The organism is Alcanivorax nanhaiticus (genome assembly GCF_000756665.1).
GTDB classification, from domain to species: Bacteria; Pseudomonadota; Gammaproteobacteria; order Pseudomonadales; family Alcanivoracaceae; genus Alcanivorax; species Alcanivorax nanhaiticus.
In genome coordinates this window covers 173015-287426 of the sequence record NZ_ARXV01000004.1, presented here as the reverse complement: position 1 = coordinate 287426, position 114412 = coordinate 173015, and the positions used below count along the sequence as shown (strand labels likewise).

Genomic DNA, 114412 nt, shown 5'->3' with positions numbered 1-114412 from the left:
TATCGATTTCCTGTTGGTGCAGCGCATCGAGGATACTGTCAAAGGCCTGTAATTGTGCCGGCACGTTGCGGGCATCAATGCCAACGGCAACCCGCTCGATGGGGGCTTCACCATCGTTCAGCTGACTGGCCAGGGTGGGCAGCATGCCCACGGGCATGTTGTCCACGCAGTAGTAGCCCTGATCTTCCATGGCTTGCAATGCGGTGGTCTTGCCGGAGCCGGAGCGGCCGCTGATGATGGTCAGTTTCATTATGACATTACCCTGCTTCTGGCCTCGCGTGATGGCGTAAGGCACAAGCTAAAACATCGGGGGGTTGAAGGGCGTGGCTTCATGATGCCAGTCTGAGTTCTGCCTCTGATTCTACTGCGGTTTGAAAAAGCTTGTGGGTGTCCTGACTGTGCCGCAGATCGTTGCGATAGTCGTCATCGTTGAACAAGCTGGCCAGATGGCTGAGCGTCTTGAGGTGCTGTTCCGGGTTTTCCTGGGGTACCAGCAAGACAAAGACCAGATCCACTGGTCTGCCGTCAACGGCATCAAAATCAATCGGGGTGTCCAGTTTGAGCAGTAGTCCCACCGGTTGCTGGCAATGACCCAGCCGGCAGTGAGGGATGGCAATGCCTTCACCGATGCCGGTGGAGCCCAGTTTTTCCCGGGCTACCAGCGCATCGAATACCTCCTGCTCATTAAGGGCTTCACAGCTGGCCGCAGCCAGCTGTGCTACCTGATCCAGCAGCTGTTTCTTGCTGCTGGCCTGCACGCCGCTATGGGTACGTGCTTCGGTGAGTATTTCGCGAACTCGCATAATTATGCTTCAGCTTAGTGGCCGTGCTTGTGGCTGACGGCCTTTTCCTTGTGTTTGAGGATTTGACGATCAAGCTTGTCGGTGAGTTTGTCGATGGCCGCGTACATGTCGTCGGCCTCAGCGGTGGCGAACAGGTCTGCCCCGGAAATATGGATGGTGGATTCTGCCTTGTGCGTCTTCGGTTCCGGAGAAAGAATTACCTGGATGCTGGTGATCTGGTCGAAGTGACGTTCCAGACGGGAGAACTTGTCGCCCACATAGGTGCGCAGAGCGTCGGTAACTTCCAGGTGATGACCGCTGATATTAATTTGCATGGCTGGCTCCTTTACCTGCTTGTTGGGCCGTCACTCGTGCCCTACACCAAACGCTTGCGAGCACTGGATGACGGTATTCTCATTGCCTCACGATACTTGGCAACGGTCCGGCGCGCTACGTTGATTCCCTGCTCGTTGAGCAAGCTGGCCAGTTTGTTGTCACTGAGCGGCTTGCGGGGATTCTCGGCAGCGACCAGCTTCTTAATAATGGCACGAATAGCGGTGGAGGAACACTCGCCACCGCCGTCCGTTCCCACGTGACTGGAAAAGAAATATTTCAGCTCAAAGACGCCGCGGGGTGTCATCATGTACTTCTGGTTTGTCACCCGACTGATGGTCGATTCATGCATCTCGACGGCTTCGGCAATGTCGGCCAAAACCAGCGGCTTCATGGCTTCCTCGCCATAATCGAAAAAGTCTTGCTGCACTTCCACGATGCGGGTGGCCACCTTGAGCAGGGTGTCATGCCGGCTTTGCAGGCTCTTGATGAACCATTTGGCTTCCTGAACGCAGTTTTTCAGGTACTGACCATCTTCGCCGGAGGTCTGTTTGGCCAGGCTAGCGTATTGCTGTTGCAGGTTGACCTTGGGCAGGATGTCGTCATTCAGGCTGACCTGCCAGCGCCCGTTGTGCTGGCGGACGATCACGTCCGGTACGGCATAGTCCACCTGGCTGTCGCCGATCTGTTCACCGGGAGCGGGATCCAGGGTGCGTATCAGCGACAAGGCATCCAGTAATTCCTGCTCACTGGTTTGCAATACCCGGCGCAGGGCTACGTAGTCGTGCTTTTCGAGTAGCTCAAGATGCTCCAGTAGTGCCAGTGCCAGGGTGCGGAAAGGGGTATCAGCGGGTAGCTGGCGCAGCTGGACCCCGAGACAGTCCGCCAGATTGAGGCTGGCGACGCCGAGGGGATCAAACTGCTGAAGGCGATGTTGTACAGCCAGCACCTCATCCGCTTCCAGCACGTCGCCTTCAGTGAGCAGGTCGTCCTGGCGGTTGATCATCTCGACAATGTCGTCGATGGAGGCTGTCATGTAGCCGCGATCATCAAGGGATTCGATGATCGCCATGGCAATAATGCGATCCACGTCGCTCATGGGGGTCAGATTAAGTTGCCAGAGCAGGTGATCCTGAAGGTTGCCGGAAACGGCGTGGCGTTGCTGCCACTCATCTGCATCGTCAGGGAGAGCGGCGGTGCTGCTGCTTTGCCCGGAGTAAACGTCATCCCACTCTGTTTCAATGCCAGGATCACCGTCGACAAATTCTTCCAGAGCGTCATCGCGCTCAGTGTTCAGCTCGTCATCATGACGATCTTCGTCACTGTCTGGCAGGGAGTCGTCACCAAAATCATCGGCCATTTCCAGCAGAGGGTTGCTCTCCACGGCTTGTTGAATCTCCTGACGAAGATCCAGGGTGGACAGCTGGAGGAGGCGGATGGCCTGCTGCAGCTGCGGTGTCATGGTCAGCTGCTGGCCGATTTGTAGTTGTAGTGTGGGCTTCATACTGCTCAGGTTTGGTGAGATCCCCAAAAACCCGAGAATAACAGCTTCAAACTCTTTCTAGCAATAATTGTGCCAGCGGAAAAGGTGTGGTAGAGGCAGTTAACAGTGAATAGTTAACAGTGCGCGGCGTGGCGCGGGTGGGTTTTGGGGGCTTTGCTGCCCGCGCCATGGCCCTGGCGCGGCTTCGGGTGTTTGAAAACCCTCACGCTGGACGCGCGCCGCTGTTCACTATTCACTGTTAGCTGTTCACTAACTCACAGCCTGAAATCTGCACCCAGGTAAACATCCCGCACCTGCTGATTGGAGAGAATGGTGTCTGCGTCGCCTGAGGCGATGATGTGTCCGGCGCTGACGATGTACGCTGTGTCGCAGATATCCAGGGTCTCGCGCACGTTGTGGTCAGTGATTAGTACGCCGATGCCGCGCTCTTTCAAATGGCGAATGATGCCTTTGATGTCATTCACGGAAATCGGATCAACCCCGGCGAAAGGCTCATCCAGCAGGATGAAATCCGGGTCGGTGGCCAGCCCGCGGGCAATTTCGGCGCGGCGACGTTCGCCCCCTGACAGGCTCATGCCCAGGGAGTCGCGAATATGGGTGATATGGAATTCCTTGAGCAGGTTTTCCATGCGCTCGTGGCGTTCCTGTTTACTCAGTTCCTTGCGGGTTTCCAGGATGGCCATAATGTTTTCTTCCACAGTGAGGCGGCGGAAGATGCTGGCTTCCTGGGGCAGGTAACCGATGCCCTGCTTGGCGCGGCCATGCATGGGCAGATGGGTGATGTCGGTCTCGTTGATCTCGATACGACCGGCATCCGCCTCCACCAGGCCAACAATCATGTAGAAGCAGGTGGTCTTGCCGGCCCCATTAGGGCCAAGCAGTCCGACAATTTGCCCGGAGTCGACATCCAGGGAAACGTCTTCGATCACCCGGCGGCCTTTATAGCTTTTTGCCAGATGATGGGCGCGGAGATGCGTCATGGGGGAGTGGGCTCCGAATCTGTATTGTCTTGCTGGTCGTTGCCGGGGATCTGGTTTTCTGCCGGAATCACCAGGCGAACCCGCTGATCGCCTTCACTGCTGGCATCCACGCGTTTGGAATCCAGGCTGTATTCCACCTTGGCTCCTTCGAAGGTGTTGCCCTTGTGGCGGATAAACGCATCGCCGGTCAGTACCAGGGTGCGGGCCTTGATGTCATACACCAGATTGCTTGCGTGGGCTTCCAGGTCTTCACCTTCGGAGAGTTTTACCGGGGTGCCTGCGGCTTCCACGCGGACCAGTTCGCCATTTTTGGTAAACAGGGACATCTTTTCTGCCTGCATGGTGCGGTTGCCCTGAAGCAGCTCTACGTTGCCGCTGTAAACACCGGTCCCGGCAGCCTGTTCAAAGCGGCCGTGGTCGGCAGACACGGAAATCGGGCCTTCTACCGGTGCGGCGCAGGCAAGGCTGGCAAGCAAGGTCAGGCAGGCGCCCAGTGCGCTACGATGCCGGGGCATTGAATTCACTCTCTACTCCTTGGTCGAGGGATAATACCCCCTTGTCGAGATCCGCCTCCAGTGAGCCGGCACGGGTCTCGCCACTTTCAAACCGGAGGATGGCATCTCCAGGGCTGGTGGCGATGTTGGTGTCACTGTCAAAGCGCAGCTCGTCGGTATCCAGTTCGACTTTTTGCTGGGGGTTGCGCGTCTCGACCTGCCCGGTGAAGACAATCAGCTTGCCATTCTGCTGCACTGTGCCGTTCTCGCTGGTGATGGTCCACTGGCCTTGCTCATTGGACATCAAGAGTCGCGGGCGCGTCATTTCTGTCAGCGGATTGTGATCGTATTGCACCAGGTTGTCGGCAACCAGATGGTATTGCAGTTCCCCGGTTTCTTCGCTGTAGGCGCGAGCATTAATCTCATGGGCCAGGATCGCCGGCGCGGTGAGTACGGCCTGGTCCTCACCGGGAAGGCTGCTGTCCCACTCGTGAAGGGTCATCAGTACCACCAGACCAAGCAGCAGGATGCCGGTGGCGCTTAACAGCCCCTGACGTTTCATGCCGCACCTCGTTGGATGAGGATGGCATCGCAGATTTCGCGAACGGCGCCTTCGCCGCCACGGCGCTGAGTGTGGTGGTCTGCCGCCTGCTTGGCGCAGTCATGGGCGTTGGCTGGAGCAAAGCTCAGCTGCGCCCATTCAAGGGCGCTCACGTCTGGCTCGTCGTCACCCGCGTAACCGGTTTCGCTGGCGGCCACACCTAGCTGTTGAGCCAGATCGGCCAGTGCCACACCTTTGTCTTCGCGCCCCTGAATGACATGTTCGATGCCCAGATCGGCGGCGCGCCTGGCCACCATAGGGGTGTTGCGGCCAGTAATGATGGCAAGGGTGACGCCGCTGGCGGCCAGTTTTTTCAGGCCGTGGCCATCCAGGGTGTTGAACACCTTGATGGCTTCGCCGTTTTCAGTGAAATAGATGCGCCCGTCGGTCATTACGCCGTCCACATCGAAGGCCATCAGGCGCAGATTTTGGGCATCAATGGATGAAATCTGCATTACACCACCCCGGCTCGTAGCAGGTCCTGCATGTTAAAAGCGCCGATCGGCTTGCGATCGGCATCCAGTACCACCAGGCCATTAATCGTTCGGCTTTCCATGATTTGTAGGGCCTCGGCTGCCAAGTGGCCGCTGGCGATGGTGATGGGGTTGGTCACCATCACGTCGGCAATGCTGGCCTTGCGAATATCCAGATCCCGGTCCAGCAGGCGACGCAGGTCTCCATCGGTGAAGATCCCGGCGAGGGTGCCGTCATCGGCGATCACGGCAGTCATGCCGAGCCCTTTGGCTGTCATTTCCAGTAGCGCGTCGCTGAAGCTGGTGTTGGTCGATACCGCGGGCAGGGTATCTCCAGCGTGCATGATGTCATCCACCTTGAGTAGCAGGCGGCGGCCCAGGCTGCCTCCGGGGTGACTGAGGGCAAAGTCCTCAGCGGTAAAGCCGCGGGCTTCCAGCAGCGCAATCGCCAGCGCATCCCCCATGGCCAGCGCCGCGGTAGTGGAGGAAGTGGGGGCGAGATTGTGAGGGCAGGCCTCTTCACTCACTGCGACGGTGAGATGAACGTCGGAAAGTTGCGCCAGGGTAGAGGAGGGACGGCCGGTCATGCCGATCAGGACGGTGCCCTTGCGTTTGATCACCGGCAGGATGGCCAGTACCTCGGCGGTCTCCCCTGAGTTGGACAGCGCGAGCACCACGTCATCAGCGGTGATCATGCCCAGATCGCCGTGGGAGGCCTCGCCAGGGTGCACAAAGAAAGAAGGGGTGCCGGTGCTGGCCAGGGTGGCTGCCAGCTTGCTGCCCACATGGCCGCTTTTACCCATGCCGGTAACGATGACGCGCCCCTTGGCTTTCAGCATCTGTTCGCAGGCGGCGGAAAACTGATCGTCGAGGCTGTCTTTCAGTGCGTTGACGGCGCGGGCCTCGATATCCAGTACTCGCTGACCGACACTTATATGGTTGTGACTCATGCAATCTCCCTGTAATTGCGGCGATTATACACGTCAAACGGCGTGGGGGTGCCCCAAAATGGCGTTGTGCTTCCCGGCTGTTTCGATGCACCTCCAGGGCCATTGGCGGGCTGGGTCTGCAGCCTTTTGGAACTGTTCGCCCTTGTTGTGACTCCAATACTTCAGACTGGTTCTGGACAGCGGCGGAGTAACCCCGTAAAACCGCCCGATGATGACAGGGAGATAATGGATGCAACAACAACGACGATTTGCTGCAGCGGTGGCGCTGATCCTGATGGCGCTCGCAGCGTTGGCTCAAGCACAGACAGATCCACGGCAGGTGGTAATCGATGCGGTGGAGCGCATGACCTCGCGGATTGATGCTGAGAGAGAGCAGCTTGAGGCAAACCCGGAATTGGCCCGGGAAATGGTGCGCGAAGAGCTGGTGGACCTGGTGGATTTCAAGCGTATCACCCGTATGGTCATGGGGGATTATTTCGGCCCGTCCAGCAAGGAGCAGAAATACCGTTTTCTGGATGTGTTCAAGAACAGCCTGATCAATACCTATGCTTCAGGGATTACGCTGTATGACGGGCAGCAAATCACCACCCTGCCCATACAGGACGGGGATCTGCGTGGTGATTATGCTCGCGTGCGCATGGAAGTGCAGACCAATACCGGCAAGACTATCCCGATTTTCTATACCCTGTTTTCCCGTGATGAGCAGTGGAAGGTCATCAATGTCTATGTGAATGGACTGGACCTGGCGGATACCTTCAAGAGCCAGTTTGCCCAGGGCATGCAGGAGTATGGTGATATCGACAAGGTAATCGATAACTGGAGCGCGGACGCCAAGATTGATGCCGGTATCGAGGACAAGCAGGCCGAGGCTGGCGACGCTTGAGGTCCCCTTGAGGCTGGTGCCGTGGCAAGGCTGCGACGGCTCGCGTATTATTGCGCCCCTGAGAGATGGAGCGGGTTGGTAAGCCAGCCCGCTCCTGTGCTGTTTGGGGCGCACATTCCTGTAATGCCCCGGTTGCCCCATTAGAAGGAGCCAACATGAATCCGGAAGAGGTAAAAGCGCTGGTGGAAGCCGGCTTCGACGATGCCGATGTGGTCGTGGAAGGTGGCGGTGACCGTTTCCAGATTCGCGTGGTATCAGAGGCCTTCGCGGGTCTGATGCCAGTGAAAAAGCAGCAGCTGGTGTATGCCACCATCAACGAGCAGATCCAGAGCAATACCATCCACGCGGTGCAGATCATCACCTTTACCCCCGCCGAGTGGGAAAAAGCCCAGAATATGGGGCTGGCCTGAGTTTCACGCCGGGCCTCTCAAGACAAGCCTAGAGACAGTTCATGGATAAATTGATCATCACCGGTGGCCGCCGTCTGGACGGCGAAATCCGCATTTCCGGCGCCAAGAACGCCGCCCTGCCGATTCTGGCCGCCACCCTGCTGGCCAGTGAGCCGGTGACTGTGGGCAACCTGCCGCATCTTCAGGATGTGACCACGCTGATCGAGCTACTGGGCCGCATGGGCGTGGAAGTGGTGATCGACGACCGCATGCACGTGGAGGTGAATGCCAGCACCATCAAGGAGTTGGTGGCGCCCTATGAACTGGTGAAGACCATGCGCGCCTCTATTCTGGTGCTGGGGCCGATGGTGGCGCATTTCGGCAAGGCCACCGTGTCGCTGCCGGGGGGCTGTGCCATTGGTTCCCGCCCGGTGGATATCCACCTCAGTGGCCTGGAAGCCATGGGCGCCCAGATCGAAGTGGCCAACGGCTATGTGCATGCCTCTGTAGAGGGGCGTTTACAAGGTGCCCGCATTGTCATGGATACCGTCACCGTGACCGGTACCGAGAACCTGATGATGGCGGCGGCGCTGGCGGAAGGTACCACCTACCTGGAGAACGCCGCCCGCGAACCGGAAGTGGTAGATCTGGCCAACTTCATCAATGCCATGGGTGGCAAGATCAGTGGTGCCGGCACCGATACCATCACCATCGAAGGGGTGGAGAAGCTGGGCGGCTGTCACCATCAGGTGATTGCCGATCGCATTGAAACCGGCACCTACCTGATTGCCGCTGCCATCACCGGTGGTCGCATCAAGACCAAGGACACCGTGCCGGGCATCCTGGATGCCGTGCTGCAGAAACTCAAGGAAGCCGGGGCCAAGATCACCACCGGTGACGACTGGATCGAGCTGGACATGGAAGGCCGCCGGCCGAAAGCCGTGTCCCTGCGCACCGCGCCGTACCCGGCCATGCCCACCGACATGCAGGCCCAGTTCATGGCCCTGAACCTGATCGCTGAGGGCACTGGCACCATTGTGGAAACGGTGTTTGAAAACCGCTTTATGCATGTGCAGGAAATGAACCGCATGGGCTCCGATATCGAAGTGCAGGGCAACACCGCCATCTGCCGTGGTGTGGAGCAACTCACTGGTGCGCCCGTCATGGCCACCGACCTGCGAGCTTCCGCATCCCTGGTGATCGCGGCGTTGGCGGCAGAAGGGGAAACCACCGTAGACCGGATCTACCACATCGATCGTGGCTACGAATGTATCGAAGAGAAACTGCAATCGCTGGGCGCGGTCATTCGCCGCGTGCCGCGTTAGGTCTGGCTGAAGAATATGTCTCAGAAACCGTTGACCATCGCCCTCTCAAAAGGGCGTATCCTCAAGGAAACCCTGCCGCTGTTGAAAGCCGCCGGGATTGAACTGCTGGAAGATCCGTCTGCTTCGCGCAAGCTGATCTTCGACACCACCCGTGATGACGTGAAGATCATCATTATCCGTGCCACTGATGTGCCGCCTTATGTGCAACACGGTGCGGCCGATATTGGTGTGGCAGGCAAGGATGTGCTGATGGAGCACGGCGCAGATGGTGTGTTTGAGCCGCTGGATCTGAATATTGCCCGCTGCAAGCTGATGGTGGCGGCAGTGAATAATGCCCCGGAAGTGGGGGGGCGCCTGCGTGTGGCCACCAAGTTCGTTAACGTGGCCAAGGCTTACTTTGCTGAACAGGGCAAGCAGGCGGAAGTGATCAAACTGTACGGTGCCATGGAGCTGGCACCGCTGGTAGGGCTGGCGGACCGCATCGTGGATATCGTCGATACCGGTAACACTCTGCGCGCCAACGGTCTGGAGCCCACCGAGCTGATCGCCCATATCTCCACTCGTGTGATCGTCAATCGCGCCAGCATGAAAACCCGTCACGCGGATATCCAGGCCATCCTGGACAAGCTGGGCGAGGCCGTCGCGTCGCGTAAAGAGTAGTCCAGAAAAGAGCAAAAGCGTTTTTCACCACAGAGATCACAGAGAGCGCAGAGTAAAAAACTTCCTTCATTGAGGAGGCGAGAGTTTCTGCTGATCCCGGCGATAGAAAATATCAGGTTTTTCCCTCAGTGAACTCTGTGCCCTCTGTGGTAAAACTGGACTTTGATTCTGACTTTTACGGTACTCAAGCATGGAAACCACCTGGCTCAATTCCCAAGATGCGGACTTCAATACGCAGCTCACCGCGCTGACCGCCTGGTCTGAGGAGCGCGATGCGGAAGTGACCGGGCTGGTGCATGGCATTGTCCACGATGTGGCCCGTCGTGGTGACGAGGCGCTGGTGGAGTACACCGTCAAATTCGACCGTCGTGAGGTGGCGTCTGCTGCTGAGCTGGTGGTGGGCCCGGAGCAGTTGCAGGCGGCGCTGGCGCGTATTCCCGCTTCACAGCGTGAAGCACTGGAAGCTGCCGCCGAGCGCGTGCGCAGCTACCACGAAAAACAGAAACAGGACTCCTGGAGTTACCGTGAGGCGGACGGCACCCTGCTCGGTCAGCAGGTGACCCCGCTGGATCGTGCTGGCATCTATGTGCCCGGTGGCAAAGCGGCTTATCCCAGCTCGGTGTTGATGAATGCCTTGCCTGCCAAGGTGGCGGGCGTTGCCGAAATCATCATGGTGTCTCCTGCTCCGGGCGGCGAACTCAATGACATGGTGCTGGCGGCGGCAGCCATTGCTGGCGTGGATCGCTTTATCTCAGTAGGGGGTGCCCAGGCGGTGGCGGCGTTGGCCTATGGCACTGATACGGTGCCTGCGGTGGACAAGATCGTTGGCCCCGGCAATATCTTTGTGGCGGAAGCCAAGCGCCAGGTATTCGGCAAGGTGGGTATCGACATGATCGCCGGCCCCTCCGAAATCCTGGTGGTGTGTGACGGCAAGACCGATCCGGACTGGATCGCCATGGATCTGTTTTCCCAGGCTGAACACGATGAAGAAGCTCAGGCGATTCTGGTGTGCCCGGAAGAGGACTATCTGAAGCAGGTGGCCGATTCCATGGAAAAGCTGGTTCAGACGCTGGAGAGGGAAACTATCATTCGTACCTCCATGAAAAACCGTGGAGCCCTGATTCAGGTAAAGGATCTGGACGAAGCCATCGAGATCGCCAATACCATCGCCTCCGAGCATCTGGAGCTGTCCATCGATAACGCCGAAGAGTGGGCCAAAAAGATCCGCCATGCCGGTGCCATTTTTCTGGGGCGCCACACTCCGGAAGCACTGGGCGATTACTGTGCCGGCCCGAATCACGTGCTGCCCACCAGTGCCACTGCGCGGTTTTCTTCGCCGCTGGGGGTCTATGATTTCCAGAAGCGCAGCTCTCTGATTGGCTGTTCCCCGGAAGGTGCCAGCAGCCTGGCGGCCATCGCATCCCCGTTGGCGCGAGGCGAAAGCCTCACCGCCCATGCGCGCAGTGCGGAATTTAGAATCAAGAAATAATTTCACCACAGAGAACACAGAGGCCACAGAGATAAAACCATGCGCTCGCTCTGGCTTCTTCTGTGATTCAGGGGCTTGGTGTTTTGCTCAATGATCTCGGTGAACTCTGTGGTAAAACAACATCTTTGCTTTTTACGGTTTGAAAGGTTATGAGCAAATACTGGAGTGATTTTGTTCATCAGCTGGAGCCCTATGTGCCGGGTGAGCAGCCGAAGATGAGCAAGCTGGTGAAGCTGAATACCAACGAGCATCCACTGGGTCCGTCACCGAAAGTGCTGGACGTGATTCGGGGCGAAGCGGATGAGCGCCTGCGCCTGTATCCGGATCCTGACAGCAGCCAGCTCAAGGACGCCATCGCGTCCTACTACGGTGTGCAGCGCGACCAGGTGTTTGTCGGCAATGGCTCTGATGAAGTGTTGGCGCACCTGTTTCTGGGCTTCTTCAAGCAAGACAAGCCGCTGCTGTTTCCTGATATTACCTACAGCTTCTACAAGGTGTACTGCGGGCTATACCAGATTGATTATGAACCGGTGGCGCTGGATCAGGATCTGGCCATTGCGGTTGATGATTATCTCAAGCCCAATGGCGGCATTATCTTCCCTAATCCCAATGCGCCTACGGGGCGCCTGCTGCCGCTGAGCGAGATCGAGCGTTTGCTGAAAGCCAACACAGAGTCTCTGGTGGTGGTGGATGAAGCCTACATTGATTTCGGTGGTGAAAGCGCGATCAGCCTGATCAACCAGTACCCGAATTTGCTGGTTACCCAGACCTTGTCCAAATCTCGCTCCCTGGCGGGGTTGCGCATCGGTCTGGCTGTTGGGGATGCGGCATTGATTGATGGCCTCAATCGCATCAAGGACAGCTTCAACTCCTACCCGCTGGATCGGCTGGCGATTGCTGCAGGGGCTGCTGCGTTTGAAGACCAGGAATGGTTTGAGAAAGGCTGTGGGTTGGTCATCAGCCAGCGCGAGTTGCTGAACAAAGCACTGGCTCAACGAGGTTTTGCAAACCTGCCTTCGGCAGCCAACTTTATTTTTACCCGGCATCCGCAACACAGCGGTGAAAGTCTGGCGAAAGGCTTGCGAGAGCAAGGTGTCATCGTCCGTCACTTCGGCAAGCCCGAGCGCATCGCCGATTACCTGCGCATCACGGTGGGCACCCCGGAGCAGAACCAGGCATTGATCGAGGCGCTGGATACGTTGCTGTAAGAGCTTGCCTGCACGCGATCCTCGCCTTGGTGAGAGGTAAGGATTCCAGAGGCGAGTTTCGAGTACCGAGTTTCGACAATCAAAAAGCAACAATCAGGCATCCGGCCCCAGGCGTGCCGCATTTCCTATTCCGTCTCCGCCGGTGGGCGGGTGCCGATGATCACGTCCACACTCATGGGCTGGCGGTTGCGGATGATGTCCAGGGTGACATCCTGGTTTGGCTTCATGCCGGCGATGCGGTTCATGGCTTCATAGCCGTCCGCCATCGGGTCTCCGTTAACGCCTACCAGCACATCCCCTGGTTGTAATCCGCCCTTGTGGGCCGGGCTATCCACGACCACGGCGGTGACAACGCCACCACGGACGTCATCAATACCAAAGCTTTCCGCCAGTGAAGGGGTCATATCCTGCACGGTGACGCCAAGGTAGCCGCGAATTACCCGGCCGTGCTCGATCAAGTCGGTCATCACTTCGTTGGCAATAGAGGCGGGGGTGGCAAATCCGATGCCCTGCCAGCTACCGTCGGCGGACAAGATGGCAGTGTTGATACCGATCAGGTGGCCGTTGGTGTCGATGAGTGCTCCGCCGGAGTTGCCACGGTTGATGGCCGCATCGGTCTGGATAAAGTTTTCGAAGGTGGCGATACCCAGGTGGCTGCGCCCGGTGGCGCTGACGATGCCCATGGAGACGGTTTGGCCAACGCCCAGCGGGTTGCCGATGGCGAGCACCACATCCCCTACCTGAACAGGGCCATTACCATTCAGCTCGACCTCCGGCAGGTCTTCCAGGGCAATGTGGAGCAGGGCCAGATCCGTTTCCGGGTCGGTGCCGACCACCCGTGCCGGGCTGTCGCGGCCATCGCGCAGCGCCACCAGAATCTCATCGGCATCGCGAATAACGTGGTAGCTGGTCAAAATGTAGCCGCTGTCGTCCACAATAACGCCCGAACCCAAACTACTCAGGGCGCGCTCCCGGCGCGGTTGCTCCATGAAATTGTTGAATAGCGGAGCTTCCGCGTCATCATCACTGGTGACGATCTGGGTGGTATAGATATTCACTACCGCAGGCGCGGCATGATTCACCGCACCGGAATAGCTGGCGACGCCTGTGTCATTCTTCGCCGGGCTGGCGCTGGGACCCCATTCGTACCACCAGAGCACAGCCAGCCCCACCGCCAGGCCGGCGAAAATGGGTCCAGCAAAGAAACGAATCACTCTGACCACCGAATGTGCCCCCGTTGATATGGCTGACCTGTTATTAGCCAGCTATTGGGTCGTCTTGTCTGTCTGTTGGCGAGACAAGAGCCGGCCCGGATAGGTAAACTGCGCGCATAGTAGGGCCTGCAGCGGTTAAATTCTACCGCCATGCGGCGGCTGCAGCCCCCGGAATTCAGGATATTGCCCGGTAGGTGCCATGCTCAAGCGCGATTATATGCTGTCTCTGCTCGATCAGGAGCTGTCGGCAGGCCGTTTTCAGGACTACTGCCCCAATGGTCTTCAAGTGGAGGGCAAGGAGCAGATTCGTCGGGTGGTCAGCGGCGTTACCGCCTGTCAGGCTTTGATTGATGCTGCCATTGTGGAGGAGGCCGATGCGATCCTTGTCCATCATGGCTATTTCTGGAAAGGCGAAAACCCGCAGGTTCGCGGCATGAAGAAGCAGCGCCTGCAGTCACTGCTTCGGCATGACATTAATCTTTTTGCGTATCATCTGCCGCTGGATGCCCACCCGACCCTGGGTAACAATGCCCAGCTGGCCCGGCGTCTGGGGTTGATTACGGAAGGGGGGTTGGATGAGTCCGCCATGCCGGTTGGCAATGTGGGCAGGCTGGACAGCCCAATGTCAGCCGATGAATTCTGTGGCCATGTGGAAGCGGTGTTGGGTCGTACGCCTTTGCATGTGGGTGATCCAGGGGATGAAATCGAAACCATTGCCTGGTGCACAGGGGGCGCTCAGGGGTTTATTGAGCAGGCACAGCAAAAAGGCGTGGATGCTTACCTCAGTGGTGAAATATCTGAACCCACCACCCATTTTGCCCGCGAAACCGGGATGCACTATTTTGCCTGTGGTCATCACGCCACTGAGCGTTATGGGGTAATGGCGCTGGGGCAATGGCTAAGTGACAAGCACGGTATTGAACATATTTTTATCGACATCGATAACCCGGCTTAGACGGGCGGAGCTAACCGCATCTGGCGGTGGCAGGACGAGGAATACCTTTCTTTCATGAATATCACGGTTATTTATAATCCGGCTGCAGGCGGTGGCCGGGAGGCGTTGCTTTGTCGCTTTGTGGCGGAACTGGAGCGTCTGAATGCACGCGTAACGTTGTATCACACCACCGGACCCAACGATGCCACTCGATACCTGCAGTCGCGGGAGGATCAGGGTGACTGTGTTGTGGCGGTGGGCGGGGACGGCACCACCAATGAGGTGCTCAACGGCATTGCGCCTGGTGTGGCGCTGGGCGTGTTTGCTACGGGCACCGCCAATGTGCTGGCCAAGGAACTGGCATTGCCGAAGAAGCCGGAAGCGGCTGCAAGGGTTGTGGTGCAGGGGAAAAGCGTAATGATCACGCCGGCCCGGCTTAATGGGCGGCGGTTCATCATGATGTGTGGCATTGGCTATGATGCCTGGGTTGTGGATGCGGTGGATCTGGGTATCAAGGAGCGCTTTGGCAAGCTGGCCTATGCCCTGTCCATGCTCAGCCAGATTCGTCGTTATGGTGAGCAGCGTTACCGGGTGGCGGTAGATGGTCGGCCGCTGGACTGTTTTTCTGCCATCGTCACTAACGGCAAGCACTATGGTGGTAGCTTCGTGCTGAGCCGTGAAGCCAATATCCTCCGGCCCCAGGTGCAGGTATTGTTGTTTCAGAAACCGGGCGTGCGGTTCCTGCTGCGCTGCCTGACGGCCTTGTTGTTTGGCCGTATGGAGCAGATGGATGGTGTGGCCAGTCTGCGTGCCGAGCAGGTCACGATCAGCTGCGAAACAGGTGACGAACCGATTCAGGCGGATGGCGATCCAGCAGGAAGGCTTCCTGCAGACATCGTGGTGGATCCAGAACCTGTGCCGGTTCGGGTCGCAGACACCTTTAACTCATAAAGCCTTTGCGAAGCGGAAAAAAAGCGGAGATGCCGTTGGGCAATCTCCGCTTTGCGTGTGGCTGATCAGGTTATTTCTTTTCCTGCTCCGGTGGACAACCTTGGTCATCGCAGCCTTCTGCGTAGTCCCTGGGTGGCTCAACAATGGTGTCGGGCTCGGCCGGGGGGGCAACGTCCACGGGTTCGAATGGGCCCTCCGTCTGGTTGCTGCGCAGGCCAAAGTCTTCAGCCAGGGTGCCGCCTTTGGCGCTGGGCGCATAATCCAGCGGTGGAGCGATGGGGTCAGAGTTGTCCCGGTTGGATGCTGAATCCAGAGACTTGGCGGCTGCCCGCTTCCTGCCACCTTCGGAACACAATGCCTGGGCTCCGCGGGATAAATGTTCATGAACAGTGCGATATGCCTGAGTCATGTCGTTGACCAGCTCTGCGGTATGCAGGAAATGGTCATCCACCTGCTCCCGATAATGATTTAACGCCTGACGTGCCTCATCCCGATCCCTGATCAACTGGCCGGCCTGACGCCGTGCCGGTAACAGCCAGAACAGCAGGCCCGCTCCAACGATTACGCCGGCAGCAAAGCTCAGCACCCCGGTTGTCAGCATATCCATGGCATACTCCTGTACAATGTCCCCAGTGTTTGGCGACAAACTTGAGGCTATTGCAGCACAGAGCCGGTTGGCCGCCAAGGGGATAACTCGTAACAATTCTTCGACGGAGGTGGCTGATGGCAGCGCAACGTGAGCAGCTGGAGGGTCCTGCAGGCAGACTGGAAGCCGTCATAGAGCAGGGCAGTGATGCGCCGGACTTCATCGCTATCGTTTGTCATCCCCATCCTTTGTTTGGCGGCACCATGGATAACAAGGTCGTGACCACGCTGACCCGTCTGGTTCGGGACAAGGGCGGAGTGGTAGTGCGCTTCAACTTTCGTGGCGTGGGGGAAAGCCAGGGGGCTTACAGCGACGGTATTGGAGAAACCGAGGATCTGTTGGCGGTACATAGCTGGTTGCGTCAGCAATGGCCTTCACTGCCCCTGTGGCTGGCGGGTTTTTCCTTTGGCAGTTTTGTGGCGGCACGGGGTGCCGAAATACTGAATGCCAATGGTGATCCGGTAAATCATCTGCTGCTGGTGGCACCACCGGTGCATCACTACGCCTTCGCTGAGATCGAAAAGACCGGCTGCCCGGTGACCGTGGTGCAGGGTGAGGATGACGAAGTGGTGCCTGCGGAGCAGGTGTTTCAGTGGGCGGCTGCTACGCCTCTGGAGCCTGATCTGATTCGTTTTCCGGACTGTGGCCATTTCTTTCATGGTCGACTGGTGGATCTCAAGGAGGCGGCAGCCAGCCATTTGCCTGTCTGACGAGATAATTGCCATCACTTTTGCCCGGCGCTACATTGGCGCGCTTATTTCAGCCATATAGATGACTATGACTCCACTTGAGCAATACCAGGCCGATCTTCAGCGTGAGGACTTCTTTCAGGATGCTGCCCAGTTGCGGGCGGTGGAAGCGCTGGATGATCTTTACCATCGCTTGCTGCAAGAACCCGGCAAAGGGTTGCTAGGTCGGTTTCGTAAACCGCAACCCCAGATGGGATTGTACATGTGGGGTGGTGTCGGACGTGGCAAGACCTATTTGATGGATGTTTTTTTCGAGGCGCTGCCGTTTGAAGAAAAGCGCCGCATGCACTTTCACCGCTTTATGCAGAAGGTGCACAAGGAAATGCGTGAGCGACAGGGGGAGAAAAATCCGCTGATCAATATCGCCCGCAAGTTTGCTTCCCAGGCGCGTGTGCTGTGTTTTGATGAGTTTTTTGTCACCGACATTACCGACGCCATGATTCTTGCCGGCTTGATGCAGGAATTGTTCGCTAACGGTGTCACGCTGGTAGCTACTTCCAATATTGTTCCTGACGGCCTCTACAAGGACGGCCTGCAACGAGCTCGCTTCTTGCCCGCTATCGAGCTGCTCAAGCAGCACACTCAGGTGCTGAATGTGGATGGCGGCACCGATTACCGACTGCGATTGCTGGAACAGGCAGAGCTTTATCACTGCCCATTGGGAGAAGTGGCGGACGCCTTCATGCGTGAGCGGTTCCAGACTCTGGAGCCGGATCACTCTCGCCATCGGGAATCCTGTAATGTGCTGATTGAGGGCCGCAAGATACCGGCAGTGCAGTGTGCGGACGACGTGGTCTGGTTTGATTTCAAGGCGCTGTGTGATGGCCCGCGTAGCCAGACAGATTACATTGAGATCGCCCGCGAGTTTCACACTGTGCTGGTGAGCAATGTGGAGCAGATGAGCGCCAGCAAGGATGATATGGCAAGGCGTTTCATCAACATGGTAGATGAGTTCTACGATCGTGCGGTCAAGCTGGTGATGAGCGCCGAGGCACCCATCGAGGATATCTATGCCGGGGGCCGGCTGGACTTTGAGTTCGAGCGTACTCGTTCACGCCTGCAGGAAATGCAGTCCTCTGAATATCTTGGCCGTGAACACCGCGCCTGATGCGGCTCTGCGATTAAGGCTGGCTCGCCGTTCTTGGCGGGGCTTTCACAAACATTGGCAGGATTTCTCAGGGCCATAATCGCGTGATCTATTCGGTCATTGCGGAAAGATAGGCTTAGTGAACATCATGGGGCATTCTGTGCCCCGGCCTTGTCCGGTTTTGGGGCGACTCCCATAACACGAAACCGGAGAGATTCATGATCCCCCGTACGCTGTTCAGTTCTGACCACGAAACCTTCCGCGATACCGTTCGCAAATTCCTCGAAGCCGAAGCGGTTCCCAACAATGAAGAGTGGGAAAAGCAGGGTGTTGTGCCTCGCGAGGTGTGGCTGAAGGCCGGTGAGCAGGGTTTCCTGTGCCCCATGGTGAAAGAGCAGTATGGCGGCATCGAGGCAGACTTCCTGTACAGCGTGGTGATCAATGAAGAGATCTCTCGTCTTGGCTTGACCGGCATCGGCTGGGGGCTGCATACCGAGATTGTTGCCCCCTATATCCAAAACAACGGTAGCGAATTCCTGAAAGAGAAATACCTGCCGAAGATGGTGACCGGTGAGTGCATTGGTGCCATTGCCATGACCGAGCCGGGTGCCGGTTCTGATCTGCAAGGCGTGAAAACTACTGCCGTGAAGCAGGGCGATCACTACGTGCTGAACGGTTCCAAGACCTTCATCACCAACGGTCAGAATGCTGACATCGTGATCGTGGTAGCCAAGACTGATCCGAGCAAGGGTGCCAAGGGCATCAGCCTGTTCGTTGTAGAAACCGACTCTGAAGGTTTCGAGAAGGGCACTAACCTGAAAAAAGTCGGCATGAAAGCCCAGGATACTTCCGAGCTGTTTTTCCAGGATGTCAAAGTGCCGGCGGAGAACCTGTTGGGTGAAGAAGGCATGGGTTTCATCTATCTGATGAAGGAACTGCCGCAGGAGCGTCTGGGTATCTCTATTGGTGGTCTGGCGATGGCAGAATCTGCGCTTGAGCAAACTATCCAGTACGTGAAAGAGCGCAAGGCATTCGGTAAATCCATTGCCGATTTCCAGAACACCCAGTTCAAGATCGCAGAAATGCATACCAAGCTGCAGGTGGCGCGCACTTATGTGGACCGTTGTCTGGAGCTGCATCTCAAGCATGAGCTGGATATCCCGACTGCGGCTGCCGGCAAGTACTACATCACTGACCTGCAATGTGAAGTGATTGATGAGTGTCTGCAGTTGCATGGTGGTTACGGTTACATGTGGGAATATCCGATTGCCCGGATGTTCGCGGACTCCCGCGTTCAGCGCATCTACGGTGGTACCAACGAGATCATGAAAACCATTATCGCCAAGGCAGTGCTGGCCGACTGATTTCCGGTTTTTGTAATCGCAAAAAGGCTGCCTTCGGGCAGCCTTTTTTATTCCGCTTATTGGCTCTCCCCCTCCTTTCCTCGGCCTGTCATTGGGCTGTACCTGTCTCGCACCCAGAACTTCACGTCGTTTTGACGATGTATTCGCCGTTTTACAAAAAATTGCTTTTTTGAGCAAAACGATAGGCATAGGCTGAGAAATGACCGTCTGGTGATGGTTTTTTATACAAAAAGGGCTGTTTGAGCCCTGCGTGTTTGAGCTGTTTTATTGAGATCAGGGAGAGTCACAATGAAAAGAACAGGCGCTGCAATTGCAGGAGTTGCGCTCGGATTGTTTTCTGGGCCAGCTACGGCAAGTGGTTTTTCAGTTTCTTATCAATCGGTTTCAGCTCTGGGCACCGCGTATGCCGGTGCCGGGGTGCTGAGCGAAAATGCAGCTAATCAATGGTACAACCCGGCCACGTTGGCAGATTTGCGTAGAACGGAAATTTCTGTGCCTGTACATCAGGTCTGGATTGATACCTCCTTTGAAACTGGAACAGGAGGCACCTTCAATGGCCTGGTGCCACAGTCAGGCGCGGGTGCTGGTGATTTCGATGATGTTGAGCCGTTTATTGGCAGTCTTTTTCTGGCGGTGCCGGTCAGTGAAACAATGACCTTTGGTTTAAGTGTGGTTTCACCGTTCGGGACAAAGATCGAATATGAGTCCGGGTGGGGTAATGCTTATGTCACCCCGCCGCCTCCAGGGGGGCTTGGGCCTGTGACGGCAGGTGATTTTTACGCTACTGAGTCTGACCTCCAGACCATCAATATTAACCCCTCATTGGCAATTAAGATTTCAGATCGGTTGAGTGTTGGCCTTGGCGTTAATTATCAAACCCTTGACGCCGATATCCGGAACGCAGCGACCCGGCTTGAGGGGGACGACGACGCCTATGGCTGGAATCTGGGTGCCACCTTCAAGGCAGACGACAATAATCAGTTTGGTGTCGCCTATCGTTCGGAAATGAGTTACGAAGTGGAAGGTGATATCACGTTTTCCAATGCGGGGGCAGCCTTGTCCACGGCAGGGGGCAATCCGGTAGCGCCGGGAAGCTATTCCGGTTCAGCAGATATCGACCTGCCGGCATCATTACAGTTGTCCTATGCGGGGAGTCTGTCTGATCAAACCCAGCTGCTTTTGGGAGTTGAGTGGACAGAATGGAGTACATTGGATGCGCTGGTTGTTGAGAGTGGAAGTCTGGCGTTTAATCCTACCGAGGAATTTGATTGGGATAACACGGTGCGTTACTCATTGGGGCTGAACCATGCGCTTGCTGGTGGCACGGTATTGCGGTTTGGTGTAGCCAAAGAGGATTCTACTCAGAATACCGACAATCGCTCAGCAATATCTCCTGACTCTGATCGTATCTGGGCTACATTGGGGGCCGGTTTTTACCCCAGCGATAACATCAGCATCGATGTGGGATATGCTCATATCTTTGTCGAGGATGCAGATATCAATCGTCTGGATAAAGGTGCCCAGCTGAAAGGCTCCTATGAGCTGGAGGGCGATGTGCTCGGCGCACAATTGAACTACCGTTTCTGACGTTCCGTTCCTGGACGTGATATAAAAGGCGGGCCTGTTCTTGGTTCGCCTTTTTTATGGAGTGTGTTACATGCGTTTTCGTTGCTGGTCCGTGCCACTGTTGGTGATGTTTGCGAGTTCTGCAGTGGCAGAAATTCCGAACAGCTATCGTGCCGAGCGTTGGGAGGGCAGCTTCCGGGTGATTGGCCTGGAAGGCCAGACGGTTCCCGGTGAGCGCGGTTCCAGTGTCGATATCACCGATGATGTGGGCTTCGGTTTTGACATGGCCTACAACCGTGATGAACACCTGTCTTTCGGCTTTGCACTGGAGTGGATAGAGACCGATTTCCGTACCGACAATGATGGCGTGAGCGGTGATGATTTTGATGGTCGTGGTGAGCTGGAAATGACCACCATGAATCTCAACGCGACCTGGCATTTTGTGAATAAAGCGCTGACGCCCTATGTGCATGGTGCTGTGGGCGCGACGTACCTGGACACTAATGTGGCGACAGGGCCATCTGTGCCGGTGTGCTGGTATGACCCCTGGTGGGGATACTACTGTGGGCTGGATACGCCCACCCTCAGCGACACCGTGTTCAGCTACGAGGCGGGTGCCGGGCTTCGTTTGGATATGACGGATACGGCCTTCATGCGCGCTGGATACAGCCGGCAATGGCTGGATGTGGATCGTGGCGTTGGCACCCTGGATCAGGGGTTGTGGCGTTTTGGCATCGGGATGATGTTTAACTGATCTGAAGCAAACCATCTCGGGCTGCATTCTGTCACAGTTGCTGGGCGATCGCTTCAGCCATGGCCCGATAGCCGTGGACACCGGGATGGTAGCCATCCTGAGCCAGCAGTGCGGGATTGTTCAGGGGCGGGTAGCGCAGGCTGGAGACGTTACTGCGGCCCTTGGCCAGTCGCTGATGTTGTTGATTCAGCAAGTGTGCTCGCCAGCCGAGCAGCTGCCTCAGGGGAGCGGGCAGGGCGGTGAAACGGTGCATGGGTGGTACGGCAAGCAGATAAATATGCGCCTGAGGCTGCGTCGCCTGTAGTTGCGCGATCAGTCGCTCCAGCTCAAGAAAATAGCGTTTGCGTGGTGTGAGGCTGGTGGTGTCGTTGACGCCCATGCTGATGAAAATGCTGTCTGCCCTGAGGGGCTGTGCTACAGCCAGTTTGTCCAGCAGGGAGCCCATGCGAATGCCGTTAACTCCAATGGTCTGCCAGTACACCGTTTTTCCTTCGCGCAGATGGCGTTGCCGAGCCAGCTGGCTGGCCAGGCCATCATGATGATGCTCCACTCCCACGCTGGCGGCAGTGGATTCGCCGATGACTAACAGACGTTGCGAGGGGCTGCCGTCGCCCCATTGTCCTTCCGGAGCACCGTGACCTTCCGGCAGCCGCAGGGTGGTGCGCCGGGTATGCAGTGCCTGTGGCAGGATCAGGGGGGCAAGGCAGGCAAGCCCCAGCCAAAAGGGAATGTGCATCAGCCGACAAACATCTTTTTGGCGAGAGGCAGGCTTCTCATGCCGCCTACTGCCACTGTGGTGAGCAGTCCACCGATCATGGCTCCGACGACGCCGCAGGTCATGATGTCCTGGCCTGTCAGATAGAGGCCGGGAATACGGGTCTTCGGTTTGAGCCAATCCTGCTCAAAACGCTCAGGGTTATGATCAAGGCCGTAAATCTCTCCGGTGCTGTAGCGGCAGAAATAGTCCGTTGAGAGTGGAGTGGAGAGTTCGTAGTAGTCCACCTTGCCGCGCAGATGTGGCATTTTCTCGTACAGTTTTCCCAGCAGTCTCTGGGCGTAGGCTTCTTTCATTGCCTCATAATCGTCTCCCCGTTTTCCCCACGGTTTCTCTGCCCAGTCCTGGTACCATTCAAATGGACCGGGTGCCACGATCTCGATGGTAGCCCTGCCCGGGTAGCGCTCTGCAAAACTCGGGTCTTTGGCGGATGGGAAGGAGATGTACGTCAGCGGGATGTCATGCTTGTCAGGGGCCTTTAAAAAACTGTCTACCTGGCTGGCGTGATCGGTGCCGGGGTAAATCCAGAAATTGGTTTTCGGTAACTGCAGGTTTTCGGCACTGTCCTGAATGCCGATATAGAGGCAAACGCTGGCCATGGAACGTTTCACCTGGGCCAGTTTCATCTTGTAGAAGTCCTGGTGCGGAGCGGATGCCGGCAGCAGGGATTCAAAGGTGTTGAAGACCCCCGCATTACTGATTACCGCTGGTGCGAGAATGTCCTGACCGTCAGCCATACGCACGCCCACGGCCTTGCCGTTCTCTACCAGGATTTCTTTCACGTCGGCATAGGTAAACACTTCTCCGCCGCTCTGCTGAATCACCGGGATAATGGTTTTAGCCATTTCGGATGCGCCACCAATGGGGTAGTAGCCGCCGTGCAGGTAGTGGCGGGCGATCAGCGCGTGAATGATAAAGCTTGATTCGGTGGGCACCATGCCGTTGTCACCCCATTGCCCCGTCAGGGCGGCAATCAATTCCTGATTGCTGGTAAGCGTTTCCAGCACTTCCTGGGTCGGTTTGTTGAGGAAGGGCGGTGCCTTGCGACGGGCCAGATGCCGGAATGGGCTGGCCAGCAAATTGGGAAGCACCTTGCCCAGGGTGACGCCGGGCATGGCCTTGGCAACCTGACCGAGATAATCCAGATAGGTATCGATGGCTTGCTCTTCGCCAGGGAATTGCTGCTTGAGATTGTCGGCAAACGCCTTGGGGCCGGCAACCAGATCAATCTGGCGATCACCAATAAACAGTCGGTCATAGACCGGAGCCATGGCTGCCCATTCGAGTTGATCATCGGTCACGTAATCAAACAACCGGCGAGCCATGGTGTGCTTTGCGCCCATGTCGCCAATGTAATGAACGCCCACATCCCATTCGTAGCCATTGCGATCATAACTATGAGTGAAGCCGCCAGCGGTGTAGTGCTGTTCCAGCACGACTACTTTCTTGCCCAGCTTGCTGAGACAGGCGGCTGCTGTGAGGCCGCCAATGCCGGAACCAATGACGATGGCGTCGTAGGGCCCCTCGAGGCGATTGGCTCGATAGCGTTTTCCGACGCGGATAGTGCTGGGTTTGGGGCTGCTCATGCTGTGTCCTCGTTATTCTGGCTGGTTGTTCTGCGAGTAGGGAATGCGACGGCTCCATCCAGTAGCAGGCTGGTGACACCTGCCGCCAGATGGGGTTCGGATTCGGTTGCCGGCAAGTGGCCGTCAATCGTGAGTAGTGACAGGCCATGCACCAGCGACCAGGCAGTGGCGGTCATCAACGACAAGGGCATGGGCTTGAGAAACCCCCGGTCGCGGGCTCTGGCTACGGTATCTTCCAGTACCTGAAAAGCACTTTTGCCGGCACTGTCCAGGCGGGGGTGCACCCCCAGGGGGAGTACCCGGCCGCCAAACATCAGGCGGTAGAGATTCGGTTCGTCCTGGGCAAATGCCACATAGGCAAGGCCAATGCCGATCAGTGCCTGGCGAGGATCGTTCTGGTCCACTTGCAGGAGGCGTTCACGCAGCCATTCAAAGCCTTTGATGGCAAGCTCGGCCAGCAGGCTTTCCCGATCGGCAAAGTGGCGATACAGCGCTGGGGCGCTGACGCCAATCTGCTTTGCCAGTGCACGCAAGCTGATGGCGCTATCGCCGTGTTCGCGGACGATGGACAGTGCCTGCTGGTGTGCCTGCTGCTGCAGGTCGCCGTGATGGTATGCGGTGCGTGCCATGTTGATCCGTTGCTTAAGTTAACGGTGTTAACATTGGCATGGGTGCTATGCAGTCGTCAATAGCTCGGGGCGAAGCTGCTGTAGGAGCCCGGCTCGCCTGGGCGATCCGAGCCCGGGCGAGGAAAGGATTCCAGAAGCGAGTTTCGAGTACCGAGTTTCGAAAACCCAAAACGGCAGCCTGTTCGGGGTTTGCGGTTTTGCCCTTCGAAACTCGGTACTCGTATCTCGAAACTGATTGATTGCCCCTCTTAGGCTCGGATCGTTTGCAGGCAAGCTCCCACAGCAGGTTCTGGCGAGGGTTTTACCGACGCAAAAAGCCCGACCGGTTTGCCGGGCGAGCCTTTTTGCGTCAGGCGTGCAGCGTCTCTCTCAAGGTGCCGGATACGGAAAGCGGGTGTGAATCGCTTCCAAAGCCTTTTCCAGCTCCTTGTCCCAGGGGAGTTCCACGCTTTTGAGGTTTTCCTCAAGCTGCTCAAGGTTGGTGGCGCCAATGATGTTGCTGGTGACGAAGGGGCGGGTGGTGACGAACTGCAGGGCCAACTGGGTGACGCTGATGCCGCGCTCTTCTGCCAGTCGGCAGTAGGCTTCCGTGGCAGCAATGGCCTGGGGGTTGGTGTACCGGGAGAACTGCTTGAACAGGGTCAGGCGGCCCTTCTCTGGCCAGCTATCGTTGCGGTACTTGCCGGTGAGCATGCCGAAGGCCAGCGGCGAATAGGCCAGCAGGCCCACGTTTTCACGATGGCTGACTTCTGCCAGGCCCACTTCATAGCTGCGGTTGAGCAAGGAGTAGGGGTTCTGGATGCTCACCGGGCGGGGCAGGCCGATCTTTTCCGCTTCATGGATAAAGCTCATCACGCCCCAGGGGGTTTCGTTGGAGAGTCCCCAGTGGCGGATCTTGCCGGCATCCATCAATTTCTTGAGGCCGGCCACCGTCTCACTGATGGCAATGCCGTCTTCGCCGTCGCGGTGTTTGTAGCCCAGCCGGCCAAAGTAGTTGGTGGTGCGTTCCGGCCAGTGAAGTTGGTAAAGATCGATCACGTCGGTCTGCAACCTTTTCAGGCTCCCTTCGACGGCGCTGGCCAGGCTGTCGGCGGAAAAGCGCGGGCCGCCACGGATGTGCTTGACGTAGTCACCGGGGCCGGCGGCCTTGGTCGCCAGGATCACCTTGTCGCGATTGCCGGTTCTGGCGAACCATTCACCAATAATGGTTTCGGTAAGGAAGGAGGTCTCCGGGCTGGCCGGCACCGCATACATTTCAGCGGTATCAAAAAAATTGACCCCGTAATCCAGGGCCATATCCATTTGTGCATGGCCCTCTTCGGTGGTGTTCTGGTTTCCCCAGGTCATGGTGCCAAGGCACAGGCTGCTCACGTTCAGATCCGTGTGGCCCAGACGGCGGTATTCCATGGTTCGCTCCTGTTTTACAGTGGGGGGCATTATGCGCGATGATGGCGCCCAATCTGATCACGGCACCTGTTCGTCCACAAGGACGAATCGGCTCTTGGTGATAGTCGAGAGCGTCAATGCAACAAATCCCCCTGTTATCGCTTGTGTTCTGTGGGGGGCTTGGGTAGAATTCGCGCTCTCTTGCCCGGCGGAACCCACGCCGGCGGGTGTTTACTACCCGTAACATTTTGATTTTAGGGCAGAATTCCATGAAGACCTACAGCGCAAAACCGGAAAGCGTAAAGCGCGACTGGTATGTGGTAGACGCCTCCGGCAAAACGCTGGGTCGGTTGGCGACCGAAGTCGCAAGCCGTCTGCGCGGTAAGCACAAGCCGGAGTACACTCCACATGTCGATACCGGTGATTACATTGTCGTAATCAATGCCGATAAAGTGGCCGTTACCGGTAACAAGGCAAACGACAAGATGTACTACCGTCACACCGGTTACCCGGGTGGCCTGAAAGAAGCCAACTTCGCGACTCTGCAGGCTGAGAAGCCTGAGATGATCATCGAGAAGGCTGTAAAGGGCATGTTGCCGCGTAACCCGCTGGGCCGCGCCATGTACCGCAAACTGAAAGTCTATGCTGGCACCGAGCACCCTCATACTGCTCAGCAGCCGCAGCAGCTGGAAATTTAAGGGGTTTTGACGATGGCAACTGTAGAAACCAACTACGGCACCGGTCGCCGCAAGACCTCTTCCGCGCGTGTTTTCCTGCGTGCTGGCAGCGGCAAGATCACCGTTAACGGTCGCCCGCTGGACGTATATTTCGGTCGCAAGACCAACCAGATGGTTGTTCGTCAGCCGCTGGAACTGGTAGAAGCCACTGACAAGTTTGATGTGCTGGTTACCGTAAGTGGTGGCGGCAACAACGGTCAGGCTGGTGCCATCCGTCACGGTATCACCCGTGCGCTGATGGAATACGACGGTGAGCTGCGTGGTCAGCTGCGTCGTGCCGGTTATGTAACTCGTGATGCTCGTGAAGTGGAACGTAAGAAGGTTGGTCTGCGTAAGGCGCGTCGTCGTCCGCAGTTCTCCAAGCGTTGATACTTCCGGTCAACCGGTTCACAAAAAAGCCCAGCAATGCTGGGCTTTTTTGTGTCTAAATCAGGCGTTTAGGGTTTGTGGGCACGGAATAACCGGTTGTCAGGTGTGGGCTTTTTCTTTACCATTTGCGCCGCCTTACTCCGCCCGTAGCACGAGGATGAGCCTCGTGTCCCGGACAAACCCCGAGCGTGGGATCTGAGGGGAGAATAACTCAATGAGCAACGACGGCGTAAACAGCAGCCGCCGCACGTTTTTGATCGGCCTGACCTCGGCAATTGGTGCTGCGGGTGCGGTCGGTGTGGCTGTTCCATTCGTAAAATCCTGGCAACCCAGTGCCAAAGCCAAGAATGCCGGTGCGCCGGTAAAGATTGACATCAGTAAACTGGAATCCGGGCAGCGTGTAGTAGAGGAATGGCGAGGACAGCCCATTTGGGTGGTTCGTCGTACCCAGGACATGCTGGATACCCTGCCTGAGCTGGATGAAAAGCTCCGTGACCCCGCGTCCGAAGCGGATCAGCAGCCGGAATACGCCAAGAATGAATGGCGCTCCATCAAGAAAGAGTATCTTGTTCTGGTAGGTACCTGTACTCACCTGGGCTGCTCCCCTCTGTTTGAAGAGCAACCCACCGTAGAACTGGAGCACGGCGGTTTCTTCTGCCCTTGTCACGGCTCCAAGTTCGATCTGGCGGGACGTGTGTACAAGAGTGTGCCTGCACCGACCAATCTGGTAGTGCCGCCGCATTCATACCTGAGTGAAGGTGTTGTCATCGTCGGCTCTGAAGAAGGGGAGACCAAGGCATGATGGGAATGGTGAATCGCGTTGTCGATTGGGTAGATGCCCGTCTGCCCGTGGTTGACGCTTACAAGCGTCACATGTCCGAATACTATGCGCCGAAGAACTTCAACTTCTGGTACTACTTTGGGGTGCTCTCCATCGTAGTTCTGGTAAACCAGCTGCTCACCGGCATCTGGCTGACCATGTTCTTCTCGCCCAACGAAGGCTTTGCCTCTGTTGAATACATCATGCGTGATGTGGAGTGGGGCTGGCTGATCCGTTACATGCACGCCGTGGGCGCGTCAGCGTTCTTCGCCGTGGTGTATCTGCACATGTTCCGTGGCTTGATGTATGGCTCCTACAAGCCGCCGCGGGAGCTGGTGTGGATCTTCGGTATGCTGATCTACCTGGCGCTGATGGCCGAAGGCTTCCTCGGTTATGTACTTCCCTGGGGCAACATGTCCTATTGGGGGGCTCAGGTGATCATTTCCCTGGCCGGTGCGATTCCTTTCGAGCTGTTGCCTGGCATTAGCCCGGCAGACGCCAAGGAAATTGGCGAAGGCCTGACTACCTGGGTGCGTGGTGACTACCTGCTCTCCACCGCTACCGTGAACAAGTTCTTCGCGCTGCACGTTGTGGCTATTCCGATTGTGCTGCTGGCCCTGGTGGTGCTGCACATTCTGGCGCTGCACGAAGTGGGTTCCAACAACCCGGACGGCGTGGAAATCAAGAAGAACAAGGATGAAAACGGCATTCCGGTAGACGGTATCCCGTTCCACCCTTACTACACCGTGAAGGATCTGCCGGGCGTTATCGTGTTCCTGATGATCTTCGCTGTGGTGATCTTCTTCTTCCCTGATGGCGGTGGTTACCTGCTGGAGAAGCCGAACTTCGAGCCGGCCAACCCGCTGAAGACCCCTGACCACATTGCGCCGGTATGGTACTACGGTCCGTACTACGCCATGCTGCGTGCCACAACCATCGACTTCATCATGTCTTCCAAGGCTTGGGGACTGGTGGCCATGGGTGGTGCCATCGTGATCCTGTTCGTGATTCCGTGGCTGGACCGTCACCCGGTGAAATCGATCCGTTACCGCGGTATCTGGAGCAAGATCTTCATGGCCATCTTTGTCCTGGACTTCCTGATGTTGGGCTACTTCGGTACCCAGCCGGCGACCCCGGGCAAGACCATGATGGCGCAGTTCGGCACGATTTATTACTTCAGCTACTTCCTGCTGATCATGCCGTTCGTGCACAAGTTTGAAAAATCCAAGCCGGTTCCGGAACGGGTAACGGGGGGACACTGATGAAGAAGCTAGCGGTTATTCTTTTCAGCTGCCTGCCGTTGGTCGCGTTCGCGGCTGGCGGTGGCCACAACGAGTACGTCGTCAAGGCGCCGGTTAACCTGCAAGACAAGGTAAGCCTGCAAAATGGTGCCAAGCTGTTCGTTAACTACTGCATGGGCTGTCACAGCCTGCAGTACATGCGTTACAGTCGTCTGGCTGAAGATCTGGGCATTTCCGAAGAGCTGGTAATGCAGAACCTGAACTTCACTACCGACAAGTTCGGTGACCAGATGGAAAACGCCATGCCTGAAGCGGCTGCCAAGAAGTGGTTTGGTACGGCTCCGCCGGACCTGACCATGGTGACTCGCCTGCGTGATGCGGATTGGGTGTATTCTTACCTGATCAACTTCTATGAAGATGAGTCTCGCCCCTTCGGTTATAACAACCATGTGTTCCCGAATGTGGGCATGCCCCATGTGATGGCTGGCGTGGAAGCTGATCTGGGCGAGGACGAGTTCAAAGAGGCCATGGGCGACCTGACCAACTTCCTGACTTACACGGCAGAGCCTGTACGTCTGGAGCGTGAGCGTCTGGGTGTCTATGTGCTGGTATTCCTGGGCATCCTGCTGATCCCGGCTTACCTGCTCAAGAAAGAATACTGGAAAGACGTACACTGATTCGTCAGTAACGCCTCTTTCCAGCGATGAACAGGGTACCCGCGCAAGCGGTTACCCTGTTTCTGTTATAGATCACAAGTGGAGATGACTCGACAATGGGTGTGGTGACCAAGCGTTCCTCAATGACTTTTTTCTCTTCCCCGGAAGATCATTACAGCCACCGCGTGCGTATCGTTCTGGCCGAGAAAGGGGTCACGGTAGACATTGTTGATGTGGATCCCAGCAATAAGCCGGAAGATCTGGCATCGCTGAATCCTTACAATGAAGTGCCCACTCTGGTCGACCGCGAGCTGACGCTGTTTCAGTCTGCGGTGATCATGGAGTACCTGGATGAGCGTTTTCCGCATCCGCCGCTGTTGCCGGTGTATCCGGTGGCCCGGGCCCAAAGTCGTCTGCTGATTCACCGTATTGAGCGTGACTGGTGTCATCATGTGGATGCCATTCTGGCAGGTGAAGAAAAGGAGGCGAGCCTGACCAAGCGCCGTAAGGAACTGCGTGAAGCGATTCTGGCTTGCGCGCCGATCTTCAGCGAGCTGCCGTACTTCATGAGTGAAGAATTCACTCTGGTGGACTGCGTTGTCGGTCCGATCCTGTGGCGGCTGCCGGCCATGGGCATCGAGCTGCCGGCCAAGCAGGCCAAACCGCTGCTGGATTACGCCGAGCGCCTGTTCGACCGCGATGCGTTCCAGGCCAGCCTGACCGATGCTGAGCGCGAACTGCGTAACCCGCTCTGATGGCTGAGATGACCTCCAATCGCCCGTATCTGATACGGGCGATTCATGAGTGGATCTGCGATAACGGGCTAACCACCCATTTGGCGGTCAATGTGGCCTACCCTGGCGTGGAAGTGCCTCAGGACTTCGTTCAGGACGGTCAGATTGTCCTCAACATTGCACCTCGCGCGGTCACCAACTTTGCGGCAGGTAACGACGAGATTGCGTTTTCTGCACGTTTTGGCGGTGTGCCGATGTCGATTCGTGTGCCAGTCAATGCGGTAGTGGCGATTTTTGCCCGAGAGAACGGTCAGGGTATGGCGTTCGACCCGGTTGATCCGCCAGAACCACCCACGACACCGCCTGAGCCTGAGAAGAAAGAAGAGGGCAAAGGCAAGGTGAGTCATTTGAAGGTGGTGAAATAAAAAAACCGGCGAAAGCCGGTTTTTTATTTTCAGCTACGAGCCACTCCTGATGGTGCGGCTTGCAGCGGTTTTTCAGTCGATATACTCAATAATCTTCACGATTTTCTGCACGCCATACACTTTCTGTGCCTGGCTTACAGCCGCATCGGCCTCTGCGCGGGTCAACAGCCCCATTAGATAGACTACGCCATTCTCGCTGACCACCTTGGTGCGCCAGCCGGGCGCCTCGCCATTCACGAACAGACGGCCCTTGACCTTGCTGGTCAGCCAGCTGTCGTTAGTGCGGGCGAGAAAGGAGCTGCCGCCGCCCACTTCCAGCTCGTTGTGAACGTGACGGACGTGCCGCACTTGTGTGGCGATGTTGCCGGCCTGGCTCTTCAGGTCTTCACTGGCGACCTGGCCTGCCAACAGGACGTTGCCGTTGAAGCTGACCACGACAATGCGGGATTGGTCTAACTCCTCGCTGGCGCGGGAAAGATTGATGGCCACCTTGCGCTCGATGCTACCATCTTCCCAGAAGGCACCAAAGGTGCGGGAACCATGATCCTGGTCGGTGGGTTGGTCTGACATCCCCTTGCTCAGTGCCACACAGCCGGAAAGGCTCAGGCAAGCGGTCAAGAGGGCGAACAGCAGGGAGTCACGAATGCGCATGTCGGCTTACTGGCCCCCGAAGAGTTGCTGGTCTATGTGATCACAAAGAGCGTGAATAACAAGCAGGTGCACTTCCTGAATGCGTGCAGTAGAGGTAGCGGGTACCCGAATTTCGATGTCGTCGGGGCCGTACAGGTTCACCATTTCACCGCCTTCCTTGCCTGTCATGGCCACCACTCGCATTTCCCGGTCGTGGGCGGCCTGGATCGCCTGGATGACATTGGCAGAGTTTCCACTGGTGGAGATGGCGAGAAGAATGTCGCCGCTGGCTCCCAGAGCCCGCACCTGTTTGGAAAAGATCTCGTTGTAACTGTAGTCGTTGGCAATGGATGTCAGTGTCGAGGAATCCGTGGTCAGCGCGATGGCAGGCAGTGCCGGGCGCTCCATCTCGAAGCGGTTGAGCAGCTCGGAAGAAAAATGTTGAGCGTCTCCAGCGCTGCCACCGTTGCCGCAGGTGAGAATCTTGCCGCCGTTGAGCAGGCACTCGACCATGGCCTGTCCGGCAGCTTCAATGACGCTGGGAAGGACTTCGCCGGCCTTGGCCTTGGTTTCAATGCTTTCGGCAAACAATTGCCGGATCCGGTCCACGCTCATAAATACCTCAATTGGTCTTGGTCTCTGCAATGGCTACAGCTTATTCGCTGTAGAACGCATTTTGAATCCATTGATAACTGACAGAATGGTTGTTGTCTGGTTCCAGGCCGATGACATCAAAGCGACAGGGACGCTGTTGATGTGCGGGGTGGTTGGCCAGAAAGTGCCTGGCTGCCTGTATCAGCCGTTGTTGTTTGTGGTAATCCACTGATGCCAGCGCACCGCCATGGCTTTGATGCTGGCGCCAGCGCACCTCAATAAATGTGAGGCAGTCATGATCCAGCATCACCAGATCAATTTCTCCCTGGCGACAGCGATAGTTGCGGGTGACCAGACGCAGTCCCTTTTCGCCAAGCCATTGCTCGGCGTCGGCTTCGGCCTGGTCGCCGCGCGACTTACGGCGCGGCAGAAACGGCATTGCTGCGCACGGGCAGGCTGTTGGCGGGGTTGGTCACTTGCGGTAGGCTTCGAGCCTCGCCACGCATGAAAATAGCCCAGTCGAGCTTGCGTACCACTTGTTGGTCGCGCATCTGCAGCCTGCCGGTTGCTCCTGGCAGTTCGCTGGAGGGCAAGGTGTTTAGCAGATACAGGCGGCTTTGCAGGCGGTAGGCATCGATGCCCATGGCATAGAGTCGCTCGTAGCGACCATGGCCATCCGGCCACTGCTCTGCGGCGACCTTGTGCAAGTCGCTGTTCTGATCGCCAATAATCCAGGGCATGTCCACAAAGCGAATACCGTTAAGATCCTGATCCCGTCGCGGATTGCTCTCGCCGCTGTAGATCAGGGATGTGGAGTACACCGGCAAGTCTTTGGCGTAATGGAAATTCAGGGCCGGTTTGACCTGGCGGCCTTGATTGGGGTTGGCTATCAGGACAAGGAAATCCATGTCCTGGCGGCGGCGAGGTTGGATATCCATGTCCAGATTGGTGAAACGGCTGACTTCCTTGCCGCGCGCTTCACTTTGCGCAACCAGAAGTAGCTCTTCAACGATTTCTCCAATTTCAGGACCTTCCTGGTAGGCCCGGCTCACGGTCACGGTGCCGTGCAGGTTTTGCCATTCATCAGCAAATGCCTGAGCAACCCGCTCGCCCCAATCCCCTTTGGGGTAAAGGATGCCAGCCTGGGTGCTACCCTCACGGGCTCCCTGTTGGGCAATCTGGCGTGCTTCGTCTTCCGGGGCCAGGCCAAACTGGAAAAAGTTTTCCGGTACCTGTTCGCTTTCAATGTAGTTGAGCGCAAGGGTGGTGGCGGGCAAGGTTCCCTGTGCAGCAATGGCTGCTGCCTTCTCCTTGGACAGAGGGCCAAGAACAAAATCGGCCCCGTCATTAATGGCCTGCTGATATACCGCAAGGATATTGTCCGGACCGGAATCATAGAACCGCAGTGTTGGCGCCAAGCTGTTCTGTTTCTGTTGGTAATGTGCGGTCATGATGCCTTCCTGCAGCGTTTTGCCAACATTCTGCAGGGGGCCGCTGGTGGGCAGCAGGATGGCAACCTGACTTGGGCGATTGCTGGCCGCTTCCTTGAGTGCATCCAGCATGGCTGGCACATCGGATATGGCGGGGTGGGTGCGCCATTTCGCGCTCCACTGGTCCAGTCGGGCAACCTGGGCATCCAGGTCTGCGATGGGGTCGCGATAGAGCTGGGCAAGGCTGAGCCAGCCCAGCAAGTCTCCGCCGCTGGATTGGGTGGCGTTGGCGAGTTCCTGGGGAGACAATTGCATCAGCAATTGCCAGATCATGCCGTGGTTGTAGTCCTGATCCTGATCATTGAGCAGGGGGTGCGCGGCTACGCGTTGTTGCAGGCTATCAAGAAGCTTTCCTTCCATGGCCAGGGCGTCGGCGCGGAGTAAATCCAGTTGTGCTTGTTGTTCCACCGGGTACTGGAGAATTTCGTCCTGATATTTTGCCAGCAGTTCAACGGCGGGAGTGGCGTTCTGTTGGCTCAGCGCTGCGCGACCACTTAACAGAATCCACTGAAAACGGGTTTCGGTGGACAGAGTGTCCGGATTGAGATCGCCCAGTAACTGTTCGGCATCTTCCGGGCGTTGCTGTTGCAGATATTCATTCGCCCAGCTCAGTGTTGTTTCGATACGCTGCTCGCTCTGCATTTGTGCCGCCAGTTGTGAGCGGGCGGCGGAGAGCGACTCGGGGGCGGCTGCCATGCCTGCAGACTGTTCAGCGGGCAGGGTGGCAGGTTGGCTGGTGCTGGTCGGGGTGGTGCTGCAGCTGGCTAGCGCAAAGGTAGCGGCCAGTGCAATCCAGTATGCCTTTTTAAAATCCATGGCGCGGGGTTCGTATTACCAGAATGGAGCGACTATTGTAGGCGCTTCGTAGTAGGGTCTCCAGCGGCCAGCCATAAGGAAGTTCGACAATTATGAACTCTGTCTTGTATGTAGTGAGCACACCTATCGGGAATCTGGATGATATTTCCCGTCGCGCTGTTTCGGTGTTGGAAGCGGTAGATTGGGTGGCGGCAGAGGATACGCGGCATAGCCAGCGTTTGCTGGATCAGTTGGGGCTGCGCAAACGCATGATCAGTTGTCATGATCACAATGAAAATGTGCGCAGTGCAGAACTGGTTGAGCGAATGAAAAATGGTGAAAAAGGTGCGCTGATCAGCGATGCCGGTACGCCATTGGTGAGTGATCCGGGCTATCGACTGGTGCGTGCCTGTCAGGATGCCGGCATTCAGGTGGTGCCGGTGCCGGGGGCGTCGGCCTTGCTGGCTGCACTGGCGGCAGCGGGGCAGCCATCGGATCGTTTTGTCTTCGAGGGTTTTATTCCGTCAAAAGGGGCGCCGCGGCAGCAGGCCATCGAGCGGCTAGCTACTTCTGACATCACCAGCATCATCTATGAAGCACCACATCGGGTGTTGTCGTTTCTGGAGGCGTTGCGTGACGAGGTTTCGTCGGAGCGAGAAATTACCCTGTGCCGTGAGCTGACCAAGCAGTTTGAAACCATTCGCCGTGGCTCGGTGGCGGAACTGTGTGATTGGGTGGCTAGCGACAGCAACCAGCAGCGTGGTGAGTTGGTATTGATTCTTTCACCTGCAGAGCAAGCCGCTGGCTGGAGCGACAGGGATCAGGCCCTGGCCAAACTGCTGCTGGCCGAACTCCCTGCCTCCCGCGCCGCCAAGATCCTGGCCGCGCATACGGGCATGAAACGGCAGGAGGTTTATGCGCTGTTAGAGGCAATGAACGGCTAGAAGTTAACAGTGAATAGTGAACAGTGCGCGGGCGAGTGTGCTCTGTTCTCGAATGGATGAGGCCTCGTCCGGCGATTGGGCGCGGCCTCATGCGTTTCTGTAGGAGAAAACCTGGCTTGCGCCGCTATTAACTGTTCACTGTTCACTGTTAACTGATTAAACTCGCCCCCGGACCGGTCAGACAGTCGCTGGCAGTGCTTTTCCCTGAAGGGCCTGCTGGAGGAAAGTCCGGGCTCCAAAGGGTAGGGTGCCAGGTAACGCCTGGGGGCCTCACTGGTGACGGTGGGGTTACGGCTAGTGCCACAGAGAAAATACCGCCGGTTCCTTCTTCGGAGGGTTCAGGTAAGGGTGAAAAGGTGCGGTAAGAGCGCACCGCGCCGCTGGTAACAGCGGTGGCAGGGTAAACCCCACCCGGAGCAAGACCAAATAGGGATCCTATGGCGTGGCCCGCGCTGGATCCGGGTAGGTTGCTAGAGGCTGATGGCGACGTTAGCCCCAGATGAATGACTGTCCACGACAGAACCCGGCTTATCGACCGGTCCGCCTATTCGCGGTCGTCTTGATGCGAATCAAGATGCCATCAGAAAATATGACTAGACTGCACTCCCCCAAGAAGGGGTTACCCTGAATCGCGGAGAGTGCTCTCATGTCACAGATCGATATCCTTTATAGCCGTGATGATCATGAGGTGCTGCGCTTTGCGGATCTGGTCAGCGGTGAAGGGGTGCAAGCCAACCAGTTCTGCATTCGCCACGGTGAGCGTGCGGCGCTGATCGATCCCGGTGGGGATTTGACTTTTACCCCGCTCAATATTGCCCTTAGTCGGCTGATCAAGCTGGAAAACCTGGAATACATCCTCGCTTCCCATCAGGACCCGGACATCATTGCCTCTCTGCCACGCTGGCTGATGCATACCCCCTGCCAGGTAGTGGTCAGTCGGCTATGGTCGCGATTTTTGCCGCATTTGGCTTCCAGCTATGAGATCAGTCGCATGGGTGAGCAATTGCAGGCCCGGATTCACGGGGTGGGAGATCAGGGGGCGGTGCTGCCCTTTGGTAATGACAGCCTGTGGGTGCTGCCTGCCCACTTTCTGCATTCGGTGGGGAACTTCAGCTTTTACGACCCGGTCAGCCGGATCCTGTTTTCCGGCGACGTGGGGGCTTCCCTGGGTGGTGAAGAGGGTGATGTGACGGATTTTGCTGAGCATGTCAAAAGCATGGCCGGCTTTCATCGTCGATATATGGCCAGCAACCGGGCCTGCCGGTTGTGGGCGGGGATGGTTCGCAAGCTCGGCCCCGCCATGATTGTGCCCCAGCATGGCGGTTATTTCAGTGGGGAGCAGGTTGGTCGTTTTCTTGATTGGTTTGCAGGCCTGGAATGTGGTGTGGATCTTATGACAGAGGCGGATTTCCGTATCCCAGCCTCCTAATTTGTTATTTGTAATAAGCGTGACGGTTAGTAATAACTAATTTGTCTAACACTTAAAGTGCTTTCTCATTAGCGTGCCCCAGCACTCTGATTCATCTCGAAACTCCCTCCGTTGATCGCCTTCCCATATCATGGATTTCGCCGCTTGCCGGCGCTAACAGACTGATTTTTTTAGAAATTCTTTTACGTTTGCATAGCGTCCTTTGCTTGACTTGGGCTTTGCTGTGGCCCTAGAGTGTCTCAATGTGGTGAAAAGTGGGAAAAAGTGGGAAATTTCGAGCGGCAGGTGTCGCAAAGTGGGCCAAAGCCTGCTGGAAGGAACCGCATAACCAAGAGACCGAGGACGGCCAGTGTTTACTGGGAGCACATCACTCAATCTGGATGCCAAAGGGCGGCTGACCATGCCGACCCGGTACCGCGCTTCGTTGATCGAAGCTTGCGGCGGCCAGCTTGTGCTTACTCGTCACCCCTTTGATGAGTGTCTGGCGCTCTACCCACGCGATGAATTTATGGATACCGCTCGCAAGCTTTCTGCGCAGCGAGACTCCAATGCGCAGGTTCGGCAGCTCAAGCGCCGCTTCCTGGGGCAAGCCGTTGAGATTGAGATGGACAGTAATGGCCGCTTGCTGGTGCCGCCGGAGTTGCGCACCGCTATCGGACTGGAAAAGCAGGCCATGCTGATCGGTCAAATGCACCGCTTTGAAATCTGGACAGCAGAAAGCTGGTCGGAGGAAGACAGCACCCTTGATCCGGAGGCCTTGCCGGACAGCGTGCAGGAGCTGTCGTTCTGATGACTGACACAGGGAAGCAGTACGAGCACCTGCCAGTGTTACTGGAGGAGGTACTGGAAATGTGGTTCAGCCGTAGCGATGGCTTTTATGTGGATGGCACCTTCGGACGAGGTGGCCATAGCCGTGCGTTGCTGGCGAAGCTGGATGCCGATGGCCGACTGACCGGTATTGATCGCGACCCTCTGGCGATTGCCGAGGGGGAGGCGTTGGCTGATGAAGACCGTCGTTTCCATATCAAGGCCAGTCGCTTTGATTGTCTTCCGGATGTGGTGGCAGAGCAGGGGCGCCCCATTGATGGCCTGCTGCTGGATCTTGGGGTGTCATCCCCGCAGTTGGATGATGCTGCGCGCGGCTTCAGTTTCTTGCGTGATGGCCCGCTAGATATGCGCATGGATCCTACCTCTGGCGAGAGTGCTGCTGACTGGCTGGCTCGAGCAGAGGAAAAAGAGATTGCGGATGTGCTGTATCGCTATGGTGAGGAGCGCAAGTCTCGCTGGATCGCCAAGCGTATCTGTGAGACCCGCAAGGAACAGCCGATAACCCGTACCCTGCAGCTGGCTGACCTGATCGAGTCGGTATTGGGGCGGAGTGAGCCGGGTAAGCATCCGGCCACGCGCAGCTTTCAGGCGTTGAGGATACATATAAACGGGGAGCTGGATGCGCTGAATAAAGTGCTGGAACAGTCCCTGGAGACGCTCGCCATCGGCGGGCGTCTCGCCATTATCAGCTTCCATTCTTTGGAAGACCGGATCGTGAAGCTGTTCATTCGCGATCATTCCGGCCGGGCTCCGAAGGGGCGCGGTGGTTTGCCGTTGGGTGATGAGTTGCCGCAGCGGCTGGAGCCGGTTGGCAAGGCCATCCGTGCTGGCAAGGCAGAACTGAAGGTGAATGTCCGCTCGCGCAGTGCGGTGTTGCGGGTGGCGGAGAAAGTGGCGTGACCGCGCCTTGGGCAATTCGTGCTCTGGTGGTGTTGATTGCGTTGTCTGCTCTGGCGGTCAGTTACAGCGTCCATCAGGCCCGTCGACTGACGGACGAAAGCCAGAAACTGCAGCAGCAACAGACCCGGCTGGAAAGCCAATGGAGTCAGTTGCTATTGGAGCATAGCACCTGGGGTAGTTATGCCCGGGTGGAGCGCCTGGCTCGAGAAAAGTTGGGCATGAAGTTACCGAAAACCGATGAGCGAGTACTGATTCGACCATGAAGAACCGGGTCCGCAAGACACGGCAACCTAACCTCCGGACACGCTGGCGCTTTGTGCTGGGGTTCTGGGCGGTGTGTGCCTGTCTGCTGGTGGTTCGGGCAGTGGATCTGCAGGTGGTTCAGCACGATTTTCTGGCTCATCAGGGGGATATTCGTAATCTGCGGGTTGAGCCGCTGGCGGCTCATCGCGGAGTGATTCGCGATCGCGCTGGCCGTCCGCTGGCGGTGAGTACGCCGGTAGTCACCTTGTGGGCCAATCCTCGCGAAGCGCTGGCGCATCAGGATGCCTGGCAGCGTCTGGGCAACAATGCGGTGATCAGCCAGAAGGAATTTGCCAAGAAGGTTCGTCGCCACGAGAGTCGCGAGTTTGTGTACCTGGAGCGTGGGCTGGCACCGGAGGCTGCAAAGAAAGTGCTGGATCTGAATGTGCCCGGCATCCACTCCCTCACCGAATACCGTCGCTATTATCCGGCCGGTGAAGTGTCCAGCCATGTGGTGGGTTTTACCAATATCGACGATGAAGGCCAGGAAGGTACTGAGCTGGCCATGGATGCTGCACTGGAAGGTCACAGTGGCCGCAAGAAGGTGGTACGGGATTTGCTCGGGCGGGTGATCCAGGATATCGAGGTGCTGGAGCCCGCCGAACCTGGCGAAGATGTCACCCTGAGCATCGATCTGCGTCTCCAGTATCTGGCTTACCGTGAACTGTTGGCTGCGGTACAGCAGCACAAGGCGAAAGGTGGCAGTGCTGTGGTGGTGGATGTTCGCACCGGGGAGGTGCTGGCCATGGTCAACCAGCCGGCCTACAACCCGAACAATCGCGGCAACATGGATACAGCGTCCCTGCGTAACCGTGCGGTGACCGACCTGTTCGAGCCTGGTTCCACCATGAAGCCGTTTACCGTGGCGGCGGCGTTGGAAATGGGCATGGTGACCCCCTCTACTACTATCAATACCCATCCTGGCACCCTGCGGGTCGGCACCAAGACCATTCGTGATCATCGTGATTACGGCATCATCGATATCACTACCGTGCTGACCAAGAGTTCCAACGTGGGCACCAGCAAGCTGGCGCTGGCGATGGAGCAGCAAGCGCTGCCGGATTATCTGGAGCGTTTTGGTTTCGGTCAGGCTACGGGTATCGCCTTCCCGGGCGAAAGCGATGGCTTGTTGCCGCTGCGCAGCAAGTGGCGTGATGTGGAGCGTGCGGCGCTGTCCTACGGCTATGGTCTGAGCGTGTCAGCAGTGCAGCTGGCCCAGGCCTATGCAGTGATCGCCAACGACGGCATCAAGGTGCCGCTGACACTGAAAAAGGTAAACGGGACCCCTCAAGGCGAGCAGGTGATTGGCAAGGAAACGGCTCGTCAATTGGTACAGATGCTGGAAACCGTGGTGAGTCTGCAAGGGACCGCCAGGCGTGCCCAGGTGCCGGGCTATCAGGTAGCCGGCAAGACTGGCACCGTGCACAAGGTTGTGGCCGGTGGTTATGCCGACGATAACTATATTGGTCTGTTTGCGGGTCTGGCTCCGGCAACCGATCCGCGCATTGTGACCGTGGTGGTGATTGATGATCCGCGTGGCAAGGCTTACTACGGTGGTCTGGTCGCGGCGCCAGCTTTCTCCAATATCATGAGCGGGGTGTTGCGCACCCTGCATGTGCCGCCGGATCGTCCGGAAGGGCTGCTGGCTGGCACGCCAGAGGCGGAGGATCGTTCATGATGAGCCTCCAGCAGCTGCTTCCCAATCTGAACCTGCCTGCCAACGTGGCAGGTATCGTCGTTTCAGGGCTGCAACTCGACAGCCGCCAGGTGCAATCCGGGCAGGCGTTTGTGGCGGTGCCCGGTGTGGCCAGCGATGGTCGCCGTTTTGTGTCTCAGGCGGTGGCGGCGGGTGCTGCTGCGGTGCTGGCGGATGCCGAAAACGGGGCGCTGACAATCAGCTACGAACAGCAGGTGCCCTGCGTGCACGTACCTGAACTGGCTGGGCAGGTGGGCGATATTGCTGGGCGCTGGTTCGGTGAGCCGGCTGCGAACCTGGCCCTGACTGGCGTGACAGGTACCAACGGCAAGACCAGCATTACCTGGTTCCTGCGTGATGCGCTGAATGCGTTGGGCAACCGCTGCGCGCTGGTTGGCACTCTGGGAGTCGGGCTCAAGGGTGAAGAGCAGCACACCGGCCATACCACTCCAGACCCGATTACCCTGCAGGCGGCACTGGCCAGTGCTCGTGATGCGGGAGCTAACAGTGTGGCCATGGAAGTGTCTTCCCATGCGCTGGATCAGAAGCGGCTGGGTAGCACCCCGGTGACCACGGCGGTGTTCAGTAACTTGAGCCGTGATCATTTGGATTACCACGGCGACATGGAGTCCTATCTGGCGGCCAAGTCGGTGCTGTTTTCCCGTCCGGGCGTGCGTCTGGCCGTCATCAACTGTGATGACCATGCCGCCAGTTCCCTGGTGAGCTGTCTGGCGGATGATGTGCGCTGCGTTACCTTCGGAGGCCAACAAGGTGCCACCGTACGTTGTGTCAACGTGGCATACGATGCCAATGGCATGCATGCCACCCTGAGTGTGGGCGGTGAGGCCATTGATGTGGCGCTACCGTTGTTTGGTCCTTTCAATCTCAGCAACCTGATGGCCGTGGCGGCCATTCTGCATGGTCAGGGTGTTGAGACTGCGGTGCTGGGCAAGGCGCTGGCGGCGGTGACTCCGGTGCCGGGCCGTATGGAACCTGTTTGTGCTGAACAGGGTCCCACCGTGATCGTGGATTATGCCCACACCCCGGATGGTCTCGAAAAAGCCTTGCAGGCCTGCCGTGCACACTTCGACAGCAAGCTGTATTGCATCGTCGGTTGCGGCGGTGATCGGGATGCGGGCAAGCGTCCCATGATGGCGAAAGTCGCTGAACAGCTGGCAGACGTGGTGGTGCTGACCAGCGACAACCCACGCAGTGAAAACCCGCAAACCATTATTGAACAAATGCAGACCGGACTGACCCATCCTGACAAGGCAATGGCCATGGTTGATCGTGCCGAGGCGGTGGTAGAAACCGTGAGCCGTGCGGCCGCTGGTGATGTGATCCTGCTGGCCGGCAAGGGCCATGAGGATTACCAGGAAATCAACGGCGTTCGCCACCCCTGTGATGATCGTGAACTGGCTCGTCAGGCTCTGGCGGCGCTGGCAAACGGGGAGGGTGGCCAATGATGTGGCTGTCCCAGATCGCCCAGTGGACCGGTGGTGAACTGATCGGTGAAGACGTGCAGATCAACGCGGTGGTTACCGATACCCGTGCCATGGCGCCGGGCTGCCTGTTTGTGGCGCTTAAGGGTGAGCGCTTCGATGCCCACGATTTTCTCGCCCAGGCGGCAGCGGAAGGTGCGGCTGCGGCACTGGTTGATCGTGACCAGAGCGATTTTGCCAATGCGGTGAAGGTGGCCGATACCCGTCACGGGTTGGGCAAGCTGGCCAGCGGTTATGCCGATCAGTTTTCCGCTGAGCGCATGGCGGTGACCGGAAACGCCGGCAAGACCACTGTGAAAGAAATGGCGGCGGCCATGCTGGGCGCCGATACCTTGGCTACTGCTGGCAACTTCAACAACGACATTGGCGTGCCGCTGACGCTGTTGCGACTGCGCGCCGAACACCGCTATGCGGTGATCGAGCTGGGCGCCAACGCCCCCGGCGAAATTGCCTGGACCAGCAGCCTGGCCAAACCACGGGTGGTGCTGGTGACCAATGTGACCGGCGCTCATCTGGAAGGTTTCGGGTCCATGCAGGGCATCGCCAATGCCAAGGCGGAGATCTTCGGCGGTTGTCAGGCCGGTGGCCAGGCGATCATCAATGCGGATGACAGTTTTGCCGATTTCTTTGCCGGCGAAGCCGAAAAAGCCGGACTGCAGGTGATGCGGATCAGCGCCCGTGAAGCGACGGACCTTTATGCAGAGCAGATTGTCCTGCAGCAGGACAAGGCCACCTTCATTCTGCAGCCTTCCGGGCACACTGTCACCGTGCCGTTGGCGGGTGCTCATCAGGTTAACAATGCGCTGATGGCGATTGCCGCTGTACGCGCCCTGGGCTTGTCACTGGATGAGGCGCTCCCACGTCTGGCCAGCCTCAAGCCGGTACCGGGTCGCATGAATCTGCATTCGGTGGAAAAAGGCGTGCTGGTGGATGACACCTACAACGCCAATCCCGGTTCGGTACGTGCAGCGATCGACTGGCTGGCAGCGCAGCCGGCACCACGCATGCTGGTGCTGGGTGCCATGGGTGAACTGGGGCCCGAGGCGGAAACCCTGGTCGAAGAGTTGGGTGTGTATGCCCGAGAAAAAGGTTTGGATCAGCTGGTGGCCATGCGCGGTGCGCAAACGGCGGCCAGTGGTTTTGGCGATAAGGCGAACATCGCCGATGACCATCAACAGGCGGTGAGTTGGAGTGCCCCGGTGCTGCAAGCAGGCGGCACCGTGTTGGTGAAAGGTTCGCGCACAGCCGGTATGGAAGCGGTAGTGAAGCGACTGACACAGGGCGAAAGCCCGCAGACACAGAATGAGGGGGCTCACTAATGCTGCTCTGGCTGGCCGAATATCTGGCCCAATACTACAGCGGATTTCTGGTATTCCAGTACATCACCCTGCGCGGCATTCTCAGCGTTCTGACGGCGCTGTTCATTGCCTTCTGGGTAGGCCCGATCATGATCCGCATGCTGCAGGAGAAACAGGTGGGGCAGGCCATTCGTGATGATGGTCCCAAGAGCCACCTGAGCAAGGCGGGCACGCCGACCATGGGCGGCGCGCTGATTCTGGTGGCCATCGTGATTTCGACCTTGCTGTGGGCGGATCTGAGTAATCGGTTCGTGTGGATCACCCTGGGTGTGCTGTTCATTTTTGGTGCCGTGGGCTGGGTGGATGACTGGCGCAAGGTGGTAGAAAAGAATCCTCGTGGTTTGCCGGCAAAATGGAAGTACCTGTGGTTGTCGGTAGGTTCCTTTGGTGCCGCCTTTGCACTGTATTTCACCGCGCAAAGCCCGGCAGAAACCCAGCTGATCGTGCCGTTCTTCAAGAACGTGGCCATCAACATGGGGTGGTTCTACATCATTCTGACCTACTTCGTGATCAACGGTACCAGTAACGCGGTGAACCTGACTGATGGGCTTGATGGTCTCGCCATCATGCCGACCGTGCTGGTGGGCGGGGCGCTGGGCATCTTCGCCTACGCGGGTGGCCACACCGAGTTTGCTACTTACCTGCAGATTCCCTACGTGGCGGGTGCCGGTGAACTGGTGATTATTTCTGCGGCCCTGTGTGGTGCCGGCCTCGGTTTCCTGTGGTTTAACGCCTACCCGGCCCAGGTCTTCATGGGCGATGTGGGTGCGCTGGCACTGGGTGCAGTGCTGGGTGTAATGGCGGTGATTGTCCGTCAGGAAATCGTGCTGTTCATCATGGGTGGGGTGTTCGTGATGGAAACCGTGTCGGTGATGTTGCAGGTAGGGTCGTTCAAGCTCACTGGCCGCCGTATTTTCCGCATGGCACCGATTCATCACCACTTTGAACTGAAAGGCTGGCCAGAACCGAAAATCATCGTTCGGTTCTGGATCATTACGGTAATTCTTGTACTGGTGGGTCTGGCGACCCTGAAGATTCGATAAGGAACTGACCGAGCATGGCGAAAGACGGCTTTGATCTGGTTATTGGCCTGGGTGTCACCGGGCGTTCTGTGATCCGTTACCTGACGGATCAGGGGATGCCTGTGCGTGCGCTGGATACCCGTGCCGAGCCAGCTGGCCTTGAAGCCCTGCAGGCGGAGTTCCCGGCTGTGAAGATTCATACTGGCGGCTTCAAACCCGGCTGGATGAAGAAAGCCAATCGTTTGATTGTCAGCCCTGGTGTGGCCGTAGCAACTCCCGCGATTGCCGAACAGATTGTGGAAGGCAAGGAAGTCATCGGCGATGTGGAACTGTTCGCCCGTGCCGCCAGTGAACCACTGGTTGGCATTACTGGTTCCAATGCCAAAAGTACCGTGACCACCTTGCTGGGCCAGGTGGCGGATGCCTGTGGTATGAACCCGGGTATCGGCGGAAACCTGGGCGTGCCAGCGCTGGATCTGTTGAATGACGATGCCCGCCTGTATGTGCTTGAGCTGTCCAGCTTCCAGTTGGAAACCACTTACAGTCTGAGTGCGGACGTGGCCACCATTCTCAATGTGTCCCAGGATCATCTGGATCGCTACGCCAGCTTTGCCGATTACCTGGCGGCCAAACAGCGTATCTATGACGGTTGCCAGGTAGCGGTATGGAACCGCGATGATCTGGCCACCCGTCCGCCGGAAAGCGTACCGAAACAGATCACCTTTGGAGCCCACCCGGAAGCGGATTACCGGCTGGACAGTGAGAGCGGTCAGCTGTTGTGCCGTGGTGAGTTGCTGTTGTCGCTGTCCGATCTGGCGCTCACTGGCCATCACAACGCCATGAATATTCTAGCGGTACTGGCGATCAGTGATGCGCTGTCGCTGAACCGTGACAAGGCACTGGCTACCGTTAAGGCCTTCACCGGCCTTGAGCACCGTTGCCAGCTGGTGGCTGATAAGGGCGGAGTACGCTGGTTCAACGATTCCAAGGCCACCAATGTAGGCGCCACCCTGGCCGCACTCACCGGGATTGGTGAGTCGATTGAAGGCAAGGTCATTCTGGTGGCGGGCGGTCAAGGCAAGGGTCAGGATTTCTCTCCGCTGGCGGAGCCCGCCCGTCAGTACCTGCGTGCAGGTCTGTTGATGGGGGAGGATCGTTCTTTGCTGGCACAGGGCATGTCTGCCGCTCCTTGCGAGCTGGTCACCGACATGCAGGCCGCTGTCGAGCGCGCTTATGCGCTGGCGCAACCGGGTGATGCGGTGTTGTTGTCTCCAGCCTGCGCGTCTTTCGATATGTACAAGGGTTTTGCCGATCGCGGTAATGACTTTATCCGTCGGGTTCAGGAGGTGTGCGATGACTGAGCGCATGATCCTGAAACTGGATAGCAGCGGGGTGGACAAGCCTCTGCTGTGGACGGCGATTGGTTTGGCGTTGGCCGGGCTGGTCATGGTGTCGTCAGCGAGTCTGCAGATTGCTGAAACCCGTCTCGGCGACCCGTTCTACTACGCGCTGCGTCATGGCATTTATCTGGCGCTGGGGCTCGGTGTCGGGGCTTTCGTCTACTACGCGGTGCCGCTGGCACTGCTGGAGCGACTGCGCTTTTTCATGCTGCCGATTGCGCTGGTCGTGCTGGTGCTGGTGTTTGTTCCCGGACTGGGCCGTAGCGTGAACGGCTCCACCCGCTGGATTGCACTGCCGGGTCTGACCATCCAGGCCTCCGAAATCGTGAAGCTGTGCTTCGTGCTGTATCTGGCCGGTTACGTGGCTGAGCGCAAGGCAGCGCTGGAAAATGAGTGGAAAGCCTTCCTGCTTCCATTGGGGCTGCTGGGTGTGCTGATGGTATTGCTGCTGCTCGAGCCGGACTTCGGTGCGGTAGTGGTCTTGGGTATCACCGCGATGGGCATGTTGTTCCTGTCCGGGGTGCCGACACTGCGCTTCCTGCTGATAGGTTTGATTGCTGTGGCGCTGGGAGCTGTGGTGGCGGTGGCTGAACCGTATCGGGTAGCGCGTCTGATGACCTTTACTGATCCGTGGGCGGACCAGTTTGGTGCCGGCTACCAGCTTACCCAGAGCCTGATCGCGTTTGGCCGTGGTCACCTGACCGGGGTCGGGCTGGGTAACAGCGTGCAGAAACTGTTTTACCTGCCAGAAGCGCACACCGATTTCGTCTATGCGGTGATGGCAGAAGAACTGGGTTTGATGGGCAATATTGCCTTGATTAGCGGTTTCATCCTGCTGGGCTGGCGTGTGTTCCGTCTTGGTCATTCCCTGGAGGAACGCGGTTTCCTGTATCACGCTTATCTGGTGTACGGCTGCGCCTTTGTGTTCTGTTCCCAGGCCTTTATCAACCTTGGGGTGAACATGGGCATGCTGCCCACCAAGGGACTGACCCTGCCGTTCATCAGCTACGGTGGTTCTTCTCTGCTGATTTCTGCCGCCATGATCGGCATGATCCTGCGCGCCGGTGCGGAAGCAGAGCAACTGAAGGCCAGAGGGAGGGCGGCACGATGAGCACTGTCCTGATCATGGCCGGAGGTACCGGCGGGCATGTTTTCCCTGCACTGGCGGTGGCTGACCAGCTACGCGCGCGGGGCTTCGACATCCTCTGGCTTGGTGCCGAAAACGGCATGGAAGGCAAGCTGGTGCGCCGTCACGGTTACAACATTGCCGAGCTGTCTGTTTCCCGTCTGCGCGGTGGTGGTCTCAAGCGAAAGCTGACAGCCCCCTTCAATTTGCTGCGTGCGGTACTGCAGGCACGGCAACTGATTCGTCAGCATCAGCCGGTATTGGCGGTGGGCTTTGGTGGCTTCGCCAGTGGCCCCGGTGGTTTGGCTGCGCGACTGTGTGGTGTACCCGTGGTGGTGCATGAACAAAATGCGGTGCCGGGCCTGACTAACCGCCTGTTGTCAAAGATGGCCACCGTAACCCTGGAAGGTTTCGATGGTGCATTTGGCCAGCGCGACGCGTGTTGGGTGGGTAACCCGGTGCGCGCCGAGATTGCAGCCATTGACGAGCCTGCTGGCCGTTATGCCCGTCATCAGGGCGGGCTGCGGGTGTTGGTCGTCGGTGGCAGTCAGGGGGCGCTGGTGCTCAATCAGGATCTGCCCGAACTGATGCTGGCGGTGCTGGGTAACGATATTCAGGTGCGCCATCAGTGTGGCGCGGGTCGTACCGGTGAAGCGGCACCGATTTATGACGCTCTGGGTGTGAATGCCCAGGTGAGTGAATTTATTGATGACATGGCGGAAGCCTACAGCTGGGCGGATCTGGTGATCTGTCGGGCCGGGGCGCTGACGGTGGCAGAGGTGGCAGCAGCCGGTGTGGCGGCCCTGTTTATCCCGCTGCCCACCGCCGTGGATGATCACCAGACATTGAATGCCCGCTGGTTGTCTGACAAGGGCGCCGCCCTGTTATTGCCCCAGCGGGAACTGAGTGCAGCCAGTCTGGCTGCCATTTTGAAACCGGTAGCAGAGCGAGGTGCGTTGGCGCAAATGGCGCAACGGGCCCGTGAGCAGGCTGTGGCTGATAGCGCAGAGCGCGCGGCCACCCTGTGTCAGGAGGTGGCCAATGGCCGATAGCGACAACATTCATATCGTTCCAGAGATGCGCCGCATTCGTGGTATTCACTTTGTGGGTATTGGCGGTGTGGGTATGTGTGGCATCGCTGAAGTGCTGGCCAATCAGGGCTATGCCATCAGTGGCAGCGATATCAAGGAATCTGCTGTGGTCGCGCGTCTGCGCAGCCTGGGCGTGCGGGTGGAAATCGGCCACCGCGCCGAAAATATTGATGGTGCTGACGTGGTGGTGACCTCCACCGCAGTGAACACCGAAAACGTGGAAGTGGCCGAAGCCCACGAGCGCCGGATTCCGGTGGTGCCCCGTGCCCAGATGCTGGCGGAGCTGATGCGTTTCCGGCACGGCATTGCTGTGGCAGGTACTCATGGCAAGACCACGACGACTTCCATGACCGCCGCCATCATGGCAGAAGCGGGTATGGACCCCACTTTTGTGATTGGCGGTCGCCTGAATAGCGCCGGTACCAATGCTCGTCTGGGGCAAAGCCGTTATCTGGTGGCGGAAGCGGATGAGTCCGATGCCAGCTTCCTGCATCTGCAGCCCATGAGTGCCATCGTGACCAATATCGAAGCGGATCACATGCATACCTATGGCGGGGATTTTGCCCAGCTGGAAAACACCTTTATCGAATTCTTGCACAACCTGCCGTTCTACGGTGTGGCGGTGATGTGTGTGGATGATCCGGTGGTGCGCAAATTGCTGCCGCGGGTGAACCGTCAGGTGATCCGTTACGGCTTTAGTGAGGATGCCGACCTGCGTGCAGAAGACGTTCAGCAGCAGGGTATGACTACCACTTTCCGGGTGATTCGCAAGGAAGGTGAGCCGCTGCAGATCAGCCTCAACATGCCAGGCAAGCACAACGTGCTCAATGCGCTGGCCGCTATTGCGGTGGCGTCAGATGAAGGCGCGGATGACGAGGCCATCGTGCGCGGCTTGAACAACTTTACCGGGGTGGGTCGTCGCTTTGATGTGCAGGGCGAATACCACTTCGAGGGTGGCAGCGCGACCCTGGTGGACGATTACGGTCATCACCCCAGCGAAGTGGGCGTGACCATCGATGCGATCCGTGCCGGTTGGCCGGGCCGTCGTCTGGCCATGCTGTTCCAGCCGCACCGCTATACCCGTACCCAGGATCTCTACGAAGACTTTGTGGATGTGCTGTCGGGTGTGGATGTGCTGCTGATGCTGGAAGTTTACGGCGCAGGTGAAGAGCCGATTCCGGGCGCTGACGCCCGTGCTCTGTGCCGCAGCATTCGCAAGCGCGGCAAAGTGGAACCGGTATTTGTGGATGATCCCGCCAAACTGGCGGAGATCCTCGCCACCCAGTTGCAGGACGGTGATCTGCTGGTCACTCAGGGTGCCGGCAATGTGGGTGCTATTGCCAAAGAACTGGCCGAGCAAGGAGCCAAGCGTGGATAAGGTGCTGCTGAAGCAGAAGCTGGCCAATGTGGGCCGGGTAGCGGTACTGGCCGGCGGCAAGTCTGCCGAGCGACCGGTGTCCCTCAAGAGTGGGGCGGCGGTGCATCAGGCACTGCGAAATCTTGGAGTGATTGCCGAATTGGTGGACCCATCCGAGACCAGCGTCGATTCCCTGAAAGGTTTCGATGCCGCCTTTATCGCTCTGCATGGTCGCGGTGGTGAAGACGGTGTGATCCAGGGTGTGCTGGAGCATCTTGGCATTCCGTTCACCGGTTCTGCGGTGATGGCTTCTGCCATCGGCATGGACAAGGTGCGCACCAAGCAGCTGTGGAAGGGCGCAGGCCTGCCGACGCCGGCGTTCTATGTGGCCGGTCGAAATGATACTGACCTAGGCTTCCCGCTGATGATCAAGCCGGCCCACGAAGGCTCTTCCATCGGCATGGCCAAAGCAGACAACGCGGAGCAGCTGGCGCTGGCATTGCAGGAAGCGGGCAAGTTCGATTCTGACGTGCTGGTGGAAGCCTGGGTCAACGGCCCGGAATACACCGTGGCGGTACTCGGTGACGAAGCTCTGCCTGCGATTCGCCTGAAGACGCCCAACGCGTTTTATGACTTTGAAGCCAAGTATCAGTCCAACAGTACCGAGTACCTGTGCCCGGCAGGATTGAATGATGAGGATGAAGCAGCGATCCGACAGCTGGCCCTGACCGCCTTTCGGGTGGCTGGCTGCCGAGGCTGGGGTCGAGTGGATGTGATGCGCGATGAGCAGGGCAATTGGCAGCTGCTGGAAATCAATACTGTGCCGGGAATGACTGATCATTCCCTGGTACCTATGGCCGCCAAAGCGACAGGCCGCGATTTTGATGCGCTGGTAGGTGAAATCTTGCTGATGGCGCTGGAGAAAAAAGGTGGCTAAACCGGCCGCCACGCCCCGGGGCGCACGCCGCAAGCCGGTGAAGCAAGCCGGGGTACCTCTGCGCGAGCGGCTGTCCGCCGCCGTGCCGTGGATGCTGGTAGGCACGGTGGCCATGGTGCTACTGCTTGGGGTCATCTACCTGCCGGCCCTGCTGGACGGGTATCCCATCCGCAAGGTGGGAGTGGATGGCGTTACTGATGTGCGCCGCCAACAGCAGATCCAGACCGCCCTGGCGGCACTGGTTCGCGATGAAAATTATTTTTCCGTGCCGCTGGAAGAAATTTACCAGCAGGCACAGGGGCTGAGCTGGGTAGAGGGCGTTTCGGTGCGCCGCCAGTGGCCCGACACCGTGGTGTTGACCGTTAGTGAGCGACGCCCGGTGGCAGTGTGGAACGAGACGGTGCTGATTTCCGACAGTGGCGAACCGTTCAAGGCATTGAAGCAATACGACCTGACGGGCCTGCCGCACCTGAATGGCCCGCAGCAACGGCTGGAGGAAGTCATGGGCTTCTATCACAGCATGGGCAAGATGCTGGCGGATGTGGATCTGGGCATTCGCAGCATGGACGTCAACGCACGCCTAACCGCGCGGCTGACGCTGAATAACGATATGCAACTGGTGGTCGACCGTGAGCAATACACCACCAAACTTCGCCGTTTTGTGCGGCTTTATCGGGGTGTACTGAGCACGGACAGTCGCCAGGTAACCAGTGTCGATCTGCGTTATGCAGATGGCATGGCGGTGACCTGGGGCGAGCAACAGGAGAAAGGGTGACATGGCAACTGCAACTGAAAACATGATTGTCGGACTCGACATCGGCACCTCCAAGGTGGTGGCCATCGTCGGGCAGACAGCTGCCGATGGCACCATGGAAATTGTGGGGATCGGTTCGCAGCCCTCGCGGGGGATGAAGAAAGGCGTGGTGGTGGATATCGAAGCTACCGTGCGTTCCATCCAGCGTGCGGTGGAAGAAGCTGAGCTGATGGCGGGTTGTCATATTCACACCGTGTACGCGGGTATTGCCGGCTCCCATGTTCGCAGCCTGAATTCCCACGGCATTGTGGCGATTCGTGATCGAGAAGTGGCTCAGGCGGATATCGACCGGGTGATTGATGCGGCCCAGGCCGTGGCGATTCCGGCGGATCAGAAAACCCTGCACGTGCTGCCGCAGGAATATGTGGTGGATAACCAGGAAGGGGTGCGCGAGCCCATCGGCATGAGCGGTGTGCGTCTGGAGGCCAAGGTACACCTGGTGACCTGCGCGGTGAATGCGGCCCAGAACATCGAGAAATGTGTGCGCCGCTGCAACCTGGAAGTGGACGACATCATTCTCGAGCAGTTGGCCAGTGCTCATGCGGTGCTGACAGAAGATGAACGCGAACTGGGTGTTTGCATCGTGGATATTGGCGGCGGCACCACCGATATCGCCATCTTCACCGAAGGAGCGATTCGCCATACCGCCAATATTCCGATTGCTGGTGATCAGGTGACCAACGATATCGCCATGGCCCTGCGTACCCCCAAGCAGCACGCCGACGAGATCAAGATCAAGTATGCCTGCGCCCTGACCCAACTGGCGGGGGCGGATGAAACCATCAAGGTGCCCAGCGTGGGCGACCGGCCGCCGCGCACCCTCAGCCGCCAGAATCTGGCGGAAGTGGTGGAGCCGCGTTACGACGAGCTGTTCACCCTGGTGCAGGCCGAGATTCGCCGTTCCGGTTACGAGGATCTGATTCCTGGTGGCATCGTGCTCACCGGTGGCTCCTCCAAGATCGAAGGGGCGGTGGATCTGGCAGAGGAAATTTTTCACATGCCGGTACGGCTGGGTAGCCCACAGGGCATCTCCGGTCTCACCGATGTGGTCAAGAACCCGATCTATTCCACTGCGGTGGGCCTGCTGTTGTACGGCCAGCGCATGGAAAAGGAAGGCGGCAGCCCCCGTGTTCAATCCGGAGGCGGCCAAGTGGACTGGCTGGAGCGTTTCAAAAGCTGGTTCAAAGGCAATTTTTAACAAGAGATGCAAACACGCTTCATGCAATACGCGAGAGGCGTAAACCAGGCGCAAGCGGCGGTTCCGGGCCGCGGTAACACCACCGGGACACTTCGACGTGAAACAAGTAGTAAACAGGGATGAAAACGGGAGATTAACCATGCAATTCAAATTGGAAGACAGCGTGCCTCATGGCGCAGTAATTAAAGTAGTCGGTGTTGGCGGCGGCGGTGGTAATGCCGTAGATCACATGGTGCGTTCCGGTGTGGAAGGGGTGGATTTCATCTGCGCCAACACCGATGCCCAGGCGCTGCGGAATGCCCAAGCCAAGACCGTTATCCAGCTGGGTAGCCAGGTCACCAAGGGCCTCGGTGCCGGTGCCAACCCGGAAATCGGTCGCCAGTCTGCCCTGGAAGACCGTGATCGCATTGCCGAGCTGCTGGACGGTGCCGACATGGTATTCGTGACCGCCGGCATGGGTGGTGGTACCGGTACCGGTGCGGCCCCGGTGGTGGCCGAGATTGCCAAGGAGCTGGGTATTCTGACCGTGGCGGTCGTCACCAAGCCGTTCCCGTTCGAAGGCAAGAAGCGCATGCGTTCTGCCCAGGAAGGTATCGAGGAGCTGAAAGAGCACGTCCACTCTCTAATCACCATCCCCAACGAGAAGCTGCAGTCCGTACTGGGTGGTTCCACCAGCTTGCTGGACGCCTTCAAGGCCGCCAACGACGTACTGCAGGGTGCGGTGAAGGGGATTGCTGACCTGATCGTTCGCCCCGGCATGATCAACGTGGATTTCGCCGACGTGCGTACCGTGATGAGCGAGCTGGGTACCGCCATGATGGGTTCCGGCACCGCCAGCGGCGAAGAGCGTGCTGCCGAAGCGGCCCGTGCGGCCATCTCCAGCCCGCTGCTGGAAGATGTGGATCTGCGTGGCGCCCGCGGTATTCTGGTGAACATCACCGCCAACGAGTCCATCGCGTTGGATGAGTTCTCCGAAGTGGGCGAGATCGTCAGTGAGCTGGCCGGCGAAGATGCCAACGTGATCATTGGTACCGCCATCGACCCGGATATGGGCGACAGCATCAGCGTGACCGTAGTGGCCACTGGCCTGGGCGCCGCCGCTCAGGAACTAAAAGTGGTGCGTGGGCGTCAGACCCCCGTTGCCGCAGACGGTCGTGTGGACTACAGCGATCTGGATCGCCCGGCGGTAGAGCGCAAGCGCGCTGCCCAGCAGGCTGCCGGCGGTCGTGGCCAGCAGGCGGTAAACACCGCGGAAGATCTGGATTTCATCGATATTCCGACCTTCCTGCGTCGCCAGGCCGACTAACGGTGGCTCGCATTGGTGCAAAATCAGGTAGTTGGAGTATAATCCGGCCCTAATTTTGTGTTGAGGAAAGCGGTATCCTTCAGGATACCCGCAGCTGTGTGACAGACTGATGATCAGACAACGTACACTGAAAAATGTGATCCGCGCCACCGGCGTGGGCCTGCACACCGGCGAAAAGGTCTACATGACCGTTCGCCCGGCACCGGTGGATACCGGTATCGTATTCCGGCGTGTGGACCTGGACCCGGTGGTCGAGATCAAGGCGGCGGCAGATGCCGTGGGTGAAACCACTCTGTCGTCAACGCTGGTTCAGGACGGCGTCAAAGTCGGTACCGTGGAGCATTTCCTGTCCGCCATGGCGGGCCTGGGCATTGATAATGCCTTTGTGGAACTGTCGGCCCCGGAAATGCCGATCATGGACGGCAGTGCCGGTCCGTTCGTCTTCCTGTTGCAATCTGCCGGTATCAAGGAGCAGGAAGCAGCCAAGAAGTTCATTCGCATCAAGAAGGAAGTGACGGTGCGAGAGGGCGACAAAACGGCAACTTTCGTGCCCTTCGATGGCTTCAAGGTGACGTTCTCCATCGAGTTCGATCACCCGGTGTTTGAAGATCGTAACCAGGTGTCCAGCATCGATTTCTCCACGACTTCGTTCGTGAAGGAAGTGGCGCGGGCGCGGACGTTCGGCTTCATGCGCGACATCGAGTTTCTGCGCAGCCAGAACCTGGCTCTGGGTGGCAGCGTGGATAACGCCATCGTGGTGGATGAATACCGTATCCTCAATGAAGACGGTTTGCGTTATGAGGATGAGTTCGTCAAACACAAGATGCTGGACGCCATTGGCGACCTTTATCTGCTCGGGCACAGCCTGATTGGCGAGTTCATTGGCCACAAGTCAGGCCATGCCCTCAATAATGCGCTGTTGCGGGAAATTCTCCGGCAGGAGGATTCCTATGAAGTGGTGACCTTTGAGGATGCCACTGACGCACCGGTGTCTTACATGCGCCCGGTGCTGGCTGCCGCCGAATAAGGCATTAGCCACGTCGAAGCCCTGTTACCAGCTGGCGGTTCTCCCGCCGCCGGCTGGTACCCTTCGGGCCTGTTATTGCTTTTGTCGTTTCGTCTATTCAGATTCCCAGCGGCTGGCCAGCCGTAGTAGTGATGCCTTGAGCGCGTCGTCCTCGATATCGTCAGCCAGTGCCTGGATATATCCAGCGCTTTCTTTGCTCAACGTTGGCCCCTTGGCCTGGTAATTGCTTTGGTTATTTGGCGTCGCTTGTCCGGCGGATAGCGGCTGGCGTTTGCCTCCAACCACAATTTTGACTTGCTCGCCGGGCAGGGCTTGTTGCAAGCGAGGCAAGTGGAACCGCAACAACTGGGCTGTGGCGCTGGTTTCTACCAGAGCCAGCCAGCGATGCTGGTCACGGACCAGTGTCACGCGCTCACGCAGGGCTGGAGGCAAGCAGTCTCGGGGATCTTGCTCCTCGGCAGCGGGTGACTTGCGTGCCTGCTTGGCAAGCTCTGCAAGAATGCGATTACCGCTTAGCAGGGCCTTGAACGCTTTGGGCGAAGTTGTCTTGCTCATGGGTTTTTCATAGACTAGCCTGCCAGCTATGAAAAAATATTTTAAAAAGCTGGCGTAAGTTGCTGAATTTTTTGGCGTTAGCCTTAATTAACTAGTGCGTTACTCAACGATATGAACATCATAGTCATTAACAGCCGGCGCGGCCATTCGCGCACACTTCCGGTTCCCAGGCACTGGCCCTGGTTGCTGGCGGCGGTCTTTGTGCTGTTGCCGGCCCTGATCGGAGTGGGCGCTTACCAACTGGTTTATCACGTCAGCGATCAACCCGAATATACACCTTTAATGACGGCGCGTTTTGCTGATCAGCTCAATGAGCAGGAAAAAGCCCTGTCGGAACTGGATCAGCTGAGCCAGGAACAGTTCCGGGCCCTGACCCTGAAGTTGGCCCAGGCGCAGGCCCGTCTGGTGCGCTTGGATGCACTGGGTGAGCGGCTGGTGGAAGTGGCTGACGTGGGCAGCGACGAGTTCGATTTCAGCACCGTGCCCGGCCTGGGTGGTCCGGAATCCGCTGATGAGGGGACCAGCTATGAGCTGCCCTCCTTTATGGAAGCGGTAGACCAGATGGCAGTCACCCTGGAGCGCCGCGAGCGCCAGCTGGATATTCTGGAAGATTTGCTGGCAGACAAGCAGATTGAGGATCAAACCTGGTTGTCGGGCCGTCCGCTGACCAAGGGTTGGATGTCCAGCCGTTTCGGCCGTCGTTCCGATCCCTTCACGGGGCGCGTAGCCTGGCACAAAGGGGTGGATTTCGCCGGTAAGGAAGGTACCCCCATTGTGGCTACCGGTTCGGGTGTGGTGACCTTCTCAGGGGTCAAGTCCGGTTACGGCAAGCTGGTAGAGATCAACCACGGCAATGGGATCACCACTCGCTATGGTCATGCTGTGGAGCTGCTGGTGGAACCTGGTGAGATTGTGCGCACTGGAGATGTCATTGCGAAGGTGGGTAATTCCGGCCGCTCCACCGGGCCCCACGTCCATTATGAGGTCCTGAAGAATGGGGCCCAGGTCAATCCGCAGCCCTATATCTATCGGGCAAGACGCTGATAGTTATAAAAAACGGCCCGCTCTGGGCCGTTTTTTGTGGTCACCCCTTGATATCCGTGATTACCACCTTATCTCTCCACATTATTGTGTTTAGAATGGCTCTCCTTTAGGGGGATGCTCTGGTCAGACCTTATCTGATATTTCGGAGCTTTCCGGAGACCTTTGTTTGTTTTTGCGTCTCAACTTCCTTGTCACCGTTCGGCGGCAAGGGAAATGGACGGGGCTTTCAGCCCTTTTGGCCGTGATGGCCGGCGCCCTGTCCTGATGCCGGATTGTGCAGATGTGCAGCTGGCCTAACTCATACAGAAGCGGAAGTTTTATGCTCGGTACCATCGTAAAAAAAATTATCGGCACCAAGAATGATCGCGAGCTCAAGCGCATGGGCAAGTTGGTTGAGGCGATCAATGGTTATGGGGAAGCGCTGGCGCAACTCAGCGATGCGGATCTGCAATTCAAAACCCGGGAATTCCGGGAGGCCTATCAGCAGGGCAAGACGCTGGATGAGCTGCTGCCGGAAGCGTTTGCGGTGGTTCGTGAAGCCTCCACACGCGTCATGGGGATGCGCCATTTTGACGTACAGATGATGGGTGGCATTTCTCTGCACGAAGGGCGTATTTCCGAAATGCGTACCGGTGAGGGTAAAACCCTGACCGCCACACTGCCGGTTTACCTTAATGCGTTGTCCGGTGAGGGCGTGCACGTCGTCACGGTGAACGATTATCTGGCCGAGCGTGACGCCAACTGGATGCGCCCGCTTTACGAATTCCTTGGCCTGAGCGTGGGCATCATTCTGTCCCAGCAGCCCTCAGAGCAGAAACGTGAAGCTTATGCTGCTGACATTACTTATGGCACCAACAACGAATACGGCTTTGATTACCTGCGCGACAACATGGCATTTCGCCTGGAAGACCGCGTGCAGCGTGGCTTGAACTATGCAGTGGTGGATGAGGTAGATTCCATCCTTATTGACGAGGCCCGTACCCCGCTGATTATCTCCGGTCCTGCGGCTGATTCCTCCGAGCTTTACATGGCCATCAACAAACTGATGCCAAACCTGAAGAAGCAGGAAGAAGAAGGTGATGAGGGGGGCGATTTCTACGTTGACGAGAAGCAGCGTCAGGTTGAACTGACTGAAGATGGCCACCAGAAAATTGAAGGCCTGCTGGTCAGCAATGGTCTGCTGGAAGAGGGTGAAAGTCTTTACGCTGCCCATAACCTGACATTGCTGCACCACGTGCATGCGGCCCTCAAGGCTCACGCGCTGTTCCATGTGGATCGGGATTATATCGTCCAGGGCGGTCAGATCGTGATTGTGGATGAGCATACCGGTCGTACCATGCCCGGTCGTCGTTGGTCCGAGGGCATTCACCAGGCTATCGAAGCCAAGGAAGGGGTCAACATCCAGCAGGAAAACCAGACGCTGGCGTCGACCACCTTCCAGAATTACTTCCGCCTCTACAACAAGTTGGCGGGTATGACTGGTACTGCCGATACTGAAGCGGTGGAATTCCGTCAGATTTACGGCATGGATGTGGTGGTGATTCCCACCAACAAGCCCATGGTTCGAGTGGACGCCAACGATTTGGTTTACCTCAGCCTGCAGGAAAAATTCGATGCCATTGTGGAAGAGATCAAGACAGCGGTAGCCAAGGGTGCACCGGTGTTGGTGGGGACCGCTACCATTGAGGCCTCTGAATATCTCTCCAAGCGCCTCAAGCAGGACAAGATTCATCACGAAGTACTGAACGCGAAGTTCCACCAGCGCGAAGCCCAGATCATCGCCCAGGCTGGTCGTCCGGGTGCGGTGACCATTGCCACCAACATGGCGGGTCGGGGTACCGACATCATGCTTGGCGGTAATCCGGAAGAGCAGATCAAGCACATGGACGAGCCGTCTGAGGCACAAGCGGAGAAGATTCGTGCCGAGTGGCAGGCCAATCATGACAAGGTGATGGAGGCCGGAGGTCTGCACATTATCGGCTCGGAACGCCATGAATCCCGTCGAATTGATAACCAGCTGCGTGGTCGTGCTGGTCGTCAGGGCGATCCGGGTTACACCCGTTTCTTCCTGTCCATGGAAGATGATTTGATGCGCATCTTCGCCTCCGACCGGATCCGCGGAATGATGCGTTCACTGGGGCTGGAAAACGGTGAGGCCATTGAGCATCGCTGGGTGACCCGCGCTATCGAGAATGCTCAACGCAAGGTGGAAGGTCGTAACTTCGATATCCGTAAAAACCTGCTGGAATACGATGATGTGGCCAATGATCAGCGTCAGGTGATCTATAGCCAGCGAGACCAGATTCTGGAAACGGACGATCTCACCAATTCGGTCAAAGGCATTCGCTTTGATGTGATTCAGGAAGTGGTGAGCAGCTATATGGCGCCGGGTTCTGTGGAAGACCAGTGGGATGTTCCCGGTCTTGAAAAGACCCTGGATGCTGAATTCCAGAGCAAGGCTCCGGTTGGGCAGTGGTTAAACGAAGATAATCAGCTGCACATTGACGGCATCATTGAGAAGCTGGTGGAAAATCTGGAAGAGGACTACCTGCGCAAGGAAGCCGAGATCGGCGCAGAAGATCTGCGCCGCATTGAAAAACATTTGATGCTGCAGATTCTGGATCGTCACTGGAAAGAGCATCTGGCCAGCATGGATCATCTGCGTCAGGGTATTCACCTGCGTGGCTATGCGCAGAAGAACCCCAAGCAGGAATACAAGAAAGAAGCTTTCGAGCTGTTCCAGAACCTGCTTAACCAGATTCAGCACGAACTGATCCGGGTTTTGCACAGCTTCCAGGTGCGACGTGATGATGAACTGGAGCGCATGGAGCAGCAGCGCCAGGAGGAAGCCCGCCGCCAGGCAGAAAAGATGAAGATGCAGGCGGTGGCCGAGCCTGGTACTGAATCTGCCTCCGGTGAAGAGAGCGCTGCCCAGCAGTCAGGCACTGTGGTTCGTGAAGGTCGCAAGGTCGGCCGGAATGAGCCTTGCCCCTGTGGCTCCGGCAAGAAGTACAAGCAGTGCCACGGTAAGATTGAATAAACAGCTTCGAGCGACTAGCTTCTAGCTGCGAGAAAAGAAAAAAGCACCGGTGAACGCCGGTGCTTTTCTTTGTTTTGTCTGTCAGCTCGGAGCTCGTAGCTGATTTTTCAAGGAAATGGTTATGACACAAACAGAGTGGTTGCCGGTTCCCGGACTGCGGCTTGCAGCAGTGGAGGCGGGTATCAAGAAAGCCAATCGCAAGGATCTGGTGGTTCTGGAATTGGCGGATGAGGCCCGTGTCAGTGGCGTGTTTACGTTGAACCGTTTCTGCGCTGCGCCGGTGCAGGTGGCTAAAGCACGTCTGGCGAAAGCCGCACCCAAATACCTGATGATCAACACTGGCTATGCCAACGCGGGTACCGGCAAGAAGGGCCTGGACAACTGCCTGGCCAGTTGCAAACTTCTGGCCGAGGCCACCGGTTGCCGGGAAGAGGAAATCCTGCCGTATTCCACTGGTGTGATTGGTGAGCAGTTTCCCCTGGATGCGTTTGCCAAAGGTATCCCCATGGCGCTGGCCGAGCTGGACGAGCATCACTGGGGACGGGCATCGGAAGGCATCATGACCACCGATACCTACCCGAAAGTGGCCAGCCGCCGGGTGGAAATCGACGGGGTGCCGATTACCGTGACCGGCATGTCCAAGGGCTCTGGCATGATCAAGCCGAACATGGCCACCATGCTGGGCTACATTGCCACCGATGCTCCCATCGCCAAGCCGTTGCTGGATCAGTGGGTAAAGGCGTTGGCAGACAAGTCCTTTAACCGGGTGACGGTGGACGGCGATACCTCTACCAATGATGCCTGCATGCTGATCAGCACCGCGCAGGCCAAACTGGACGAGATCACCGCACTGGATGATCGCAGCCAGGTGCTGTTCGATGCGTTGGAATCCGTGTTCGTCGAGCTGGCCCAGGCACTGGTTCGTGACGGTGAAGGGGCAACCAAGTTTGTAGAAATTACTATCACTGGCGCGGCTTCCGATAGCGATGCTCGAGCCGTGGCTGAAACCATTGCCCACTCCCCGTTGGTCAAAACAGCGCTGTTTGCCTCAGACCCTAACTGGGGTCGTATTCTTGGCGCTATTGGTCGCGCGCCCATCGCTGAGCTGGATGTGGACAAGGTCAGCTTGTGGCTTGGCGATGTATTGCTGGTGGAGCAGGGCGGTGTGGCGGAAAGCTACAAAGAAGCCGACGGCGCAGCAGTCATGGCCAAACCCGAAATCGTTATTCGTGCCGATCTGGCAGCCGGGCAGGGCGAATGCACGGTCTGGACTTGTGATTTCAGCTACGACTACGTGAAGATCAACGCGGAATACAGGACTTAGACGCAACAGGCATCACGCTTCACGTAACACGCAGCCGTAGGAGCCTGACGGCAGGCGATTGAGGATTAAGACCAGGGCAAAAGCGAGTTTCGAGTAACGAGTTTCGAAAGGCAAAACCGGTTTTCTGATTTTCGCAACTCGAAACTCGCTTCTCGTTACTCTGGCAGACTCACAGCTAAGGCCTCTGTGTCACCTGGGTATCAGACAAGAACAAGGCACTCATGACTACCGAACCTACCCCCGCCATCACTGTCGTTGCCGCCATCATTCGTGGTGAGGACGGTCGTATCTGCCTGAGCAAACGGCCGGACAACAAGCACCAGGGCGGGCGCTGGGAATTTCCTGGTGGGAAGGTGGAGGGTGGAGAGCGCTTGTCTGATGCCCTGGCCCGTGAGCTCCATGAGGAGCTGGGAATGGAGGATTCGCTTTCCTCGCCGTTCATGACTATCGCTCATCAGTATCCCGACCTTCATGTGACGCTGCACTTCCGTGACGTGACAGCATGGCGCGGCGTGCCTGAAGGACGGGAAGGGCAGCAGGTGGAATGGTTTACCCTGGAGCAGCTACCCGGCCTGACGTTCCCGGCGGCCAACCAGCCGGTGGTCACGGCCATTACCCTGCCTCCCTTGCTTGCTATTGCCCCGGACGCTTTTTCTCTGGAGCAGCTGCTGGACGGTATCAAACGGCTGGACCCGCTCAGAACGGGCCTTTACCTGCGTAGCTGGACCCATCACCCGGCCAGAGACACCGTGCTGGAGGCCTGTGCCGCCGAGGGCCTGAAAGTATGGCTGCGTGCAGATTCTCCGCAGGGTGTGGCGGGGGGTATCCCAGAGGGCGTGTTTGGATTGCATTTGCCTGGGACGGTATTGGCGGATTGTGATGCCCGCCCGGATTTCGGCGGCTTGGTGAGCGCGGCCTGCCATGATCAACAGGCACTGGACAAGGCGGTCTCGCTGGGTCTCGATAGCGCCCTGTTATCCCCGGTCAATCCGACCGCCACCCATCCTGATCAGTCCGCACTGGGCTGGGAAAAGGCGGGGCAATGGGCCACGGGGTTGCCGTTAGCCTGCTACATGCTGGGCGGGGTGGGGCCGGAGGACATCAGTCGCGCCCGGGAGCATGGGGCGGTAGGCGTGGCTGGGATTCGGGCGTTCTGGAGTTAACCGTTAACAGTGAATGGTGAATAGCGGCGCGATAGCGCGTTGTTGTGACTTCAATGCATGAGGCCGCGCCCGGATTTTGGGCGCGGCCTCATGCGCTTAAACATAAAGAAAAAGACAGGCAAACCCTTGATAGGGGATGCCGGTCGGGCAGCCTTCACTGTTCATCGAAGTCGGCTCCGGGTATTTCCGGATCTCCGGGAATTGCATGGCGCTCGGCCGCCCAATCCCCCAGATCAATCAACTTGCAGCGCTCACAGCAGAACGGCCGCCAGGGGTTGTTGTCCCAACGGGTGAGTTTCTTGCACTGCGGACAGGGGTAGGTCTGGGTGGTCTTGTCAGTCATTTGATTCAGTTGATAATGGACAGTTGAAAGCGAAAGACCGGATTCTATCGCTTTTGACGTCAGACGTCAGACGTCATCAAAAATGATTGTCGGCCAGTTCGAGATAAAGCTTGTGTAGCACATCCAGCTCGCCGTGCAGTTTTTCCAGTGAGCCATGATTCTCGACCACGTCGTCCGCCTGATCCAGCCGCTTGGTTCGCTCCAGCTGGGCTTTCATGATGGCGGCCACCTGTTCCTCAGGTACATGATCCCGGGCCATGGTGCGCTTTACTTGCAGCTCTGCCGGCGCATCAATCACCAGAGTACGATGCACCAGCTCCTTCTGGCTGGTTTCAAACAGCAGGGGAGACACCAGAACGGTGTAGGGAGACTTGCTGGCTGCAATCTGATTCCGCAGCTCCTGGCCAATGGCCGGGTGGGTAATGCCTTCCAGCGCCTTCAGGGCATCCGGATCCGCAAACACGATCTCACGCAATGCACGACGGTCCAGAGCGCCATCTTCAGCAATCACATGATCACCAAAACGCTCGGCAATGGCCTTCAGCGCCGGCTTGCCCGGTTCGACTACCACCCGGGACGCCAGATCCGCATCCACAATAGTGACGCCCAAGGTTGTCAGGTAGTCGGTAGCTGCTGTCTTGCCGCTACCAATACCGCCTGTAAGGCCAACTACGAACACGTTTGGAGTCTCCTAATCAGGGCGAAAGAAGTTAAAACCTGCTGTCTTATATCAGTGCCTGGGTGACGCTGGAGTTGATAGAGGTAAGCGCCCCTTTCCTGTCAACGAGTGTGGACGGGGTTCTCAGCTATTAACTATTAACCGATCTTGTACATTGCCAAGTAAGAGGTGACGATGGTATCGCCCCACAGCATGGCGATCCAGCCTGCGGTGGCCAGATAGGGGCCGAATGGGATCTGGACTCTCTTTTCGCCGCCGAAGATCATGCCGCCTATGGCAAACACTAGGCCGACGACGGAAGAGAGCAGAATAATCAATGGCAGATATTGCCAGCCAACGAAAGCCCCCAGTGCTGCCAGCAGCTTGAAGTCACCAAAACCCATACCTTCCTTGCCGGTCATCAGCTTGAACAGCCAATAGACACTCCACAGGGACAGGTAACCTGCCATGGCACCGATCACAGCATCTTGCAGTGACACCGGCGATACCCCCAGCAGCGCAGCCAGTAATCCGGCCCACAGCAGCAATAGCGTCATGGAGTCCGGTAGTAGCGTGGTATCAGCATCGATGATTGCAGCGGCGAGCAGCAGCCAGGTGGCAAACAGGGTGAACACCAACCAGCCACCGTAACCGAAATGCCAGGCGCAGATGCCGGCCAGTAGGCCGCTGGTGATCTCGATCAGAGGGTAACGCTTGCTGATGGGGGTCTTGCAGTCCTTGCATTTGCCGCCGAGTACCAGCCAGCTGACCACGGGCACATTTTCGTACCAGGCAATGGCATGGCCACACTTGGGGCAGCGCGAGCGAGGTGTCACCAGGTTGAAGATTGGCTGTTCGGTCTCCGCCGGCAGCTCAAGAATCTCCCGCGCTTCCGCGCGCCATTCCCGTTGCATCATTTCCGGAAGCCGGTAAGTGACAACATTCAGGAAGCTGCCTACCAGCAGTCCCAAAAAAACACAAAGCCCAACCAAGAGTGAGGGGCTCTCCGAGATTAGGAGCAAAAAACTCTGCATTTTTAACCTACTACTGCGCCCATCTGGAAGATGGGGAGGTACATCGCAATGATCAGCCCGCCGATCAGTACCCCAAGGACAGACATAATAAGAGGCTCCATCATGCTGGTCAGGCCATCTACTGCGTGATCAACCTCTTCTTCATAATAGATAGCGACTTTTTCAAGCATGGCATCCAAGGCGCCAGATTCTTCGCCAATTGCGGTCATCTGTAGAGCCATTGCCGGGAATACGCCGGTACTTCGCATAGCAAACTGTAACTGCTGGCCGGTGGAAACGTCTTCCTTCACATTGAGTACGGCTGTGCGGTATACCACGTTGCCGGTTGCACCAGCACAAGCATCAAGAGCATCAATCAAGGGCACACCTGCTGAGAAGGTGGTAGACAATGTTCTGGCAAATCGTGCAATCGTTGATTTGAATGCCAAGTCCCCCACGATAGGCAGCTTGAGAATAAGCCGGTCAAGAGTATTTCTGAAGGCCTCAGAGCGTTTTTTGAGCTGGGAGAACCCTACTGAAAACGCGATAATACCGACGATAATAAACAGGAAGTTGTTCTGTAAGCTTTCAGATAAGCCAATAACAAACTGGGTGAATGCGGGAAGTTCTGCCCCGAAGCCCTGGAATAGGTCTTCAAAAACGGGGACAACTTTTAATAGAAGAATAGCGGTAACGATGACGGCAGCGACTACTACTGTGGCTGGATATTTCATCGCTTTCTTGATCTTTTGCTTGAGTGCTTCGCTTTTTTCTTTATAGATAGCGACTCGATCCAGCATGGTTTCCAGTGCGCCCGATTGTTCGCCTGAATCAATCAGACTGCAATAAAGCTCATCAAACTGGTCGGGATGTTTGCTTAGCGCACCCGCAAAATTGCTGCCACTCTCAACGTCTGCTTTTAGCTTGAGGACGACATCTTTCATTGAGGGATTGTCAAGGCCGTCGGCTACAATTTCAAATGCCTGCACCAAGGGAACGCCAGCCTTCATCATTGTTGCCATCTGACGAGTAAAAATTGTGACGTCAATCGGCTTGATTTTCTTTTTTCCGCCTAGGCTGACTTCACGCTTTTTGACAACTTTTTTTGCGTTGATGCCCTGCTTGCGTAGTTCTGCCCTGACCAGAGCTGGAACCTTGCCAGTGGTTTCCCCTTTGACTTTTTTGCCTTTTCGGTCAACCCCTTCATAAATGAAGGTCGCTGTTTTTTGTTCTGCTGTTTTGGTCGCCATAATCAATGTCCGCTTGTTACACGGTTAATTTCTTCCAGACTGGTTACCCCCTGCATGGCTTTAATCAGTCCGGATCTGTGAAGGTCATTAAAGCCTTCAGCACGGCATTGGTCTGCAATTTGGATAGAGTTCCCTTCTTCCATAATGATTCGAGCGATGCCGTCGGTAATCTTGACTACCTCGTAGACGCCTACGCGTCCTTTATACCCGTTTTTGCACTTTTCACACCCTTTAGGGCCATAAATGCTGATGCCGCTACTAACATCTTCTTCGGTGAATCCCATTTCCAGTAGTGATTGTTCTGGGACGTCCACTTTGGTTTTACAGTGTTCGCACAGTCGCCGGGCTAGCCGCTGAGCAATGATCAGTAGCACCGAGGTTGCAATATTGAAGGAGGGGACCCCCATATTGCGGAGACGTGTCAGAGTTTCAGGAGCGCTGTTGGTGTGCAGGGTAGACAATACCAAATGACCTGTTTGCGCAGCCTTGATGGCAATGTTCGCTGTTTCAAGATCCCGAATTTCACCAACCAGAATGACATCGGGGTCTTGCCGCAGAAAGGCCCGAAGCGCAGAGGCAAAGTCCATGCCTTGCTTGGGATTAACGTTGACCTGGTTAACCCCCTCGAGGTTAATTTCGACCGGGTCCTCGGCGGTAGAGATATTGCGCTCTGGAGTGTTGAGAATGTTTACTCCAGTGTACAGAGAAACAGTTTTGCCTGAGCCGGTAGGGCCTGTTACCAGAATCATGCCCTGAGGTTTGTGCAGGGCATCCATGTATAGCTGCTTTTGATAGTCCTCATAGCCGAGGGCATCAATGCCCATTTTGGCAGATTCCGGGTCGAGAATACGAAGCACGATTTTCTCGCCAAAAAGCGTTGGGCATGTGTTAACCCGAAAGTCGATGGCGCGAGTCTTTGAAATCTTGAGCTTGATCCGGCCATCCTGGGGAACTCTGCGCTCGGAGATGTCCAGGCGAGACATGACCTTCAGGCGGGCAGATAGCTTGCTGGCAATATTGATGGGGGGTTTGGAAACAGTTTGCAGGATGCCATCCTGCCGGAAGCGTACCCGGTATGATTTCTCGTAAGGCTCGAAATGCAGATCAGAAGCACCGCCTTTAATCGCATCCAGAAGAAGTTTGTTGACGAAGCGCACGATCGGGGCGTCATCTGATCCTGATTGAGTCTCGTCGTTTTTTTCGTCGCCCGCTGAGACATCAAGGTCGTCAAGCCCATCATCCAGATCTTCAAAGGCGCTGCCTTCAGCATCCGATTCCAGTTGGTCAATCCATTGGGAAAGCTTGTCCTCTTCAACAATGATGGTCTCGACATTGAGCCCGGTGTTGAAACGAATCTCTTCTAGCGCTGCCAAATTGGTTGGGTCGGAGACGGCGACAAAAAGCCGGCTGCCACGGCGGAAGAGGGGTAACACATGGTGCTTGGTGACCAGCTTAGGGTCCACCAGTTCTTTGACAAGGCTGTCTTTCTGGAAAGCGCTGAGATCCAGAATCGGGTCCCCGAACTCTTCCGCGACGGTGCAGGCTACCGCCTGGGCTGCGAGCTTGCCACTGCTAACGAGATAACTGACCAGGCCGGTTTTCTCCTGGCGCGCCTCAAGGATAAACTTTTGTGCATCCTCAGGATTCAAAAGCCCTTGCTGGATGAGTCGATTCGGTAAGCCTGTAAAGTTAGTCATGGCAACCTGCTTCTTTATGCTTGGTATGGTCGGTTGGCCCAACACTTTCTTCTTAACATACCCCGACTGGGGTGTGCAGGGAAGGCCATGAACCGAAAAATCAGCATCTTGCGGGGTGTTTCTCATCTTCGTGGTTAAGTTTTGGTTTCGAGAGCCGGGTGGGGTGATGGCCAGTGGGGCAGGAGTGTCAGCAGGGTGACAAAATATGTCGCTATGTGACAAGGGGGGCATTGGTGGGCCGGGGAGGCGGGGGAGGCCATTGGGTGATCTGAAATGCCCGAAAGTACCGAGCAGTGGGGTGAAAACCGCAGATTATCAGCTACGAAAAAAGTTGGCCCAGTCTGTGCATCTGTAGATCCCAGATGCTCGCCAAGGGTGAGCTCAATAAAAATTTGCCAATGTTTGGAGAGAACACATGAAGAAGCAAATGCAACAGGGTTTCACCCTTATCGAACTGATGATCGTGGTAGCCATTATCGGTATTCTGGCTGCAATCGCGATCCCTGCTTATCAGGATTATGTTGCCAAGTCCCAAGCCTCTTCCGCGCTGGCGGAACTGGCCCCCCTCAAGACTCAATTTGAGCTGATGGTTAACGAAGGCAAGACTCCTTCTCTGACTCGTACTGACGCTGGGTTCATTGGTCAGGAAGCAGGTTCCGGTTCTTACTGTGACCTGACTACTACATACACTGCTGCGACAGGTGTTGGTAGCATCACTTGTGACATCAAGAACGCCAATCCTGCGGTTCTGGGCAACGATCTGGTCATGAATCGCGATGCGGATGGTGTTTGGACCTGTACCACTACCGGTATGGATGCCAAGTTCAAGCCGGGTCAGTGTAGCTAAATTTCACTAACTGCGGTTCAAAAAAGCGGGCTTCGGCCCGCTTTTTTATTGAACTCACAATCTGTCTATGACGAAATTCAGATTCGAGATGATGTGGTTGGTGCTTGCGCTGATAGTGTTGTCTCCAACCGTTGATTTGCTAGTCAACGTTTCCTGGCATGATCAACAACGCCTCCTGCAAATCGCCATTATCGGCCTGGTTCTTATTGCGCTACTAATAGAAATGATGAAAGGTGGCGGATGGCCTGTCTTGCCTGTCATTTCCAGGGTGGGGATTACCGTTCTGGCTGTGGGGGTGGCGGGAAGCCTTTGGGGAGCAGTTTCCCTGCATTGGGCTTACACCGAGCTTGCTCTTTTATTGGGGCTGTCGGGCCTTTTCCTTTACGCCCGTCTGTTCTTTTTTCGTCATCCTTCTTGTTTGCTCCTGTTGCCCTATGTCTCGCTCATTATTGCGGCGATTTTATCGGTTAAGTTTCTCGCGGCATTGACCAATGCTTTTTTCTCGGGATTACCGCTCCATGCCATTGCGCTTTTGGACGGATTCAACAACGTTCGTTGGTTTGGTCAATTTCAGGCATTAAGCCTTCCCTTGATAGCATCCTTGGCGGTCAGTCTCAGGAGGACGGTCACGGTTTCGGCCGTGTTCGTGCTGTTGATTGTATGGTGGCTTGGTATTTTTGTTGGGGAAAGCCGAGGGGCATGGTTGGCCGTCGTTTTCGTTATGTTGGTCATGGCTCTCCCCCATTTGGGGAATCGTGCCTTATTGAGAGTCATGCTTGTCAGCGGAGGTGTCGGGTTAGTCTGTTATCTAGTCTTGTTCCAGTTAATCGCACCAAAGCTGGGGATGCACGACAGCGGCAGGGAGGTTTCAACGTTACTTGGTACTTCTTCCGGGCGCAGCAGGCTATGGCTTCATTCGCTCCTTCAGATTGCTGAACGTCCCTGGTTTGGCTGGGGAGGAATGGCGTTCGCCGGGGAGCGTTTGATCAGTGAAGGGCACCCCCACAATCTTTTTATGCAGATAGCCTATGAATGGGGGCTGCTGGCCTTGTTTGGTGTTTTGATATTGCTTGGGCGGGCCTTTTTATCATTGTTTTCGGCGTTGCAGGGTGGTGTTCAGGAAGCACACGAGCGCGCGGTGATTTATGCCTTGCTCGCAATGTTGTCTCATTCCATGGTGAGTGGAGTCATTGCCATGCCTTATTCCCAAACGTGGCTGGCAATCCTGGGGGGGGCGGTATGGGCTGTATGTGACCGTGCGCATGTTTCTCCTGTGCCATCCAATAGGGGGAGGGGCTGGAACGGTGGGTTGCTGTTGTTGCTTGGGTGTGCAACCTTTTGGTTGGCAGATGTTGCGATACGTGATTATTCACGATTGGTGAGTTTTGAATTTCGCCCCGGCTATGGTGCAGATGGCCCCCGATTCTGGTTGCAGGGCGGGATATCATGGGATGATGCCGAGCCCTCCGTGAGTAAAAAAATCTCATCCAGTGTGGAGAGCTCTGAAGACGGAGAGGCTGGTGCTGACATTTTGCTAGAGCAATGAGGCAATGCGGTCAGGGCGCTGATAATCTTAGCGATAGATCCGTCGCCCGAACATGTTTGGTCAGTGCTCCGGATGACAGAAACCACTCGCGGCTGATTGGTAGGTTGGCTGCATCCTCTACCGTTAGATTTCCTGATACCTCAAGCTTGGAGGCAATGTTCATCTTTGCTGCGCCGGCCAGCATGTCAGCGCTGAAATTATCCAGCATAATCTGATCTGGTCTTAGCGCTGCAGCTTCCTGCAGCTCCTCCAGCGTTTCCACTTCCACAATGATCTTCTTCTCCGGCGCCAAGGCCCGTGCCCGCTCAATGGCTGCAGTAATACCTCCACACGCCGCCACATGGTTTTCCTTGATCAGGAAGGCATCGTAGAGGCCGATGCGGTGGTTCTGGCAGCCGCCGCAGAGTACCGCGTACTTCTGCCCGGCACGCAGCCCAGGGAGGGTCTTGCGGGTGTCGAGGATGGTGACGTGGCTACCAGCTACCGCGTCCGCGTAGCGGCGGGCTGTGGTGGCGGTGCCCATGAGTGTCTGCAGGAAGTTCAGGGCGGTGCGCTCTCCGGTGAGGATCTGGCGGGTGTTACCGCTGAGGGTGCAGAGGGTGGTGTCCGGGGTGAGCCGGTCACCGTCGGCCACATGCCATTCCAGTTTCACGTCGCCCAACTGTCGGAATACCTCGTCTGCCCAGGCGATGCCGCACATGACGGCATCTTCGCGGGTGATGATGGTGGCGGTGCTGGTGCTGTCGGCATCGATAAGCTGGGCGGTGATATCCCCGTCGCGAATGTCTTCTTCCAGCGCAAAGGCCACGTTCCGGGTGATGTCATCACGGATGTAGTCGGGCAGGGGCTGGCTCATGGCTGCGATCTCTCTGATTTTTCGACGGTAATATCAAAACGGCCCACCTTTACTGCAGTAAAGACGGGCCGTGAGGATACCAGTGGCGGAGCCGGGTGTTAATCCGCTTTGTCCGGCGGCGTGCCCCCTTCATTGTGGGGGAGGCACCTCTACCGCAAAGAACGCCAGGGCGCTATCGCGCATCGTGGTCGAACGCCCACTCCCCCAGAAAGCGCCTGAGGGGTAGCGTCAGACGTCCGGCTTCAGTCGTTCGGCCGAATCACATCACTTTTTCGCAAAGAACTCCCGGCTGAGCATGACCACGATTGGCGACAGCAGTAGCAGGGCGATCAGGTTCGGGATCGCCATCAGGATATTCATGATGTCAGCCAGGGCCCACACAAAGTCCAGGCTCACATAGGCGCCGATGGGAATGGCGATTACCCAGATGATTCGGAAGGGGATCACGGCTTTCTCGCCAAACAGAAACTGGGTGCAGCGTTCGCTATACAGGCTCCAGCCCAGCAAGGTAGTGAAAGCGAAGATCGCCAGGCCGCACACGACGATGATGTCGCCAAAGCTGCCAAAGGTGGCGGAGAACGCCATGGAGGACAACGGAGCCCCCTCGGCACCGCTGGTCCAGACCCCGGTGGAGACAATGGCCAGGCCGGTGATGGAGCAGACAATGATGGTGTCAATAAAGGTGCCGAGCATGGCGATGGAGCCCTGACGTGCCGGGTGATCCGTATTGGCGGAGGCGTGGGCGATGGGGGCGCTGCCCAAGCCTGCTTCATTGGAGAAGATGCCGCGCGCAACACCGAAGCGGATAGCCTCCTTGACCAGTGCACCCGCGAAACCGCCTGCGGCCGCGGTGCCGGTGAAGGCACTTTCGAAGCACAGGGCGAGCGCATCAGGGATGGCACTGGCGTGGTCGATCAGTACCACCAGGCCTGCCAGCAGATAGGCCAGTGCCATGAAGGGCACCACGAACGTGGCGACATGGGCGATGCGCTTCATGCCGCCGAGGACGACCAGCCCTACCAGTACCGCCAGGATCAATCCGGTTACCCAGGTGGGAAGGCCAAAGCTGTCATTCAGGCCGTGGGCCACTGAGTTGGCCTGCACGGTATTGCCGATGCCGAAGCCGGCAAACATGCCAAAGACCGCAAACGCGATGGCCATCCATCCCCAGTTTTTACCCAGGCCGTTACGGATGTAGTACATGGGGCCACCCACATACTGTCCGCGGTGGTCCTTTTCCCGGTAGTGCACCGCGAGTACGGCTTCCGCGTACTTGGTGGCCATGCCGACCAGTGCGATCAGCCACATCCACACCAGAGCGCCAGGCCCTCCGGAATGGATTGCGGTGGCAACGCCGACAATATTGCCGGTGCCTATTGTGGCAGAGAGGGATGTGGCGAGTGCCGCCCCGGCTCCGATGGTGCCCACACCGGTTTGGGGGCCGAACATCTGTTTGAAACCAAAGCCAAGCTGTCGAATCGGGAGGAAACGCAACACCAGGGTCAGGTAGATGCCGGTGCCGGCGATCAGGATCAGGGCGGGCCAGCCCCAGAGAAATCCACTGATTTGTTTGAGAATCGTAACTGCAGCTTCCATGTCCATCGTCCAGAACCCCGAAAAGACTTAGGCTAGGACAAATACGACCGGAGGAAAAGACCGGTGCCACTCATGAAATTGATTCACCCTTTGGTATAACTGATAACTAGTTCAAAATTCGTATTGGTGGTGGCGTGGTACAGTCTTTCTCATTATTCTTCTGAAGCTGGTTCAGAGCGGCGCTTCGTCTGCTGGTAGGTGTCATCATGTCCAAGGTCACCCATTTGCACTCTATTCCACCCAACAACAAGGTTACCCAGTTGCCTCGTCCGCTGGAAAAGGTTCGTGAGCGTTATGTGTCCCTGTGTGGGGGCTATCTTGGCGATATGCTGGACGGGGCAGATGATGCGCTCTACGCGCTGGTGGAAAAGGCAAGCGATGAGGAGCGGGATTGCTACTTTCAGGCCATGAGAGAACTGCGCGTACAGCGTGCAGGATTAATGTCCGGGTTTCGGCAATCGCTGGACAACCGCTTTCGCACGATGGGGCAGGAACGTGAAAGCCAGGAAAAGGTCAGTCAGCCCGTAGACCTGGAGTCCCTCAGTCTGGTCAATGAAGATGAACTGGAAACATCGGTAGCTTTGGACAACATGGCTCGTCGAGCCCGCAATGGCTGTGACGAGCAGCTGCGGGTGCTGAATCACCGCATGGAGTATCTGCTCGAGAGCAAGGCGGAGCTGGGTGAAAAAAACAACCCGCTGGAACCTCGTCAGCTGGTATCCACGTTTAACGAAGGGCTGGATAGGCTCACCCTGGATATCAGGGCCAAGTTGGTGATACTCAAGCTTTTCGAGCGAGAGGTGATGGCTGAAACCGGATTTCTGGTCAGTGAAGCCAACACGGTGCTGATTAATGCTGGCGTGCTGCCGGACATGAAGACTGCGCCCATTCCGCCAGTGAGAAAGCCGGGAAGCCGTGCCATTCAGGGAGCCGCTGAGCCTGCTTCAGGCGCTGCTGGAACGGGTGCCGGTCCCAGTAATGATCAGATGTTTGGTCTGTTGCAAGAATTGCTGGTGACCATGCGCGGGATCCGGGGCGGAGGAGCTGCACCCCGGGGGCAAGCTGCGGACGCGCCCATGGCCGTGATGCAAAACGGTGTCCCCTTCATGAATGGCGCCCCTCTTGAGAATGCTGCCTCGGTAAGGCCGGTCAGTTCTGATGATCTGCTGGGCGTGCTCAACCGGTTACAGCGCGTAGAGCGAAGTCTGACTGAGGCGGATGGTGAGAAGGCCTCACTGAAAGGTGACCTGTCCGATATGCTGGACAGTGAGCATGGAGAAGCGATCCATGCGCTTGATCAGGCTGATGACGATGTGATCAACCTGGTTACCATGTTGTTCGATTTTATCCTTGATGATGAAGGGTTGCCTTCCGAGATCAAGGCCCTGATCGGTCGTCTACAGATCCCCTTGCTTAAGGTCGCCATTACCGACAAGGCCTTTTTCAGTAATGACAATCACGAAGCCCGCCGGTTGTTGAACGTATTGGCCAAGGCAGGTTGCCAGTGGGACCCGCAGCAGGGAATGCAGGATGAGCTGTATCAGCGAATAAATCAGGCGGTGCATCGCATCATTGATGACTATGAAGATGATGCCAGCCTGTTCCAGACTCTGCTGCAGGAGTTCGAGCAGTATTTTGCCAATCAGACCTCTCGTTCGGTGCGTGTAGAGGAGCGGGTCCGTGAGGCGGAAGAGGGTAAGGTGCGTGCCGAGCAGGCTCGTCAGGCGGTGATTGCTGTTCTGGACAAGCGCCTTGCCGGGCGCAAGTTGCCTAATGTGGTGGTGCGCTTGTTGCGGCAGGGCTGGCAGCAGGTGCTGTACCTGACCTGGTTACGGGAAGGCGCAGATAGTCCGGCCTGGTTGCAACAGGTCAAGGTTGTGGACGCCGTTGTCTGGAGTGCACTTGACCACCGTGACCAGGAAGCATTGGAAAAACTCAAGGCGTTGAGTCCCAAATTGCTGAACAGCTTGCAGAGTGGTCTGGTCCAGATTCACTACGATGAAACAGAGACCCGCCAGCTTCTGATTCATCTTCGCGAGGTGCATCAGCAACTGCTCAAAGGGTTGCAAACAGAGCGGGTGAGCGTGGAAGCAGAATTACCTGAAAAGGAACCGGAGCAGCAGGACTCTGACCTGTCGGCCGATCATTTTCTGGTTCGTCAGGCTTCGCAGCTGGCACCGGGGCAATGGGTGGAGTTGCTGGATGAATCGGAGCCGCGTCGTGCCAAACTGGCAGCGAATATTCGCAGTGGGGTGAAACTGGTTTTCACCAACCGTCGAGGTATCAAGGTCGCGGAGTTCTCTGCTTACAGTCTGGCCGTTGCCCTCCACAAGGGGGCTGCTAAACTCGTGGAAGAAGGGGCGCTGTTTGATCGGGCGCTGGAAGCGGTCATTGGCGACTTGCGGCGAATGCAAGGCAGGCCTGGCTAGCGCCCCTCCGATTCCCAGGTAGCAAGGAGCGCGCGGGTGCTGACCCTCTCTGACCATCGGGTGAAACAGGCGCAATGGTGCCCTTCTCCCAACCATAATGAACGCCCGAACCCCGACGATATCTCCCTGTTGGTGATACACAATATCAGCCTGCCACCGGGCCAGTTTGGCGGTCCGTATATCGAAGACCTTTTCTCAAACCGGCTTGATCCTGATCGCGACCCCTATTTTCGTGAAGTCTACCAGCTGACAGTTTCTGCCCACTTTTTGATTCGCCGGGATGGCCAGTTGATGCAGTTTGTCGATTGCGACAAGCGCGCGTGGCATGCAGGCATATCGTCTTATGCAGGGCGAGACAACTGTAATGACTTTTCCATTGGCATTGAGCTCGAAGGAGCAGATCAGACACCGTTTGAATGTGCGCAATACCGAACCCTGGTGGCGCTGACAGCCTTGCTGCAGCAGCATTACCCAGCCATTACCAGTGACCGTATTGTCGGCCACCAGCATATTGCGCCGGGGCGTAAAACCGACCCGGGGCCCGCTTTTCAGTGGGCGAATTATCGCCAGGGACTGGCCGCCTTCAAGGAGAGCATGGCATGACATTTCTGATGTTGATTCTGGTCCTGGGGTTGCGACGGATGGATACCGGGTGGCCTCACTGGTTGACGGATCGCCAGCGTCATCAGGTCTGGCTGCAGAGGTTGGCCAGCCGTTTCGGCAATGGTGGGCTGTTATGGTTGCTGGCCATTGCCGTGCCTGCGGTTGCCCTGACCTTGCTGGAAGGCGTGCTGCAGGGATTCTGGGGGCAATGGCTGTGGTTACTGGTTGGCGGCGGGGTATTGATCTGGTTATTGGGCGCTCACAGTGAGTTTCGTGAAGTGGATGAACTACTGGTCCGTGGCCGTATGGACGATATGGATGGTTTTGCCGCGCTGGCAGAGGATGAATTCGGCGTCGGCGGTGATCCATTGGAGCCTGCGGTACAGCAAGCCTTGGCGGAGAAAATCCTGACACGCGAGCAACACGTGTTCGTGGTGATCTTTTGGCTGGTGTTGGCGGGATTGCCAGCTGCCTTTGTGGTGTCGCTCAATCATGCCTGGTCACGCCGCTCTGAGCCTGCGAACCCGGGATGGTCGGTGGTGCTGGATCAGTGGTTAAGCTGGCCAGCTCAGCGCCTGCTGATTTTCAGCATGGCAGTGGTGGGGGATTTCGCTGCGGTTCTGGATTGCATGCGTGGACACTGGATGACGCTGCAGGGAGCGGAGAAGCACGCCTTTATGGCAGCGGGGCAAGCAATGGATTTACCGGATCAGGAGGCGGGCACTCCCTTTTCCCGTCTCATCGCGCCTCTAGAATCCCTTCAGGGACTGCTGCTGCGTTGTATGGCTGTGTGGTTAATCATGGCTGCATTGTGGGTGATGCTGAGCTGAGCGCTACGAGTTTCGAAAACCTCAACCCCACATCCCCCCGATTGGCAAGGGTTTGATTTGGGGTTTTGACTTTCGCAACTCGAAACTCGTTACTCGCTGAAGCTCGGTTCGCACCTCAAGAGGTACTCCTGCCACCTTGGTAATTCAGCATCAGTGCAGAAAGGCTGTTAAAACAAACAGGCGCACATCTCCTTCAGTGCCTGCAGGCACTGAAGCCCTCCTTCGCTATTCGTCTTATGGTGCCTTTCCTTTACCCGGCGCAAACTGGTAACCGCTGGTAAAGAAATAGTTCCCAAATAACTGTTTCTGAGGGTTTTTGTCATTTGACCCGCCGGTCATCCCCGCTAGTATGAATACAGATATCCGCCCCTTGGCTGGATAGCAATGAGGTTCGCCTCGCCCGGACACCCCCGGGTCATTTTGCGGTGCGACAGTGATCCTGACGTGCCGCCTGGCTACGCGAAAAAGGACGCACGCCCATGCAAAAACGCAGTTTCTTTGATGATATGGATCCCGCTGAAACACGGGAATGGCTTGACGCACTGGAATCAGTGGTCGAGCGGGAAGGCCCTGAACGGGCAGCCTGGCTCCTCGACGTCATCGCCAACGAAGCCCAGGAACAGGGCATCCATCGTACCCATCTCAACACCCCCTACCTCAACACCATTTCCCCGCAAGACGAAGCCTCCATTCCCGGTGACGTGTTCATGGAACGCCGTATTCGTTCCCTGGTTCGCTGGAATGCCCTTGCCATGGTGATGAGAGCGAACATGAACAATGACGATGAGCTGGGTGGCCATATTGCCTCCTTCGCTTCATCGGCGACGCTCTATGATGTGGGCTTCAACCATTTCTTCCGGGCCCCCAGTGATGAAAACGAAGGGGACCTGGTGTTCTTCCAGGGGCACTCGGCGCCGGGCGTGTATGCGCGGGCCTACCTGGAAGGGCGAATCAGCGAAGATCAGCTGGACAATTTCCGTCGCGAAGTAGACGGCGAGAGCCTGTCCTCTTACCCGCATCCCTGGCTGATGCCGGATTTCTGGCAGTTCCCCACTGTGTCCATGGGGCTGGGGCCGATTCAGGCCATCTACCAGGCCCACATCATGAAGTACCTGCAGAACCGTGAGTTGATTCAGCAGGACGACCGCAAGGTCTGGGCGTTCATGGGTGATGGGGAGATGGATGAGCCGGAATCCCTAGGGGCGCTGGCGCTGGCCGGCCGTGAGAAGCTGGATAACCTGGTGTTCGTGGTCAACTGTAACCTGCAGCGTCTGGATGGCCCGGTGCGTGGCAACGGCAAGATCATTCAGGAACTGGAAGGGGTGTTCCGAGGTGCTGGCTGGAATGTCATCAAGGTGGTCTGGGGGCGTCTCTGGGATCCGCTGCTGGAAAAGGACAATCAGGGCTTGCTGCGCCGTCGCATGGAAGAGTGCGTGGATGGTGAGTACCAGGCCTACAAGAAGAACGGCGGCGCCTATACCCGTGAGCACTTCTTCGGCGAATATCCTGAGCTGAAGGAGTTGGTGGCGCACATGTCCGACGAAGACATCTACCGCCTCAACCGCGGCGGTCATGATCCGTTCAAGGTGTATGCGGCCTACCATGAGGCCACCAAGCACACCGGCCGCCCCACCGTGATTCTCGCCAAGACCGTGAAGGGCTACGCCACCGGTGCCGGCGAAGCGGTGAACAAGACCCACCAGATGAAGAAGCTGGATCTGGAAAGCCTGAAGGAATTCCGCGACCGCTTCGATATGCCGTTCACCGATGAGCAGCTCAAGGACGTGCCTTACTACCGTCCGGAAACGGATTCCCCCGAGCTGCGTTATATGAACGAGCAGCGTAACAAGCTGGGTGGTTACATGCCGGTGCGGCGCCAACAGGCCAGCCAGCCGCTGACGATTCCAGGTCTGGATGTGTTCGCCAGTTTCCTGGAAGGCAGTGGTGACCGGGAAATCTCCACCACCATGGCGTTCGTGCGCATGATGAGTGCGCTGATCAAGGACAAGCAGATTGGCGAGCGCGTGGTGCCGATCGTGCCGGATGAGGCCCGAACCTTTGGTATGGAAGGCCTGTTCCGTCAGCTGGGGATCTATTCCTCCGGTGGTCAGAAGTACGAGCCGGAAGACGCCGGTCAGGTGATGTACTACCGGGAAGACAAGAAGGGTCGCATTCTGGAAGAGGGTATCAACGAAGCGGGCGCCATGTCCGGCTGGCTGGCGGCGGCCACCAGCTACAGCGTGCATAACTTCGCCCTGATCCCGTTCTACATCTACTACTCCATGTTCGGGTTCCAGCGTATCGGCGATCTGGCCTGGGCGGCCGGAGACAGCCAGGCCCGCGGTTTCCTGCTGGGTGCCACCGCTGGGCGTACCACGCTCAACGGCGAAGGCCTGCAGCATCAGGATGGCCACAGCCATATCCTGGCGGGCACCATTCCCAACTGTGTCAGCTACGACCCCACCTACAGCTACGAGCTGGCGGTGATCCTGCACGACGGCCTCAAACGCATGTACGAAGACAACGAGAAAGTCTTCTACTACCTGACGCTGATGAACGAGAACTACATGCACGGCGCCATGCCGGAAGGGGCGGAAGAAGGTATCCGTCGCGGCATGTACCTGCTGCGCGAAGGCAAGGGGAAGACCAAGAAGTCGCCACGGGTTCAGCTGCTGGGCAGCGGTACCATCCTGCGTGAAGTGGAAGCGGCCGCCGAACTGCTGCGCGATGACTTCGGTATCGCTGCAGACGTGTGGAGCGTGACCAGCTTCAACGAACTGCGCCGCGAAGGCATCCAGAAGGATCGCGACGAGTTGCTTCATCCGGACAGTGAGCGTGAGCAGAACTGGGTCGAGAAATGCCTGGATGGCCGCGAAGGGCCGGTGATCGCCTCCACCGATTACATGCGCAGCTTTGCCGACCAGATTCGCCCGTGGATCAAGTCGTCCTATTCTGTGCTGGGTACGGATGGCTTTGGTCGCAGTGATTCCCGTCAGAAGTTGCGTCACTTCTTTGAAGTGGATCGTCACTTCGTGGTGCTTGCCTCTCTCAATGCGCTCCGCAAGGAAGGCAAGGTGGATGCGGCGACCGTGAAGCAGGCCATCGAAAAATACGGCATCGATACGGATAAACCCTATCCGGTGATGCATTGATCGCACCTCATGAGAATCTCACTAAAAGGAGACTGGTGTGAGTGAGAAAATTCAGGTTCCCGATGTGGGCAGCAGTGATCCTGTTGACGTCATCGAGATCAGCGTAAAAGTCGGCGATACCATCGCCGCGGAAGACACCATTGTGGTGCTGGAGTCCGACAAGGCCACGGTGGAAGTGCCGGCGCCGAAAGCGGGAAAGGTTACCGCAATCAATGTGAAGGTGGGCGACCGGGTGAAGGAGGGTGATGACCTTCTTGAAGTCGAGGCAGAATCTGCCGGTGCGGACAGTGCGCCGGCCGTAGCAGAAAAGGCTGAAGCCACTCCCGAACCGCCGTCGTCAGCCCAGCCGGAAGCGACTGCGCCGGCCAGCTCTGCGGGCAGTGAAGGTTCTCGCACAGAGACTGTGAAGGTGCCGGATCTGGGTGATATTGAAGGCGCTGAAATCATCGAGGTCAGCGTAGCGCCCGGCGATGTGCTGGAAGCCGAGCAGGTCATTGCCGTTCTGGAGTCCGACAAGGCGTCGCTGGAAATTCCCGCGCCCCAGGCGGGCACGGTGGAGTCGGTGAGCATCAAGGTGGGTGACAAGGTCAGTACAGGTGATGCCCTGCTGACGCTGAAAGTCTCCGGTGGCGATGCCGCGCCTGCGCCTGCCGCCCAGAATACGCCAGCGCCAGCCAAGGCCGAATCTCCAGCGCCCCAGGCGGCCAGCCAGCCTGAGCCAAAATCGACGCCGGCCCCGGCGGCGGCAAGCTCGCCCGGCAAGGCGGTGCATGCGGGCCCGGCGGTGCGCAAGCTGGCCAGGGAAATGGGGGTGGATCTGGGCCAGGTCACCGGCACCGGTCCCAAGGATCGTATCCTCAAGGAAGATGTGCATGCCTGGGTGAAACAGCGTCTGGAAAGTCAGCCTGCCTCTGCCGCCGGTGGTGGTGGTCTGTCACTGGATCTGCCGGATATCGACTTCAGCCAGTTTGGGGATATCGAGCGGGAAGAACTCAACAAGCTGCGCAAGGTGTCTGCCCAGAATCTGCATCGTTCCTGGTTGACGATTCCCCATGTGACCCAGCATGACAATGCCGACATCACCGACCTGGAAGCCTTCCGAAAACAGCAGAACAAGGCGCTGGAGCGTGAGGGTGTGAAGCTCACCATGCTGGCATTCCTGGTGGCGGCCTGTGCCAAGGCGCTGAAGGAGTTTCCTCGCTTCAATAGTTCCCTTGAGAGCAGTGGCGAAGCCCTGATTCACAAGCACTACATCAACATCGGCATTGCGGTGGATACTCCCAACGGCTTGGTGGTGCCGGTGATCAAGGATGCGGACAAGAAAACCCTGAAAGAGATTGCCCGGGAAATGGGCGAGCTGGCGGAGAAGGCGCGCAATCGCAAGCTGACTCCGGCAGACATGAAGGGTGGAACGTTCAGTATTTCGTCCCTGGGCGGGATTGGTGGCACAGCGTTTACGCCCATTGTGAACTGGCCGGAAGTGGCCATTCTCGGGGTCAGTCGTTCCGACATGCAGCCGGTATGGGATGGCAGCCAGTTCGTGCCGCGCCTGACCCTGCCGTTAAGTCTGTCCTACGACCACCGTGTTATCGATGGCGCCGATGCGGCACGCTTTACCACCTATCTGAGCCAGTTGCTGTCCGATATGCGGCGAGTGCTGTTGTGAACAAGGTTGATCCTGGAAACAAAAAAGCCGGCAAAAGCCGGCTTTTTTGCTGAGGTAGCGGAGCTTACTCGCCGCGCTTTTCCATCTTTTCTTTACGCTTTTCCTTGCGTTCTTCCCAGCGCTCTTTGCGCTGCTCTTTCATCTCTGCCATTTTTTCCTGCTGTTCAGGTGTCAGGATGGCGTTGATCTTGCCTTGGGTTTCGTCGTGCAGGGCCTTCATTTTCTTGCCCTGTTCTTCGAAGATGGCTTTCATCTGCTCGCTTTGCTCTTCGCTCAGATCCAGCTTCTCACTCATGTGCTCGACCATGCGCTCACCGCCCTTGTGGCCATGGCCCGGGCCATAGGCAAAAGCGGCGGTGGAAAATACGGCGAGAAGAATAACGGCGACTTTTTTCATCATGCTCTCCTTGGGGGATGTCGTCGGGGCTTGCAGCCCCTGTCTTTGATGTGAGCAGTATCAACGAGAAGCGTGCAAGGAATATGCAGGGAATGTGGAAGCGGAGGTGCAAGGAAAGTCAAAACCTGCACGGTATTTTATACGTTTGCAGGGTAGCCAGCTAAAAGACCGGGTTCGAGTTACGAGAAGCGAGTTTCGAAAGGCAAATCGTCATGCTCTGCAGGTTTTCGAAACTCGCTTCTCGCAACTCGCTTTTATGGCGTTTCCAGCCGGTAGCCGACCCCGTAGACGCTACCGATCCAGTCGTGGGCGTCGTCGCTGTGGTCGGTGAGTTTCTTGCGCAGTTTGCGGATGTGGCTGTCGATGGTGCGGTCGGAGACCACGCGATGGTCGTTGTAGATTTCATCCATCAGTTGGTCACGGGACCAGATGCGACCGGGGTGGCGGGCCAGGGTTTGCAGCAGGGCAAATTCGATGGCGGTCAGGCTGATGTGGTAGCTGCCAATGCAGGCTTCAAAGCGGTCCTCATCCAGTGACAGGGCAAGGGCGTCTTGAGCCGGTTCGGGATGGGCCCGGCGCAGCACGGCCTTCACTCGGGCAACCACTTCCCGGGGGCTGAAGGGTTTGCAGATATAGTCGTCGGCTCCCAGTTCCAGGCCCAGCAAGCGGTCCACTTCATCCACCTTGGCGGTGATCATCAGGATGGGCAGGTTACTGTGCTTGCGCACTGCCTTGCAGACCTCCATGCCATCCCCGTCGGGCAGCATCAGGTCCAGCAGCATGGCGTCGAAGCGGTTGCTCTGGGCCAGCTCGATGGCGGCGTTGGCGCTGTCGGTCTGTTCGGTCTCGAAGTGGGCGTGATTGAGATAATCTGCCACCAGCTGAGCCAGTCGGGGTTCGTCTTCCACAATCAGAATGCGACTCATGAGATGTCTCCCGGGAGAGTCAGGGTAATCTGCACGCCGCCCAAAGGACTGTGTGCCGCTGCTAGTGTGCCGCCATGGGCTTCGGCAATACGCAGGCAGATGGCGAGTCCCAGGCCGGCCCCACCGGTACGTCGGTTGCGGGAGTTTTCCACCCGGTACAGGTGATCAAACAGCTGAGGCAGGGCGTCATCGGGGACACCAGGAGCACTGTCTTCTACAGCCAGCAGCCATTGGTTGCCAGCCTGTTGCAGCTGCACCTGAAGCTGGCCGCCGTCATGGGTGTATTTGATCGTGTTCTGCAGCAGGTTATCCAGTAACTGGCGAATGCGGACCGGGTCGAGCTGGGCATCGGCCTGCTCTGGCAGATGGCTTTTCAGTGTCAGCTTGTGCTGATCGAGCTGGTGCTGGTAACTGTCCAGTACTTCGCGGGTCAGTGCGGCCAGATCGTGATGTTGAAACCGGTAACGCAGGTTGCCGCCGTCAGCCAGGGCCAGATCGTGCAGGTCATCAATCAAGTGTGCCAGATGCCCGGTTTCGCTCTCCAGGGCCTGGATGGCGTCCTGATTGAGTGGGCGAATGCCGTCCACTAGCGCTTCCAGTTCCCCCTTGAGAATCGCCACCGGGGTGCGCAGTTCATGGGCAATGTCCGAGAACCAACGCTGGCGGGCCTGTTGGCCCTGTTCCAGCCGTTCTGCCAGTTGATCCAGCTGACGGCTGAGCATGCCCAGCTCATCCTTTCTCGGGTCAGCAAGGCGGGTGCTGTAGTCCCCCTCTTGCAGGGTCTGGGCGTGACGGGTGAGTGCCAGCAACGGGGCGACCAGATGCCGGGCCAGCAGCCAGGAGACCAGCAAGGAAAGGCCCATTCCCACTGCCACCATCCAGCTCATAAACCCCCGCTGCCGGTCCCGAAAGCGGTCGGCCAGCTTGTCGCGGATGGCATCCTGATTAGGGTGAGTGAGGTAACCCACGATTTTGCCTTGCACCTGCACCGGGATTTCAGAACGGAGTCGGGGCGGGGCGGGGCGGCCAATCAGGACGTTTTTTTGCGGATCCAGCAGTTGCAGATGGCGCATTTCGCCCCGTTGTCCGTGCCCCTGATCATCATCACCGGCCAGGCGATACAAGCGCCCCAGGCGACGCGGTTCCTCCAGCAGGAAAGCCCAGCTGCCATTCTGCAGGTAAAGGCTGCCCAGGTGTTCGGCCAGCCGGCCGACCTGTTCTTCCTGGCGTTCATCCAGGTAGGTATCAAGGCTGCGGACAAAGGAAAAATAGTAAAACCCGCTGGCCGCCAGGGTCAGGATCAGGAAGGTGCCCAGAAAGATAAGAAAAAGCTTGTTACGGATGCCCATGGCGTCAGTTCGGCTGTTCGGTACCTCAGTGTACCGCGCCGCCGGGGGCGGGGGAGCATTTGCACAATGTTTTCATAAAGGCAGAGTTGCGAGGGACGAGAAGCGAGTTTCGAAAGGCAACAAAATCATAGCCCCAAATAGAGGCTTGGCTTTTGATCTTTGCAACTCGCAACTCGTTTCTAGTCAGCCTTTCGGTGCCCACAGCGTTTCCGGGTGTTCGTTGCGTTGATTGATCAGGCGCGCCATGACGAACAACAGGTCGGAGAGGCGGTTGACCAGAGCAAGGCTGACCGGGTTGATGGCGTCTACGTCGTCGTTGCGCAGGGCGACCAGCTGGCGCTCGACCCGGCGCGCCACGGTACGGCAATGGTGGCACCAGGCAGCGGCGGGGTGGCCGCCGGGGAGGACAAATTCCTTCAGAGGTGGCAGTTCAGCATTGAGGGTGTCAGCCTGGGATTCCACTTCCACCAGATCATGATCGTCGATGACGACCCGACCGGGGATAGCCAGCTCGCCGCCGATATCGAACAGGCGTTGTTGCAGTGCGGCCAACAAGGTGTCCATGTCCTCATCCAGCCGATGGGTACGCAGTACCCCCAGGGTGCCGTTCAGTTCATCCAGCTCCCCCAGCGCAACGATACGTGGGTGGTTCTTGCTCACCCGGGAGCCATCGGCAAGCCCGGTGTCACCCTTGTCGCCAGTGCGGGTGATGACGCGGTTGATACGGGTTTTATCGGTCATGAATCAATCCTTTCGGGCATCTCACTGTAGGAGCTTGCCTGCAAGCGATGGGAAAGCAAGCAGGGAGTGAAAGAAGCGAGTCACGAGTTTCGAGTTGCGAAGATCAAAAGCCAAACCGCCACTTTGGGCCATCATTTTTTGCCTTTCGAAACTCGCTTCTCGTTACTCGAGATGGTTTGCGATGTGCATCGGACAACGTAACAACAATCGGTTTCCTAAAGCTCGTAGCCGATGGCAACGCGGTAATGACGTTCCGGCAGAGGGTACAGCGTTGCGCTGCCATTCCCAGGGGTGTAAGCCCCATAGTCTGCAAACAGGTTGTTTTCCATGTTGTAGACTCCGGCTCGCAGGTAAGCTCCTCGGTAGCGTGCGGTCAATTGGAGGTCTGTAGTTCGGTAATGATCCAGCTTGGTGTACTCGTTGGTCAGATCCGAGTCATAGTGCCTATCCCCGAGATAACGATGGGTCAGCTGAGCGGAGAGCCAAGAAAGGGCTTGCCAGTCGGCCGCCAGGCTCATGGTATGCTCTGGTACCAGAGGTACATCGTTACCGCTGTACTGGCCGCCGTCGAAGCGTGCTTGCTGGGCGCTGGCGTTAGCGGTGAAAGTCAGGTCCTTGTCCAGCCGCCAGCGTGAGTTGATGCTGATGCCCTTGTGGAGTGTCGGGTCTTCCAGATTTCGATTGGTGCTGGTTGCGGGATCAAAGACAATTTCGTTTTGGATGTCGGCACGCCACAGGGTTAACGTCGAGTGTTGCATGCCCTCGGACCAGCTTGCACCCACGGTGTAGGTGTGACCGGTTTGGGGATCAATCGGTGGATTGGAGGCAGATAGTTCGTTGACATTGGCGATGCGAACACTGCGCTGAGCCCCTGCAAACAAGGCCAGATTGCCAGTGAATGTGTAGCGAAGTCCGCCTTCGTACATCTCCCCATCTTGCTCTTTGGGTTCGCCTTCGCCTCTGAGCGTGCTCTCTAGCTGACGGGCGCCAGCGCTGACAGAAAGTCTGGGAGTGAGGCTGATCAGATTGTGCAGGTACCAGGCTCGTTGATTCTGTTCCAGTTCACGCTCGCCTGAGGTGCTGTCGCTGGTGTAATCATATTTGTAGAGATCGAAGCCCAGCGTCCAGTTGTGAACAGCACCACCAGTAGAGAGTTGCCCCTCCAGTTTGGGGGTAAGGCTGTAGCTGTCGATGACCGTATCACTGGCCGAGCCGTCCGAAACAAAATCCCATTCCTGATGCTGGCGGCGACGCCCCGCATCAAGTGTGAACGCGATGCGCTCCGACATATCAATGCGCAAACCTGGCATCAGCCAATAATTGGACTGGCTGGCTTCATCGTCAGGTGTTGAGGCTCCTTGGGGGTCGTTTCGGAAAGCATTCTCCGTGACCGTGACACTGCGACCGCCTGGCTGGCCGATCGTTTGTTCTTCGCCAGTTGCCGTGAAGTAGGCTTGAAACCCCTTCCCTTGATAACGAATATCCGAGAAAAGGTTGTGGTTACGGGTATGGTTGTTGTCCCGAAAACCATCGCTGTCGAGGGTCTGTGCCGCCAGGGCTCCGCTCAGATGGTGGTTGTTACCTGTAGCGTAAAGCTGGCCTCCACGAGCATCGTAGCTACCACCATTGATTTCGAGCCCGGCACTGTTCTGGTAACGCTGCCGGGTAATGATATTGATGGTGCCGCCGGTGGCGCCGTTGCCGTAGAGGGCGGCTCCTGCGCCAGGCAGGATTTCGATCCGCTCAATAGCGGCCAGAGGAATCCCTGTGAGATTCGGGCCGCTGAAATCGATGTTTGAAAGGCGGCGTCCATTCAGAAGGATCAGGGTGTTCTGGTTTGCGGTGGCGCCAAAACCCAGTAAATCCAGACTGGCATTGGCGCCGTTGATGCCGTAAAGCCTGCTGGATTGCAGTCCTGCCACCGAATCCAGAACCTCGGTCAGGTCGTTGGCGGGCAGGCTGTCGATCATCTGTCGGTCGATGACAACGGAGCCGACGGGCAATTCGCTAGCCAGTTCATGACTCACGGCACCGCTCACTTTTACCGTCTGGATTTCATTGTTGGCCAGTGCCTGACCACTGGCTATCAGGCTGATGGCCAAAACAAGATTACGCTGCATCGGGGTTCCATGGCATTGGGTAATGCCCGCTACGATGGCGAAAAACCGCGGCTAAATCCAGTGTGGCCAGGTAAATAGGTAATAAATTCTTGATCAGTTTTGGCCGTGTGGAATATGGCGCAGGGGGGAAATCGGCGAGCGCCAATTTTTATCCTGCAACGCTGCCTCGGCGCAGAGCAGATACGACGGCTTGGTTCTCTGGTGCCTCTATCCCAAGCTGATCAGCCTGTCTCACTATCCAGCCATTAATAGCGTCGATTTCGGTAGTGGCACCGCGTTGGCGATCGGCACGCATGGATGAGGTGTTATTGGCGGTGGCCCTGGCGACGGCCAGGACATTGTCGAGGGATTGGCCCGGCCAATCGTTGTTGAGTGCCTGCAGCACCATGTCGGCTTCCATACAGATTTTCTCTGCACAAAGGCGCAGGGACGGATCGTCAATAATCTGCCCGTTAGGCACATCATGAAGGGCGGTAAGCGGGTTGATCACCGCATTGGCCACCAGCTTTTGCCACTGAGGTATGCGGATGTCTCTGGTCCATACCAGGTTGGGCCAGTGGTTCTGCAGGTCGTTCATCCATGGTGGCTTCTCGCCATGGCCGCCCAGCCAGGTAGTGTTCTCGGCAACGATATCATGGTGGGGATGCTGGCCTTTCACAGCACTGGTGGAGACGGCTTCAAGGGGAAGGATACCGTGGGGCAGAAGGCCGTCCAGCGCCCCAAGCCCGTTCTGCAACCGTATCAGCTGGGTGTGGGCATGCAGGTGTTGAATGATGGGGGGCAGCGCTACCTGACTGTAGGGTGTTTTCACCGCCACGATCAGGTGGTCAATGGTGGTGCTGATCTGTCCGGGTGCACGTACAGGCAAGTTCAGTGAGTGGCGTTGCCCATCAGGAAAGCAGAGCGTTTTTTCCTGCATGGGGGAGGCATTGTCCTTGATGACGGTGACAGCATGCCCTGCCCGAGTGAGATACCAGGCGGAGAGAGTGCCCATATTGCCGGCACCCAGCAAATACCAGTGAGGAAGTGCGTTCGTCATGGTGGCAATGGTATGCGAGTCGGCGTTTAAAGTCTGCGCTGACCGGACCGAAGCCTGCGGCAAACCTTCATTGAGTGTCTCTATTGAGTGCCCTGGCGGGTGACTCAGGCGTTGCTTGTTGCCGAGACGATGCGCTTTTCGGAAACGGAAAGCGACAACTCTGCGCCCGCCTGGTCAAACATCTTTTCGGCTGGCGTGGTGCCTTCCGATGCAGTGAGCGCCATGCTGACATGCAGGCTGATGAACCCGGCGGCTGTCTGGTAGGCCCTATGGTTAAGGGTTTCGTATAGGCGACGGAATCCGGAAGGTTCGCAATGATTCAGATGGGGTTGCCAGGTTACCAGCGCAAAGAGGTCTGGCTGGATCCGGCAGAGGCTATCCAGAGGGCGAACAGATTGACGCAGGCGACGGCTGAAGGCCAGTACGCCTTGCTGCATGACCTTCTGGCCTCGCTCTTTTTGCTGAGCCTCGAATTCTTCAAGACGCAGCAAGATCAGGCAGGCGGCACCGCCTCTCCGTTCCGCCTGCTTAAGGGTGTTTTGCAGGGCGCGCATACTGTCCAGCCGGTTACCAAAACCGGTGAGCGGATCAATCAAGGCCTGACGCTTGAGTTGGCGGTTGAACGCCAGCATACGTTGGTAATCTGCCTGCACGCGATTATGGCGCTGCACGATTCGGTCTGCGGCCATGACGCGATGCTGGAGTTGCTCCGTCATGGAGGATTTGGAAACGAAGTCGTCCACACCTTGGTCGAAGGCTTGCTGCAGGGCATCCACCCCTTCGCGGGCGGTTAACAGTAGTACATAAGTGTAGCGGTTACTGGCCTCATCGTTCTGGCGAATCCGGCGAGTCAGTTCAAGACCATCCATGCCCGGCATTAGCCAGTCCGCCACCACCAGATCTGCTGGCTGCTGGGCGAGCTGCCCGAGGGCATCCTGTGCGCTGTTGGCATGGCGAATATTAGTGTAGCCAGCAGCAGCAAGGGTGCGATTGACCACGGCCGCTGAGAAGCGGGCGTCGTCTACGACCAGAATATCCATTTCGGCAGAGTTCATTGGCGTTCTTGTTGTTTTTTGTAATCTGTGAACTATAGCCGGTTTTGGGTTGATTGAAAATTAGCCGGTAATGACGTGCCAGATGCCGCTAAAGCCGGGGGGCTGAGATATTCAGGGAAAATCGACCTGTACAGGCGCCTGGACCCGGCATGGAAGGGTTGGGCAAAAGTGTAACAACCAGTGCGATCTGTCCCGCTGTCCGAAAACATCGTCGTTATGTTGGTTATTCCCGAAACGCGCCTTTGCGCTGGATCAGGTAAATGAGCCCCAGTACCGGGACCCCCATCAGGCTGGCCAGCAAGAAAAAACCGGGATAACCCAGGTTGTCCACCATGCTGCCTGAGTAACCGCCGATGGTTTTGGGGAGTAGGGTCATCAGTGAGCTGAAGATGGCGTACTGGACGGCGGTAAAAGAGACGTTGGTCAGTTGAGACAGGAAGGCGACAAAGGCGGCACTTGCCAGGCCCGCACTCAGATTGTCAGCAGAGATCACCACATAAAGAATGCGGATGTCATGGCCTGCATGGGCAAGCCAGAGGAACAGCAAATTGGTAGCGACGGTGAGGATGGCTCCCAAATAAAGTACCCGAATAACACCGTGGCGGACGGCGAGGAGCCCGCCCAGAAACCCTCCTGCGATGGTCATGAACAGCCCGAAGGTTTTTACAACGCCTGCTATTTCGGTTTTGGTGAAGCCCATGTCTTCAAAAAAGACATTGGAGATGACGCCAAGCACGATATCGGAGATTCGATAAAACCCGACGAACAGCAGTATCACCAGGGCTAGCCGGGCGCCGTAGCGTTTGAAAAAGTCCCGCACCGGATCGATGTAGCTTTCCTCAACAAGCTGCTTTTCATAGAGCGGAGTCATTGCCACCAGTTTCACCACGATGAAGACGACGGCGAAAGCCAGGGCGAGCCGGCAGGTTTCCACGACAAGACCTGCGAGCGCACTATTGTGGGAAAATTCCGCCAACTGGGTGCGGTAGAGGTCGGCCTGGGTGCCGGTGGCAACATACATGCCCACAAAGGTGGCAATGCCGATCACAAAAATACTCAGGAAGCGCAGGTATTGGCGACTGCTGTACTCGAACGAGGACGGGCGAGGGTTTTCTGGTTCCTTGATGATCAGAGTGGTGATCGCGCCTACCAACATGGTCAATGCCATGACGGCATAGGTGGTTTGCCACGCACTGTAGCTGTAGGCCTCACTGGTGGACCCCAGTTGGCTGGCCAGCACCAGGGAACCCGCGCCGGAAGTCAGCATGCCTATTCGATAGCCGGCGATATAAGACGATGACATTAATGCCTGCATTTCGATGCCTGCGGACTCGATGCGGTAGGCATCGATGACAACGTCCTGAGTCGCGGCAGTAAAACCCAGCATCACCACCGTGAGGGCCATCAGGTTCAAGGCGCCGGGTTGGGTAGGGTCCACCTGTGAAATAGTGAAGATCGATAGTGCGACAGCAAGCTGCGAGACCAGTAGCCAGGCTCGGCGACGGCCTAGAAGCCGCGTCAGTGCTGGAATGGGCAGGCGGTCAATCAGCGGGGCCCAGAGAAATTTGAACGAATAGGCCAACGCCGCCCAGCTGAAATAAGTGACGGTGGACCGATCAACACCTGCCTCACGTAGCCACAGCGACAGCGAGGAAAAAATCAGCAGTAGGGGGATCCCGGCAGAAAACCCGTAGAAGAACATGGTAACAACACGGGGATGCAGGAAGGCTTTCAGTGACTGCTGCCAGCTGGTGCTTTGTGGGGGCATGGGTTTTTACGGAGCTCTACCGGTGTGCGAAGGGGTCATCATAGACACTTTGTCTCCCGGGAGCGATGTGGGTTCAATCGGTCCACGTCACAAAACTGCTTTTGGGAACCCGGTCTCCCAGTACGGGCACTTGTTCATCAAGTAGCCGCTGGATCTGGATTTCACCCGAGGGGGTGCCCGCCAGCGCGATGCGACCGTCCCCTCGCAAGACCCGATGCCAGGGAAGGCGGCTCCCGTCAGGCAGCTGGCTCATCAAACGGCCCACAAAACGGGCGTGACGAGGGAAGCCGGCTTGTCGGGCAACGGCACCATAGCTACTCACTTTGCCAGCAGGTATGGCGGCGACAATCTGGTACACGGCGTCTCGAAATTCAGGGTTCATGGAAAGAAACTACAAGCCTCAAGTTGCACGCTGCAAGGGAAATCGAAAGATGCCGGAGGCTGGGCGGCTGGCCAAAAAAGGTTCATCGCGCTTTAGCGGTAATACAGGTTGGCTAGACGTTTGGGGCGGACTACGGACGCCAACTCCAGAACCTGCGCTCCCACAAAAGCGGCACACACGCTGGAGAATCCCCACCTGTGGGAGCGGGCGTTCGACCGCGAAGCAGCGTTTCAATTATGGCTCGGCGCATCGCGGCAGAGCCGCCGCGCCCAAAAAAGGGCAGGCCCGAAGGCCTGCCCTTTTTTGTCGCCAGCACATCATGCCGGCTCGTAGCTCGTAGCGGCTTAGCGCAAGCCACCATCCATATCGATGCAACGACCGGTAAAGTAATCAGTCTCGAATATAAACGCTACGGAGCGAGCGATGTGCTCAGCTTCACCCAGACGACGCAGCGGTACGGCTTGTACCAGGCGCTCACGGGCTTCCGGCTTCATGGCGGCCAGCATGTCGGTGTTGATGGTGCCCGGAGCCACAGCGCCGGTACGGATGTTGTAGCGGGCCAGCTCTTTTGCCCATACCTCAGCCATGGCGGCAACGGCGGACTTGGCGGCAGAGTAGTTGCTCTGACCGAAGCTGCCGTGACGGGCCAGGGAGGAAATGTTCACGATCACGCCTTCCTCGGTGCCCAGTTCCAGCATCTTGGCAGCGGCTTCCCGGCCACACAGGAACACACCGGTCAGGTTAACGTCGATCACCGCCTGCCACTGCTGCAGGCTCATCTTGCTGACCACTTCACCGTCCTTGTACTTCACCAGCAGACCGTCACGGGTGATCCCCGCATTGTTGACCAGACCGTGCAGGGCGCCGAAGTCGTTACCCACGTTGTTGAACAGGGCTTCAACGTCTTCTTCTTTCGCTACGTTGGCGATGTAGGAGCGGGCGTCGCCGCCGGCGTCCTTACAGGCGGCTACGGTGGCGTCCAGGTCTTCCTGGTTCAGGTCCACACAGGCGATACGGGCGCCCTTGCCGGCGAAGTAGGTGGCAATACCTCGGCCCAGGCCACGACCGGCGCCGGTCACTACGATCACTTTCTGGTTCAGATCCATGGTGATTCCTTACACTGTCGGTTCACGATGAGGGCGATTATGGTAGTGAGCCTGGGCAAGACCAATGACCGGATTGCTCAGGGCCCCGGGAAAGCGGAGAAAAACGTCAGGAAAGCATAACCAGCAAGGATTCGAGAATGGATCAGATCACTCAGGCACAGGCCTTTGTTTATCAACACAGCCATGCGGCGCTGGCCACCGTGGATCCTCAGGGGCTGCCCCTCGCTACCGCCATCAATGTGGTGCCGGACGGGCAGGGCCGCCTGATTATGCTGATGAGTGATCTGGCTGAGCACACTGTCAATATTCGCCAAAACCCTGCCGTATCGCTGATGTGGGTGGAAGAGTCCCATAGTGACTGGCAGGCAGCCGTGAGGCTGTCGATGACTGGCTCGCTGGAGCGGGTAACTGCGGAGCAGGGCGAGCGCTACCTGCAGGTGTTTCCGCATATGCGCGACTACCTGCAGCTGGATTTTCACTTCTACGCCCTGCGTCCGGAGAAAGTCCGCTGGATCCCCGGGTTTGGCAAGGCTGCCTGGCTGGAGGCGGGGGCCTTGCTGCCCACCCACGGCTGGGATCTGGCCCGGGAGCAGGGCATGGTGGGGCACATGAACGCCGACCACAGTGATGCCTGCGATCATTACCTGAGTCTGTTGGGCTGTCCCGGCGAAGGGGCGGAGATGCTGGCGGTGGATCCCTGGGGAAGCTGGCTGCGGCACGAGGGCAACCTGCGTCGGCTGCCATTTTCTGAAAAGGCCGAGGATGCGGTGCAGGTGCGCGAGGCGCTGGTTGCCTTGGCTCGCACGCCTGTTTAGTCAGGCGGGGGTCAGATTTACTGTGGGAGCTTGCCTGCAAGCGGGGTCTTTGCCCGGTTTTTTCGCGTGCAGGCATGCTCCCACAGAATAGAGCTGACATGGAGAGGCGCGAGATACGAGTTTCGAGTTGCGAAGGGCAAAACCTGGGTCTTGATCTGGATTTTCGAAACTCGTCACTCGTCACTCGTCACTCGCTTCTCTTCCTTGATGCCCGCCTCCCCCCTGAAACACCTCCCAGGCGATTTTTTGCGCCCGCCCCCTTGAAACCCCTCCCACAAGCCCCATTCCTGACCCCGCAGACGGTCGCTGGCTGGCTCGCGCCGGCTATTGACTGCGCTGTCATCATTACTATGATTAGCACTCTGCTCATTAGAGTGCTAATTCGGACTGCCGAGCCTGCCTACGGTGGGCTCGGGTGTCATCAGAACTGAAACTGGGAGTTTAAGGAAAATGAACATCCGTCCTTTGCATGATCGCGTGCTGGTTCGCCGTGAAGAAGAAGAGACCAAGTCCGCTGGCGGTATTGTGCTGCCCGGTTCTGCCACCGAGAAACCGTCCCGCGGTGAAGTGATCGCCGCCGGTAACGGCAAGATCACCGACAACGGTGATGTGCGTCCGCTGGACGTGAAGAAAGGCGACAAGGTGATCTTCGGTCAGTACGCCGGCAACACCGTCAAGGTGGAAGGTGAAGAGCTGCTGATCATGAGCGAATCCGAAATCCTGGCCGTCATCGAAGGTTAAGTGGCGGAGGCTGAAAGCCAACGCACCAGGACATGTTTGATCTCGCCCCGCAGGGGCAAACCGATTTCGCAGAGGTAAAGAACCATGGCTAAAGAAGTACTGTTTCGTGATGACGCCCGTGCCCGTATGGCCAAAGGTGTCAACATTCTGGCTGACGCGGTAAAAGTCACCCTGGGCCCGAAAGGCCGTAACGTGGTGCTGGAAAAATCCTTCGGCGCGCCGAACATCACCAAAGATGGTGTGTCCGTGGCCAAGGAAATCGAACTGGAAGACAAGTTCGAGAACATGGGCGCCCAGATGGTCAAGGAAGTCGCTTCCAAGGCCAACGACGAAGCCGGTGACGGCACCACCACTGCTACCGTACTGGCCCAGGCCATCGTTAACGAAGGCCTCAAGTCCGTTGCCGCTGGCATGAACCCGATGGATCTGAAGCGCGGCATCGACAAAGCCGTTGCAGCGGTTGTGGAAGAGCTGGCCAAGCTGTCCACCCCTTGTGACAACACCAAGAGCATCGAACAGGTAGGCACCATCTCCGCCAACTCCGACAAGTCTGTGGGTGAGATCATTGCTCAGGCCATGGAGAAAGTAGGTCAGGAGGGTGTTATCACCGTTGAGGAAGGCCAGTCTCTGCAGAACGAGCTGGAAGTGGTTGAAGGGATGCAGTTCGATCGCGGCTACCTGAGCCCCTACTTCATCAACAACCAGGAAAAAATGCAGGTTGAGCTGGAGTCTCCCTTCATCCTGCTGGTAGACAAGAAGATCTCCAACATCCGTGAGCTGCTGCCGGTTCTCGAGAACGTGGCCAAGCAGGGCAAGCCGCTGCTGATCATCGCCGAAGACATCGAAGGCGAAGCACTGGCCACTCTGGTTGTGAACAACATGCGTGGCATCATCAAGTGTGCCGCTGTGAAGGCGCCGGGCTTCGGTGACCGTCGCAAGGCCATGCTGCAGGATATCGCTATCCTCACCGGTGGTACCGTGATCAGCGAAGAAGTGGGCCTGAGCCTGGAAAACGTATCCCTGGAAGATCTGGGTACTGCCAAGAAAGTGAACATCGACAAGGAAAACACCACCATTGTTGATGGCGCTGGCCAGCAGGGCGATATCGATGCGCGTGTGGAGCAGATCCGTCGCGAAATCGAGAACTCCTCTTCTGACTACGACAAAGAGAAGCTGCAAGAGCGCGTGGCCAAGCTGGCCGGCGGTGTTGCCGTGATCAAGATCGGTGCTGCCACCGAAGTCGAAATGAAAGAGAAGAAAGCCCGCGTTGACGATGCCCTGCACGCGACCCGTGCGGCGGTAGAAGAAGGTGTGGTACCGGGTGGCGGTGTAGCGCTGGTACGTGCGCTGGCCAACATGGGTGACATCCAGGGTGACAACGAAGAGCAGAACGCCGGTATCGCGCTGGCCGTTCGTGCCCTGCAAGCTCCTCTGCGTCAGATCGCTTTCAACGCTGGTGCTGAAGCGTCCGTGATCGTTCAGGAAGTTCGCAACGGTTCCGGCAACTACGGCTACAACGCGGCGACCGGCGAGTACGGCGACATGCTGGAAATGGGTATCCTGGATCCCGCCAAGGTAACCCGTACCGCGCTGCAGGCTGCGGCTTCCATCGCAGGCCTGATGATCACCACCGAAGCCATGGTGGCTGACAAGCCGGAAGAAAACGCCGGTGCCGGTGTCCCGGATATGGGCGGCATGGGTGGCATGGGCGGTATGGGCGGCATGATGTAAATCAGCCGGTCATTCGACCCTCCGAAAAGCCCCGCTTCGTGCGGGGCTTTTTTGTTGGCGTTGCAAGTTACAAGTTTCAAGTCGCAAGGCGCGGGATAAACCTTGCCGAACGTGTATGCCGTGCCCGCGTTACCATGTTCGAGCGCGGGCACGGCTACCCCATTTCATTCAGCCCTGCTCGCGTTGCAACTACCTTAGTTGCGCATGCGGATACTCCCTCCCCATAATGACCGCTTGCTAATTGCCGGACTCCCCATGCAACCCAGAGACAAAAAACTCCGCCCCCAATTTATCGCCTTTGCTCTAGTGTTGGCGGTGTTGGGCTTTGCCCATCAGTGGGTGAATCCGTGGCTGGCGTTTGATCGGGCGGCCATCGACAGTGGGCAAGCGTGGCGGATCGTGACCTGTCATCTGGTACATCTGAATCACTGGCACCTGCTGCTGAATCTTTCCGGTCTTTTGTTGTGCGGCTACTTTTTCGAAGATCTTCTCGATCGTTTCCGATTCTGGGGCTGGCTGCTGTTTTGTGGAGTTGCCGCCGGGATGGCACTGTATTTCATTGATGGGCGCCTGCAGCACTATGTGGGGCTGTCCGGCATTCTCCATGGCTTGCTGATCCTCTGTCTGTTGCTCGGATGGCGGGGTAATCCTGTGCTGCATTCGGTAGTGCTGGCGGTGATTGTGGGGCGTCTGGTCAGTGAGCATTTGCCCGGTTATGACGTGGATTATCTGCAGGGTTGGATTAACGGACGGGTTTATGTGAATGCCCATCTTTACGGTGCCATCAGTGGCGTGGTGCTGTGGGGTTTGATCAAAGGGGGAGAAGGGTTTGTCGGTCGACGAGAGCAAGCAGAATAAGAAAGGCGGGATTGGCGGTTACCTGTTTGGCGGCATCTTTTTGCTGGCCGGGCTGGGGGTAATGGTATTTGTGGCGCTCATCCCGATTGCCAAATTTATCGAATCCGGTAGCTGGGACCGCGTCCCGGCGACCGTGCTGAGCAGCAAGCTCAACTCCCATCGCTCTGATGGTTCAACCACCTACAGCGTCAGTGGTAGTTACCGCTATCGTTATCTTGGCGTAGATTACACCAGCAGCCAGATCAGTCAGTACAGCGGCTCCGACAATTTCGGTGATTACTGGCAGCAGCTTTATGGCCGGATTGATACGGCGCGCCGGAATGGCCGCACGGTGCAGGCCTGGGTCAACCCGGATGCGCCGCATGAGGCCTATCTGGACCGTACCTTTCGCTGGGGCTCGGTGATTTTCGGTTTGGCCTTTGGTGGGGTATTTGCGTTGGTGGGGGGCGGTGTCATGTTCCTGATGCGCCGTGGCAGCAAGGACGCGGCGCAGGTATCCGAGACCGGTTTCTATAGCAGCCAGGAAAAATCCGGCCACTGGTTCCTGGTGGGCTTCGGGGCCATCTTCATTCTGCTGCCATCCCCTGCTTATCTGGAGGTCTGGAAAGAAGTTAGCCGCGGCGATTACATGATCTTGATGTTGTTGTTGTTCCCGCTGGTGGGGGCTGGGATTGCCTGGGCCGGCTGGAAAATGCGCCAGAATTATCGTTTCTTTGGCCCGACCCCGCTGGTGCTTGATCCGGAACCCGGACAGGCAGGAGGGCAGGTTGGCGGCCAGATTCATCTGGGAAGATCGGTTCCGGCGGATACGTCGCTGACCGTCTGGCTGAGTTGCGTTCGCTTTTATTACAGTGGCTCGGGCAAGGATCGCAAGACGCGCGAAGACATTCTTTGGCAGACCGATCAACGGGCCTACTGTTCGCCCCGTCAGGCCGGTACCGATATCCAGTTCTGTTTTGATGCTCCTGCAGACCAGCCGGGCACACGGGAGCGTGAGCGCAGCCTCTCAGGTCGACAAGACTGGATTCGTTGGCGCGTGGCGCTGGAAGGCACGCTGGAAGGGCGAGAATTGAAGCGCAGCTGGGAAATCCCGGTAGTGGCGGGCAGTAGTGCCAGCCGTTACCAACTCCCGGAGTCCCACGTTATGGCCGATCGTCGTGAGCGAGAGCTGGACGCGGTGGAGTCGGCCAGCGAGCAGATCCGGGTAGAACAGACCGGACAGGGTCTGTATCTGGAAAGTCGACCCGGCAGAAACCTGGGAATGAAAATGGCGATGTTGTTGTTTGGCGGCATCTTTGCGGGTGTCGGTACCGGGTTGTTCATTGCTGCGTTTTCCGAGGGGTTCATGCTCTTCATTATGGGGAGCATCTTCGGACTCATCGGTTATGCGATTGTATTCAGCACTATCTACACCCTGGCAAGAGGCCTGCAGGTCTGGATTCGTGGGAGTGACGTCAAGGTGGTACGCCGTTGGTTGGGTATCCCGCTTTACCGCCGTGAGGGGCGTTTGTTGCGTGAGGAGCAACTGGTCCTGAAATCCGGGATGTCCAGTACCAGCAATGGCCGCAAGACCGAATATATGACCCTGCAGGCCGAGGTGGACGGCAAGATCCTTCGCCTGGCCGAGGGTATCAAAGGCCGGGAAGTGGGGGAGGCGTTGCGTGAGGCCGTGCTGCGAGCCCTGCGACTGGTGTAAACTAAATACCATTACTGAAGCCCGGCTTGGGGCAGGAGCAAGTTTCAAGTTACAAGTTGCAACGCGGGAGAGGCGTTTGCGCTTTGTGAGGCCAGCTATCCGCGGCCCTGGCTTGGGCGCGGCTTCTGCCTGGCAAAAGCTGATGACGGTAGGCGCGTTGCAACTTGACGCTTGAAACTTGCAACGCTTCCGTTTGGCTGTAGCCCTTATTTTGCGAGAGACCCCAATGAGCAAAGATCGCCTGATTATTTTCGATACCACCCTGCGTGATGGAGAGCAGAGCCCCGGTGCCACAATGGACCAGGACGAGAAGCTGCGTATCGCCAAGGCGTTGGAACGCATGAAGGTGGACGTGATCGAAGCCGGGTTTGCCATTGCCAGTCAGGGGGATTTCCGGTCCGTTAAGGCCATCGCCGACACCATCAAGGAATCCACCATCTGTTCCCTGGCGCGGGCCAAGGAAGCCGATATTGACCGGGCGGCGGAAGCGCTTGCCGGAGCCGAATCCGGGCGTATTCATACTTTTATCGCCACCAGCCCGATTCACATGCAGCACAAGCTGCGGCTGGAGCCAGATCAGGTCATTGAGCATGCGGTGGCCGCCGTCAAACACGCCCGTAACCATATGGGCGATGTGGAGTTTTCCTGCGAAGATGCCGGGCGTTCCGAGATTGATTTTCTGTGCCGCATTATCGAAGCGGTGATTGACGCCGGTGCACGCACCATCAATATTCCCGATACCGTTGGCTATGCCATTCCCGAGCAGTTTGGCGACACCATCGGGCAGCTGCTGACCCGCATTCCCAATGCCGACAAGGCGATCTTCTCCGTGCACTGCCATAACGATCTGGGGCTGGCGGTGGCTAACTCTCTGGCGGCAGTCCAATCCGGTGCTCGTCAGGTGGAATGTACGATTAATGGTCTGGGGGAGCGGGCTGGTAATGCCTCCCTGGAAGAGATCGTGATGGCGATCCGGACCCGTCAGGATTTGTTCACGGTAGACACGGGTATCAATGCGCGAGAGATCGTACCCACCTCAAAAATGGTGTCGCAGATCACGGGTTTCCCGGTGCAGCCGAACAAGGCCATCGTGGGTGCCAATGCGTTTGCCCACGAATCCGGCATTCACCAGGACGGGGTGCTCAAGCACCGCGAGACTTACGAAATCATGTCCGCCGAGGACGTGGGCTGGCACACCAACCGCATGGTGCTGGGCAAGCACTCCGGCCGTGCCGCCTTCCGTGCCCGTCTTGATGAGCTGGGCATCACTTTTGAGTCCGAAGCGGCCATGAATGAAGCTTTTCAGCGCTTCAAGGATCTGGCTGACAAGAAACACGAAGTATTTGATGAGGATCTTCAGGCGCTGGTCAGCGACACCAAGAAAGCTGCCGAAGACGAGCGCTTCAAGTTGGTATTGCTGGAAGCTACTGCCCGCACCGGCGAGACCCCGGAAGCCCGTATCGTGATGACCATCGATGGTCAGGAGCAGGAAGCGACGGCTACCGGTGCGGGGCCAGTGGATGCCGCCTTCAAGGCCATTGAGGCCATGGCGGCCAGCAACAGCACGTTGCTGCTGTATTCCGTGAATGCCATTACCGCGGGCACCGATAGCCAGGGTGAAGTGACTGTGCGTCTGGAAAAAGGCGGCCGGATCGTGAACGGACACGGTGCCGATACCGACATTATCACTGCGTCTGCCAAAGCGTATCTGAATGCCCTCAATCACTTTGCGGCCGGCCTGGAAAAGGCCCATCCACAGGCGGCAGATGGAGTTTGATAGCCCATGAATGAAGCCAGCAGACAAAGCTACCTGAAAGCGATGGGGTTAACGCCCTGGGTAGCCCATCGTCCGCTGCCCGGTGCCGCACCGTCTCCCTGGCTCGAGTGGGAAGACGAGCAGGAGGTGCCTCAGGCTCCAGAGTCACAGGCGAGCGCTGCTGTGGTGGAGGCAGCGGCAGAGTCTCCATCGGCAGAATCTGCGCCCTCTTTGCGTGATACCCTGCAGGCTCCCTCCCTGGGCACGACCAAGCCGGCACCCGCAGAGGCCAAGGCATCCACTACGCCAGAGCGGGCAGTCGTGAAAGGGAAAGGGCTGACCTTCACTCTTGAGGCGCATCTTGGAACCAGTACCTGGTTGCTTTGTGCCCAGGAAGACAGCCAGGCTCCTGGGCTGGGACGTTTCGAAGCACCTTTGATGGCCAGCCTTCTGGCGTTATTCCAGGGTAAGCCGGGTCGTCCCCGCCGATTCTTCTGTCCCCTTACGGATCAGCCGATGTTGGCGGAAGAAGCCAGCCAGGCGCTGACAGCTTTTATTGCCGGCCTGTGTGATCAGGCGGGTGGAGAGAGAGTCTTGCTGGCTCTGCCGGAATCCCTGAACCAGGCATTGTTTGATCAGCCGCGCTATCAGCCTTTTGAGATCGGTGGTCACCCGGCCATGGTGATCAGTGCACTGAATGAAATGCTGGCTGAGCCTGCCGTCCACAAGAAAGCCAGCTGGCAAGCCATGCAGGAACACGGTTTTGACGGCACCTGAGCACCGGTTCGGCACCGAGTCCATCCGGGCCATGGAACTGGAAGATCTGGAGTTGGTGCAGGCCATCGAGAACGCCGCCCAGCTTACCCCCTGGAGCACCAGTCATTTCAGGGATTGCCTCAACAATGCCAACTACCTTTGTCAGGTGGTTGTTGATGGTAACGATGAGCCGGTTGCGTTCCTGATCCTGTCCCGCATCCTCGATGAAACCCATGTACTTAATGTGGTGGTTGCACCTGCCTGGCAACGTCGCGGGATTGCGCGCCTGATGCTGTTAAAAGCGATGGAAGAGGCCCGCTGTGATGCCATGACGGTGATGTACCTGGAAGTGCGGGAAAGCAATACTGGTGCGCAGGCACTTTACAAGCAGTTGGGTTTTGAAGTCTGTGGTGTGCGCAAGAATTATTACCGCAAGGGGGATGGGCACGAGAATGCGGTGTTAATGCAATGCCTGCTCTCCGGCGGGCATAAATAGAGTTATGAGTCGCGAGTCTCGAAAACAGAGCAGCGCTATTTTTTGCCTTTCGTAACTCGCTCCTCGCAACTCGCGACTATCTATTCCACCGGCATCCAACCTTGTTCTGTATCCCGGAAAGTCAGCACCCGTTTCTCGTCGAAGGTGTCGCCCTTGTCGAAATTACCGTATTCCACCCGCAAGGCGCTCAACGCCATGATCAAGGCAAAGCGATCCATGCCGGACAGAGATTCATCGCCCTTTACCTCGGCGGCGTAATCATTCAATGAGGAAGCAGCTTTGAGTTGATAGCTGACTTCAATGGTGTAGCGACCATCGTTGTCTTCGTAGCCGTTATGCTTCTCGATGCTGTGGATCTTGAGTAGCTCATCAAGACGAGCACTTTCCAGCTCGGCCTTCAATACCTTGCGGGCATCGCTTTCACCAGGGGTTTGGCTGCAGGCCATCAGAAACAGGCTGGCGATAACAAGCAGGGAGATACGGGCAAACTGGGCCATGGGTCTCATCCGTTGGTGAAAAGTGTCCCCACTCTATCACCGCTAACCGTGCTGCCCAATGTGGATTTGCCTGGCTTTGTTAATGCGGCGTAAAAGCTGGACACCCCTGCGCAAATTCCCAACCATAAGGGCATTCAAAGGAATGACTAGGAGCCTGATATGTCCGAATCCCTGTTTCGCCGCTTGTTGATACTGGTTGCCTTGATTTTCTGCGGGGCCTTGCTGGTGCTGGCGGGGCCGCCATTGCTGGAAAATCCTGACATTATCGGTGCCTTTGCCGCAGGGTTTGCTAACCCGTACGCGGCGGGATATTCCACTGATGTGATCCTGTGCTGGGTGATCCTGGCTATCTGGGTACTGTTTGAACGCCAGCAATATCGTATTCGCGGCGGCTGGCTGGCCTTGTTGCTGGGAATCGTGCCTGGCGTGGCGGTGGGCTTTGCCCTGTATCTGTTGATGCGCCAGCGCCAGCTCAAGGGCTCCGGGATCGTCTGATCACGCTGATAAGGGCGCACAAGGCTGCTATACTCGCGCCCTCGAAATCCCAGTCAGAGACCCTGTTCCATGAGTCTGCAAGATCAGGTGGCCAAGCGCCGCACTTTTGCGATTATTTCGCACCCGGATGCCGGTAAGACCACCATTACCGAAAAACTGCTGCTGTACGGAAACCTGATCCAGAGTGCAGGGACCGTAAAAGGCAAGAAATCCGGCAAGCACGCCACGTCTGACTGGATGGAGATGGAAAAGGAGCGGGGTATCTCCGTGACCACCTCTGTCATGCAGTTTCCCTACAAGGGTGCCACCGTCAACCTGCTGGACACCCCCGGCCACGCCGACTTTTCTGAAGATACCTACCGTACCCTCACCGCGGTGGACTCCGCGCTGATGGTGATTGATGCGGCCAAAGGGGTGGAAGAACGGACCGTGAAGCTGATGGAGGTTTGTCGGCTGCGTGATACGCCGATCCTGACCTTCATCAACAAGCTCGACCGTGACGTGCGTGACGGCATTGAAGTGCTCGACGAGATCGAGGACGTGCTCAATATCGAGTGTGCGCCGATCACCTGGCCCATCGGCATGGGCAAGAGCTTCAAGGGCGTTTACAACCTGCTGCGTGATACCACCGTACTGTACAAGACGGGGCAGGGGCACACCGTGCAGGATGTGCGCGAGATTCAGGGCCTCAATAACCCGGAACTGGATGAGGCAGTAGGGGCTGCTTACGCAGAAGAACTGCGTGACACCCTGGAACTGGTGCAGGGCGCCAGCCATGAGTTTGATCTGGAGCGTTTCCTCGCCGGCAAACTGACCCCGGTATTCTTTGGTACGGCACTGGGTAACTTCGGTGTGGACCACATGCTGGACGGCCTGGTCGAGTGGGCGCCAGCCCCGCAGCCTCGCGATGCGACTTCGCGTACCGTAGCAGCGGATGAGCCCAAGATGACCGGTTTTGTGTTCAAGATTCAGGCAAACATGGATCCCAAACACCGAGATCGGGTGGCCTTCATGCGCATCTGCTCCGGCAAATACCAGAAGGGCATCAAGCTCAAGCAGGTACGCACGGGTAAAGACGTGCGCATCGCCGATGCTCTGACTTTCCTGGCGGGTGAACGCGATAACGTGGAAGAGGCCTTTTCCGGTGACATCATTGGTCTGCATAACCATGGCACTATCCAGATCGGTGACACATTCACGGAGGGTGAAGACCTTAACTTCACCGGAATCCCGCACTTTGCGCCGGAACTGTTCCAGCGTGTAGTGCTCAATGATCCGCTCAAGAGCAAACAGCTGCACAAGGGGTTGACCCAGCTGGCAGAAGAGGGGGCCACCCAGGTGTTTTTCCCGCTGCGTAACAATGACGTTATTCTCGGTGCTGTGGGTACCTTGCAGTTTGATGTGGTGGCGGCGCGTCTAAAAGGCGAATACGGTGTGGATTGCCGCTATGAGCCGGTCAGTGTGGCAACGGCCCGCTGGGTAGAGGCAGAGAATGAGCGTGAGATGGCGGCGTTTGAGCGCAAGGCTCACGACAATCTGGCTCGGGACGGAGCTGGGCACCTGACGTACCTGGCACCAACCCGGGTTAATCTGCAATTGGCTGAAGAACGGCATCCCGACATTTTGTTCCGCGAGACTCGGGAAATCTGACACCGCAGTTAACAGTGAATAGTTAACAGCGAAAACCGGGGCTTCGCCAATGGCCATGGGAGCATGGCGATGCGGTGAGTTTCGAGTAGCGAAAGTCAAAACCCCTATCCCGCTAAACGGTATCGGTTTTGCTTTTCGAAACTCGAAACTCGTTTCTCGCGAATCACACCGTTCCTGGCTAACGGAGCCTGGATGGAAAACGGAGTTAGACATGGATGTCGATGCTGCACGCCAGTATCTCCTCGGTAAACCCGAGGCGATTGAAGATTATCCCTTCGGCCCTGATGTGGCCGTCATGAAAGTGCGTGGCAAGATGTTTGCCACGCTGTCCCTGTCGGACGGTGAGGGGCGCATGAACCTGAAGTGCGACCCGGATCAGGCCTTAGCCCTGCGGGATATTTTTCCTGCCGTCATTCCCGGTTACCACATGAACAAGAAGCACTGGAACACTGTGCTGCTGGACGGCTCCATCCCCGAGGGCGAGCTGTCTCGGATGATCGATCATTCCTATGCGCTGGTGGTACGCAGCTTGCCCAAGGCGATCCGGGAAGGCATGGCGCTTCGTCATGGCCCGGATATCCTGACGCCCTGACTGGCGACCTAACGCCTTGTCAGATCAATAATTCTTCCGCTCTTCCTTGACTTGAAGGGCCGTCAGGTATAACCCATATACAAGAAAACGCATCGTTTAAGGATGTGGCTGTTTTGGCCCGGAGCGATGTGTCATGGGTCTGGTGCTGAGTGCGCCAGAAACAGTCGCCCTACCGCGCACAAGCGTCAGGCCAGGATTGGCGGAGACTGGATGTGGCGAAACACAATATCAACAAGATGCGCCTGTCAGGGGTGTTGTTTGTCGTTGGATTAATGTTCAGTGGGTTGGGGAATGCAGAGCCCCGGCCGCTGCGCTTTGCAGGTGATGATCATTATCCTCCTTTCGAGTGGCTGACCCGCAACGGGGAGCCGAGGGGCTTTGTGGTTGATCTTCAGCTGGCTCTTGCTGCCCAAGGTGGCAGGGACGCGCAGCACCGGCTGATGAGCTGGCCAGACGCCCAGGCGGCTCTGCGCACTGGAGAGGTGGATGTGGTTGCCATGTTTGCTTCCCCCAGCCGGGCGCGAGACTTTCTTTTCACTACCCCCTTTTATTTTGTCACTCATGGAATCTACGGGCCGGTTGGCACGGAAGGGGTGCCGGATCTCGGGGCACTGGAGGGGCGCCGGGTCGCCCTGGAAGATGGCGGTTACGCTGCGGAGACCCTGCAACAAGGTGACATGCGAGTCATCCCCGTTATCCGGGAGGATTATCGCGCTGCCTTACAGGCGCTGCTTGATGGGCAGGCCGATTTTGCGTTGCTCCCGCAACCTGTCGCGAATCGCACCATCTTGCGCGAATCCTTGCCGCTGCAGGTGCTAGGGCCACCGTTGTGGCCGAGAGCTTACGTTTTTGCCGTGTCACGGGATCAACCTGAACTCCATGGCTGGCTGCAGCAGCAGTTGGGGTTGGTGGTATCCAGCGGTCGCTACTATGACATTTACCAGCAGTGGCGCGATGAGATTGAGTGGAACCGGCAGAGTTACTGGCAGCAATATGCGGCCTGGATCATTCTGGCGGCACTGGTGCTGGGATTGATGCTGTTGATGATCTACGGCTATTCCTGGCGTCTGCGGGCTGTTGTGAAGCGGCTTACAGGGCAGCTGGAAAATGCTCGTCTACGAAAGTCGCGTGCAGAAAAAGAAATGCTGCACTGGGAGTTTCATGATCGTTTGACGGGGCTGCCGACCCGTCCGGAATTCGTCGCCCGCGCCCGTGCCCATTTGCTCCGGGCGGAGCGCAAGGGGATATCCCATGTGATGATCGTGGCCAAATTGTCAGAGATTGATGATTTTATTTGCTCGTTGGGTTTTGCCACCGGTGAGACATTAATCTCCGAGGTGGCACGGCGGCTCAAGCGCAAGGGATATGCGGCGCTGTGTTACATGGGGCGGGGTGTTTTTGCGCTGTTGGCTCAGGACAAGACGGTGCTGGCTGAAGGTCTGCTGGATGATCAGTCCATTGTCTTTGATGGCCTGGAGCTGGAGCCGCGTTTCACTATCGGTCTTGCTCATTGTCCACTTCAAGATACTGACGTGGGGGAAGTCCTGCGTCAGGCTGAAACAGCCATGGCGTTTGCCAGCCGGTCGGGATGCAGCTGGATGGAATATCGGCAGAGCATGGACCCTGACCCGCAAAACTTGTTCATCATCCGGGATTTTCGTCGTTTCGGACGGCAGGGGCTGCGGGTCATGTTGCAGCCCCAGGTGGATCTAACCACCGGCAAGGTGGTCGGGGCGGAGGTGCTGGTGCGTTGGCGACATCCGGAGATGGGAGAGTTGTCCCCCGCGCACTTTGTGCCATTGCTGGAGCAGGCAGGGTTGGTAGAAGTACTTACCGAGTTTGTTCTGGAAGAAGCCGTCCGTATCGCTTCTGAATTGCGCCGCAAAGGCTTGCCAACCTGTTTGAGCGTGAATGTGTCTGCAATGGATTTGCTGGAAACAGATTTGGGCGCAAAGGTGGACTGGGCGCTGGCCGCCAACGGCGGAGAAGCCGGTGATCTGCGTTTGGAAATGACGGAAACCAGCATGATCAGTGAGCCGGATCGAGTCAGCATGGTGATCGAGAAACTGGTTGGTATGGGGGTGGTCTGCAGCATCGACGACTTTGGTGTGGGCTATTCCTCAATGTCCCACTTGCGCCAGTTTGCGGTCAGTGAGGTGAAGATCGATCGCAGTTTTGTTTACGATATGCTGGAGCAGCAGGCGCATCACGCTATCGTTAGCGCAGTGATTGCGCTTTGTCATGAATTGAAGCTCACGGTGGTGGCGGAAGGGCCGGAAGATTGGCAAACCGTGCGGGCCTTGAAGGCGTTAAAGTGTGATCGGGCCCAAGGGTATGTCTTCTCCAGGCCGGTGGAAATTGAGGATTTTATTGCCCTTCGTGAACAAACCTTTACTGAATCTGCCGCCCAGGAAAGTGCTTGAAGGCTGGTCTTTGCGCGCCAGTCTCCCTACCATGCCGGTGTTTGCGATGGAGTAGAGGCAATGGCAATTATCATCGGTGGTTTGATTGTGATCTGGCTGGGGTTGACCATGGCGGCAGCCATGTTGCGCTGGTTGGGGATCGAACTGCATTATCCCGCTCGTATCATCGCCCCTTTGCTCCTCGCGATGGTTGAAACCCTTGTGTTTCTGTTCGCCATTCCGGGTACGGAACGCCTCCCGGAAAGCTGGCACTGGCCCATGGCGGGGGGGCTGGTGGCCGCAGCCTGGTTGATAAATGGTGGTGTGGCTGGGGTGTACTGGCACCAGCATCGTCCGCCAAAGGAAACTCAGCAGGCAGAACAGTAGCGAGTGACGAGTTTCGAGGAGCGAAAGTCAAAAAAAAACGGTTCCGCTAACCGGTATCGATTTTGCTTTTCGAAGCTCGAAGCTCGAAGCTCGAAGCTAGAAGCTAGAAGCTAGAAGCTAGAAGCTAGAAGCTACTCCAACCGCTAAACTCCATCACCCGATACAGCACCTTCTTCCAGGCGACTTCATCCGCATAGGCCTCATAATTCATGCTGTGCTTTTCCCCGTGACGATTCTCCCAGCGGCGCAGGAATGTCTGTGAGGCTTCTCGCATCACCGGATGGTTTGCCGGGGTTACCAGTCTTACGCTGGTCTCCAGATTGAGGTTGTCCAGGTTGCGGCGGGTAAAGTTGGCCGAGCCAAGAATCAACTCTGCCTGTGTCTTGCCCTGCCGCATCAGCATTTTGCTATGGCACTGTTCACCTTGCGTATTACACCAGCGCACGGTGATACCTGCCTTGTGCAGCTCTGCCCCCACAGGGCGATTGGGTATGCCGTTTTTCTGCCTGCCGAAGGCATCCTTGTTAGGATCCAGCAGCACACGCACTTGCACGCCCCGATCATGGGCCGCTTTCAGCGCTTCCACCAGGGGGCGATGAGAGAGATAAAACACGGCTACATCCAGCGTGTCGCTGGCTTCGCTGCGGGCGACGGTCTCTAGCAAGGCATCACGGATGGCGGCCTCGGTAAGCACTTCCAATGAGGCCTCAGTGTGTGTGGCAGGGATCGGCTGAATCGCTGGCCGTGGTGGCAGGGCGACATTGGCCAACTCCGCGATCTTCAGTTCGCTTTGCACGACGGCCCCGACTGACGAGCCGCTGAAGCGGAGGGCGATGTTGCTGTGGCCGCTGCTGCCATCGTGGGGGTTGGCGCTGGTCACCATCGCTGTCCAGTCGTTGCCCTCATCCACAACCAGGGTTTTGCGGTGGTTGGCTTTGAAGTTGGGTAATGCCAAATAGCTGCGCAGAGTAATTTTGCCAGGACCCATGGGGTTGGGCAGCCAGCCGCCATCGTCATCATTACCCAGCCACTGGCAGCACAGCCGCCACAGGCCTGACCAACTGGGGTTGGAGTCACGCAGGGTGCCCAGCGGCGTCATCACTACGGTTACGCCTGCCTTTTCCAGCTGTTCAAGATGCTCACTGGGCAGCCCCCCGTAAAGTGTATTGATCGGGTCGGTCACCAGAATCACAGGGACTTGTTGCTGGCGCTTGGCCAGCAAGACATCGGTGAGTTCACGAGCTAACGGGCGATGACTGCTGGTGGCGGTGCCCTGAAAATCGTTAAACAGAAACATGTCCACGACCACCAGTTTTTGAGCCTGGCGAATCAGCCTGAACATTTCGGAGAAAATTTGCTGGCGAATACCCCGCTCGCCGTTGGGGTTTTCCCAGGTGTCATCCACCAATAGCGCCAGATTGTGGGCGGGTAGCGGGCCATCATGCATGGCAAGCCCTTCCGGGAGGGGTTTATAGCGATGCCATAGCGCATTGGAGGTGATCAGCGCGACTAACACCAGAATGATCAGACGAGGTTTGCTCATGGCTGCACTTTAGGGTCGAGGTGGGCTGGCAGCAAGAGTGAAACACGTGTGGCTTGAGGTTTGAATTTGGGTTGTGGTACGAAAGTGCAACAAAACGAGTGGTGCTGTAACGAGGCCACAACTGGCTAGCAACTGTCTCCGGGCCGCATCAAGACAAGAATCAATACGAGTATCAAAACAACAAGAGGCAATCGCCAGGATTGCTTGGGAGCCTGTGATGATCCTTCGTATTTTGTGTGTCCTCTCGCTTGGGGGACTACTCGCAGCTTGCGGTGGCGGGGGGAGTTCCTCTTCTGCCGCACCGAACCCTTCAACGCCATCCGCACCTACACCGAATCAGCCGGAGACTCTGCCGCCAGGACAAGGGGAAATCCGGGTGTTGTCCAATCGGGCTGATCTGATCAGTGATGGTGATGCTCTGGTAGAGATAGTAGCTGACGATCCGCAGCAGTTGTCTGGGGCGCGATTACTGCTTAATGGGCAGCCGTTACCGGAAACCATGCTGACGCTGACCGAAAGCGGTTCTCTCAAAGGCCTGCTGGATGGGCTTGCGCTGGGGCGCAATACCTTGCGTGCCATTCTTGGCAATGGCACCGTGCTGGAGCGGGAGATTATTAACCACCCTAATGGTGGCCCGGTGATTTCAGGTCCTCAGATTCAGCCCTGGCAGTGTACCAATGCCGCAGCAGTGGATGCCCAGTGCAATCAGCCGGCGGAGTACTCATTCAAGTATGTGCCGGCGAACAAGCTGGAAACACTGGTCACCAGTTTCGATCCGGAAAGCCCCGGCCTGCCAGACAGCTTTCTGCCCTATGATCCCGCAAATCCGCCTGCAGATGAGGATATTGCCAGGGTGACCACTGACCATGGCGTAGAGGTCCCCTACATTATTCGGCTGGAGGAAGGCGTCCAGAATCGCGATCGCTATCTGATCATGACGCTCTATCAGCCTAATCAGACGTGGGATGCGCTGCGTCCTCAGCCGCAGTGGAATGGCAAGTTGCTGATCCATCATGGCGGCAATGTCGGTGTCAGCTATGGCATGGGGGCTCCGCCACAGGGCGATATTGCAGGAACGGCACCCGCCGGCGCAGAGCTGTTGCTGGGTGACAGTATTACCACCGCCCTGGGACGAGGCTTCATGACCCTCTCCACGGCCCAGGCTAATCTTGGCCACAATGCCAATCTGGTCACCGCTGCCGAATCCCTGATGATGGCCAAGGAACGCATCGTCGAGCAATACGGGGAGATTCGCTACACAATGGGTACCGGCTGTTCTGGGGGTTCGATAACCCAGCAGCACGTTGCCAATGCCTACCCCGGGATTTATCAGGGGCTGATTGTGCAGTGCTCCTACCCGGATGTGTGGACCACCGCTACCCAGTTTGCCGACTACAACTTGCTGAGCCATTACTTCGGCAATCAGATTGTTACGGATGCAGAAGGCTTCCAGGAGATCTTTTCCAGCCTGTTGAGTTCAGGTGTCATCCCGGTGGTGCAGTGGACGGCATTTTACGGCCACCTTCCGCTTAATCCTGTGGTGTCAGATCTGGCTTTCTTTCCTTCCGCCTATCCGCAACAGGAGAGCTGTCCGGGTTTGGCAGAGGGGATAACCGTGTATGAGGCAGAGACTGCGCCGGATGGATTGCGTTGTGGCTTGCTGGATTACATGAAGACCCAGTTTGGCCCGCGGCCGCCAGAGGTATGGAGTGCCAATGAGCAGTTGCTTGGCCGGGGGTTTGGTGGCATCCCGCTGGACAACGAAGGGGTTCAGTACGGGTTGGGTGCTCTGCAGAGCGGTCTCATCACCGGCGAGCAGTTCCTCAAGGTAAACCGGGAAATCGGAGGCTTGAGCGTGGATATTGACTACCAGAGCGCGCGTACGGTGGCAGATCCACTCGCTCTGCAGAATGCTTACCGCACGGGTGCAGTCAACACTGCAGAGCATCTGGCAGGGGTGCCAATCATTGATTTGCGCGGTCCCGATCCGGGCATCGCCCATGACGCCTATCACTCCTGGCAGATGCGAGCACGCCTGGAAGCGACTCAGGGCCATGCTGACAATCATGTGATCTGGTATGGGCCTGCGCCGATCTTTGGTGATTCCATTTACACCACCGAGGCTTTGCTTGCGATGGATCTCTGGCTTTCGCAAATGGAAGCGGATGAGCGGCAGGTGAGTGTGGAGGCCAAGGTGGTAGATAACAAACCCCTGTATGCTCGTGACCGCTGTCTCTCGGTGGCCTCTATCTTCAATCCCGAAGGGCCGATCATTCCTTTAACAGGCAATCTGCTGTATCCCGATCCGATCCTTCCCGGTCTCGATCTGTCTTTGCTGCCAGCCCCGCCAGCGGAGGCGGGGGTGGTAGTGGACGCGGTCACTGGACAGGCATGCGGCCTGGATGTGACCGAATTGCCGGTGGTATCCGAGCTGCCGCTGCTGGGGGACTTGCTGGGCACGATTGGCGACCTGTTGGCCCCGATTACGGATCCTCTCGTGGAACTGCAGCAGCTGGTGATTCAGACCCGTTTCGGCACGCCGCGAACGGTGGCCGGTGATGATATTCGTACCCTGACCAACAAGTGCCAGCTCAAACCGGTGGATCCGGCCGATTATCCCCTGGCGTTGGACCCCGAGGGTTTTGCCGCCCAAGTAGAGGAAATTTTCCCTAATGGCGTGTGTGACTATAGCCAGTCCGGACAGGGGGTTGTGCCTACCCAGGTCTGGTTGCAATACGGTGATGCGCAAACGGTGATTTATGGAGGGGAGGCGATTACCACCAATGCCAATCACTCCCGTCAGGGGTGGGCGTCACCTTCATTTGAGGTGGGACTGGAGTAGGGACGGTGTGGTCTGGTGACGCAGAAAATCAGCAGGCTGATCCGAGTGCAGATCAGCCTTGCTGGTTTCGTGGCGCTGATTAATCCCGGTCCAGCTGAAACTCGCGCAGGGTCGGGTCATCATCGAAAGGCATCTCGGTGCCGCCGTTAAGGCGCACTGAACGACTGGTAAGGGTGACATGCTCGTCGCCCATTACTCCCTCGTTGAATCGATACACAGGTTTCGGTGTTTCGTTCAGGCAATGCTCCTGGAAATGCGCCTTGTTGGCCAGAGTGGTCTCCCGAGCCTGCTGCCAGGCGGTCATGGCCTTCGCGCCATGGCGCTGGCGCAACATGCTCTCGGTGATGCTGGCGGACAGGGCTACGGCGGTGGCATTGTTGCCGCCAAAGCCCTTGGAGTTAATCAGGCTCGCTTGCAGGTCATCATGCTGTTGATGCTGCAAGCAGATATCCAGGTGGTGGCGGTGCACATCCTCAGCAATGTGATCAATAGTACGGATGCCGGGCAGAATCCCCTTGCTGAAGCTGCCCAGGGTGGCGGCAAGCTGATCGCCCCCGGCGCTGCCCAGAGAATGCCCCACGTAGGATTTGATGCCCACCACAGGCCACGTCTGGATACCAAAGGCTTCAGCTGTGCGATCAAGGATGACGGATTCCGTGACCCGGTTCTGTGGTGTGCCGGTGCCGTGGGCATGAACAAAGCTGTGTCGTTGCAGCCCTTGGGCACCAATCAACTGTCGAGTGAGGGCGGCGGCTTTACCCATGGTCAGATAGTTGCCCACGCCCGGTGCAGAGATGGATTTCTTGCCGCCATCGGCGTGGATGAAAACATCCGGCACGGCTCCCAGAATATCGGCCCCCAATTCCAGCGCCAGTGCATCATCCATGAGGATAGTGAATTGCGCGGATTCAGCCATGGTAAAGCCGCAGTTGCTGGAGAACGGGCGGCAGGCTCGGCGTAAGTCCGCTTGGCCAGCATTGTCCAGAGCGGCAAGATCCTGGTCTTCTGCCAGAGCGCCCATGGCCCGATAGCCTTCCATAATTTCCGGCACCAGCGGTGCTTCACTGGTGCCAACGATGGCTACCCGCACCTTGCCGCTGCGAATGGCTTGCACGCCTTTTTCCAGGTTATAGAGAAAGGTGGCGCAGGCACCCAGCATGCCGCCAGTGGTGCCCACCGAGTGCAATACATAGGCGTTGAGGAAGTCTGCGGTCATTTCACCCAAGCCAAGTGGGACCTGCTTTGAGGTAATACGGTGGCCATTCGGTGGGAAGCGCATGACGCCGCCGAGGCCGTTATCATCCATCTGGGACATGGCATTGCTGGCGTACACTGCCACTTGGTCTGGTCGCACCTTGCTGGCGACGGCCGTCCAGTCAATACCCAGATCGCCCAAGGTGTCACTGATTGCGAAGATCGCCATCTGTAGTGCACGGGGGTGATTGCGGGAAGCATACAGGGCGCTGGGATCAAAGCCTTCCGGCAGTTGACCTGCGGCGCTGACGCGGCGCGGTGCATCCAGTGGCACATTCAGGCCCAGTCCGGCGGGAAGGGTGACGCGGCTGCGGCGCTTGTCGATAGGGGTGACCTGCCAGCCAGCGGGTAGCGGGTCGGGCAGGTCCATGTTGCGCATTTCCAGGGTAACGGGAATGTCGCTGGTGCCACTGATGGCGGCATGCAGGCGGTGCTCTTCGGGTAGAGCACGAATCAGGGTGCCGTCCAGCTGTGCGTCTTCAGCACGGCCGGTGAGCTGGGCCAGCGCGCGCAGGGTTGCCTGGCGCTGAATCTCCGGGAGCGCATCGAAAATCAGACGCTGAAAACCGAAATGCAGTGCGCTGCGGCCGGCTGCATTGATACCGCCCATAGCGGTGATAACGGGTAATGCTGTCATGGTGCTCCCGGGAATAGAGGTCCCAACCCAAATTGGTGACTAGCCGGTCAGGGTACAGGTGAACACCGTTCTTGCGTATACGCCAGAAGTCCAAATCGCCGGGTAAAGTGCAACAGAGTTTTAATATGAAATCGTCGTCGGGGAGGTAAGGCTTTTGAATTCAGTGGGTTAGGGGAGGGTTGGCTACGAGTTGCGCTGATTGAATTAACAGAGGTCAGAAAGTTTTCCGAATTCGGCTTTTCTACGAAGCCGCTCGAAGTGCGAACCGGAGTAAAGCGAGGTAATGCACACTAAGCGGCAACAAAAACGGGGCCCGAAGGCCCCGTTTTTGTCTGGCATAGCGTCCGGCGTCTTACAGCAGCTCGATAGCCACCGCAGTCGCTTCGCCACCACCGATACACAGACTGGCCACACCGCGCTTGCCGCCGGTGCGCTTCAGCGCGTGGATCAGGGTGAGGATGATACGGGAGCCAGTAGACCCCACCGGGTGACCCAGGGCACAGGCACCACCGTGGATGTTCACTTTCTCGTGGGGAATACCCAGATCGATCATCGGCATCATGGCGACCATGGCGAAGGCTTCGTTGATCTCGAACAGATCCACGTCGTCCACGCTCCAGCCCACTTTCTTCAGTACCGCTTCAGTGGCCCCGATAGGGGCCAGGGTGAACTCACCCGGGTGCATGCTGTTGGTGGCGTGGGCCAGGATGCGAGCCAGCGGCTGCAGGCCGCGCTCGTTGGCAACAGACTCGCGCGCCAGTACCAGCGCAGAGGCGCCATCGGAGATGGAGCTGGCGTTGGCGGCGGTCACGGTGCCGTCTTTGGCGAAGGCCGGACGCAGGGTCGGGATCTTGTCGATGTTGGCATTGCCGGGCTGTTCGTCAGTATCGACAACGACTTCACCCTTGCGGGTTTGCAGGGTCACCGGAACGATCTCGTCCTTGAACCAGCCATTCTCGATAGCGGCCTGGGCGCGCTTCAATGATTCGATGGCATAGTTGTCCATGTCTTCGCGGGTGATGCTGCGCTTGTCGGCTACTTCTTGGGCGAAGGAGCCCATCAGGCGACCGGTTTCCGCATCTTCCAGCCCGTCCAGGAACATGTGATCGTAAACTTGGCCGTGGCCCATACGCATGCCGCTGCGAGCCTTGTCCAACACGTAGGGCGCATTGGTCATGGACTCCATACCACCAGATACCACGATGTCGTTGGTGCCGGCTTTGATGGAATCATAGGCAAACATGGTGGCTTTCATGCCGGAGCCACACAGCTTGTTGATGGTGGTGGCTCCCACGTTATCGGGCAGACCAGCCTTGCGCATGGCCTGGCGGGCCGGGCCCTGCTTGAGGCCAGCGGGCAGCACACAGCCCATGATGACTTCCTGTACGTCTTCCGGCTTGAGGCCGGCACGGGATACTGCTTCACGGATGGAAACCGCGCCCAACTCAGTGGCGGTGGCGCCGGACAGCGCGCCCTGAAAACCGCCCATGGCGGTACGGGCACCGTTTACAATGACGATGGCATCATCTGACATGTTGTTCTCCTGCCGAGGTTGACTGGCTTCATGACGATCATGAAACGTAAATCATGAAAAATTGGGGCGCATTGTACTTGAAACAAGTACGCGGTGCCCCATGTCACTGGGACCTGCCGGTCACACTCGACCATGGCCATAGCGCACAGCTATTGTGTTCAAAGCTTGCCCACAGTGGAGATTTCTGCCGGTAGCTTGTTATTATCGTGAGCCGTCGAGCGTTGCCATGCGTTCTCGATGGAGAAATTCTCACCTGCTGCCCACGCAGCAGGGCAAACAATGTCAGGGGAAATGACTATGGCTTTCGAACTACCGCCGCTTCCGTACGAAAAGAACGCTCTGGAACCGCACATCTCTGCGGAAACCCTGGAGTTTCACCACGGCAAGCATCACAACGCCTATGTGACCAAGCTGAATGAACTGACTGCTGGCACCGAAAACGAAAGCAAGTCTCTGGAAGAGATCATCGCCAGCGCAGAAGGCGGCCTGTTCAACCAAGCTGCCCAGGTGTGGAACCACACCTTCTACTGGAACAGCCTGACCCCGAACGGTGCCGGTGCGCCTTCCGGTGACCTGGCCGCTGCCATCGACAGCGCCTTCGGTTCCTTCGATGAGTTCAAGAGCCAGTTCAACGCCAAGGCTACCGGCAACTTCGGTTCCGGCTGGACCTGGCTGGTGAAGAACAGCGATGGCTCCCTGGAAATCGTCAACACTGACGATGCTGACACCCCGATTGCTCACGGCAAGGGCCAGACCCCGCTGTTCACTGTAGACGTGTGGGAGCATGCCTACTA

At 57.5% G+C, this 114412-nt stretch carries 105 protein-coding genes and 1 other RNA gene (2 of these 106 cut by a window edge); 65 read left to right on the top strand and 41 right to left on the bottom strand.

Annotation, left to right across the window (positions count from 1 at the left end; all coding sequences use genetic code 11):
- From rapZ to Y5S_RS07120, 9 genes are all read right to left on the bottom strand, one after another.
- Nucleotides 1-250: the 5' end (the start) of an RNase adapter RapZ gene (rapZ, locus tag Y5S_RS07160; RefSeq protein WP_035231677.1), read on the bottom strand. Its footprint begins 602 nt before the window's first position; the window shows 250 of its 852 coding nt (coding positions 1-250); it begins with the start codon at nt 248-250; its stop codon lies beyond the left edge, outside the window.
- 79 nt (nt 251-329) lie between these two features.
- Nucleotides 330-803: a PTS IIA-like nitrogen regulatory protein PtsN gene (gene ptsN, locus Y5S_RS07155; RefSeq protein WP_035231673.1), complete on the bottom strand. Its 474-nt coding sequence runs from the start codon at nt 801-803 to the stop codon at nt 330-332.
- A 14-nt stretch (nt 804-817) separates the two neighbouring features.
- Complete coding sequence (gene hpf, locus Y5S_RS07150) at nt 818-1117, bottom strand: ribosome hibernation-promoting factor, HPF/YfiA family (RefSeq protein WP_035231672.1); 300 nt, start codon at nt 1115-1117, stop codon at nt 818-820.
- Between the two features lie 41 nt (nt 1118-1158).
- Entirely contained in the window at nt 1159-2619 is a 1461-nt protein-coding gene (locus Y5S_RS07145) for an RNA polymerase factor sigma-54 (RefSeq protein ID WP_035231669.1), read from the bottom strand.
- A gap of 254 nt (nt 2620-2873) precedes the next feature.
- Nucleotides 2874-3599, bottom strand: a complete 726-nt coding sequence (gene lptB / locus Y5S_RS07140) for an LPS export ABC transporter ATP-binding protein (RefSeq protein ID WP_035231667.1) — start codon at nt 3597-3599, stop codon at nt 2874-2876.
- Nucleotides 3596-4114 carry a lipopolysaccharide transport periplasmic protein LptA gene (gene lptA, locus Y5S_RS07135; protein ID WP_052041452.1) on the bottom strand — a complete coding sequence of 173 codons (519 nt, stop codon included), beginning with the start codon at nt 4112-4114 and terminating at the stop codon, nt 3596-3598. The genes lptB and lptA overlap by 4 nt, the downstream gene beginning before the upstream one ends.
- A complete protein-coding gene (gene lptC / locus Y5S_RS07130; RefSeq protein WP_035231664.1) occupies nt 4098-4655 on the bottom strand; it encodes an LPS export ABC transporter periplasmic protein LptC in 558 nt (185 codons plus the stop codon). The genes lptA and lptC overlap by 17 nt, the downstream gene beginning before the upstream one ends.
- On the bottom strand, nt 4652-5149 hold the full coding sequence (locus Y5S_RS07125; RefSeq protein WP_035231662.1) for a KdsC family phosphatase: 498 nt from the start codon (nt 5147-5149) through the stop codon (nt 4652-4654). Before Y5S_RS07125 ends, lptC begins: the two co-directional genes overlap by 4 nt.
- Complete coding sequence (locus Y5S_RS07120) at nt 5149-6117, bottom strand: KpsF/GutQ family sugar-phosphate isomerase (RefSeq protein WP_035231659.1); 969 nt, start codon at nt 6115-6117, stop codon at nt 5149-5151. The genes Y5S_RS07125 and Y5S_RS07120 overlap by 1 nt, the downstream gene beginning before the upstream one ends.
- Before the next feature lie 229 nt (nt 6118-6346).
- On the opposite strand from Y5S_RS07120, the gene Y5S_RS07115 reads away from it, so the two are divergent.
- From Y5S_RS07115 to hisC, 6 genes are all read left to right on the top strand, one after another.
- The gene (locus tag Y5S_RS07115; protein ID WP_035231657.1) at nt 6347-7000 is read left to right on the top strand and encodes an MlaC/ttg2D family ABC transporter substrate-binding protein; all 654 of its coding nucleotides are present in this window, start codon (nt 6347-6349) and stop codon (nt 6998-7000) included.
- A 155-nt stretch (nt 7001-7155) separates the two neighbouring features.
- The gene (locus Y5S_RS07110) at nt 7156-7410 is read left to right on the top strand and encodes a BolA family protein (protein WP_035231655.1); all 255 of its coding nucleotides are present in this window, start codon (nt 7156-7158) and stop codon (nt 7408-7410) included.
- Between the two features lie 41 nt (nt 7411-7451).
- Nucleotides 7452-8714 carry a UDP-N-acetylglucosamine 1-carboxyvinyltransferase gene (gene murA, locus Y5S_RS07105; protein WP_035231652.1) on the top strand — a complete coding sequence of 421 codons (1263 nt, stop codon included), beginning with the start codon at nt 7452-7454 and terminating at the stop codon, nt 8712-8714.
- A gap of 15 nt (nt 8715-8729) precedes the next feature.
- Complete coding sequence (gene hisG / locus Y5S_RS07100; protein ID WP_035231650.1) at nt 8730-9374, top strand: ATP phosphoribosyltransferase; 645 nt, start codon at nt 8730-8732, stop codon at nt 9372-9374.
- A 190-nt stretch (nt 9375-9564) separates the two neighbouring features.
- Complete coding sequence (hisD, locus tag Y5S_RS07095; RefSeq protein WP_035231648.1) at nt 9565-10863, top strand: histidinol dehydrogenase; 1299 nt, start codon at nt 9565-9567, stop codon at nt 10861-10863.
- Nucleotides 10864-11012: 149 nt separating this feature from the next.
- Entirely contained in the window at nt 11013-12071 is a 1059-nt protein-coding gene (gene hisC / locus Y5S_RS07090; RefSeq protein WP_035231646.1) for a histidinol-phosphate transaminase, read from the top strand.
- A 125-nt stretch (nt 12072-12196) separates the two neighbouring features.
- Here the strand turns inward: hisC and Y5S_RS07085 are convergent, their stop codons facing one another.
- Nucleotides 12197-13285, bottom strand: a complete 1089-nt coding sequence (locus Y5S_RS07085) for a trypsin-like peptidase domain-containing protein (RefSeq protein ID WP_231552648.1) — start codon at nt 13283-13285, stop codon at nt 12197-12199.
- 199 nt (nt 13286-13484) lie between these two features.
- Here Y5S_RS07085 and Y5S_RS07080 point away from each other — a divergent pair, with 199 nt between their 5' ends.
- Nucleotides 13485-14240, top strand: coding sequence for a Nif3-like dinuclear metal center hexameric protein (locus Y5S_RS07080; protein ID WP_035231639.1), 756 nt, complete (start codon nt 13485-13487; stop codon nt 14238-14240).
- Between the two features lie 54 nt (nt 14241-14294).
- Nucleotides 14295-15170, top strand: a complete 876-nt coding sequence (locus tag Y5S_RS07075; protein ID WP_035231636.1) for a diacylglycerol/lipid kinase family protein — start codon at nt 14295-14297, stop codon at nt 15168-15170.
- 70 nt (nt 15171-15240) lie between these two features.
- Here Y5S_RS07075 and Y5S_RS07070 read toward each other — a convergent pair whose 3' ends face one another.
- Nucleotides 15241-15777 carry a YhcB family protein gene (locus Y5S_RS07070; RefSeq protein WP_035231634.1) on the bottom strand — a complete coding sequence of 179 codons (537 nt, stop codon included), beginning with the start codon at nt 15775-15777 and terminating at the stop codon, nt 15241-15243.
- Nucleotides 15778-15893: 116 nt separating this feature from the next.
- On the opposite strand from Y5S_RS07070, the gene Y5S_RS07065 reads away from it, so the two are divergent.
- The 5 genes from Y5S_RS07065 (at nt 15894) to Y5S_RS07045 (ending at nt 21336) form a co-directional block, all read left to right on the top strand.
- Nucleotides 15894-16526: an alpha/beta hydrolase gene (locus tag Y5S_RS07065; protein WP_035231631.1), complete on the top strand. Its 633-nt coding sequence runs from the start codon at nt 15894-15896 to the stop codon at nt 16524-16526.
- Nucleotides 16527-16593: 67 nt separating this feature from the next.
- Complete coding sequence (gene zapE, locus Y5S_RS07060; protein WP_035231629.1) at nt 16594-17673, top strand: cell division protein ZapE; 1080 nt, start codon at nt 16594-16596, stop codon at nt 17671-17673.
- A gap of 197 nt (nt 17674-17870) precedes the next feature.
- On the top strand, nt 17871-19016 hold the full coding sequence (locus Y5S_RS07055; protein ID WP_035231626.1) for an acyl-CoA dehydrogenase family protein: 1146 nt from the start codon (nt 17871-17873) through the stop codon (nt 19014-19016).
- Nucleotides 19017-19304: 288 nt separating this feature from the next.
- The gene (locus tag Y5S_RS07050; protein WP_035231624.1) at nt 19305-20603 is read left to right on the top strand and encodes an OmpP1/FadL family transporter; all 1299 of its coding nucleotides are present in this window, start codon (nt 19305-19307) and stop codon (nt 20601-20603) included.
- Between the two features lie 70 nt (nt 20604-20673).
- Nucleotides 20674-21336 carry an outer membrane protein gene (locus Y5S_RS07045; protein ID WP_035231622.1) on the top strand — a complete coding sequence of 221 codons (663 nt, stop codon included), beginning with the start codon at nt 20674-20676 and terminating at the stop codon, nt 21334-21336.
- Nucleotides 21337-21367: 31 nt separating this feature from the next.
- Here the strand turns inward: Y5S_RS07045 and Y5S_RS07040 are convergent, their stop codons facing one another.
- The 4 genes from Y5S_RS07040 to Y5S_RS07025 form a co-directional block, all read right to left on the bottom strand.
- A complete protein-coding gene (locus Y5S_RS07040; protein WP_035231620.1) occupies nt 21368-22072 on the bottom strand; it encodes an SGNH/GDSL hydrolase family protein in 705 nt (234 codons plus the stop codon).
- Nucleotides 22072-23697, bottom strand: coding sequence for a phytoene desaturase family protein (locus tag Y5S_RS07035; protein WP_035231618.1), 1626 nt, complete (start codon nt 23695-23697; stop codon nt 22072-22074). The genes Y5S_RS07040 and Y5S_RS07035 overlap by 1 nt, the downstream gene beginning before the upstream one ends.
- On the bottom strand, nt 23694-24326 hold the full coding sequence (locus tag Y5S_RS07030; RefSeq protein ID WP_035231617.1) for a TetR/AcrR family transcriptional regulator: 633 nt from the start codon (nt 24324-24326) through the stop codon (nt 23694-23696). The genes Y5S_RS07035 and Y5S_RS07030 overlap by 4 nt, the downstream gene beginning before the upstream one ends.
- Nucleotides 24327-24695: 369 nt before the next feature.
- The gene (locus Y5S_RS07025) at nt 24696-25733 is read right to left on the bottom strand and encodes an aldo/keto reductase (protein WP_035231614.1); all 1038 of its coding nucleotides are present in this window, start codon (nt 25731-25733) and stop codon (nt 24696-24698) included.
- 248 nt (nt 25734-25981) lie between these two features.
- Here Y5S_RS07025 and rplM point away from each other — a divergent pair, with 248 nt between their 5' ends.
- The 7 genes from rplM to Y5S_RS06990 all read left to right on the top strand — a co-directional run bounded on the left by rplM (nt 25982) and on the right by Y5S_RS06990 (nt 30694).
- On the top strand, nt 25982-26410 hold the full coding sequence (gene rplM, locus Y5S_RS07020) for a 50S ribosomal protein L13 (RefSeq protein ID WP_035231612.1): 429 nt from the start codon (nt 25982-25984) through the stop codon (nt 26408-26410).
- A 12-nt stretch (nt 26411-26422) separates the two neighbouring features.
- A complete protein-coding gene (gene rpsI, locus Y5S_RS07015) occupies nt 26423-26818 on the top strand; it encodes a 30S ribosomal protein S9 (RefSeq protein ID WP_035231610.1) in 396 nt (131 codons plus the stop codon).
- A 214-nt stretch (nt 26819-27032) separates the two neighbouring features.
- Nucleotides 27033-27620 carry a ubiquinol-cytochrome c reductase iron-sulfur subunit gene (gene petA / locus Y5S_RS07010; RefSeq protein WP_035231608.1) on the top strand — a complete coding sequence of 196 codons (588 nt, stop codon included), beginning with the start codon at nt 27033-27035 and terminating at the stop codon, nt 27618-27620.
- Nucleotides 27617-28900, top strand: a complete 1284-nt coding sequence (locus Y5S_RS07005) for a cytochrome b (protein WP_081939697.1) — start codon at nt 27617-27619, stop codon at nt 28898-28900. The genes petA and Y5S_RS07005 overlap by 4 nt, the downstream gene beginning before the upstream one ends.
- Nucleotides 28900-29556 (top strand): cytochrome c1, encoded by a 657-nt coding sequence (locus Y5S_RS07000; protein ID WP_035231607.1) that lies wholly within the window; start codon nt 28900-28902, stop codon nt 29554-29556. Before Y5S_RS07005 ends, Y5S_RS07000 begins: the two co-directional genes overlap by 1 nt.
- 95 nt (nt 29557-29651) lie before the next feature.
- Nucleotides 29652-30290, top strand: coding sequence for a stringent starvation protein SspA (gene sspA, locus Y5S_RS06995; RefSeq protein WP_035231605.1), 639 nt, complete (start codon nt 29652-29654; stop codon nt 30288-30290).
- A complete protein-coding gene (locus Y5S_RS06990) occupies nt 30290-30694 on the top strand; it encodes a ClpXP protease specificity-enhancing factor (RefSeq protein ID WP_197055115.1) in 405 nt (134 codons plus the stop codon). The genes sspA and Y5S_RS06990 overlap by 1 nt, the downstream gene beginning before the upstream one ends.
- Before the next feature lie 72 nt (nt 30695-30766).
- On the opposite strand, the gene Y5S_RS06985 is transcribed toward Y5S_RS06990, so the two are convergent.
- From Y5S_RS06985 to Y5S_RS06970, 4 genes are read right to left on the bottom strand one after another with little or no spacing between them, the layout of a single operon-like run.
- The gene (locus Y5S_RS06985) at nt 30767-31345 is read right to left on the bottom strand and encodes a BON domain-containing protein (RefSeq protein ID WP_052041451.1); all 579 of its coding nucleotides are present in this window, start codon (nt 31343-31345) and stop codon (nt 30767-30769) included.
- 6 nt (nt 31346-31351) lie between these two features.
- Nucleotides 31352-31939 carry a phosphoheptose isomerase gene (locus Y5S_RS06980; RefSeq protein WP_035231602.1) on the bottom strand — a complete coding sequence of 196 codons (588 nt, stop codon included), beginning with the start codon at nt 31937-31939 and terminating at the stop codon, nt 31352-31354.
- A gap of 40 nt (nt 31940-31979) precedes the next feature.
- Nucleotides 31980-32357 (bottom strand): YraN family protein, encoded by a 378-nt coding sequence (locus tag Y5S_RS06975; RefSeq protein WP_035231598.1) that lies wholly within the window; start codon nt 32355-32357, stop codon nt 31980-31982.
- Entirely contained in the window at nt 32335-34224 is a 1890-nt protein-coding gene (locus Y5S_RS06970) for a penicillin-binding protein activator (protein ID WP_035231596.1), read from the bottom strand. The genes Y5S_RS06975 and Y5S_RS06970 overlap by 23 nt, the downstream gene beginning before the upstream one ends.
- Before the next feature lie 92 nt (nt 34225-34316).
- Between Y5S_RS06970 and rsmI the strand changes: the two genes are divergently transcribed.
- The 19 genes from rsmI to lpxC all read left to right on the top strand — a co-directional run bounded on the left by rsmI (nt 34317) and on the right by lpxC (nt 54441).
- The gene (gene rsmI / locus Y5S_RS06965; protein ID WP_035231594.1) at nt 34317-35147 is read left to right on the top strand and encodes a 16S rRNA (cytidine(1402)-2'-O)-methyltransferase; all 831 of its coding nucleotides are present in this window, start codon (nt 34317-34319) and stop codon (nt 35145-35147) included.
- Between the two features lie 169 nt (nt 35148-35316).
- Nucleotides 35317-35694: RNase P RNA component class A (gene rnpB / locus Y5S_RS19105), an RNA gene on the top strand.
- Nucleotides 35695-35793: 99 nt separating this feature from the next.
- Nucleotides 35794-36576: an oxygen-binding di-iron domain-containing protein gene (locus Y5S_RS06960; RefSeq protein WP_035231592.1), complete on the top strand. Its 783-nt coding sequence runs from the start codon at nt 35794-35796 to the stop codon at nt 36574-36576.
- Between the two features lie 349 nt (nt 36577-36925).
- Nucleotides 36926-37366, top strand: coding sequence for a division/cell wall cluster transcriptional repressor MraZ (gene mraZ, locus Y5S_RS06955; RefSeq protein WP_035231590.1), 441 nt, complete (start codon nt 36926-36928; stop codon nt 37364-37366).
- Complete coding sequence (gene rsmH, locus Y5S_RS06950; protein WP_035231583.1) at nt 37366-38304, top strand: 16S rRNA (cytosine(1402)-N(4))-methyltransferase RsmH; 939 nt, start codon at nt 37366-37368, stop codon at nt 38302-38304. The genes mraZ and rsmH overlap by 1 nt, the downstream gene beginning before the upstream one ends.
- Nucleotides 38301-38567, top strand: coding sequence for a cell division protein FtsL (gene ftsL / locus Y5S_RS06945; RefSeq protein ID WP_035231580.1), 267 nt, complete (start codon nt 38301-38303; stop codon nt 38565-38567). Before rsmH ends, ftsL begins: the two co-directional genes overlap by 4 nt.
- Complete coding sequence (locus tag Y5S_RS06940) at nt 38564-40285, top strand: peptidoglycan D,D-transpeptidase FtsI family protein (RefSeq protein WP_035231579.1); 1722 nt, start codon at nt 38564-38566, stop codon at nt 40283-40285. Before ftsL ends, Y5S_RS06940 begins: the two co-directional genes overlap by 4 nt.
- The gene (locus Y5S_RS06935; protein WP_035231578.1) at nt 40282-41769 is read left to right on the top strand and encodes a UDP-N-acetylmuramoyl-L-alanyl-D-glutamate--2,6-diaminopimelate ligase; all 1488 of its coding nucleotides are present in this window, start codon (nt 40282-40284) and stop codon (nt 41767-41769) included. Before Y5S_RS06940 ends, Y5S_RS06935 begins: the two co-directional genes overlap by 4 nt.
- Nucleotides 41766-43124 (top strand): UDP-N-acetylmuramoyl-tripeptide--D-alanyl-D-alanine ligase, encoded by a 1359-nt coding sequence (locus tag Y5S_RS06930; RefSeq protein WP_035231577.1) that lies wholly within the window; start codon nt 41766-41768, stop codon nt 43122-43124. Before Y5S_RS06935 ends, Y5S_RS06930 begins: the two co-directional genes overlap by 4 nt.
- The gene (mraY, locus tag Y5S_RS06925) at nt 43124-44206 is read left to right on the top strand and encodes a phospho-N-acetylmuramoyl-pentapeptide-transferase (RefSeq protein WP_035231576.1); all 1083 of its coding nucleotides are present in this window, start codon (nt 43124-43126) and stop codon (nt 44204-44206) included. The genes Y5S_RS06930 and mraY overlap by 1 nt, the downstream gene beginning before the upstream one ends.
- A gap of 14 nt (nt 44207-44220) precedes the next feature.
- The gene (gene murD, locus Y5S_RS06920) at nt 44221-45546 is read left to right on the top strand and encodes a UDP-N-acetylmuramoyl-L-alanine--D-glutamate ligase (protein WP_035231575.1); all 1326 of its coding nucleotides are present in this window, start codon (nt 44221-44223) and stop codon (nt 45544-45546) included.
- Complete coding sequence (gene ftsW / locus Y5S_RS06915) at nt 45539-46696, top strand: putative lipid II flippase FtsW (RefSeq protein WP_035231573.1); 1158 nt, start codon at nt 45539-45541, stop codon at nt 46694-46696. The genes murD and ftsW overlap by 8 nt, the downstream gene beginning before the upstream one ends.
- Entirely contained in the window at nt 46693-47763 is a 1071-nt protein-coding gene (gene murG, locus Y5S_RS06910) for an undecaprenyldiphospho-muramoylpentapeptide beta-N-acetylglucosaminyltransferase (RefSeq protein WP_035231572.1), read from the top strand. The genes ftsW and murG overlap by 4 nt, the downstream gene beginning before the upstream one ends.
- The gene (gene murC / locus Y5S_RS06905) at nt 47753-49180 is read left to right on the top strand and encodes a UDP-N-acetylmuramate--L-alanine ligase (RefSeq protein ID WP_035231571.1); all 1428 of its coding nucleotides are present in this window, start codon (nt 47753-47755) and stop codon (nt 49178-49180) included. Before murG ends, murC begins: the two co-directional genes overlap by 11 nt.
- A complete protein-coding gene (locus tag Y5S_RS06900; RefSeq protein WP_035231570.1) occupies nt 49173-50096 on the top strand; it encodes a D-alanine--D-alanine ligase in 924 nt (307 codons plus the stop codon). The genes murC and Y5S_RS06900 overlap by 8 nt, the downstream gene beginning before the upstream one ends.
- The gene (locus tag Y5S_RS06895; RefSeq protein ID WP_035231568.1) at nt 50089-50871 is read left to right on the top strand and encodes a cell division protein FtsQ/DivIB; all 783 of its coding nucleotides are present in this window, start codon (nt 50089-50091) and stop codon (nt 50869-50871) included. Before Y5S_RS06900 ends, Y5S_RS06895 begins: the two co-directional genes overlap by 8 nt.
- Before the next feature lies 1 nt (nt 50872).
- Nucleotides 50873-52108, top strand: a complete 1236-nt coding sequence (gene ftsA, locus Y5S_RS06890) for a cell division protein FtsA (RefSeq protein WP_035231565.1) — start codon at nt 50873-50875, stop codon at nt 52106-52108.
- Nucleotides 52109-52247: 139 nt separating this feature from the next.
- Nucleotides 52248-53414, top strand: coding sequence for a cell division protein FtsZ (gene ftsZ / locus Y5S_RS06885; RefSeq protein WP_035231561.1), 1167 nt, complete (start codon nt 52248-52250; stop codon nt 53412-53414).
- Between the two features lie 109 nt (nt 53415-53523).
- Nucleotides 53524-54441 (top strand): UDP-3-O-acyl-N-acetylglucosamine deacetylase, encoded by a 918-nt coding sequence (lpxC, locus tag Y5S_RS06880; RefSeq protein WP_035231559.1) that lies wholly within the window; start codon nt 53524-53526, stop codon nt 54439-54441.
- Between the two features lie 93 nt (nt 54442-54534).
- Here the strand turns inward: lpxC and Y5S_RS06875 are convergent, their stop codons facing one another.
- Nucleotides 54535-54996, bottom strand: a complete 462-nt coding sequence (locus Y5S_RS06875; protein WP_035231558.1) for a hypothetical protein — start codon at nt 54994-54996, stop codon at nt 54535-54537.
- Between the two features lie 111 nt (nt 54997-55107).
- Here Y5S_RS06875 and Y5S_RS06870 point away from each other — a divergent pair, with 111 nt between their 5' ends.
- The 4 genes from Y5S_RS06870 (at nt 55108) to Y5S_RS06855 (ending at nt 61567) form a co-directional block, all read left to right on the top strand.
- Nucleotides 55108-56040, top strand: coding sequence for a peptidoglycan DD-metalloendopeptidase family protein (locus Y5S_RS06870; RefSeq protein WP_035231556.1), 933 nt, complete (start codon nt 55108-55110; stop codon nt 56038-56040).
- A 319-nt stretch (nt 56041-56359) separates the two neighbouring features.
- Nucleotides 56360-59080, top strand: coding sequence for a preprotein translocase subunit SecA (secA, locus tag Y5S_RS06865; protein ID WP_052041450.1), 2721 nt, complete (start codon nt 56360-56362; stop codon nt 59078-59080).
- A gap of 121 nt (nt 59081-59201) precedes the next feature.
- The gene (gene argJ / locus Y5S_RS06860) at nt 59202-60404 is read left to right on the top strand and encodes a bifunctional glutamate N-acetyltransferase/amino-acid acetyltransferase ArgJ (RefSeq protein ID WP_156107626.1); all 1203 of its coding nucleotides are present in this window, start codon (nt 59202-59204) and stop codon (nt 60402-60404) included.
- A 221-nt stretch (nt 60405-60625) separates the two neighbouring features.
- Entirely contained in the window at nt 60626-61567 is a 942-nt protein-coding gene (locus Y5S_RS06855; protein WP_035231550.1) for a Nudix family hydrolase, read from the top strand.
- A gap of 154 nt (nt 61568-61721) precedes the next feature.
- Here the strand turns inward: Y5S_RS06855 and Y5S_RS06850 are convergent, their stop codons facing one another.
- The 5 genes from Y5S_RS06850 to pilB all read right to left on the bottom strand — a co-directional run bounded on the left by Y5S_RS06850 (nt 61722) and on the right by pilB (nt 66528).
- Nucleotides 61722-61910: a DNA gyrase inhibitor YacG gene (locus tag Y5S_RS06850; protein WP_035231547.1), complete on the bottom strand. Its 189-nt coding sequence runs from the start codon at nt 61908-61910 to the stop codon at nt 61722-61724.
- 76 nt (nt 61911-61986) lie between these two features.
- Nucleotides 61987-62589 (bottom strand): dephospho-CoA kinase, encoded by a 603-nt coding sequence (gene coaE, locus Y5S_RS06845; RefSeq protein ID WP_035231545.1) that lies wholly within the window; start codon nt 62587-62589, stop codon nt 61987-61989.
- Between the two features lie 137 nt (nt 62590-62726).
- Nucleotides 62727-63539, bottom strand: coding sequence for a prepilin peptidase (locus Y5S_RS06840; RefSeq protein ID WP_331280437.1), 813 nt, complete (start codon nt 63537-63539; stop codon nt 62727-62729).
- Between the two features lie 65 nt (nt 63540-63604).
- Nucleotides 63605-64831, bottom strand: coding sequence for a type II secretion system F family protein (locus Y5S_RS06835; protein WP_035231541.1), 1227 nt, complete (start codon nt 64829-64831; stop codon nt 63605-63607).
- A gap of 2 nt (nt 64832-64833) precedes the next feature.
- Nucleotides 64834-66528, bottom strand: coding sequence for a type IV-A pilus assembly ATPase PilB (gene pilB / locus Y5S_RS06830; protein ID WP_035231540.1), 1695 nt, complete (start codon nt 66526-66528; stop codon nt 64834-64836).
- Nucleotides 66529-66943: 415 nt separating this feature from the next.
- Between pilB and Y5S_RS06825 the strand changes: the two genes are divergently transcribed.
- Complete coding sequence (locus tag Y5S_RS06825; protein WP_035231539.1) at nt 66944-67375, top strand: pilin; 432 nt, start codon at nt 66944-66946, stop codon at nt 67373-67375.
- Between the two features lie 88 nt (nt 67376-67463).
- Entirely contained in the window at nt 67464-68921 is a 1458-nt protein-coding gene (locus Y5S_RS06820; protein ID WP_197055114.1) for an O-antigen ligase family protein, read from the top strand.
- A 10-nt stretch (nt 68922-68931) separates the two neighbouring features.
- Here the strand turns inward: Y5S_RS06820 and nadC are convergent, their stop codons facing one another.
- Nucleotides 68932-69777, bottom strand: a complete 846-nt coding sequence (gene nadC, locus Y5S_RS06815) for a carboxylating nicotinate-nucleotide diphosphorylase (RefSeq protein ID WP_035231535.1) — start codon at nt 69775-69777, stop codon at nt 68932-68934.
- 264 nt (nt 69778-70041) lie between these two features.
- Nucleotides 70042-71373: an alanine/glycine:cation symporter family protein gene (locus Y5S_RS06810; RefSeq protein WP_035231533.1), complete on the bottom strand. Its 1332-nt coding sequence runs from the start codon at nt 71371-71373 to the stop codon at nt 70042-70044.
- 206 nt (nt 71374-71579) lie between these two features.
- Here Y5S_RS06810 and Y5S_RS06805 point away from each other — a divergent pair, with 206 nt between their 5' ends.
- From Y5S_RS06805 to aceF, 5 genes are all read left to right on the top strand, one after another.
- Nucleotides 71580-73802 carry a DUF1631 domain-containing protein gene (locus Y5S_RS06805; protein ID WP_035231531.1) on the top strand — a complete coding sequence of 741 codons (2223 nt, stop codon included), beginning with the start codon at nt 71580-71582 and terminating at the stop codon, nt 73800-73802.
- 36 nt (nt 73803-73838) lie between these two features.
- Nucleotides 73839-74405, top strand: a complete 567-nt coding sequence (gene ampD, locus Y5S_RS06800; RefSeq protein WP_035231530.1) for a 1,6-anhydro-N-acetylmuramyl-L-alanine amidase AmpD — start codon at nt 73839-73841, stop codon at nt 74403-74405.
- Complete coding sequence (ampE, locus tag Y5S_RS06795; RefSeq protein ID WP_035231529.1) at nt 74402-75235, top strand: regulatory signaling modulator protein AmpE; 834 nt, start codon at nt 74402-74404, stop codon at nt 75233-75235. Before ampD ends, ampE begins: the two co-directional genes overlap by 4 nt.
- Nucleotides 75236-75714: 479 nt before the next feature.
- On the top strand, nt 75715-78387 hold the full coding sequence (gene aceE, locus Y5S_RS06790; protein ID WP_035231528.1) for a pyruvate dehydrogenase (acetyl-transferring), homodimeric type: 2673 nt from the start codon (nt 75715-75717) through the stop codon (nt 78385-78387).
- A gap of 37 nt (nt 78388-78424) precedes the next feature.
- A complete protein-coding gene (aceF, locus tag Y5S_RS06785; protein ID WP_035231527.1) occupies nt 78425-80053 on the top strand; it encodes a dihydrolipoyllysine-residue acetyltransferase in 1629 nt (542 codons plus the stop codon).
- A gap of 64 nt (nt 80054-80117) precedes the next feature.
- Here aceF and Y5S_RS06780 read toward each other — a convergent pair whose 3' ends face one another.
- From Y5S_RS06780 to Y5S_RS06735, 10 genes are all read right to left on the bottom strand, one after another.
- Complete coding sequence (locus Y5S_RS06780; RefSeq protein WP_035231526.1) at nt 80118-80450, bottom strand: Spy/CpxP family protein refolding chaperone; 333 nt, start codon at nt 80448-80450, stop codon at nt 80118-80120.
- A gap of 254 nt (nt 80451-80704) precedes the next feature.
- Nucleotides 80705-81376 carry a response regulator gene (locus Y5S_RS06775; RefSeq protein WP_035231521.1) on the bottom strand — a complete coding sequence of 224 codons (672 nt, stop codon included), beginning with the start codon at nt 81374-81376 and terminating at the stop codon, nt 80705-80707.
- Entirely contained in the window at nt 81373-82725 is a 1353-nt protein-coding gene (locus Y5S_RS06770; RefSeq protein WP_035231518.1) for an ATP-binding protein, read from the bottom strand. The genes Y5S_RS06775 and Y5S_RS06770 overlap by 4 nt, the downstream gene beginning before the upstream one ends.
- 183 nt (nt 82726-82908) lie before the next feature.
- On the bottom strand, nt 82909-83466 hold the full coding sequence (locus Y5S_RS06765; protein ID WP_035231516.1) for a cob(I)yrinic acid a,c-diamide adenosyltransferase: 558 nt from the start codon (nt 83464-83466) through the stop codon (nt 82909-82911).
- Nucleotides 83467-83681: 215 nt separating this feature from the next.
- On the bottom strand, nt 83682-85586 hold the full coding sequence (locus tag Y5S_RS06760; RefSeq protein ID WP_035231514.1) for a TonB-dependent receptor plug domain-containing protein: 1905 nt from the start codon (nt 85584-85586) through the stop codon (nt 83682-83684).
- Between the two features lie 148 nt (nt 85587-85734).
- Complete coding sequence (locus Y5S_RS06755; RefSeq protein WP_035231844.1) at nt 85735-86625, bottom strand: ketopantoate reductase family protein; 891 nt, start codon at nt 86623-86625, stop codon at nt 85735-85737.
- A 104-nt stretch (nt 86626-86729) separates the two neighbouring features.
- Entirely contained in the window at nt 86730-87680 is a 951-nt protein-coding gene (locus tag Y5S_RS06750) for a GGDEF domain-containing response regulator (protein ID WP_035231512.1), read from the bottom strand.
- Between the two features lie 223 nt (nt 87681-87903).
- Nucleotides 87904-89448 (bottom strand): AmpG family muropeptide MFS transporter, encoded by a 1545-nt coding sequence (locus Y5S_RS06745; RefSeq protein WP_035231510.1) that lies wholly within the window; start codon nt 89446-89448, stop codon nt 87904-87906.
- A gap of 73 nt (nt 89449-89521) precedes the next feature.
- Nucleotides 89522-89830: an MGMT family protein gene (locus Y5S_RS06740; protein WP_035231508.1), complete on the bottom strand. Its 309-nt coding sequence runs from the start codon at nt 89828-89830 to the stop codon at nt 89522-89524.
- Between the two features lie 344 nt (nt 89831-90174).
- Complete coding sequence (locus tag Y5S_RS06735; RefSeq protein ID WP_035231505.1) at nt 90175-90936, bottom strand: SDR family oxidoreductase; 762 nt, start codon at nt 90934-90936, stop codon at nt 90175-90177.
- Between the two features lie 137 nt (nt 90937-91073).
- Here Y5S_RS06735 and Y5S_RS06730 point away from each other — a divergent pair, with 137 nt between their 5' ends.
- The 8 genes from Y5S_RS06730 to rimI all read left to right on the top strand — a co-directional run bounded on the left by Y5S_RS06730 (nt 91074) and on the right by rimI (nt 99785).
- Nucleotides 91074-91751 carry a HugZ family pyridoxamine 5'-phosphate oxidase gene (locus Y5S_RS06730; protein ID WP_035231503.1) on the top strand — a complete coding sequence of 226 codons (678 nt, stop codon included), beginning with the start codon at nt 91074-91076 and terminating at the stop codon, nt 91749-91751.
- A 450-nt stretch (nt 91752-92201) separates the two neighbouring features.
- A complete protein-coding gene (gene groES, locus Y5S_RS06720; protein ID WP_035231498.1) occupies nt 92202-92492 on the top strand; it encodes a co-chaperone GroES in 291 nt (96 codons plus the stop codon).
- A gap of 84 nt (nt 92493-92576) precedes the next feature.
- Entirely contained in the window at nt 92577-94223 is a 1647-nt protein-coding gene (groL, locus tag Y5S_RS06715) for a chaperonin GroEL (protein WP_035231497.1), read from the top strand.
- Nucleotides 94224-94478: 255 nt separating this feature from the next.
- Nucleotides 94479-95081 carry a rhombosortase gene (gene rrtA, locus Y5S_RS06710; RefSeq protein WP_035231495.1) on the top strand — a complete coding sequence of 201 codons (603 nt, stop codon included), beginning with the start codon at nt 94479-94481 and terminating at the stop codon, nt 95079-95081.
- Complete coding sequence (locus tag Y5S_RS06705; RefSeq protein WP_035231493.1) at nt 95053-96777, top strand: DUF3592 domain-containing protein; 1725 nt, start codon at nt 95053-95055, stop codon at nt 96775-96777. Before rrtA ends, Y5S_RS06705 begins: the two co-directional genes overlap by 29 nt.
- Nucleotides 96778-97003: 226 nt before the next feature.
- Nucleotides 97004-98554 carry a 2-isopropylmalate synthase gene (locus tag Y5S_RS06700; RefSeq protein WP_035231491.1) on the top strand — a complete coding sequence of 517 codons (1551 nt, stop codon included), beginning with the start codon at nt 97004-97006 and terminating at the stop codon, nt 98552-98554.
- A 6-nt stretch (nt 98555-98560) separates the two neighbouring features.
- Nucleotides 98561-99310 carry a hypothetical protein gene (locus tag Y5S_RS06695; RefSeq protein WP_035231488.1) on the top strand — a complete coding sequence of 250 codons (750 nt, stop codon included), beginning with the start codon at nt 98561-98563 and terminating at the stop codon, nt 99308-99310.
- Nucleotides 99297-99785, top strand: a complete 489-nt coding sequence (rimI, locus tag Y5S_RS06690) for a ribosomal protein S18-alanine N-acetyltransferase (protein WP_231552647.1) — start codon at nt 99297-99299, stop codon at nt 99783-99785. Before Y5S_RS06695 ends, rimI begins: the two co-directional genes overlap by 14 nt.
- An 80-nt stretch (nt 99786-99865) precedes the next feature.
- Here rimI and Y5S_RS06685 read toward each other — a convergent pair whose 3' ends face one another.
- Nucleotides 99866-100282, bottom strand: a complete 417-nt coding sequence (locus tag Y5S_RS06685) for a hypothetical protein (RefSeq protein ID WP_035231486.1) — start codon at nt 100280-100282, stop codon at nt 99866-99868.
- A 159-nt stretch (nt 100283-100441) separates the two neighbouring features.
- Between Y5S_RS06685 and Y5S_RS06680 the strand changes: the two genes are divergently transcribed.
- The 5 genes from Y5S_RS06680 to Y5S_RS06660 all read left to right on the top strand — a co-directional run bounded on the left by Y5S_RS06680 (nt 100442) and on the right by Y5S_RS06660 (nt 105808).
- Nucleotides 100442-100777, top strand: coding sequence for a DUF2834 domain-containing protein (locus tag Y5S_RS06680; protein ID WP_035231483.1), 336 nt, complete (start codon nt 100442-100444; stop codon nt 100775-100777).
- Nucleotides 100778-100846: 69 nt separating this feature from the next.
- Complete coding sequence (gene prfC / locus Y5S_RS06675) at nt 100847-102427, top strand: peptide chain release factor 3 (protein WP_035231481.1); 1581 nt, start codon at nt 100847-100849, stop codon at nt 102425-102427.
- A gap of 211 nt (nt 102428-102638) precedes the next feature.
- Nucleotides 102639-103019, top strand: coding sequence for an MmcQ/YjbR family DNA-binding protein (locus tag Y5S_RS06670; protein ID WP_035231478.1), 381 nt, complete (start codon nt 102639-102641; stop codon nt 103017-103019).
- Nucleotides 103020-103231: 212 nt separating this feature from the next.
- Complete coding sequence (locus Y5S_RS06665; protein WP_035231476.1) at nt 103232-105442, top strand: putative bifunctional diguanylate cyclase/phosphodiesterase; 2211 nt, start codon at nt 103232-103234, stop codon at nt 105440-105442.
- Nucleotides 105443-105502: 60 nt separating this feature from the next.
- Nucleotides 105503-105808, top strand: coding sequence for a hypothetical protein (locus Y5S_RS06660; RefSeq protein ID WP_035231475.1), 306 nt, complete (start codon nt 105503-105505; stop codon nt 105806-105808).
- A 124-nt stretch (nt 105809-105932) separates the two neighbouring features.
- Here the strand turns inward: Y5S_RS06660 and Y5S_RS06655 are convergent, their stop codons facing one another.
- On the bottom strand, nt 105933-107351 hold the full coding sequence (locus Y5S_RS06655; RefSeq protein WP_035231474.1) for a phospholipase D family protein: 1419 nt from the start codon (nt 107349-107351) through the stop codon (nt 105933-105935).
- Nucleotides 107352-107727: 376 nt separating this feature from the next.
- Here Y5S_RS06655 and Y5S_RS06650 point away from each other — a divergent pair, with 376 nt between their 5' ends.
- Nucleotides 107728-110193, top strand: a complete 2466-nt coding sequence (locus Y5S_RS06650; protein ID WP_231552646.1) for a DUF6351 family protein — start codon at nt 107728-107730, stop codon at nt 110191-110193.
- 79 nt (nt 110194-110272) lie between these two features.
- Here the strand turns inward: Y5S_RS06650 and Y5S_RS06645 are convergent, their stop codons facing one another.
- Nucleotides 110273-112084: a beta-ketoacyl synthase gene (locus Y5S_RS06645; RefSeq protein ID WP_035231472.1), complete on the bottom strand. Its 1812-nt coding sequence runs from the start codon at nt 112082-112084 to the stop codon at nt 110273-110275.
- Between the two features lie 352 nt (nt 112085-112436).
- Nucleotides 112437-113618 (bottom strand): acetyl-CoA C-acyltransferase, encoded by a 1182-nt coding sequence (locus Y5S_RS06640; RefSeq protein ID WP_035231471.1) that lies wholly within the window; start codon nt 113616-113618, stop codon nt 112437-112439.
- 297 nt (nt 113619-113915) lie between these two features.
- On the opposite strand from Y5S_RS06640, the gene Y5S_RS06635 reads away from it, so the two are divergent.
- Nucleotides 113916-114412, top strand: the 5' portion of a protein-coding gene (locus Y5S_RS06635; RefSeq protein ID WP_035231470.1) for a superoxide dismutase. 91 nt of this gene lie beyond the right edge of the window; 497 of the gene's 588 nt are visible here — the first part of the coding sequence; the start codon lies at nt 113916-113918; its stop codon lies off the right edge, out of view.

What these genes read in the sequence shown, in the direction of transcription:
- Y5S_RS06935 (WP_035231578.1), top strand. Translation starts at nt 40,282, where the DNA reads ATGATGAGCCTCCAGCAGCTGCTTCCCAATCTGAACCTGCCTGCCAAC.
- rpsI (WP_035231610.1), top strand. Translation starts at nt 26,423, where the DNA reads ATGGCAACTGTAGAAACCAACTACGGCACCGGTCGCCGCAAGACCTCT.
- Y5S_RS07120 (WP_035231659.1), bottom strand. Translation starts at nt 6,117, where the DNA reads ATGAGTCACAACCATATAAGTGTCGGTCAGCGAGTACTGGATATCGAG.
- Y5S_RS06820 (WP_197055114.1), top strand. Translation starts at nt 67,464, where the DNA reads ATGATGTGGTTGGTGCTTGCGCTGATAGTGTTGTCTCCAACCGTTGAT.
- hisG (WP_035231650.1), top strand. Translation starts at nt 8,730, where the DNA reads ATGTCTCAGAAACCGTTGACCATCGCCCTCTCAAAAGGGCGTATCCTC.
- Y5S_RS07070 (WP_035231634.1), bottom strand. Translation starts at nt 15,777, where the DNA reads ATGGATATGCTGACAACCGGGGTGCTGAGCTTTGCTGCCGGCGTAATC.
- Y5S_RS06735 (WP_035231505.1), bottom strand. Translation starts at nt 90,936, where the DNA reads ATGGATCTGAACCAGAAAGTGATCGTAGTGACCGGCGCCGGTCGTGGC.
- Y5S_RS06760 (WP_035231514.1), bottom strand. Translation starts at nt 85,586, where the DNA reads ATGCAGCGTAATCTTGTTTTGGCCATCAGCCTGATAGCCAGTGGTCAG.
- Y5S_RS06930 (WP_035231577.1), top strand. Translation starts at nt 41,766, where the DNA reads ATGATGTGGCTGTCCCAGATCGCCCAGTGGACCGGTGGTGAACTGATC.
- Y5S_RS07000 (WP_035231607.1), top strand. Translation starts at nt 28,900, where the DNA reads ATGAAGAAGCTAGCGGTTATTCTTTTCAGCTGCCTGCCGTTGGTCGCG.
- Y5S_RS07050 (WP_035231624.1), top strand. Translation starts at nt 19,305, where the DNA reads ATGAAAAGAACAGGCGCTGCAATTGCAGGAGTTGCGCTCGGATTGTTT.
- hpf (WP_035231672.1), bottom strand. Translation starts at nt 1,117, where the DNA reads ATGCAAATTAATATCAGCGGTCATCACCTGGAAGTTACCGACGCTCTG.
- rplM (WP_035231612.1), top strand. Translation starts at nt 25,982, where the DNA reads ATGAAGACCTACAGCGCAAAACCGGAAAGCGTAAAGCGCGACTGGTAT.
- Y5S_RS06855 (WP_035231550.1), top strand. Translation starts at nt 60,626, where the DNA reads ATGACTACCGAACCTACCCCCGCCATCACTGTCGTTGCCGCCATCATT.
- Y5S_RS07030 (WP_035231617.1), bottom strand. Translation starts at nt 24,326, where the DNA reads ATGGCACGCACCGCATACCATCACGGCGACCTGCAGCAGCAGGCACAC.
- groES (WP_035231498.1), top strand. Translation starts at nt 92,202, where the DNA reads ATGAACATCCGTCCTTTGCATGATCGCGTGCTGGTTCGCCGTGAAGAA.
- Y5S_RS06640 (WP_035231471.1), bottom strand. Translation starts at nt 113,618, where the DNA reads ATGTCAGATGATGCCATCGTCATTGTAAACGGTGCCCGTACCGCCATG.
- Y5S_RS07055 (WP_035231626.1), top strand. Translation starts at nt 17,871, where the DNA reads ATGATCCCCCGTACGCTGTTCAGTTCTGACCACGAAACCTTCCGCGAT.
- hisD (WP_035231648.1), top strand. Translation starts at nt 9,565, where the DNA reads ATGGAAACCACCTGGCTCAATTCCCAAGATGCGGACTTCAATACGCAG.
- Y5S_RS06970 (WP_035231596.1), bottom strand. Translation starts at nt 34,224, where the DNA reads ATGGATTTTAAAAAGGCATACTGGATTGCACTGGCCGCTACCTTTGCG.
- lpxC (WP_035231559.1), top strand. Translation starts at nt 53,524, where the DNA reads ATGATCAGACAACGTACACTGAAAAATGTGATCCGCGCCACCGGCGTG.
- Y5S_RS07035 (WP_035231618.1), bottom strand. Translation starts at nt 23,697, where the DNA reads ATGAGCAGCCCCAAACCCAGCACTATCCGCGTCGGAAAACGCTATCGA.
- Y5S_RS06680 (WP_035231483.1), top strand. Translation starts at nt 100,442, where the DNA reads ATGTCCGAATCCCTGTTTCGCCGCTTGTTGATACTGGTTGCCTTGATT.
- aceE (WP_035231528.1), top strand. Translation starts at nt 75,715, where the DNA reads ATGCAAAAACGCAGTTTCTTTGATGATATGGATCCCGCTGAAACACGG.
- Y5S_RS07110 (WP_035231655.1), top strand. Translation starts at nt 7,156, where the DNA reads ATGAATCCGGAAGAGGTAAAAGCGCTGGTGGAAGCCGGCTTCGACGAT.
- Y5S_RS06810 (WP_035231533.1), bottom strand. Translation starts at nt 71,373, where the DNA reads ATGGAAGCTGCAGTTACGATTCTCAAACAAATCAGTGGATTTCTCTGG.
- Y5S_RS06770 (WP_035231518.1), bottom strand. Translation starts at nt 82,725, where the DNA reads ATGGGCATCCGTAACAAGCTTTTTCTTATCTTTCTGGGCACCTTCCTG.
- Y5S_RS06825 (WP_035231539.1), top strand. Translation starts at nt 66,944, where the DNA reads ATGAAGAAGCAAATGCAACAGGGTTTCACCCTTATCGAACTGATGATC.
- Y5S_RS06660 (WP_035231475.1), top strand. Translation starts at nt 105,503, where the DNA reads ATGGCAATTATCATCGGTGGTTTGATTGTGATCTGGCTGGGGTTGACC.
- Y5S_RS06750 (WP_035231512.1), bottom strand. Translation starts at nt 87,680, where the DNA reads ATGAACTCTGCCGAAATGGATATTCTGGTCGTAGACGACGCCCGCTTC.
- Y5S_RS07145 (WP_035231669.1), bottom strand. Translation starts at nt 2,619, where the DNA reads ATGAAGCCCACACTACAACTACAAATCGGCCAGCAGCTGACCATGACA.
- argJ (WP_156107626.1), top strand. Translation starts at nt 59,202, where the DNA reads ATGACACAAACAGAGTGGTTGCCGGTTCCCGGACTGCGGCTTGCAGCA.
- Y5S_RS06985 (WP_052041451.1), bottom strand. Translation starts at nt 31,345, where the DNA reads ATGCGCATTCGTGACTCCCTGCTGTTCGCCCTCTTGACCGCTTGCCTG.
- groL (WP_035231497.1), top strand. Translation starts at nt 92,577, where the DNA reads ATGGCTAAAGAAGTACTGTTTCGTGATGACGCCCGTGCCCGTATGGCC.
- Y5S_RS06990 (WP_197055115.1), top strand. Translation starts at nt 30,290, where the DNA reads ATGGCTGAGATGACCTCCAATCGCCCGTATCTGATACGGGCGATTCAT.
- secA (WP_052041450.1), top strand. Translation starts at nt 56,360, where the DNA reads ATGCTCGGTACCATCGTAAAAAAAATTATCGGCACCAAGAATGATCGC.
- murC (WP_035231571.1), top strand. Translation starts at nt 47,753, where the DNA reads ATGGCCGATAGCGACAACATTCATATCGTTCCAGAGATGCGCCGCATT.
- sspA (WP_035231605.1), top strand. Translation starts at nt 29,652, where the DNA reads ATGGGTGTGGTGACCAAGCGTTCCTCAATGACTTTTTTCTCTTCCCCG.
- lptB (WP_035231667.1), bottom strand. Translation starts at nt 3,599, where the DNA reads ATGACGCATCTCCGCGCCCATCATCTGGCAAAAAGCTATAAAGGCCGC.
- ftsW (WP_035231573.1), top strand. Translation starts at nt 45,539, where the DNA reads ATGACTGAGCGCATGATCCTGAAACTGGATAGCAGCGGGGTGGACAAG.
- Y5S_RS06780 (WP_035231526.1), bottom strand. Translation starts at nt 80,450, where the DNA reads ATGAAAAAAGTCGCCGTTATTCTTCTCGCCGTATTTTCCACCGCCGCT.
- Y5S_RS06765 (WP_035231516.1), bottom strand. Translation starts at nt 83,466, where the DNA reads ATGACCGATAAAACCCGTATCAACCGCGTCATCACCCGCACTGGCGAC.
- Y5S_RS06850 (WP_035231547.1), bottom strand. Translation starts at nt 61,910, where the DNA reads ATGACTGACAAGACCACCCAGACCTACCCCTGTCCGCAGTGCAAGAAA.
- nadC (WP_035231535.1), bottom strand. Translation starts at nt 69,777, where the DNA reads ATGAGCCAGCCCCTGCCCGACTACATCCGTGATGACATCACCCGGAAC.
- Y5S_RS06745 (WP_035231510.1), bottom strand. Translation starts at nt 89,448, where the DNA reads ATGCCCCCACAAAGCACCAGCTGGCAGCAGTCACTGAAAGCCTTCCTG.
- pilB (WP_035231540.1), bottom strand. Translation starts at nt 66,528, where the DNA reads ATGACTAACTTTACAGGCTTACCGAATCGACTCATCCAGCAAGGGCTT.
- murA (WP_035231652.1), top strand. Translation starts at nt 7,452, where the DNA reads ATGGATAAATTGATCATCACCGGTGGCCGCCGTCTGGACGGCGAAATC.
- murD (WP_035231575.1), top strand. Translation starts at nt 44,221, where the DNA reads ATGGCGAAAGACGGCTTTGATCTGGTTATTGGCCTGGGTGTCACCGGG.
- Y5S_RS06870 (WP_035231556.1), top strand. Translation starts at nt 55,108, where the DNA reads ATGAACATCATAGTCATTAACAGCCGGCGCGGCCATTCGCGCACACTT.
- Y5S_RS06775 (WP_035231521.1), bottom strand. Translation starts at nt 81,376, where the DNA reads ATGAGTCGCATTCTGATTGTGGAAGACGAACCCCGACTGGCTCAGCTG.
- Y5S_RS06695 (WP_035231488.1), top strand. Translation starts at nt 98,561, where the DNA reads ATGAATGAAGCCAGCAGACAAAGCTACCTGAAAGCGATGGGGTTAACG.
- Y5S_RS07125 (WP_035231662.1), bottom strand. Translation starts at nt 5,149, where the DNA reads ATGCAGATTTCATCCATTGATGCCCAAAATCTGCGCCTGATGGCCTTC.
- lptA (WP_052041452.1), bottom strand. Translation starts at nt 4,114, where the DNA reads ATGCCCCGGCATCGTAGCGCACTGGGCGCCTGCCTGACCTTGCTTGCC.
- Y5S_RS07045 (WP_035231622.1), top strand. Translation starts at nt 20,674, where the DNA reads ATGCGTTTTCGTTGCTGGTCCGTGCCACTGTTGGTGATGTTTGCGAGT.
- Y5S_RS07065 (WP_035231631.1), top strand. Translation starts at nt 15,894, where the DNA reads ATGGCAGCGCAACGTGAGCAGCTGGAGGGTCCTGCAGGCAGACTGGAA.
- Y5S_RS06940 (WP_035231579.1), top strand. Translation starts at nt 38,564, where the DNA reads ATGAAGAACCGGGTCCGCAAGACACGGCAACCTAACCTCCGGACACGC.
- petA (WP_035231608.1), top strand. Translation starts at nt 27,033, where the DNA reads ATGAGCAACGACGGCGTAAACAGCAGCCGCCGCACGTTTTTGATCGGC.
- Y5S_RS06960 (WP_035231592.1), top strand. Translation starts at nt 35,794, where the DNA reads ATGTCACAGATCGATATCCTTTATAGCCGTGATGATCATGAGGTGCTG.
- Y5S_RS06730 (WP_035231503.1), top strand. Translation starts at nt 91,074, where the DNA reads ATGGATCAGATCACTCAGGCACAGGCCTTTGTTTATCAACACAGCCAT.
- ftsZ (WP_035231561.1), top strand. Translation starts at nt 52,248, where the DNA reads ATGCAATTCAAATTGGAAGACAGCGTGCCTCATGGCGCAGTAATTAAA.
- prfC (WP_035231481.1), top strand. Translation starts at nt 100,847, where the DNA reads ATGAGTCTGCAAGATCAGGTGGCCAAGCGCCGCACTTTTGCGATTATT.
- Y5S_RS06670 (WP_035231478.1), top strand. Translation starts at nt 102,639, where the DNA reads ATGGATGTCGATGCTGCACGCCAGTATCTCCTCGGTAAACCCGAGGCG.
- Y5S_RS07080 (WP_035231639.1), top strand. Translation starts at nt 13,485, where the DNA reads ATGCTCAAGCGCGATTATATGCTGTCTCTGCTCGATCAGGAGCTGTCG.
- rrtA (WP_035231495.1), top strand. Translation starts at nt 94,479, where the DNA reads ATGCAACCCAGAGACAAAAAACTCCGCCCCCAATTTATCGCCTTTGCT.
- Y5S_RS07005 (WP_081939697.1), top strand. Translation starts at nt 27,617, where the DNA reads ATGATGGGAATGGTGAATCGCGTTGTCGATTGGGTAGATGCCCGTCTG.
- Y5S_RS07115 (WP_035231657.1), top strand. Translation starts at nt 6,347, where the DNA reads ATGCAACAACAACGACGATTTGCTGCAGCGGTGGCGCTGATCCTGATG.
- ftsA (WP_035231565.1), top strand. Translation starts at nt 50,873, where the DNA reads ATGGCAACTGCAACTGAAAACATGATTGTCGGACTCGACATCGGCACC.
- Y5S_RS06685 (WP_035231486.1), bottom strand. Translation starts at nt 100,282, where the DNA reads ATGGCCCAGTTTGCCCGTATCTCCCTGCTTGTTATCGCCAGCCTGTTT.
- Y5S_RS06755 (WP_035231844.1), bottom strand. Translation starts at nt 86,625, where the DNA reads ATGACGAACGCACTTCCTCACTGGTATTTGCTGGGTGCCGGCAATATG.
- rsmH (WP_035231583.1), top strand. Translation starts at nt 37,366, where the DNA reads ATGACTGACACAGGGAAGCAGTACGAGCACCTGCCAGTGTTACTGGAG.
- ampE (WP_035231529.1), top strand. Translation starts at nt 74,402, where the DNA reads ATGACATTTCTGATGTTGATTCTGGTCCTGGGGTTGCGACGGATGGAT.
- hisC (WP_035231646.1), top strand. Translation starts at nt 11,013, where the DNA reads ATGAGCAAATACTGGAGTGATTTTGTTCATCAGCTGGAGCCCTATGTG.
- Y5S_RS06645 (WP_035231472.1), bottom strand. Translation starts at nt 112,084, where the DNA reads ATGACAGCATTACCCGTTATCACCGCTATGGGCGGTATCAATGCAGCC.
- Y5S_RS06875 (WP_035231558.1), bottom strand. Translation starts at nt 54,996, where the DNA reads ATGAGCAAGACAACTTCGCCCAAAGCGTTCAAGGCCCTGCTAAGCGGT.
- rsmI (WP_035231594.1), top strand. Translation starts at nt 34,317, where the DNA reads ATGAACTCTGTCTTGTATGTAGTGAGCACACCTATCGGGAATCTGGAT.
- Y5S_RS06655 (WP_035231474.1), bottom strand. Translation starts at nt 107,351, where the DNA reads ATGAGCAAACCTCGTCTGATCATTCTGGTGTTAGTCGCGCTGATCACC.
- Y5S_RS07075 (WP_035231636.1), top strand. Translation starts at nt 14,295, where the DNA reads ATGAATATCACGGTTATTTATAATCCGGCTGCAGGCGGTGGCCGGGAG.
- Y5S_RS07025 (WP_035231614.1), bottom strand. Translation starts at nt 25,733, where the DNA reads ATGGAATACCGCCGTCTGGGCCACACGGATCTGAACGTGAGCAGCCTG.
- ptsN (WP_035231673.1), bottom strand. Translation starts at nt 803, where the DNA reads ATGCGAGTTCGCGAAATACTCACCGAAGCACGTACCCATAGCGGCGTG.
- Y5S_RS06740 (WP_035231508.1), bottom strand. Translation starts at nt 89,830, where the DNA reads ATGAACCCTGAATTTCGAGACGCCGTGTACCAGATTGTCGCCGCCATA.
- zapE (WP_035231629.1), top strand. Translation starts at nt 16,594, where the DNA reads ATGACTCCACTTGAGCAATACCAGGCCGATCTTCAGCGTGAGGACTTC.
- Y5S_RS06700 (WP_035231491.1), top strand. Translation starts at nt 97,004, where the DNA reads ATGAGCAAAGATCGCCTGATTATTTTCGATACCACCCTGCGTGATGGA.
- Y5S_RS07040 (WP_035231620.1), bottom strand. Translation starts at nt 22,072, where the DNA reads ATGCACATTCCCTTTTGGCTGGGGCTTGCCTGCCTTGCCCCCCTGATC.
- Y5S_RS06805 (WP_035231531.1), top strand. Translation starts at nt 71,580, where the DNA reads ATGTCCAAGGTCACCCATTTGCACTCTATTCCACCCAACAACAAGGTT.
- mraY (WP_035231576.1), top strand. Translation starts at nt 43,124, where the DNA reads ATGCTGCTCTGGCTGGCCGAATATCTGGCCCAATACTACAGCGGATTT.
- Y5S_RS06980 (WP_035231602.1), bottom strand. Translation starts at nt 31,939, where the DNA reads ATGAGCGTGGACCGGATCCGGCAATTGTTTGCCGAAAGCATTGAAACC.
- lptC (WP_035231664.1), bottom strand. Translation starts at nt 4,655, where the DNA reads ATGAAACGTCAGGGGCTGTTAAGCGCCACCGGCATCCTGCTGCTTGGT.
- murG (WP_035231572.1), top strand. Translation starts at nt 46,693, where the DNA reads ATGAGCACTGTCCTGATCATGGCCGGAGGTACCGGCGGGCATGTTTTC.
- Y5S_RS06835 (WP_035231541.1), bottom strand. Translation starts at nt 64,831, where the DNA reads ATGGCGACCAAAACAGCAGAACAAAAAACAGCGACCTTCATTTATGAA.
- Y5S_RS06975 (WP_035231598.1), bottom strand. Translation starts at nt 32,357, where the DNA reads ATGCCGTTTCTGCCGCGCCGTAAGTCGCGCGGCGACCAGGCCGAAGCC.